Below are 111,706 nucleotides of genomic sequence, written 5' to 3'. Positions count from 1 at the left end.
CCGGATTGACTCGCACGATATGACAAATCAACCTCTTCAAAATAGACAAAAAAACGCTCGTCAAATCCATTTAGTTTTTCAAAAATTGATCGGCGAATCATAAAAAAAGCACCAATCAACTGATCTACCTCTCGATCATTAGCGTGATCCCACTCGCCCATGTGCTGACTCCAAGAGCGCAGCCAAGGAAATTTATTTAACCCCAGTGCCTGGGAAAATAGTAAACTCACCTTTGGAAATCGAGCACAAGTGCGGGACACTTTCCCATTTGAATCAATCAGTTGAACCCCGGAAATTCCAACGCTTGAGTTCTCAGCCTTCTGCATGTAACTCAGCGGAATTCTCAGCGAACCATCAAACAACTGCGCGTCGGGGTTCAAAAAAAGAATGTACTCACTCTCACCAATTTTTGCCCCTTGATTGCAGGCCGCGCCAAATCCAAAATTACCCCCATTAGAAATCACGTTCAGGCTAAATTCGCAACCATTCATGTCAATATTCGCCATTGAATCATCTGACGAAAAATTATCAACAACAACAACCTTTCCAACCAAATTATCGTGATGACGAGCAATACTTGCAAGCGCACTGCGGAGTAGCGCACCAGAATTCCAATTAACCAAGACAATGTCAATCATTCATTATTCCTTGTTGAGCCTTTGCCCCGGGCTTAACAGCAACCAATACCAAAATCCAATTTGAATCCACATCGCAAGCAAAGAAAAATATTGATCTTGAAAAAACTGCATTGCCAACGGATACATGGACGCCGAATAGTAATAAATCCACTTCCCGCCTAACCCCTTGGCTTTCTTGTAGAGCCACCAATGCCCAATTAAAAACATTGGCGGAATAAAAACACCCGGGAATAGAAAGTCACGAAAATAGGTTTCGTACACCGTATACACGTTAGTTGGATCGGGCACAAACTCATATCCTCGAATGAGTGCCAGAGGAGGTTGATCAGTCACCCCAAGCGTATTAAGCACTGTGAACACCAATCGAAACGCATTGAGCCCCCAATCCGCAGCGGGCGGGCTACTCACCAGCCGTGAGAATGCCAAGAAAGGAGCAATGGTGTATCCCCGTAAATTTTCAGCAAAAGAACTCGCGTTATCGGTAGCGCCTGCCTCAACCGAAACTCCCTTGGCAGTCATTGCCGCCACAAAAACAAATGCGCACACCATTAAAAAAGTGGCAATCAATATCCCCTTAAATCGAATCACACCCGTTAGCACCAACGGGAAAAACAATAGCAAAAATAGAAACAACACAAAGGTTCTTGCAGTCGATATATAAGCGTAAAACAAGCACACCAATATCGACAAGCTCAAACGAAAAAATCGAATTCCTCGCTCAGAATAGGAAGCGACTGAAATAGAGGCAACAACGATAGCCAATATAGAAAAGTATGAAAGGACTCCAAAGCTCTCCCCATCCTCCGTCATTGCGGATCTGAGCCTTATGTACCCAAGCACACTAAAGATGTCATCGCCGCCAGCCAAAAAAACGGCCCGCTGGTATACAAATGGAATTGCAAGAATGACCAATAACTGGGCCAACCAAAGGCGGCGCGCCCTAGGCTGAGGCGCCCGTTTGAAAACTCCAACCTCTATTGCTCGCGAGGCATTCATGTAAATTGCGACCAAAAGCAACAGCGCAACTGCCTTTGCAGTGAGCACCAACAACAAAAATTCGGACGCCACCGGGATAAAACTATCGCGCGACAGATAGAACCCAAAAATCAAGAAAAACCAAACAAGAAAATATATTTGAAATGGATTTGCAAAGCCCATTTTCTTTTGCGAAGAAAAGAAAAGGCCCACGAAATTCAGAAGCAACAATAGTTCAAGCACGAGTTACTCTCGAACACCAAATTAAAATCATGGCATCGAACACCATTCTCCCCACCCAGGCCCAAGCAGCACCTTCAATTCCGTATCGATGAAGCAAGAAGAATAGTGCAATCAAGAAAATTGGTAGTTCGACAATATGCAGTTTTGCCGTCAAATCGGCACGCCCTCTCGCGTGCAATAGGGCATAAAACATTGAGCCAATAGCATTTGAAAAAACGCCCACGCAAAGAATCTGGCCAATCAAGATTGACTTGGACTGCAAGCTATCCCCAATCCATTGCCGCAAGACAAAAGGCAAACCCAGGGCGAGCGCACTGCACACCAACAACATCATACCTCCCACGATCAAGAGCCATTTTCGAAAATAATGCAGCCAATCGTCGGACTCTTCATGCATCATTTTCGTGAGCGACGGGAAAATCACAGAAGAAATGGCGCCAACCAGAATGAGGCTTTGAACAACAACCTCATAAGGCAAAACATATGCACTGACCGCCGCAGCAGAAAGAACGGCTCCAATCAAGAATCTATCGGCCTGAACCAACACGGGACTGACGACACTACTGACCGCGATCCAACCGCCAAAAGAAAAGAGAGCTTTCGCAACCAGCGCTGAATAGCTGGCACGACGCTTCAAGGGCGGCCAATCTTCGAAGCACGAGTATGCTAATTTTTGAAACACAAAGAGCGCCAATAATCGACTGATAACCAAGGTTGCCACCAGCCACGGGAGCTCGACCGTGAAATGCATCACGAGAAATGGCCCGCCGAAATTGACAATACCTAGCGCAACGCGAATCAGGCTAATTCCCTTGAAATTCAGAAAGGCCTCATTTAGGCCTCGGTAAGTAGCACTCATGGCCTGCGCAGGCAGCGCAATAGCCAACAAGAACATCGCATTTCTGACTTCAGTGCGCGGCACCGTTGCCGCTTCCACCCATGTCGCGCCGCCGCACAACGCGACGACTGCGATCGCGACGCTACCTATCAGCCCTGCTACCAAAGTAATGCGACGAGCGGTTGCCAGCACCGTCGGGACCGAACTCAAATCGCCCTCCCCTCGCAGGCGAGATACCATCTGAGTCACAGCTCGGCCAATACCCAGGTCGAGCGCTCCTGCATATCCAATCAGTCCCCAGGCGAGGGCAAGCAGCCCAAACCGTTCATGCCCAAGCGTGCTGATGAGATGCGGTACCGTGACTGCTGCCACCAAGAGCGGCAGTGACAAGCCGGCCAGATTCCAGCCAATGTGAGACAAGCGCATTGAAGTTGGCTACCTTGAATTCCTGACGTACCAATCAAGGGCTTCGCCTATGCCTTCGGCTATTCGATGCGTCGGGGCATACCCCAACAGCCGCTGGGCCTTTCCGATGTCAGCCTGGCTGTGGCGCACATCGCCTGCTCTAAAGTCGCGATGCACCGGCTCGACAGTAGGTCCCACCCCATGAGGAACCAACCCATCGCGAAGCAGGGCAAACAATGTATCAAGCGTTGTGCGATCGCCAACAGCGACGTTGTAGATCTGGTTTACGGCTTCCAGATTTTCAGTGGTCGCCGCAAGCAAGTTGGCTTGAATAGCGTTGGCCACATAACAAAAATCTCGGCTGGTTTCGCCGTCACCATTGATAAAAACGGACTCGCCTTTCAGTAAGGCCGCCGCCCATTTGGGAACAACGGCAGCATAGGCACCATTGGGGCTCTGACGTTTACCGAACACATTGAAGTAGCGCAGCCCAATGCTGTTGAAACCGTAGCAACGGGAGAACACGTCGGCATAGAGTTCATTGACGTACTTGGTGACGGCATAAGGGCTGAGGGGCTGGCCGATGGTGTGTTCGACCTTCGGTAGCCCCGGATGGTCCCCATAGGTGCTGCTGCTGGCGGCATACGTAAAACTCTTCACGCCGGCATCGCGCGCAGCCACCAGCATGTTCAGGAAGCCACTGATGTTGGTGCCATTGGTGGTGATAGGGTCAGCCAGGCTTCGCGGGACGCTGCCAAGGGCGGCTTGATGAAGAACGTACGCCACCGGTTCTCCGCGCTCACCCGACGACACGTCAGCCTGTGGAAAGACCATCGCATGCTTGCAATCGTCAAGGTTGCGGATGTCACCCTCAATGAAATGAAAATTAGCCCATTGCCCGGGTGTGACCAGAGCTTGAACCTCGGCCAGGTTGCGCTGGTGGCCGGTAGCGAAGTTGTCGAGACCCACTACGCGTTGGTTCAGCTTGAGCAAATTCTCAAGCAGGTTGCTGCCAATGAAGCCAGCCACGCCGGTAATGAGCCACGTCTGGGACTCTGTTACCAGACGAGCGCGAAGTCGGTCGTAGGCTGATGGGACAAGACTGGGTTGATTCACGATGTCTACCCCGCTCACAGCCGACCGTCTGCAGCGCCCAGGGGCAACAGACTTTTCACATCGAATAGCACGACATTGGGTTGGCCCAGCGCCTTGATGCCCGCTTCACCCAGTGCCACGAACTGATGATGGCCCACGGCCAGAACGATGGCGGCGTATTGTCCGGCGACAGGCATCTCGGACAGGCACCGCAGGCCGTACTCATGCTCGGCCTCGGCCACGTCGATCCATGGATCAAACACGTCGACCTGCGTGTTGTAGCCTTTCAAGGTCCGCACGATGTCCACCACCTTGGTGTTACGCACGTCCGGGCAGTTTTCCTTGAAGGTCAGCCCCAGCACCAGCACTTTGCTACCCAAGACCGGCACGTTCTTACGCAGCATCAGTTTGATGACTTCGTCCGCGACGTGGCTCGCCATGTTGTCGTTGATGCGGCGACCGGCCAAGATCACCTCGGGGTGATAGCCGACCTCGACCGCCTTGTGGGTAAGGTAGTACGGGTCCACGCCGATACAGTGCCCACCCACCAGCCCCGGTCGAAAGGGCAGGAAATTCCATTTGGTGCCGGCTGCTTCCAGCACTTCGAGCGTGTCGATGCCAAGCCGGTGAAAAATGAGGCTCAGCTCATTCATCAGCGCAATATTCACGTCCCGCTGTGTGTTCTCGATCACCTTGGCGGCTTCGGCGACCTTGATGCTGCTGGCCTTGTGGGTACCAGCGGTGATGATCTGTTGGTACAAGTGATCGACGACCTCGGCTACTTCCGGTGTGCTGCCGCTGGTCACCTTCTTGATACTGGGCAGGCGGTGCTCCTTGTCACCGGGGTTGATGCGCTCGGGGCTGTAACCGCAGAAGAAATCCACATTGAACTTCTTGCCGCTGAATTTTTCGAGAACCGGAACACACACCTCCTCGGTGGCGCCGGGATACACCGTCGACTCGAAAATCACGATGGCACCTTCTCGCATCACCTTTCCAACGGTTTCGCTGGCCCTGATCAATGGCGTCAAATCGGGCCGATTCGCGTTGTCAATCGGCGTGGGGACGGTCACGATGAACACGGAGCAATCGCGGAGGTCATCGGCATGAGAGGTGAACGCCAGTTGGGCGGCCGCCTTCAACTCCTCACTCGTCGTTTCCAGGGTACGGTCATGCCCCCCTTGCAACTCTGCGATGCGTTTGACATTGATGTCGAAGCCGATCGCCTGGCGCTTCTTGCCGAACTCCACTGCAAGAGGAAGGCCCACGTAGCCGAGACCGATGATCGCGATGGGTTGAGTTGGTTGAATGACTTGCATGTTGAAAACACCGGAGACAAAAAATTGGCGACAGACCCTGATAAGAGCCATGCCGCCGCACCGCTTTCGCGGCCGCTGACTTCAAAGCCGGCAGACTCGTGATGCGAACCCCGAGAACTCGGCCTTGGTCCAAACTCGTTTAGCGATGCCTGACGTAGACCTCGCTCGCGTTGTTGACCACCGTAGCGGATGGCAGGATCAAGCTGACCACGCGGTTCCACTTGACCAGCGGCACAGGATCGACATACACGACATCGTGCGATTGCAACCGGAACTGGCTCGCCAATGCCATCGTCGCTGGGTTCTTGGCATTCAGGTGGAAGATGGCCGGTGCGCCAGTCGCTCCTTGGCGAATCACGTAGATCTGGCCGGCGTTGGCGGTGGATGTCATCGGCCCCCCCGCCTCGCCCAAAGCCTCGCTCAAGCTCAAGCGACCGTTGCTGCGCATGGACAGGGCGACAGGCGCCATGATTTCACCCATGACGAAAACCTTGGAGTCCTCCCGGTGCGCCACACGAACGGTGTCACCGTTCTTCAGGGGAATGCTGTTCCCGTCGTAGCCCGCTTCGCGCAGCCGGGTCATGTCGATCGGAACCGAACGACCATCGCGGATGAGGGTGATGGCCGACTGGTTGGCGTTCGACGTCATCCCGCCAGCGCGGTTGATCGCCTCGCTCAGTGTCATAGGCACGTCGGTAAAGATCTGCGAGCCCGGGGTGCGCAGTTCGCCCTCCAAATAGGCGCGCCGGCTTCTGAAGGACTGGATGCGCACCGTCACTTGCGGATCGCGAACATGCGGCCGCAGCAGCTTGCCGATCAGGTCGGACGCATCGCCTTCGCTCAAGCCTGCCACGCGCACGCGACCGATGTAGGGAAAGGCAATCTCACCATCCGCATCGACGATGAAGCCTGGCGCCACCTGCACACCAGTCGGGTCGGCCGATTGCGAAATCACGGCACCCGCGTTGGGCAGCAGCTCAGGGTGGTCATACACGATCACCCCCACCACGTCGCCCGACCCGATGGTGTAGCGCGCCCCCTTGCCAAACAGCGCCTGCACCTCAGGCGGCACCCCCTTCGGCGACACCTCCGCCAGCGTGCGCACCAGCGCCAGCGAGATCGGAGTGATTTCGCCCTCAGGCGCTTCGTCAGGAAGGTAGCGGAACTGCGACGGCAACTCGCCGCCTGCTTCGTAAGGCTCCACCGAACCCATGCCGGGCACCACGGCACAGCCCTGGAGCAACACCACGCCGGCAAGCGCTACCCACGCGAGGGCTTTCGCATTTCTTCTCAATTCAGGTCCCTTGAAAGTCAGTCAGTCGTATCAACAACGAAGCGGCGAAAGAACGGCAATTCCCGGAGGCATGCGAGGCTCGCACATCCGCTCTCTTGTATCGCGCTTCTTTTTCAGACACTTGTGATCGCCGCCACTACGCGGCACCATTTATGTAAAAATTTGAACAGCTATAGTCGCGCTGAAACTGGCAAATTCAGGCAACAAAGGTGCAGAATTCATCGCGGGGTCACGCAAGAATCTGGCGCACCCAGGGCGAATGCGCTCTGACAGACAGAAGTCTTGAAGGTCGATTTCGCGCGGCCGCTCCCTACTGCTCCCCTCTCATCGTACCAGTGCAGTGCACTGTCAATGGGGCTTTGCCTGCGTTCCAGGATGCTTCCGGAATGCCCGCACTGCGCCGTTTTGCCTTCTTTTCGAGAGCAAAACACGACGTATCCGACCGGTTCTACCCATCCCGCGAAATTGGAAACAAGACGTTCCAAAGCGTAGTCGGCAAGGTTTGGCTACGGAGACTGGGTACCCTCCGTCCGTTCCAGGCAAGAGCCGCCAGCGGTCATGCCTCAGTTGCAATCCAGCATCACCCGCCGTGCCGCCGTCTTGCCCTCCCGCTTCCACAGGCATACTGGCACCCCTTTCAACAGCAGGTCTTCAGCACCCTTTCTGAATCATGAGCATCCTCAGTGAATTCAAGGAGTTTGCCGTCAAGGGCAACGTCATCGACCTCGCCGTCGGCGTGATCATCGGGGCGGCGTTCGGCAAGATCGTCGACTCGCTCGTGGCCGACATCATCATGCCGCTCGTGGGCATGGTGTTCGGGAAGCTCGACTTCTCGAACCTCTACGTGATCCTGGGCACGGTGCCGCCGGGCGTGACGAACACGCTGGCGGAGCTGAAGAAGGCCGGCGTGCCGGTGCTGGCGTATGGCAACTTCATCACGATTGCTGTCAATTTCGTGATCCTCGCCTTCATCATCTTCATCATGGTCAAGCAGATCAACAAGCTGCGCAAGACCGAAGAGGCCGCCCCCGCGGCGCCGGCCGCCACGCCGGAAGACATCACGCTGCTGCGCGAAATCCGCGACAGCCTGAAGCGCCCCTGAGTCTTTCTTTCCGGCCGCGCGCTCAGGCGCCGGCCAGCGTTCGCGCCATGCGCAACGCCTCGACGAGGCTAGAGGCATCGGCCACGCCCTGGCCCGCAATGTCGAACGCCGTGCCGTGATCCGGGCTGGTGCGCACCAGCGGCAGCCCGAGCGTCACGTTCACGCCCTTCTCCACCCCGAGGTACTTGACCGGGATCAGGCCCTGGTCGTGGTACATCGCGATCACCACGTCGAACTCGCCGCTGGACGGCACGCCGGCCTTGGCGCGCGCGCGCATGAAGACGGTGTCGGGTGCATGAGGCCCCTGGGCATCGATGCCCTCGGCGCGTGCGGCCTCGATGGCCGGCGCGATGACGGTGCGCTCTTCCGAGCCGAACAGGCCGCCCTCGCCCGCGTGCGGGTTGAGCCCGGCCACGCCGATGCGCGGCGGCCGGCCGAGCGCGTGGGTCAAGGCGCGATGGGTGATGCGCAGCGTGTCCAGCACGCCGTCGAAGCGCACGGCCTCGATGGCGTCGCGCAGCGACATGTGGATGCTCACGAGCACGGTGCGCAGCTCGTCGTTGGCCAGCATCATGCGCACGGGCACGTCGGCCACGGTGCGGCCCAGGTGGGCGGCGGCCTCGGCCTGCAGCAGCTCGGTGTGGCCGGGGTACGGAAAGCCGGCCGCGGCCAGCGCTTCCTTGTGCAGTGGCGCGGTGACAAGGGCCGAGATCTCGCCGCGCAACGCAGCCCGCGCGGCCCACACCACGCAGTCGCCGGCCGCGCGGCCGGCCTCTGCGCTGATCTGCCCCTGCACGATGCCTTTCGGCGGCGCGATCACCTGCAGCACCGGGATGCACCCCGGCGGCACGGCCGCCACTTCAGCGACGCTCACGATCTCCACGATGGGCCATGCCAGCCGCCCCGGCGCCGCGAGCGCCTGCGAGGCTTTTCGCAGCGTGCCGACGTCGCCGGCCACGAACACACCGCGCACGGCATCGGGCGCGTCGCGGAAGGCCTTGGCAATGATCTCGGGGCCGATGCCGGCCGGGTCGCCGAGCGTGATCGCGATCGGCGCCTTCATGCGGGGTTGTCGATGTCGATGAATTCGTGCTTCAGCCCGAGCTGCGCCGCCACATGGGCCGCCACAGCCTGCGCGCCGTAGCGCTCGGTGGCGTGGTGGCCGCAGGCCAGGAAGGCCACGCCCAGCTCGCGGGCGTAGTGCGCCTGCGGCTCGGAAATCTCGCCGGTGATGAAAGCATCGGCGCCAGCCGCAATGGCGGCCTCGAAGTAGCCCTGGGCGCCGCCCGTGCACCACGCGATGTTCTTGATCGGGCGGTGGGCCGTGTCGACCAGCGTGACGGGCCGCTTCAGCACCTTCTCGGCATGGGTCGCCAGGGCTTTCGCGCTGACGAAGTTTTCGCCGTTCTCGCGCGCGCCCAGGAAGCCCAGTTCCTGCTCGCCGAAGCGCCCTGCCGACCCCGGGTGCGCCACGAGCCCCAGCTGCAGACCGAGTTGCGCGTTGTTACCCAACTCAGGGTGCGCGTCGAGCGGCAGGTGGTAGGCGAAGAGGTTGACGTCGTCACCCAGCAGCAGGCCCAGGCGCTGCTTCATCCAGCCGGTGACGCAGCCATCCTGGCCGCGCCAGAACAGGCCGTGGTGGACGAAGATGGCATCGGCCTCGGCGTGGATCGCGGCCTCGATCAGCGCGCGGCTGGCGGTCACGCCCGAGACGATCTTGCGGACCACGGTGCGCCCTTCGACCTGCAGGCCGTTGGGTCCGTAATCCTTGAAACGCCCGGGGGCCAGCAGCAGGTCGAATGCGTGAAGCAGTTCGTGGCGTGTGGTGCTCATCGCGACATTGTCGCGCTCCCCGCGGCCGGCGCGCCATCGCGCATCGGGTGGCCGCGTGCGGCCAGGGGCCACAGGGCCAGCAGGAAGCCCAGCGCCGCTAGCGCGGCGACGTAGTGCGCCGGCGCCATGGTGTCGTGCTGCAGCCAGAGCGTGAGGATCACCGGCGTCAGGCCGCCGAAGACGGCATAAGACATGTTGTAGGCGAACGAAAGCCCCGTGAAGCGCACCGGCGCCGGAAATGCCCGCACGCCCGCGATCGGCACCGTGGCGATGGTGCCCACGAAGAGGCCCACCAGCCCGTAGTGCCAGAACAGCGTGGCCGGCGTGCCGGGCAGCCCGGTGTAGAACAGGTAGGCGGTGGCAAAGAGGCCGCCCCAGCCGATGAGCATCACGGCGCGCGTGCCGATGCGGTCGCTGGCCCAGCCGACGATCACGCAGCCGATGGTCAGGGTCAGCGTGGCGAGCGCGTTGGCCTCGAGCGCCAGCGCCGCCGGAATGTGGTGCACCTTCTGCAGGTAGGTGGGCGTGTACAGCACCACCACCACGATCGCGGCCGACAGCACCCAGGTCTGCAGCCCCACGTACACGCTCGCCAGGCGGTGCTCGCGCAGCACGGTGCGCAGCGGCAGCTCGCGGGCGACCGTCTTGCGGCCGGCCAGTTCCTTGAAGACCGGCGTCTCGTGCAGGAAGCGGCGCAGGTAGACCGAGAACAGCCCGAACACGCCGCCTAGGATGAAGGGGATGCGCCAGGCGAAGTCGTTCACCTGCTCCGGCGAGTAGTGGCGGTTGATGGCCACGGCCACCAGCGAGCCCAGCAGGATGCCGCCGGTGATGCCCGAGGTCAGCGTGCCTATGCCGAAGCCGTAGCGCTTCGCCGGCACGTGCTCGCCGACGAACACCCAGGCACCGGGCATCTCGCCGCCGATGGCTGCGCCCTGCAGCACGCGCATCGCCAGCAGCAGCAGGGGCGCCGCGACGCCGATGCTCGCGTAGGTGGGCAGCAGGCCGATCACCAGCGTGGGCGCCGCCATCAGGAAGATCGACAGCGTGAACATGCGCTTGCGCCCCAGCAGGTCGCCGAAGTGCGCGATGACGATCCCGCCCACGGGCCGCGCGAGGTAGCCCGCCGCGAAGATGCCGAAGGTCTGCAGCTGGCGCAGCCAGTCGGGCATGTCGGCGGGGAAGAACAGCGCGCCCAGCACGGTCGCGAAGAAGACGTAGATGACGAAGTCGTAGAACTCGAGCGTGCCGCCGAGTGCGGACAGGGCCAGGGTCTTGTAGTCGCGCGCATCGAGCGTGCGCGCCGGAGCGGGCGTGGCGCCGTCCGTGTAGGTAGCTTCTGAGGTCATGGCAGCAGGGGTATCGTGGCCGCTCGCCTGCCTTGAACCGGATAGGGGCAGAGCGTGGCACGCCGACGAAGGAATCGCCTGGCCGCGTCCGCCGGGTGGGCGGCGCGGAAGGCCTGAGGGGGCGATCCGGGTCGGATCGCCTGCCGATACTAAGGGTTAGCCCGTATTCACGCCCCGCAGGCCGCGCAATCTCGACCCTGCCGCGCGGTCTATGGCGCCAGGCCGGTTGAGGGACAATTGCAACCGGCGCCGTCTTTCAGCGCTTTTCCAACGCTCTTTCTTCAAGCTTTCATGAAACGCACCTGGCTGCTCTTTGCCCAAGCCGTGACCGTCCTGCTGGCGGCCTATTTCGTCGTCGCGACGCTCAAGCCCGAGTGGATCCACAAGCGCTCGACCTCGCTGGGCGGCGTGGTGTCCATCGTGGAAGCGCCCAGCGGCGCGCCGGCCGTGCCCGCCGCGGGCAGCCTGAGCGCGGCGGCCAAGAAGGCCTCGCCGGCGGTCGTGAGCATCAACACCAGCAAGGCCGCGCAGCGCCACCCGCGCAGCAACGACCCCTGGTTCCGCTTCTTCTTCGGCGACCAGGCCGACCAGCCCCAGGTGGGCCTGGGCAGCGGCGTGATCGTCAGCACCGACGGCTACATCCTCACCAACAACCACGTGGTCGAGGGCGCCGACGAAATCGAAGTCACCCTGAACGACAGCCGCCACGCACGCGGCAAGGTGATCGGCACCGACCCCGACACTGACCTGGCCGTGCTCAAGATCGAGCTCGACAAGCTGCCGGTGATCGTGCTGGGCAACTCCGACGAGCTGCTGGTGGGCGACCAGGTGCTGGCCATCGGCAACCCCTTCGGCGTGGGCCAGACCGTGACCAGCGGCATCGTCTCGGCGCTGGGCCGCAACCAGCTGGGCATCAACCAGTTCGAGAACTTCATCCAGACCGACGCGGCCATCAACCCCGGCAACTCGGGCGGCGCGCTGATCGACGTCAACGGCAACCTGCAGGGCATCAACACCGCGATCTACTCGCGCTCGGGCGGCAGCATGGGCATCGGCTTCGCCATTCCGGTGTCGATGGCCAAGATCGTGCTCGAGGGCATCGTGAAGGAAGGCCAGGTGCGCCGCGGCTGGATCGGCGTCGAGCCGAGCGACCTGTCGCCCGAACTGGCCGAGACCTTCGGCGTGAAGGCCGACGCGGGCGTGATCATCACCGGCGTGCTGCAGAACGGCCCCGCCGCCAAGGCCGGCATCCGCCCCGGCGACGTGATCACATCGGTGGGCGAGAAGAAGACCGACAGCGTGCAGGCCCTGCTGACCGCCGTCGCCGGCCTCAAGCCGGGCGACACCGCACGCTTCGCCCTGCAGCGCGGCACCGACAAGATGGAACTGGACGTGACACCGGGGCTGCGACCGAAGAGTCCGATCCGGCAGCAGTTGCCCAACAACGAGTAGGCGAGAAACGACAGCGGCTCCGGCCGCAGATCAGACAGCAACAAAAAAGCGGCCCGAGGGCCGCTTTTGTTTGGGGGGGCAGGAGCCGATCGATCCGGCGGATCAGGAACTGCCGGAAGACCCCGAACCCGCGCCCTCTTCTTCACCCTCGGGCGCCTTGCCCGTTCCTGCGAAGTAGCGCGCCCCGATGATGCCCACCTCGTACAGCAGGCACATCGGCACCGCCAGCGCGAGCTGCGACACCACGTCGGGTGGCGTGAGCACCGCGGCCACCACGAAGGCGATCACGATGAAGTAGCCGCGGAACGAGCGCAGCTTCTCGATGGTGACCATCTCGAAGCGCACCAGCAGCATCACCACGATCGGCACCTGGAAAGCCACGCCAAAGGCGATGTACAGCGACAGGATGGCCTCGACGTACGACGAGATGTCGGGCGTGGCCGCCACCGCCGCAGGGGTGAATTTCTGGATGAAGCCGAACATCTTGTCCAGCACGAACAGCTGCACGAAGGCGATGCCGCCGTAGGCCAGCACGCTGCCGAAGAAGATCAGCGGCAGGGCAAAGCGCTTCTCGTGGCTGTACAGGCCCGGCGCGACGAACATCCAGGCCTGGTACATGAGCCAGGGCAGCGCCAGCAGCACGGCCGCCATCATCAGCACCTTGAGCGGCACGAAGAACGGCGAGAACACGCCGATGGCGATCAGCTTGGCGTCCGGCGGCATGTGCGCGCGGATCGGCATGGCGATGATGTCCATGAGCCCGCTCGGGCCGGGCCAGATCGCCAGCAGGATGCCCGCGACCACGAGGCCGTAGACGCAGTACAGCAGCCGGTCCCGAAGCTCGACCAGGTGCTGCACGAACGGCTGCTCGGTGCCCGCCAGCTCGTCTTCTTCTTTGTTCTTGTTGTCGGAATCGGCCATGGGAGGGGAGAAAGCGTGGGAGAAGACACAGGCGCACGGGGCGCCCGGGAACGCCGCAGGACGTGCGTGGGTGCGTCAGTTGATCTTGTGGGGGCGGAAGCGGGCGACCCGCGCCGCGCCCGACAGCGCCTTGGTACGCACGCCGTTGCGCGCCTTGTACCAATTCGGCGTGGCGCCCTGCTTCAGGCGCCAGTTCTTGCGGGGGTGCCTGTATTCGGGCACCGCCTGCTCGGGCTCGGCCAGCGCCGACAGGGTGTCACCGGACGCGCCGGAAAACTGCTTCTCGAACTCGCTGGCGCCGGTGTGGATGCTGTGCTCCACGTCGCGCGCCGCGTCCTCGACCGTGGTCTTCATCTTGCGGAGCTCGTCGAGCTCCATCGAACGGTTGACTTCGGCCTTGACGTCGTTCACGTAGCGCTGGGCCTTGCCGAGCAGGGCGCCCACCGTGCGTGCAACGCGCGGCAGCTTCTCCGGCCCGATCACGATCAGCGCCACGACGCCGATGAGCGCCAGCTTCTCAATGCCGAGGTCGATCACGGATGTGTGCCTGCGGTGCTCAGGACTTCTGGCGCGCTTCGACGTCGATCGTCGACTTGTCGCTGTTGGCCGGCTGGCCGGTCACTTGCTGCGTGGGGGCCGGTGCAGCGGAGGCGTCAGGGGAGGCCGAGCCGTCCTTCATGCCGTCCTTGAAACCCTTGACGGCGCCACCGAGATCCGAACCCATGTTCCGCAGCTTCTTGGTGCCGAAGATCATGACCACGACGAGCAGCACGATCAGCCAGTGCCAGATGGAAAAAGAACCCATGGAGAACTCCTAAGAATGTGTCCGATTTTAGTCGGGGGGAATGTGACAGTTTGGCTTAACCCTGCTCAGCCGCGAAGCCAGGGCCGGGGGCCGCCCATGACGTGCACATGGAGATGGTGAACCTCCTGCCCGCCCTCGGCGCCGGTGTTCACGACGACGCGATAGCCGCCGTCCGGATAGGGCCTGCAGCCCTGCTCCAGCGCCAGCTGGGGGGCCAGGGTCATGATCTTGCCCATGAGCGCCGAATCCTCGGGCGTCAGCTGCGCCATCGAGGCGATGTGTTTCTTGGGCACCAGCATGAAATGCACGGGCGCCCAGGGTGCGATGTCGTGGAAACCGAACAGGTCATCGTCTTCGTAGACCTTGCGCGAGGGGATCTTGCCTTCGATGATTTTGCAGAAGACGCAGTTCGGATCAGATGACATCTTTGGGTTCCATGGGACGGCCGTCGTTCATCCGGATCATGCCCTTCACGATCCGGTAGAGGAACCACAGCGAAATCAGGCTCCAGGCGATCCAGCCCGGCACGAACAGCAGCAGCCAGAGCCACGAGGTGACGATGTACAGCAGGCCGGCCCACAGCACCGAGCGGATGCGCCAGCTGAAGTGCGAGGCCTGCCAGGTGCCGGCCGCGTCGTCGCGCTTCACGAAATCGATCAGCAGGGCGATGAGCAGCAGCAGCACGGAGGCCTGTGCGCCCGGCACGACCGCGCCGATGGCCACGATCAGGTGCAGCACGTAGCTGACCCAGCCCCAGGTCTTGAGGGAGTCGTCGGGTTCCACGTTCACGATGTCATTGGCCATGGTCGATGCCCTTTCAATCGATCATTCAGTCGTTGGAAGCTTCGCGGGCCTGCACCTTGCGCAGGGCTTTTTCCTCGATGCCGCTGGTGCCTTCGCGGCGCTCGAGCTCCGCGACCACGTCGGCTGGCGAGAAACCGTAGTGGGCCAGCGCCACCATGGTGTGGAACCACAGGTCGGCCACTTCGTTCACTATTTTCGAGCGGTCGCCGCCGTGGTCGGCGTCCTTGGCGGCCATCACGACCTCGGTGGCTTCCTCGCCGATCTTCTTGAGGAAGGCATCGGGGCCCTTGTGCAGCAGCCGGGCGACGTAGCTCTTCTCGGGGTCGCCGCCGTTCGCGGGCAGGCGGCTCTCGAGCACCGCGGCCAGGCGGGCGAGCGCGTCGGAGGTGTTCGAATCGTTCACTGTGGCGCTCATTTGTAGATCGACTCCGGGTCTTTCAAGACCGGTTCGACCACGGTCCACTGGCCCTTTTCGTACTTGCTGAAGAAGCAGCTGTGGCGGCCGGTGTGGCAGGCAATGCCGGGCTCGTGGCCGAGCTGGGTCACCTTGAGCAGCACCACGTCGTTGTCGCAGTCGAGGCGGATCTCGTGCACGGTCTGCACGTGGCCCGACTCCTCGCCCTTGAACCACAGCTTGCTGCGCGAGCGGCTGAAATACACCGCGCGGCCCAGCTCGGCGGTCTTTTCGAGCGCCTCGCGGTTCATCCACGCGAACATGAGCACGTCGTTCGTGCCTTGTTCCTGGGCGATCACGGGAACCAACCCGTTCGCGTCCCACTTCACTTCATCGAGCCAATTCATGGGGATATTGTCAAGGATAGGAAAAGACCCTTCCGGTCCCGCTCAGGCGTCGATGCGCACGGGGATCCCGCGCTCGGCCATGCGCGCCTTGGCCTCGCCCACGGTGTGCTCGCCGTAGTGGAAGATGCTCGCGGCCAGCACCGCGTCGGCGCCGCCCTTCTGGATGCCGTCGGCCAGGTCGTCGAGGCTGCCGACGCCGCCCGAGGCGATCACGGGCACGTTGACCGCGTCGCTCACGGCGCGCGTCAGGGCCAGGTCGAAGCCGCTCTTGGTGCCGTCGCGGTCCATGCTCGTGAGCAGGATCTCGCCCGCGCCGCGGCGCGCCATTTCGGTCGCCCACTGCACCACGTCCAGGCCGGTGTTCTTGCGCCCGCCGTGGCTGTACACGTCCCAGCCCGCGCCGCGCGTGGCGGCGTCTTCGGGGCTGCGGCGCTTGGCGTCGATGGCGACCACGATGCACTGCGAGCCGTACTTCTGGGCCGCGTCGCTGATCACCTGCGGATCGGCGATGGCGGCCGAGTTGAAGCTGGTCTTGTCGGCGCCCGCGTTGAGCAGCCGGCGCACGTCGGCCACGGTGCGCACGCCGCCGCCCACGGTCAGCGGAATGAAGACCTGCGAGGCCACCGCCTCGATGATCGGCAGGATCAAGTCGCGGCCGTCGCTGGTGGCCGTGATGTCCAAGAAGGTGAGTTCGTCGGCGCCCTGCGCGTTGTAGCGCGCGGCGATCTCGACCGGGTCGCCGGCATCGCGCAGCTCGAGAAAATTGACGCCCTTGACGACGCGGCCGCCGGTGACGTCGAGGCAGGGAATGATGCGTTTGGCAAGCATGGGGTGGTGAACCAGGAGAAATCAGTCGGTCAGAGAACGCAAAGCTGTTGCCAGCCCTGCCATTGGGCGCCGGGCGCCAGCACGACGGGTTCGTCGATGCGGGCCGCCTCGACGCAGAGCATGTGGCGGAAGCCCTCTGGGGGCATGTCCGCGAGTGTCGCACCGAGCGCGGCACCGGGGTTCCAGACCACGGTTTCGGTGCAGGTTTCGCTCTGGGTGATTTCGAGCGTGCCGCCGGGCTGCACCAGCCGCAGCGGCTGCGCCGGGGCGGTGTAGACGCTGTCGAACTCGGCGTCGAACTGCAGCGCGGCGGCCGATTCGGTCTGGCGCACGTCGCGCACCGCGTCCCAGCGGGCGGCGCCCTGCAGGCCTTCGAGGCGCACGGCGGCGATGTCGTCCACGCGCAGGTAGGTGTGCAGCGCGGCCGAAAACGGCCAGGGTGCGTCGCCGGTGTTGGTCAGGGTGAGCGCGGTGCGCAGCCGGCCAGCGGCGAGCGTGGCGTCCATCCGCGCCTCGAAGGCATGTGGCCAGAGCCGGCGGGTGGCGTCGTCGTCGCGCAGCACCAGCCGCAGCGTGTCGGGCGCGCCCGATTCCTCGCGAATCCAAGGCAGATTGCGCATGAAGCCATGCTTGGGGAGCATGCCGCGCTGGTTGAACTGGGGGCAGCACAGGGGAATGCCGCCGCGGATGGCAGTTTGGCCGTCAAAAACGGCCTTCGGACTCAGATACAGTCGCTCCCCACCGCGGGCCGGGGCCCAGGAAAGCACCTGGGCGCCATGCAGCGCCACCGTCAGCGTGCTGCCATCGGCCGCCACGGCGTGCAACGCCGGCTGGCCTCGAAACTCGATCGAGCGGATATCCATGTGAGGAATTGTAGGCAGCCGCCGCATCCTGACAGCGGGCCATTGCGTGCATCCGCCTTTCTTGGATACCCTGTGCCGAGTCGGTCCCGTGCACTCGAAAAGAACCACTCTCACACGACAAAGGGGATACGCATGAAGAAAAAGCTGCCCATGGCCGCCTGGATCCTGATCGCCATGGTGCTCGGCATCATCGTCGGTTACATGATCTTCACCAGCTTTCCCGACAAGAAGGCCGCCAAGGAGATCGCGGACTACGTCTCCATCGTCTCCGACGTCTTCCTGCGCCTGATCAAGATGCTGATCGGCCCGCTGGTGTTCTCCACGCTGGTGGTGGGCATCGCGCACATGGGCGACGCCAAGTCGGTGGGCCGCGTGTTCGGCAAGGCCATCGGCTGGTTTCTCACCGCCTCGCTGATCTCGCTGGTCATCGGCCTGGTCATGGCCAACCTGCTCAAGCCCGGCGAAAACCTGGGCCTGCCGCTGCCCGACATCGGCGCCTCGGCCAACCTGGCGACCAACAAGTTCACCTTCAAGGACTTCGTGAGCCACACGGTGCCCAAGTCGTTCGTGGAGGCGATGGCCAACAACGAGATCCTGCAGATCGTGGTGTTCTCGATGTTCTTCGGCGTGGCGCTGGCCTCGCTCGGCGACAAGGCCAAGACGCTGGTGGCCGCCATCGAGGAGCTGTCGCACGCCATGCTCAAGATCACGGGCTACGTCATGAAGCTCGCGCCGCTGGCGGTGCTGGCGGCCATGGCCGCCACCGTGGCCGTGAACGGGCTGGGCATTCTCGTCAAGTTCGCCGTGTTCATGCGCGACTTCTACCTGGGCCTGTTCGTGCTGTGGGGCGTGCTGATCATGGCCGGCCTGCTGTTCCTGGGGCCGCGCGTGTTCAAGCTGCTGGTGCTCATCAAGGAGGCGTTCCTGCTGTCGTTCGCTACGGCGAGCTCCGAAGCCGCCTACCCGAAGATCCTGCAGGCGCTCGACCGTTTCGGCGTGAAGCGCAAGATCTCCAGCTTCGTGATGCCGATGGGCTACTCGTTCAACCTCGACGGCTCGATGATGTACTGCACCTTCGCCGTGCTGTTCATCGCACAGGCTTACGACATCCACATGCCGATCAGCACGCAGATCACCATGCTGCTGATCCTGATGCTCACCTCCAAGGGCATGGCCGGCGTGCCGCGCGCCTCGCTGGTGGTGATCGCCGCCACGCTGAACCACTTCGACATTCCCGAGGCCGGCCTGCTGCTGATCCTGGGCGTGGACACCTTCCTGGACATGGGCCGCTCGGCCACCAACGCGGTGGGCAACTCCATCGCCACGGCCGTGGTCGCCAAATGGGAGGGCGAGCTGCTGTCCGAGAGCGATGCCGAGGCCAACGCCAAGGTGCTCGACGAGGAAGCCGCGGCCACCCTCGCCCACCCGGCGCACGCGTGAGGCGCCACGCCATGACGCGCATCGCCACGCTGCCCTCCGCCGTCGCCGCATGGCTGCTGGCGGCCGTGGCCCTGGCCTTGCCGGCCGGCCCCGCGCAGGCGCAGGAGCTCCTCACCGGCACGCTGTCCAAGGTGCGCGAGAGCGGCACCATCGCCATCGGCCACCGCGAGGCCTCGGTGCCCTTTTCGTACCTCAATGCGCGCAAGGAGCCGATCGGCTATTCCATCGAGCTGTGCCGCGCGCTCGTCACGGCCATCGAGGACACGGTCAACAAGAGCCTCACGATCAAGTGGGTGCCCGTCACCTCCGACTCGCGCATCGACGCGGTCGTCAGCGGCCAGGTCGACCTCGAGTGCGGCTCCACCACCAGCAACCTCGAGCGCCAGAAGCGCGTGGCCTTCTCGCCGACGATGTTCGTCTCGGGCACCAAGGTGCTGGTGAAGAAGGGCGCGCCGATCCAGTCGTTCCGCGACCTGGCCGGCAAGAAGGTGGCGGTGACGGCCGGCACCACCAACGAGAAGACGCTGCGCGACCTGTCGCAGAAGTTCAAGCTCAACATCGAGCTGAAGGTGGCGCGCGACCATGCCGAGTCCTTCGCGCTCGTGAAAGAAGGCCAGGCCGACGCCTTCGCCACCGACGACGTGCTGCTCTACGGCCTGATCGCCCGCGACGCCGCCAAGGCGCAGTACGAGGTGGTGGGCGACTTCCTTTCCTACGACCCCTACGCGGTCATGTACCGCAAGGGCGACCCGCAGCTCAACAAGGTGGTGGTCGACACCTTCCAGGTGCTGGCGGAAGACGGCGAGATCCACCGCCAGTACAAGCGCTGGTTCATGCGCAAGCTGCCTTCGGGGGAAAGCCTCAACCTGCCAATGAGCGCGCAGCTGGAAACGATCATCCAGACGATGGCGGTGAAGGCCGAGTAGGCCCGCCTGCCCTTCTCTACCGCGCGGGCCACTCCCAGCGCGGGATCTCGCTCATGTCGAGGTTCGCGATGCGGGTCTCGCCGAAGCGCTTTTCGAGCACCACCGGCTGCAGGCCGTCGCTGTCGTCCAGGGCGGCGATCAGGCGCGCCGCGTGCGACACCACGATCACCTGCGACGACCGCGCGGCCTGCGCGATGAGGCGGCCCAGCGCCGGCAGCAGGTCGGGGTGCAGGCTGGTCTCGGGCTCGTTGAGCACCAGCAGCGCGGGCGGACGGGGCGTCAGCAGCGCCGCGATCCACAGCAGGTAGCGCAGGGTGCCGTCCGACAGCTCGGCGGCCGTCAGGGGCCGCAGCAGGCCGTGCTGGTGCATCAGCGTCTCGAAGCGGTCGCCGTTCGCCTGCACCTCGATGCGGGCGCCCGGAAAGGCGTCGTCCACGGCGCTGTCGAGCGCCTCGCCGTCGCCGATCTCGCGGACGGTCTGCAGGGCCGCGGCCAGATCGGCCCCATCGTTCGCCAGCACAGGCGTGTAGGTGCCCAGTTGCGGCTGACGCGCCGGGGCGTCGGCATCGGAGCGGAAGTGGTCATAGAAGCGCCAGGAGCGCATCTGCTCGCGCAGCGTGAGCATCTCGGGCGCGTCGCGCGGGTCGGCGTGCTCGGTCATCATGCTGGCGAAGGCCGGGATCGGCCGGCCGACGGCCTGCCAGCCCTTGCCGTCACGCAGGCGCAGCGCGGCGCCCTTGCGGTCGACCAGGTGCGTGGAGGGGCGCAGCAGCGGGCCGCTCCAGATCGCCTCGTGCTTGATCTGCGGGTCGTGCGAGAAGGCCGAGGACGGGACCGGCGGCGGCAGGCCGATGTCGATGGCGTAGCCGAAATCGTCGGCCTCGGCGCCGGCGAAGCCCAGCTTCAGCGCCACCGGCTCGCTGCGCGTGGTGCCCTGCACCGGCTGTTCGCCGCGCAGCATGGCCGCCGAAAAGCGCTCGGGCCCGGCCCACAGCGTGGAAGACAGCCCGCCTTCGCGCACCAGCGAGCGGATCACGCCGCCGTTGGCGATGTCGGCCAGCAGCCGCATCGCGCGGTACACGCTCGACTTGCCGCTGCCGTTGGCGCCGGTGACCACCGTGAGGCGGCCCAGCGGCACCGTCAGCTGGCGCAGCGAGCGGTAGTTGGCAATGGCGAGCGCGGAGAGCACGCGCCGCTACGGCAAAGGCGTCAGGCGCCGGCCAGCTCGTCCGCGCGCGCCTGGGCGGCGGCGAAGTCGAGGTCGCCCGAGTAGATGGCGCGGCCGCAGATCACGCCCTCGACGCCTTCGGATTCGACCGCGCAGAGCTGGTCGATGTCGGCCATGTTCGAGAGGCCCCCCGAAGCGATCACGGGGATGGTCAGCGCCTGCGCGAGCTTGACGGTGGCGTCGATGTTGATGCCCGAGAGCATGCCGTCGCGGCCGATGTCGGTGTAGATGATCGATTCGACGCCGTAGTCCTCGAACTTCTTGCCCAGGTCGGCCACTTCGTGGCCCGTGAGCTTGCTCCAGCCGTCGGTGGCGACCTTGCCGTCCTTGGCATCGAGCCCCACGATGATGTGGCCGCCGAAGGCGCTGCAGGCGTCCTTCAGGAAGCCGGGGTTCTTGACCGCGGCGGTGCCGATGATCACGTAGCGCAGGCCGTCGTCGATGTAGCGCTCGATGGTGTCCAGGTCGCGGATGCCGCCGCCCAGCTGCACCGGGATGTCGTCGCCGACTTCCTTCAGGATCGCCTTGATCGCCGCGTGGTTCTGCGGCTTGCCGGCGAAGGCGCCATTCAGATCGACCAGGTGCAGCCGACGGGCGCCGGCCTCGACCCATTTGCGGGCCATGGCGGCGGGGTCTTCGCTGAAGATGGTGGACTGGTCCATGTCGCCCTGCTTGAGGCGAACGCAGTGGCCGTCTTTGAGATCAATGGCGGGAATGAGGAGCATGGAAGTGACGCGAGTGTGCGAAAGCCGGGCTGCGAACGGTGCGGCCCGGGCGGGAATATAAGGTCAGGGATTCCAGTGGAGGAAGTTGCGATACAGCTGCAGCCCATGGTCCGCACTCTTCTCCGGGTGGAACTGGGTGGCAAAAATGTTATCGCGTGCGATGGCCGCGGTAAAGCATGCCCCGTAATCGGCCTCGCCCACGCTGTGCCGGGCATCCGCCGGGCACGCGTAGAAGCTGTGCACGAAATAGAAGTAGCTCTGGTCGGGAATGCCCGCCCACACCGCGTGCGGCTGGGCCTGGCGCACCTGGTTCCAGCCCATCTGCGGCACCTTGAAGCGGCTGCCGTCGGGCTGCAGGCGACCGGCCAGGTCGAACTTGACGACCTCGCCGGGAATGAGCCCCAGGCCGTCGGTCGGGCCTTCGTCGCTGCGCGACAGCAGCATCTGCATGCCCACGCACACGCCGAAGAGCGGCTTGCTGGCCGCGGCTTCGAGCACCGATTCGAGCAGGCCCGAGTCGCGCAGTTCGCGCATGCAGTCGGGCATGGCGCCCTGCCCCGGCAGCACCACGCGGGTGGCCTTGCGCACCACGTCCGGGTCGGAGGTGACGAACACCTCCACGCCCACCTGGTCGGCCGCATGGCGCACGGCCTGCGACACGGAGTGCAGGTTGCCCATGCCGTAGTCGACGACCGCGACGGAATTCTTTGCTACAGATTTCATAGCTGTTCGCCGGGGAGTTTCAGAGCGAACCTTTGGTCGAGGGAATGACGCCGACGGAGCGCGGATCGAGCTCCAGCGCGCCGCGCATGGCGCGCGCGAAGGCCTTGAACACCGTTTCGCACTGGTGGTGCGCGTTCACGCCCTTCAGGTTGTCGATGTGCAGCGTGACGAAGGCGTGGTTCACGAAGCCCTGGAAGAACTCGTAGGTGAGCTGGCTGTCGAAGGTGCCGATCATCCCGCTGGTGAAGGGCACGTGCATCACGAGGCCCGGACGGCCCGAGAAGTCGATGACGACGCGGCTCAGCGCCTCGTCGAGCGGCACGTAGGCATGGCCGTAGCGTCGGATGCCCTTCTTGTCGCCGATGGCCTTGGCCACGGCCTGGCCGAGCGTGATGCCCACGTCTTCCACGGTGTGGTGGCCGTCGATGTGCAGGTCGCCCTCGCAGTCGATGTCCAGATCGATCAGCCCGTGGCGGGCGATCTGGTCGAGCATGTGATCGAAAAAGCCGATGCCCGTGGAGAGCTTGGCCTTGCCGGTGCCGTCGAGGTTGACGCTGACCGTGATCTTCGTCTCGGCGGTGTGGCGGGTGACCGTCGCGATGCGATCGGTGCTGCCCGGGGTCGTGGGGGTGGTCATAGTGAGGCTTCGAGCGCCGCCAGCATCTGCGCGTTCTCGTCGGCCGTTCCGACGGTGAGGCGCAGGCAGTTGGCGAGCAGTTCATGCATTTTAGAAACGTTCTTCACCAGCACCCCGCGGGCCTTCATGCCCTCGAAGGTACGGGTGGCATCGGGCACGCGCAGCAGGATCATGTTGGCGTCGCTGGGCCAGGTCTTCACGCCCGGCAGCCGGGCCAGCGCGGCCATGAGCTGGTCGCGCCCTTCGCGGATCTGGCGCGCCTGGGCCTCGAACACCGCCGCGTGCTCCAGCGCGAACAGCGCGGCCTCGCAGTTGAGCACGCTGATGTTGTAGGGCGGGCGCACCTTGTCGATCTCGGCGACCAGCGCGGCGGGGCCCATGAGGTAGCCCAGGCGGATGCCGGCCAGGCCGAACTTGCTCAGGGTGCGCATCAGCAGCACGTGGCGGTGGTTCGCGAGCCGGTCGATGTAGCTGCGGGCGGCAAAGGGCTGGTAGGCCTCGTCGATCACCACCAGGCCGCCCTGCGCGCCCTGGGCCTGCACGATCTTCTCGATGACGGCGTCGTCCCAGAGGTTGGCGGTCGGGTTGTTCGGGTAGGCGAGGTAGACGATGGCCGGCTTCTCGCGCGCGATGGCGGCCAGCATGGCGGCTTCGTCGAGTTCGAAATCGGCCGTCAGCGGCACGCCGACGAAGCGCAGGCCCTGCAGCTGGGCGCTCATCGCGTACATGACGAAGCCGGGCACGGGCGCCAGCACCGCGGCGCCGGGCTGGTCGCAGGCGATGCCCAGCAGCGAGATCAGTTCGTCCGAGCCGTTGCCCAGCATCAGCCCGAAGCCTTCGGGCAGGCCTGCGTGCGCGGCCAGCGCGCGCTGCAGGTCGGCGCCGCGGTCGCCGGGGTAGCGGTTGAGCGCCAGCGCGCCCAGGCGCGCGCCCAGTTCGGCCTGCAGCGCGGGCGGCAGGCCGTAGGGGTTCTCCATCGCGTCGAGCTTGAGGAAGCCGCGCGCGTCCTGCACCGCGTAGGCGTGCATGGCGCGCACGTCGGCGCGGATGCGGTCGAGCGGCAGACGGTTGTCGGAGGCGGAGGAATCGGAAACGGTCATCGGGTGCAGCGGTAGCTGTTGCGGAGGGCGCCGGCCATGACCAGTTGCACGGGCATGTCGGCTTCGTAGCTGTCGGCGTTGCGGCTCAACTCGGTCTGGTAGAGCGAACGGGCCATCGAGGGTTCGAGGCGGCGGCCCTCGATGCAGAACGGCGGCACCTGGCCGTTGCGCTGCGACGACTCGACGCCCTCGCGCAGGCCTTCGAGCACGCCGACGAGGTAGTAGCTGGCGTAGGCCTTGCCGTCTTTCTCGCCGGCTTCGAGGGTGCGCAGCTCGCGGATGCTCATGGCCTGCGCGCCGGCGCCGATCGCACCGGCCGCCAGGGCGAGCAGCAGCGCCGGCAGGCGCGGCAACAGCAGGACGGCGGCGCGTTGCATGGCCTCGCTGGCTTACTTGCGGTAGCGCGGCGGCGGCGCATACGCGCCGTCGGCCGGGAAGGCGCTGGGCTGCGACGGCGAGGCGTCGCGACGGGTGCGGCGCGGGGCGTTCGGCTCTTCGAGCTCGAACAGCGCGGCGCCGATCACGCCGATGTTGCGCACGTCGCCAGCCTCGGTGTTCGCGGCATAGGCACGGCCCGGCGTGGCGAAACGGAAGGCGGCCACTTCGCTCTGGCTCTTGCGGAAGCCTTCGATGTTGAGCGTCTGCTGCGGGCGCAGCACGTAGCCGCCGTTGCGCAGGCTGCCAGGCTTGCCATTGAGCACGTCCAGGCCGTCGACGGTGGCGATCACCTCGTAGCTGCGGTCGCTGAGGTTGCGAAAGCGCAGCGTGTAGCGCGCGCCTTCGACGCCGGCGAGGCGGAACATGTCGTTGCCGCTTCGACGTGCGCGCTGCAACGGCAGCGGGCGGTCGTTCTCGTCGAGCACCGACCATTCGATGTCGCCCTGGGCCAGCTGCAGGTTCAGCCGGCGCTCGGGGTTGCTGCCCGTATCGCGGCGCACGCTGGCCGCGTCGTTGTAGCCGATCGAGGCCACGTCGTCGGGCTGGTCGGACAGGCGCTTGGCGGCGACGGTGCGGGTCTTCGACTCGATGCCCTCGCCCCATTGCGTGCCGAGCTGGGCCGGCGCCGGTGCGGGCTTTGCAGCACTGGACGTGGCCGCCATCGCCGTCGTTTCGGCGCGGTTCTGCGGCATCTGGGTGCAGGCGGCCAGCAAGGCGGCACCTGCAACGAGGCCGGTGGCGAAGCGGAAAAATCGCGAACGATAGAGGCGTTGAATCATCTGGCGTGCTCCTCCCTGAAGCGGGGTTGTTGGAGCCTCAGATCTTACGCAGGCGCATGCGCGCGGCTTCGGCGTGCGCCTGCAGGCCCTCGCCTTCGGCCAGCGTGACGGCGATCGGGCCCAGCACCTGCGCGCCGGCCTCGCTCACCTCGATGAGGCTGGAGCGCTTCTGGAAGTCGTACACGCCCAGCGGGCTCGAGAAGCGCGCGGTGCCGCTGGTCGGCAGCACGTGGTTCGGGCCGGCGCAGTAATCGCCCAGGCTCTCGCTGGTGAAGTTGCCCAGGAAGATCGCGCCGGCGTGGCGCAGCAGCGGCTCCCAGCGGTGCGGTTCGCTGCTGCTGACTTCCAGGTGTTCGGGGGCGATGCGGTTGCTGATCTCGCAAGCCTCTTCCATGCTCTTCGTGTGGATCAGCGCGCCGCGGCCGTTGAGCGAGGCGGCGATGATCTCGGCGCGCGGCATGGTGGGCAGCAGGCGGTCGATCTCGGCTTGCACGCGGTCGATGTAGGCGACGTCGGGGCACAGCAGGATGCTTTGCGCCAACTCGTCGTGCTCGGCCTGGCTGAACAGGTCCATGGCCACCCAGTCGGGCGGCGTGGAGCCGTCGGCCAGCACCAGGATTTCGCTCGGGCCCGCGATCATGTCGATGCCCACGGTGCCGAAGACGCGGCGCTTGGCGGCGGCCACGTAGGCGTTGCCGGGGCCGGTGATCTTGTCGCAGGCCGGGATGGTGGCCGTGCCGTAGGCCAGCGCGGCCACGGCCTGCGCACCGCCGACGGTGAAGCCGCGCGTCACGCCGGCCACGTAGGCGGCGGCGAGCACGAGCTGGTTCTTCTCGCCCTTCGGCGTGGGCACGACCATGATGATCTCGCCCACACCCGCGACGTGCGCGGGAATGGCGTTCATCAGCACGCTCGACGGGTAGGCGGCCTTGCCGCCCGGCACGTAGATGCCGACGCGGTCCAGCGGCGTGACCTTCTGGCCGAGCAGCGTGCCGTCGGCGTCGCGGTAGCTCCAGCTTTCGCCGGAGGCCTTCTTCTGCGCCTCGTGGTAGCTGCGCACGCGGCGCGCGGCGGCTTCGAGCGCGTCGCGCTGCGCGGCGGGGAGGCCCTCGAACGCGGCCTTCAGCTCGGCCTGCGTGAGTTCGAGCTCGGGCAGCGTCTTGGCGTCGAGCTTGTCGAAGCGGTTGGTGTACTCCAGCACCGCCTCGTCGCCGCGCTTTTGCACGTCGGCCAGGATGTCGGCCACCACCTTCTCGATCGCCGCGTCCGCGTCCGCGGACCAATGCAGCCGCGCCTTGAATTCAGCGTCGAAGCTGGCTGAGTTCGTGGACAGTCGGGCGGGGGCTGCTTGCAGAGTCATGGGTTTGAGGTTCAGGCGGAGGGAATGGCGGACGCGAAGGCGTCGATGATGCGGCGGATGGGTTCGCGCTTGAGCTTGAGCGCGGCCTGGTTGACGACCAGCCGGGCGCTGATGTCCATGATGCGCTCCACCTCGACGAGGTGGTTGGCCTTGAGGGTGTTGCCGGTCGAGACCAGGTCGACGATGGCGTCGGCCAGGCCCGTGAGCGGCGCCAGCTCCATGCTGCCGTAGAGCTTGATCAGGTCGACGTGCACGCCCTTGCTGGCGAAGAAGTCGCGCGCCAGGCCCACGTACTTGGTGGCCACGCGCAGGCGCGAGCCCTGCTTCACGGCCGAGGCGTAGTCGTAGTCGGCGCGCACGGCCACGCTGAGGCGGCAGGCCGCGATGCGCAGGTCCAGCGGTTGGTACAGGCCCTGGTTGCCGTGCTCGAGCAGCACGTCCAGGCCGGTCACGCCCAGGTCGGCGCCGCCGTACTGCACGTAGGTGGGCACGTCGGAGGCACGCACCAGCACCACGCGCACGTCGGGGCGGGTGGTTTCAAGAATCAGCTTGCGCGATTTCTCGGGGTCTTCGGTGACCTCGATGCCGGCGGCGGCCAGCAGGGGCATCGTCTCTTCGAAGATGCGGCCTTTGGAAAGAGCCAGGGTGATCATGCGGCGGCTCCCGTCACGCGTTCAATGTCGGCACCAAGGCCGCGCAGTTTCGATTCCATGCGGTCGTAGCCCCGGTCGAGGTGGTAGATGCGGTCGACCAGCGTCTCGCCCTCGGCCACGAGGCCGGCGATGACGAGGCTGGCGGAGGCGCGCAGGTCGGTGGCCATCACGGTGGCGCCCGAGAGCTGTTGCACGCCCTCGACCATCGCGACCTTGCCCTCGACGTGGATGCGCGCGCCCAGGCGCACCATCTCGTTCACGTGCATGAAGCGGTTCTCGAAGATGGTCTCGGTGACCATCGAGGCGCCGCGCGCGATCACGTTCAGGGCCATGAACTGGGCCTGCATGTCGGTGGGGAAGCCGGGGTATTCGGTGGTACTGAAGCTCTGCGCCTTCAGGTGGTCGTACGCGGGGCCCTGCGAGCCGATGCGGATGCCGTCGGGCTCTGTCACGACAGTGCAGCCGGCGTCGCGCAGCTTGTCGATCACGGCGTCGAGGTGGTCGCCGCGCGCATGGCGCAGGAAGGCCTCGCCGCCCGTGGCCGCCACGGCGCACAGGAAGGTGCCGGCCTCGATGCGGTCGGCCACCACGGCGTGCTCGCAGCCGTGCAGCTTCTCGACGCCCTGGATGCGGATGTGGCTGGTGCCGTGGCCTTCGATCTTCGCGCCCATGCGGATCAGCATTTCGGCCAGGTCGACGATCTCGGGCTCCTGCGCGGCGTTCTCGAGCAGCGTCTCGCCCTCGGCCAGCGCGGCGGCCATGAGGAAGTTCTCGGTGCCGGTGACGGTGACCATGTCGGTCAGGATGCGCGCGCCCTTCAGCCGCGTGCGCCCTTCGGGCAGGCGCGCGACCATGTAGCCGTGCTCGACCACGATCTCGGCGCCCATCGCCTGCAGGCCCTTGATGTGCTGGTCGACCGGCCGCGAGCCGATGGCGCAGCCCCCGGGCAGCGACACCTTGGCGTGGCCGAAGCGCGCCAGCAGCGGGCCCAGCGCCAGCACCGAGGCGCGCATGGTTTTCACCAGTTCGTAGGGGGCCTCGGGATTGCCGAGCTCACCGGCGTTCAGGCGCACGGTGCCGTTGTCGTCGGCCTCGGCCGTCACGCCCATGTTGCGCACCAGCTTGAGCATGGTCGACACGTCCTGCAGGCGCGGCACGTTGTGCAGCACCACGGGCTGGTCGGTCAGCAGCGCCGCGCACAGCTCGGGCAGCGCGGCGTTCTTGGCGCCGGAAATGAGCACTTCGCCGCGAAGCTCACGCCCGCCGCGAATCAGAAGTTTGTCCATGAAGGATCCAGCGAAATCAGGAGGCCCGCAGGGGCCGGAAAGTCATTTGTCCACGGCGGCCCATTCGGCCGGCGTATAGGTCTTCATCGAGAGCGCATGCACCTCGTCGGTGTGCATTTTCGCACCGAGGGTGGCGTAGACCCGCTGGTGGCGCTGGATGGCGCGCTTGCCCTCGAATTCGGCCGAGACGATGGTCGCGTACCAATGTCGGCCGTCGCCCTCGAGCGTGATGTGCTCGCACGGCAGATGGGCAGCGATGATGGCTTGGAGTTCGTCAGCGGTCATGGGGTCTTGGAAGTCGCGGTCAGCCGCGGATTTTGTAGCCGATGCGCAGCAGGTGGACAGCGATGGCGCTCACCACCAGCCAGGCGGAACCGACGATGCCGAAGCTCAGCCAGGGCGAAGCGTCGCTCACCCCGAAGAAGCCGTAGCGGAAGCCGTCGATCATGTAGAAGAAGGGGTTCAGATGGCTCACGCTCTGCCAGAACGGCGGCAGCGAGCCGATCGAATAGAACACGCCCGACAGGAAGGTCATGGGCATGATCAGGAAGTTCTGGAACACGGCCATCTGGTCGAACTTCTCGGCCCAGAGCCCGGCGATGAGGCCGAGCGTGCCCAACATGGCCGAGCCCAGCAGCGCGAACACCAGGATCCACACCGGCGCCACGAAGCTCGGCACGGCGAAGAAGACGGTCACGGCGAACACGCCCACGCCCACCGCCAGCCCGCGGATCACCGAGGAGCCCACGTAGGCGAAGAACCAGCCCCAGTGCGACAGCGGCGTGAGCAGCACGAACACGAGGTTGCCCATGATCTTGCTCTGGATGATCGAGGACGAGCTGTTCGCGAACGCGTTCTGCAGCACGCTCATCATCACGAGGCCGGGAATCAGGAAAGCGGTGTAGCCCACGGTGCCGTAGACCGTCACGCGGCCTTCGAGCACATGGCCGAACACCATGAGGTACAGCAGCGCGGTGAGCACCGGCGCACCGACGGTCTGGAAGCCGACCTTCCAGAAGCGCAGCGTTTCCTTGTACAGAAGCGCGCGCCACCCCGTGACGGCCATCATCGCGACACCTCCAGCGGCGTCTGCTCGCCCGCCATCAGGTCGATGAACACGTCTTCCAGGTCGGCCTTGCGCATTTCCACGTCTTCCACCGCGACGCCGGCTTCGCGGATCGCGGCCAGCAGTTGTTCGACTTCATGCGCGTTCTGCGCCGGCAGCTGCACGATGCGCCCGGTGATGCGCGCGTGCTGGGCGATGGCCCAGGGCAGCATGGCGTCGGTCTTGAAGCGCAGCACGTTGCTCGCGGCCGACTTCAGCAGCTCGCTGGTGCGGTCCAGGGCGATCACCTTGCCGAGCTTGAGCATCGCGATGCGGCTGCACAGCGCCTCGGCCTCTTCGAGGTAGTGGGTGGTGAGCAGCACGGTGCTGCCCTGCTTGTTGAGCTTGGCGACGAACTGCCAGAGCGTCTGGCGCAATTCGACGTCGACACCGGCCGTGGGCTCGTCGAGCACGATGACCGGCGGCTTGTGCACCAGCGCCTGCGCCACCAGCACGCGGCGCTTCATGCCGCCCGAGAGCTGGCGCATGTTGGCCGTGGCCTTGTCGGCCAGGCCCAGGCTCTGCAGCAGCTCGTCGATCCAGGCCTCGTTGTTCTTGATGCCGAAGTAGCCCGACTGGATGCGCAGCGACTCGCGCACGTTGAAGAAGGGGTCGAACACCAGCTCCTGCGGCACGATGCCGAGCTGGCGCCGGGCTTCGGCGTAGTCGCGCTGCACGTCGAAGCCGTGCACGCTGATCGCGCCCGCCGTGGGCCGCGACAGGCCCGCCAGCATGCTGATCAGGGTGGTCTTGCCCGCGCCGTTGGGGCCGAGCAGGCCGAAGAACTCGCCCGGCTCGATCTGGAAGGAAACCTCGTCGACCGCACGCAGCCCCTGCTTGCCTTGGGCGCGTTGCTGACGGGAGGGAGGGTAGGTCTTGGAGACCGACTGGAATGAGATCGCGGGCATGGGAGCCCGCGATTTTACGGGCGATGGGTTTTTCGGCGCTGCTCAGGGGTGAACGCGGGGAGCCGGCCGCGCTAGGCATCGGCCCGGAGTTCACCCACAATCCCGCCGGTGCCGATTCTGCGCACCGCAACCGCCCATCGCGAGGAACGCCAATGAAGTGTTTGACCCGCAGCCCCCTCCCAACCGTTGCCGCCCTGCTCCTGGCGATGGTGCTGACTGCTTGCGGGGGCGGAGGTGGTGGTGGCGGCGGAGGTGGCGGCATCGCCCTTGTCGGCGGCGGCGCAGGCGCTGGCGCAGGGGGCGGCACCGCCCAACCTTGCACTTCATCTGCCGGTTCGGCCCAGCTGCCAGCCCGCGATGCACTCATTGCGCGCGCCAAGTGCCTGGAGCTGGACACGCCCTACGTGCCACCACCCGGCGATGTGCTGGAGCACAACACGTCCGGCTATGCCAAGGCCATGTGCTCGGCGGTCTTCATCACCGGACTCGATCCTGCAGTCGCCGCCGAAACCATCGGGTATTTCACGGGGCCGTACGAACAGCGCAAGAAGGTGGGTGCGCCGGTGGTCGACCGCACCAAGAAGGAGGTCCGCATCACGATGCCCAACGGCGGCCCGACGCTGGTGGCCCGCCACTTCGGATCGCAGGGTTGCATCACGCTGCCGCCCGGCAAGGACGACGTTTTCTTCACACCCGTCAATGTCAAGAGCGCGCTGGCCGACCCCACGACCGTGCCCTGGCCCATGGGCGATGTGCTGCCGAACGACCCGCCGCCCGCCGACGTCGACATGGCCAAGGTGAACCAGGCCATCGGCGCCGCCTTCGAAACCACGGAGGCCTACACCGCGGCCTTCGTGGTCACGCACAAGGGGCGGCTCATCGGCGAGCGCTACATGAGCGGCATCAACGCGACCACGCCGCTCGAGTCATGGTCGATGGGCAAGAGCGTCGTGGCCACGATGATGGGCGTGCTGATCAAGCAGGGCGTGTACAAGCTCGACCAGCCCGCGCCGATTCCTGAATGGCAAGGTGCCGGCGACGGCCGCCAGCAGATCCGCATTGCCGACATCCTGCGCATGTCCAGCGGGCTGCGCATCAAGGCCCCGGACGATCCGGACTTTGACCCCAACGGCACCTACCCCGATCACATCTACTACTACACGGGCCGGATCAACGCATTCAACTACGCCGCGACCCGACCGCAGCAATGGCCGCCCAACACGGTGGGCCGCTACCGCAACACCGATCCGGTGCTTGCCAACTACCTGGTCCGCCTTGCGGTCGAGAAGCGCGGCGAGGAGTACCTCTCGTTCCCGCAGCGCGCCATCTTCGACAAGATCGGCATCCGCTCCATGGTGATCGAGACCGATCCCTACGGCAACTTCCTCACGCAAGGCTACGACTTCATGTCGGCCCGCGATTGGGCCCGGCTGGCCAATCTCTACCTGCAGGACGGCGTGTGGAACGGGGAGCGCATTCTCCCCGAGGGGTTCGTCAATTTCGTGAGCACGGCCGCACCGGCCTGGGCCGCAGACCAGCGCCCCATCTACGGGGGATTCTTCTGGATCAATGGAACGGGGGCACTGGCGGCGCCGACGACGGCCTACTACATGCTCGGCGCAGGGGGCCAGTTCGTGCTCGTGATTCCGTCGCACGATCTCGTCGTCGTGCGCATCGGCCACTCCAAGGGGGAGCGATTCGCGACCTCGACCCTGAACAAGGCGCTCTCGCTGCTGACCGCAGCGGTGCCACGCACGCGCTAGGGGGTCAGGGCGCAGCGGGCAAAAGGCCCGCGATGCCGTACAGCGCGGCCAGTTCGCGCAGGCGCGGCGACAGGCCCTTGACCGAAAACCCCCGGCCCAGCGCGCTGGATTCGCGCCGGCACTCGAGCAGCACCGCCAGCGCGGAGGAATCGAACTGGGCCAGTGCCGTGGCGTCGACCACGGTGGAGGTCGAGTCGGTCTGGCCCTTGAGCCCCTGCTGCAGCATGCGCATGCAGGCAGGAGCCTCGTCGTGGGTGAGTCGGGAGGGAAGGACCAGCATGGCGTGCGCCCGTCAGCCCTTGCCGTTGCCCTTGTTGCGCGCGGCCAGCGCGGCAATCAGGCCATCGATGCCGCTCTTGTTGATTTCCTGCGCGAACTGGGTGCGGTAGGTGTCGACCAGCCACACGCCCAGCACATTCAGGTTGTAGACCTTCCAGCCGGCGCCCTGCCCCGGCGTCTTTTCGAGGCGGTAGTCCAGCTGCACCGGGTCGCCGCGACCCTTGACCTCGGTGCGCACGAGCACGTCGGTGTCGGTGGGGGCGCCGCGGAACGGGCGGATGGTGACGGTCTGGTCGCTCACCTGGTCGAGCGCGCCGGCGTAGGTGCGCACGAGCAGGGTCTTGAACTCGTCCTGCAGGCGCTTTTGCTGCTCGGGCGTGGCCTGGCGCCAGGCCGGGCCGACGGCCGAGGCGGTCATGCGCTGGAAGTTGACGTTGGGCATGATCTTGCTGTCGACCAGCAGCATGATCTTGTTGATGTCACCGGCCTTGATCGACGAATCGGCCTTGATGGTCTCGAGCACGTCGGTCGACAGGCGCTTGACGAGCGCGTCGGGGGCTTCGTCGGCCGCGAATGCGCTCTGATGCACGAAGGCGGTGGCAGCGCCGAACAGCAGCGCGCCGGCCAATGCCAGGCGGCCCATGTCGCGTCGTTGCAGCAAGATCTTGTTGTTCATGGTGAGTCCCTCAGGTTGAATTGTCTTCCCTGCACGGTGCAGCCAATGGCTCCGTGCTGAGACAGGAACGGTTTCGACAGGCGCCAGGCCGACCGGGTTCCTGAAGCGGAGGTGAAGCCTTGCAACCGGATGCAAGCAGGACCACCCCGTCCGCCCCCTTTTGCCGTCACTTGCCGGCGTTGTCGTCGTCCGGCGGGTTGCCGTCGTAAACCTGGTTGCGGCGGCGCTGCAGGAACGCATCGCGCGTGAACGAGTACTTGTCGAGCGCAGCTTCGTCGAGCAGGCGGGTGGCCCCCAGGTAGCGCGAGCGGGTGTCCACGACACGCAGGCCCGCCAGCGAATTGCGCCAGGCGATGTCGTGGATATGGCCCTGCGCGTCGCCGTACATGTCGAGCGGCCGGGCGATCGTGTCGCGCAGCGTGGAAGGGCCGAGCAGCGGCAGCACGACGTACGGACCGGCGCCCACGCCCCAGTAGCCCAGCGTCTGGCCGAAGTCTTCCTCGTGGCGCGGCAGGCGCGCCTCGGAGGCGACGTCGAGCAGGCCGCCCAGGCCGAAGAAGGTGTTGACGTTCAGCCGCATGAAGGTCTCGGCGCTGTTCTGCAGCTTGAGCTGGGCCACGTTGTTGGCCAGACTCCAGATGTCACCGAGGTTGCTGAAGAAGTTGGTCACGCCCTGGCGCACCAGCGAGGGCACCACGTTCTGGTAGGCGGTGGCCACGGGCTCCAGCACGGCCTCGTCGACGGTGTCGTTGAAGCGCGTCATGCCGCGGTTGTACGGCTCGAAAGGGTCGGTCGGGCTCGCGCCGGATCCGGTGGCGCATCCGGCCACGAGGGCGAAACCGACGGTGGCGGTGGCCCAACGGGCGGAGCTAGCTACACTTTTAATAGCAGTCGACGAAAAAAGTCGTGTGGTCATTTCTTGTTGGCTGTTCCCGGCGCCGTATTCCCCTCGGCGGCCTTGCTGTACAGGAACTGGCTGATCAGGTTCTCCAGCACCACGGCCGATTGGGTCGCGGTGATGGTGTCGCCGGCTTGCAGGTTCTTTTCCTCGGCGCCCGCCTCGATGCCGATGTACTGCTCGCCGAGCAGGCCACTGGTCAGGATCTTGAGCGAGCTGTCCTTGGGAAAACTGTAACGGTTTTGCAGCGCCAGCGTCACATCGGCCTGAAAGGCCTTGTCGTTGAACGCGATGGATTCCACACGACCGACCACCACGCCAGCGCTCTTGACCGCGGTCTGGGGCTTGAGCCCGCCGATGTTGTCGAAACGCGCGGTGACCGTGTAGGTCTTCTGGAAGTTCAGGCTCAGCAGGTTGGCCGACTGCAGCGCCAGGAACAGCAAGGCGGCGCCGCCGATCAGCACGAACAGGCCGACCCAGATGTCGTTGGTGGAACGTTGCATGGTTTGCACTCTCTAGAACGATGGAGCCAGGGGCCCTTTAGATACTGAACATCATGGCGGTGAGCAGGAAATCGAGCCCCAAGACCGCCAGCGACGCCATCACCACGGTGCGCGTGGTCGCGCGCGACACGCCCTCGGGCGTCGGCTGGGCCTCGAAGCCCTGCAGCAACGCGACGAAGGTCACGGTGAAACCGAACACGATGCTCTTGATGACGCCGTTGCCGACGTCGCGCCAGACATCAACGCCGCCTTGCATCTGGCCCCAGAACGCGCCCGGGTCGACGCCCAGCATGAGCACGCCCACGACATAGCCGCCCATGATGCCGACCGCGCTGAACACGGCCGCCAGCAGCGGCATGGTGATGACGCCGGCCCAGAAGCGCGGCGCGAGGATGCGCTGCACCGGGTCGACCGCCATCATTTCCATGGCGCTCAACTGCTCGTTGGCTTTCATGAGGCCGATCTCGGCCGTCAGCGAGGTGCCGGCCCGGCCGGTGAACAGCAGGGCCGCCACCACGGGACCGAGTTCGCGCACGAGGCTCAGCGCGACCAGCAGGCCGAGCGCTTCGGACGAGCCGTAGCGCTGCAGTGCGTAGTACATCTGCAGCCCGAGCACGAAGCCCACGAACAGACCCGACACGCCGATGATGGCGAGCGAGTAGTTGCCCAGGAAATGGATCTGGTCACGCACCAGCCCGAAGCGCCGCATGATCTGCGCGCCCGGACCGAGCAGGCGCAGGAACAGCTTGGCCGCATGGCCCATGTCGGCCAGTTGGCTGCGCACGGCAAAGCCGACGTCGGCGGGCTTCCACCAGGTCATGAGCGCCCTCCTTCGCCATTGCCGAAGTCGTCTTCGATGCTGACGCCCGGGTAATGGAAGCGCACCGGCCCGTCAGGCAGTGCATTGACGAACTGGTGCACCAGCGGATCGACGCTCTCGCGCACCTCGTCGGGCCGACCCTGCGCGGCGATGCCGCCGTTGGCCAGGATGATCACGTGGTCCGCGATGCGGAAGGTTTCCTCGAGGTCGTGCGACACGATGATGCTGGTGAGGCCGAGCGCATCGTTGAGCTGGCGGATCAGCCGCGCGGCCGTGCCCAGCGAGATCGGGTCGAGCCCCGCGAAGGGTTCGTCGTACATCACGAGGTCGGGGTCGAGCGCGATCGCGCGCGCCAGCGCCACGCGCCGCGCCATGCCGCCCGACACCTCGCTGGGCATCAGGTCGCGTGCGCCGCGCAGGCCGACGGCATCCAGCTTCATGAGCACGATGTCGCGCACCAGCGCTTCCGACAGCTGCGTGTGCTCGCGCAACGGAAAGGCCACGTTGTCGAACACACTGATGTCGGTGAACAGCGCACCGAACTGGAACAGCATGCCCATGCGGCGCCGCGCCGCATACAGCGTCGCGACATCGAAGTGGCCGACATCCTTCCCGTCGAACAGCACCTCGCCGCGTTGGGCGCGCTGCTGACCGCCGATGAGGCGCAGCACGGTGGTCTTGCCGCCACCCGATGCCCCCATCAACGCCGTCACCTTGCCGCGCGGCACGGAAAACGACACGCCGTCGAGGATCGCGCGCGCGCCGTAGCCGAACGTGACATCGCGGAATTCGACGAAGGAGGAAGACGTGGGTGTGGCTGGGTCCATCTCAATAAAAAAGCCGGGCGCCTTCTCAGGCATCCCGGCATGCGGTTTCCGCGGATGATAACGGGGCCGCGAACGGCGCCGCTTCAAATGAAACAAAAATCAGCGCGGTAAGTCGCTGAATCCCATCAAAAATTCGTCGACCGAACGCGCCGCTTGACGGCCCTCGCGAATTGCCCACACCACCAGCGATTGGCCGCGGCGAATGTCACCTGCGGCGAACACCTTGGGCACATTGGTGGCATAGCCGCCGATGAAGTCGACCGTGGCACGCGCGTTGCCGCGGGCGTCCTTCTCGACACCGAAGGCGTCGAGCACGGTGGCCACGGGGCTGATGAAGCCCATCGCCAGCAGCACCAGGTCGGCCTTGAGGATCTGCTCGCTGCCGGGCACTTCCTGCATCTTGCCGTCCTTCCACTCGACGCGCACGGTCTTCAGGCCGGTGACCTTGCCCTTCTCGCCGATGAACTCCTTGGTCGAGATGGCGAACTCGCGCTCGCAGCCTTCTTCGTGGCTGGAGCTGGTGCGCAGCTTGATCGGCCAGTAGGGCCAGGTCAGCGGGCGGTTCTCTTCTTCCGGCGGTTGCGGCATCAGTTCGAACTGCGTGACGCTCACGGCGCCGTGGCGGTTGCTGGTGCCCACGCAGTCGGAGCCGGTGTCGCCGCCGCCGATGACGATGACGTGCTTGCCTTCGGCGCGCAGCTGGCCCTTGACCTTGTCGCCTGCGTTGACGCGGTTCTGCTGCGGCAGGAACTCCATCGCGAAGTGGATGCCGTCGAGATCGCGGCCGGGCACCGGCAGGTCGCGCGACTGCTCGGCGCCGCCGGTGAGCACCACGGCGTCGAAGTCTTTCTGCAGCTGCTCGGGCGTGACGGTTTCCTTGGCCAGGTTGGTCACCTTGGAGCCCTTGCCCAGCGGGTCTTTCGCAGCACCGACCATCACGCCGGTGCGGAAGGTCACGCCTTCGGCCTTCATCTGCTCGACGCGGCGGTCGATGTGCGACTTCTCCATCTTGAAGTCGGGAATGCCGTAGCGCAGCAGGCCACCGACACGGTCGTTCTTCTCGAACAACATGACGTCGTGGCCGGCGCGCGCCAGTTGCTGCGCGGCGGCCATGCCGGCCGGGCCGGAGCCCACCACGGCGACCTTCTTGCCGGTCTTGTGCTTGGCGACGCGCGGCGCCACCCAGCCTTCGTCCCAGGCGCGGTCGATGATCGCGTGTTCCAGCGACTTGATGCCGACCGCGTCGTCGTTCACGTTGAGCACGCAGGCGGCCTCGCAGGGCGCGGGGCAGATGCGGCCGGTGAACTCGGGGAAGTTGTTGGTCGAGTCGAGCACCGCGAAGGCGTTCTGCCAGTCGTCGCGGTACACGAGGTCGTTGAAGTCCGGAATGATGTTGTTGACCGGGCAGCCGCTGTTGCAGAACGGCGTGCCGCAGTCCATGCAGCGTGCGCCCTGCACCTTGGCCTGGTCGGTGTTCAGGCCGACGACGAATTCCTTGTAGTGCTTGACGCGCTCTTCGACAGGCTTGTAGCCCTCTTCGATGCGCTCATGCTCCATGAAGCCGGTGATTTTTCCCATCGTGCTTTCCTCTGTTCTTCGTATCTGTGGCGCGCTCAGACGGCGGCCGTGGCGGGCGCGGCCAGTGCGTGCGGCTCGAGGCCGACGTGGGCGTTGTTGCCGCTGCTGGCCAGCTCGACCTGGCGGTCGTGCAGTTCGGCCAGCGCGCGCTTGTACTCGTTCGGGAACACCTTGACGAACTTGGTGCGCGACTCGGCCCAGTTGTCGAGCAGCTCGCGCGCGCGCTTGCTGCCGGTCCAGCGGTGGTGCTCTTCGAGCAGCTTCTTGAGCTGCGCTTCGTCGGTCTCGCCGCCGTGCCAGATCTTGCGATGCACGCTGGCGGTCTGCTCGGCTGAGGTGAGCACCTTGTCGAGCGACACCATCGAGAGGTTGCAGCGCGAGGCGAACTGGCCGTCTTCGTCGTAGACGAAGGCGACACCGCCGCTCATGCCGGCCGCGAAGTTGCGGCCCGTCTTGCCGAGCACGGCCACCGTGCCGCCGGTCATGTACTCGCAGCCGTGGTCGCCGGTGCCTTCGATGACCGCCGTGGCGCCCGACAGGCGCACCGCGAAGCGTTCGCCGGCCACGCCGCACAGGTAGGCCTCGCCGGTGGTCGCGCCGTACAGCGCGGTGTTGCCGACGATGGTGTTGCGCACGGCTTCGCCACGGAAGTCCAGGCTGGGGCGCACCACCACGCGGCCGCCCGAGAGGCCCTTGCCGGTGTAGTCGTTGGCGTCGCCGATCAGGTACAGCGTGATGCCGCGTGCCAGGAAGGCGCCGAACGACTGGCCGCCCGTGCCTTCGAGCTGGATGCGGATCGAGTCGTCGGGCAGGCCCTGCGGATGCACCTTGGTCAGCGCGCCCGAGAGCATCGCGCCCACCGAGCGGTTGACGTTGCGCGCCACTTCGATGAACTGCACCTTCTCGCCCTTGTCGATGGCGGGACGCGACTTCTCGATGAGCTTCACGTCCAGGGCGCGCTCGAGGCCGTGGTCCTGGTTCTCGACATGGAAACGCGGCACGTCGGCCGGCACGATCGGCAGCGCGAACAGGCGGCTGAAGTCCAGGCCCGAGGCCTTCCAGTGCTCGATGCCCTTGCGCATGTCGAGCAGGTCGGCGCGGCCGATCAGGTCGTCGAACTTGCGGATGCCCAGCTGGGCCATGATCTGGCGCACTTCTTCGGCAACGAAGAAGAAGTAGTTGACGACGTGCTCGGGCTTGCCCGAGAACTTCTTGCGCAGCACCGGGTCTTGCGTGGCCACGCCCACCGGGCAGGTGTTCAGGTGGCACTTGCGCATCATGATGCAGCCCTCGACCACCAGCGGCGCGGTGGCGAAGCCGAACTCGTCGGCGCCCAGCAGCGCGCCGATGGCGACGTCGCGGCCGGTCTTCATCTGGCCGTCGGCCTGCACGCGGATGCGGCTGCGCAGGCGGTTGAGCACCAGCGTCTGCTGCGTTTCGGCCAGGCCGATTTCCCACGGGCTGCCGGCATGCTTGATCGACGACCAGGGCGAAGCGCCCGTGCCGCCGTCATGGCCGGCGATCACGACGTGGTCGCTCTTGCACTTGGCCACGCCCGCGGCGATGGTGCCGACGCCGATCTCGCTCACCAGCTTCACGCTGATGCTGGCGTGCGGCGCGGTGTTCTTCAGGTCGTGGATCAGCTGGGCCAGGTCTTCGATCGAGTAGATGTCGTGGTGCGGCGGCGGCGAGATGAGGCCCACGCCCGGCACGGCATAGCGCTGCTTGCCGATGTACTCGGTGACCTTGCCGCCGGGCAGCTGACCGCCCTCGCCCGGCTTGGCACCTTGCGCCATCTTGATCTGGATCTGGTCGGCCGAGTGCAGGTACTCGGCGGTGACACCGAAGCGGCCCGAAGCCACCTGCTTGATGCGCGAACGCAGCGAGTCGCCGTCGTTGAGCGGCAGGTCGACCTCAACGTTGGCCGCGCCGATCACGCTCTTGAGCGTGTCGCCTTGCTTGATCGGGATGCCCTTCAGTTCGTTGCGGTAACGCGCCGGGTCTTCACCGCCTTCGCCCGTGTTGCTCTTGCCGCCGATGCGGTTCATGGCAATGGCGAGCGTGGCGTGCGCCTCGGTGCTGATCGAGCCGAGCGACATCGCGCCGGTGGCGAAACGCTTGACGATTTCGGCGGCGGCTTCGACCTCGTCGACCGGAATGGCCTTGGCCGGATCGATCTTGAACTCGAACAGGCCGCGCAGCGTGAGGTGGCGGCGGTTCTGGTCGTTGATGAGCTGGGCGTATTCCTTGTACGTGTTCCAGTTGTTGGAGCGCGTGCTGTGCTGCAGCTTGGCGATGGCGTCGGGCGTCCACATGTGCTCTTCGCCGCGGGTGCGCCAGGCGTATTCGCCGCCGGCGTCCAGCATGTGGGCGAGCACGGGGTCGTCGCCGAAGGCGGCCTTGTGCATGCGGATGGCTTCTTCGGCGATCTCGAAGACGCCGATGCCTTCCACGCGGCTGGCGGTGCCGGTGAAGTACTTGTTCACCGTCTCGGTGTTCAGGCCGATGGCTTCGAACAGCTGGGCGCCGCAGTAGCTCATGTAGGTGCTGACACCCATCTTCGACATGATCTTCGACAGGCCCTTGCCGATGGCCTTGACGTAGTTGTAGACCGCCTTGTCGGCGCTCAGGTCGCCCGGCAGGTCGGCGTGCATGGCCGCCAGCGTTTCCATCGCGAGGTACGGGTGCACGGCTTCGGCGCCGTAGCCGGCGAGCACGCCGAAGTGATGCACTTCGCGCGCCGAACCGGTCTCGACCACGAGGCCGGCGGTGGTGCGCAAACCTTCGCGCACGAGGTACTGGTGCACGGCCGAGAGGGCCAGCACCGCGGGGATCGCGACTTGCGTCGGGCCCACGCCGCGGTCGCTCACGATCAGGATGTTGTGGCCGCCCTTGATGGCATCGACCGCTTCGGCGCACAGCGAGGCCAGCTTGGCTTCGACGCCTTCATCGCCCCAGCCCAACGGGTAGGTGATGTCCAGCACGTAGCTCTTGAACTTGCCTTGCGTGTAGCGGCCGATGTCGCGCAGCTTCGCCATGTCGGCGAAGTCGAGAATGGGCTGGCTCACTTCGAGCCGCATCGGCGGGTTGACCTGGTTGATGTCCAGCAGGTTCGGCTTGGGGCCGATGAAGGACACCAGCGACATCACGATCGCTTCGCGGATCGGGTCGATCGGCGGGTTCGTGACCTGCGCGAACAGCTGCTTGAAGTAGTTGTACAGCGGCTTGTTCTTGCTGGAGAGCACGGCCAGCGGGCTGTCGTTGCCCATGGAGCCGATGCCCTCTTCGCCGGCCTGCGCCATCGGGCTCATCAGGAACTTGATGTCTTCCTGGGTGTAGCCGAAGGCCTGCTGACGGTCGAGCAGCGCGACCTGGCTCACGGGGATCGCGGCCGGCTCGGCCTTGACGCTGTCGAGCTTGATGCGCAGGTTCTCGATCCACTGCTTGTAGGGCTTGCTGTTGGCGAGGGTGGCCTTGACCTCCTCGTCGTCGATCATGCGGCCCTGCTCCAGGTCGATCAGGAACATCTTGCCGGGCTGCAGGCGCCACTTGCGCACGATCTTCTGCTCGGGCACGGGCAGCACGCCCGACTCGGAGGCCATGATGACCAGGTCGTCGTCGGTCACGCAGTAGCGCGAGGGGCGCAGGCCGTTGCGGTCGAGCGTGGCGCCGATCTGGCGGCCGTCGGTGAAGACGATGGAGGCCGGGCCGTCCCACGGCTCGAGCATGGCGGCGTGGTACTCATAGAACGCGCGGCGGCGCGTGTCCATGGTGGCGTGCTGTTCCCAGGGTTCGGGAATCATCATCATCACGGCCTGGCTGATGGGGTAGCCGGCCATCGTCAGCAGCTCGAGGCAGTTGTCGAAGGTGGCGGTGTCGGACTGGCCGGCGAAGCTGATCGGGTAGAGCTTCTGCAGGTCGGCGCCGAGCACGGGCGACGACATCACGCCTTCGCGCGCCTTCATCCAGTTGTAGTTGCCCTTGACCGTGTTGATTTCGCCGTTGTGGGCGACATAGCGGTACGGGTGGGCCAGCGGCCACTCGGGGAAGGTGTTGGTCGAGAAGCGCTGGTGCACCAGGCCCAGGGCCGAGACGCAACGCTTGTCCTGCAGGTCGAGGTAGTAGGTGCCCACCTGGTCAGCCAACAGCAGGCCCTTGTAGACCACGGTGCGACTGGACATGCTCGGAACGTAGTATTCCTTGCTGTGCTTGAGCTTCAGGCGCTGGATGTTGGCGCTGGCGGTCTTGCGGATCACGTACAGCTTGCGCTCCAGCGCGTCCTGCACGATCACGTCGTTGCCGCGGCCGATGAAGATCTGGCGCAGCAGCGGTTCCTTTTCGCGCACGGTGGGCGACATGGGCATGTCACGGTTGACCGGCACGTCGCGCCAGCCCAGCAGCACCTGGCCTTCGGCCTTGATGGCGCGTTCCATCTCTTGTTCGCAGGCTTCGCGCGAGGCGTGTTCCTTCGGCAGGAAGATCATGCCGACGCCGTATTCGCCGGGCGGGGGCAGCGTGACGCCCTGCTTGGCCATTTCTTCGCGGTACAGCAGGTCGGGCAGCTGGATCAGGATGCCCGCGCCGTCGCCCATCAGCTTGTCGGCACCGACGGCGCCGCGGTGGTCGAGGTTCTCGAGGATCTTCAGGCCCTGCAGCACGATGGCGTGGCTCTTCTCGCCCTTGATGTGCGCGACGAAGCCGACGCCGCAGGCGTCGTGCTCATCGGCACCGGAATACAGACCGTGTTCTTGGAGGTGTTGAATCTCGGCAGCCGTCGTCATGGCGCGCTCCTTCAGTTTTCGCAGGGAAAGGGAGCATATTGCGATGCACAAAGAATGCCAAACACTTTAATTGGGGTCAGATTCCTATTAAATCTTGAGTTTTCTTGTCAGAATTAAATTGGGGACACATTAAAAGCAGGAGCGCGAACCTCAACACACATACGGCACTTCGCCGTTTTCAATCTTGATCTTTGGGGGATGCAGGCGGCCGGCCAGCCTTGGCCTTGATGACGCGGCGTTCGGTGGACTTCTGCAACGTGTCCAAAAAATCGCCATCGCCGGCCGCCCAGCCGCGCAGCGTGGCGTCGGTCAGGGCCTGCTGATCGGCCACGCGGACGCCGCCACGCACCAGTTCGGCATACGCCGCCTCCCGCGCGAAGGGCGTGTTGCCGAGTTCCCAGTACAGCGGATGCGGGGTCAGCAGCCGGTCCTGCCGCAGGCCGGCGTAGTGGCCGTGGCTGGACCACGGGAAGTCGCGCGCTTCGGTGACCATGCCGGCGCGCACCGGATTCAGGTCGATGTAGGCCATGCAGGTCAGCAGGTAGCGCTCGGTCTGGATCAGGGTCGATCTGTAGCGCCCTTCCCACAAGGTGCCGCTGCGGCCATGGCGGTCGTTGAAGTAGCGCACGTAGCTGCGCCCGACCGACTGCATGAACTGCGGCAGGCCCGTGGCACTGTCGGGCGTGGCCAGCAGGTGGAAGTGGTTGTCCATCAGCACGTAGGCATGCAGCGCGATGCCGAAGCGCGCGGCGTTCTCGGCCAGCAGGCCGAGCAGCTTCTCGTGATCGGCACGGTCGACGAAGATCGGCTGGCGGTTGTTGCCGCGCTGGATCACGTGGTGCGGCATGCCGGCCAGCGTGAGACGGGGAAGACGGGCCATGGGGACGATGGACGACGCCGTCCGGGTACTTAATCGGCGAGACGGAAGCGCGTGTCGCCCAGCGTGTCGAGCCCGAACTGCGCCAGCAGCTCGCGCAGCCGCGTCGCCGCACTCGCCTTGCGCTGGCCGGTGTAGCGCGCCAGGATCAGCTCGTTCTTCATGCTGTGCTCCCAGCCGACCAGCTCGGTGACCGTCACGCTGTAGCCGTTGGCTTCCAGGTACAGGCAGCGCAGCACGTTGGTGAGCTGGCTGCCGATCTCGCGCGTGTGCAGCGGATGGCGCCACAGCTCGGCCAGCGGCGTGCGCGACAGGGCCAGCGCCTTGGTCTCGCGCAGGCAGGCCGCCACTTCGGCCTGGCAGCAGGGCACGAGCACCATGCAGCGCGCCTTCTTGGCCAGGCCAAAGGCGATGGCGTCGTCGGTGGCGGTGTCGCAGGCGTGCAGCGCGGTGACCACATCGATCTGCGCCGGCAGCTCGCTCGCCTGCGCCGACTCGGCCACGGTGAGGTTCAGGAACGACATGCGCCCGAAGCCCAGCTGCTGCGCCAGCGCGCGGGAGCGCTCGACCAGTTCGCTGCGCGTCTCGATGCCGTAGACATGCCCGCCCTGCCGCGCGCGGAAGAACAGGTCGTAGATGATGAAGCCCAGGTACGACTTGCCCGCCCCGTGGTCGGCCAGCGTGGCCTCAGCGCCCTCGCCCGGCAGCTCGCGCAGCAGCTGCTCGATGAACTGGAACAGGTGGTAGACCTGCTTGAGCTTGCGCCGCGAATCCTGGTTGAGCCGGCCTTCGCGCGTGAGGATGTGCAGCTCCTTGAGGAGCTCGACAGACTGGCCCGGCCGCAGGACTTCGGCCAGCTCGGCCTCGGCCTTCGCAGCCTTGTTGGTCGGGTGGGCTTTCGCGGGACGGGGCATGGTGTTCTTGTTGTTCATGGCGTGGCGCTTCCCGGGCCGACGTCGAGCGCGGTCCAGCCGTCGGGGCCCAGGGCTTCGAGCGTCTCGATGTTGCGCTCGAAGATCGCCTCGGCCTCGGGAAAGGCCTCGACCGCGCGGTCCACGCTGTCTTCGCGCAACAGGTGCAGCGTGGGGTACGGCGCGCGGTTGGTGGCGTTGGTGATGTCGTCGGCCTCGGTGCCGGCGAACTGGAAATGCGGATGGAAGCTGGCGAGCTGCAGCACGCCATCGAAGCCCGCGCGGGCGAGCTTGCGCTCGGCGCGCTCGGTGAAATCGTTGAAGTCGAGAAAGTCCGCCAGCGCGTGAGGGACGATCAGCAAGGTGGTATCGCGCACCTCGGCATCGAGCGCCACGAGCGCGCGGGCCTCGGCCAGCAGCGCATCGATGAGGCGGCCTTCGTGGGTGTCGAGGTAGGTGAGGTAGTGGATCTGGCCCTTCACATGCACCGCCTTGGCGAAGGGGCACAGGTTGAGGCCGATCACGGCGCGTTCGAGCCAGCGGCGGGTGTCGGCTTCGGCCTGCGCGGCGTCGATGACCGTCGGGTCGCTCATGCCGTGACCTCCGTCAGCCGGCGGATGCGCCCGAGGCGCGCAGCGACCGCCATGCCCGCGAGCGAACAGGCCAGCGTGGCGGTCCAGGTCCAGTGCCAGCCACCGACGCGGTGCGCCAGCCAGGCCACAGCCGGCGGCGCCAGGAACTGGCCGAGCGACGACGCCTGTTGCATCAGGCCGACGGTGGTCGAGACGGTGCTCGGCCCCGGCGCCAGCCGCACGCCCAGCAGGAACAGCGTCGCCGGCACCATGCCGCCGCCAAGCGAAAAGGCGCAGATCGCGGCATAGCGCAGCGCGGGCGGCAGGCCCAGTGCCTCGGCGCCGGCGCCCTGCCCCACCTGCGCGAAGGCGGCGACGCCGCCCAGCGCCATGGTCAGGAAGCCCCACTGCAGCAGGCGCTCGGGCGCCACGCCGCGCTGCAGCCAGCGGCCACCCATGAGGTTGCCGACGATGTTCATCGCCGCGGCCAGCGCGGTCAGCACTGCGCTCCAGGCGGCCGGCACTTTCGCGTCGGCATAGATCGCGGGCAGGAAACCGATCACGGCCATCCACTGCGACGAGTACACGGCGAAGGTCAGCGCGACCAGCCACGGCGCGCGCGCGCCGACCGTTTCGCGCAGCCGCGACGCCCAACCGGACGACGCGGGCTGCGGGCTTGCGCCGGCCACGCGGGGCCGGTCGCGCGGCACCGCCAGCCACACCCAGAGTGCCGCACCCGCCGACACCAACGACAGCGTCCACCACCAGTCGGCCCATCCGCCCCAGCCGATGAGGGCCGGACCGATGAGCAGCGCCAGCGCCACGCCGAGCGGCATGTAGGCGCCCCACAGGCCCAGCGCGGCCTTGTCAGCGCCCGCTGGCGTCAGTGCGCGGATGAGTCCCGGACCGGGCATCACCGCCATCAGGAAACCGATGCCTTCGGCCGCGCGCAGTACGAAGAGCCACAGCACCGCATGCGATCCGCCCAGCAGGCCGGCGCCGACGGCGCCTCCGAGCAGGCTGGCCGTCGTCAGCACCGCCAGCCCGACCAGCATGCTGCGCCGCAGGCCGATGGAGTCTGCAGCGAGCCCAGCCAGCAGCCCGAGCGTCATGCTCGCGACCTGGACCAGCGAGAGCAGGAAGCCCGCCTCGACCAGGTCGATGCCCAGCGACGCCTGCAGCGCCGGCACGGCGGGCGGCAGCTTGCCCAGGTGCAGCGCGGCACTGACGCCGCCCAGCACGACGGCGAAGGCCGCGGCCGGCACGCGGGCCGACGCGCTGTTCGAGCGCACGGCCACCGTCATGCGATGCCCCGGCGGCCGGTCAGCCGTTCGTGCTCGCGCATGGCGAAGCGGTCGGTCATGCCGGCGATGTAGTCGGCCACGGCGCGGTGCCGGTCGCGGCGCTCGGCGTACGAGGCGGGCATTTCGGTGCCGCGCGCCAGGTAGGCGTCGAACAGCCCGCGCACGACCTCGCTCGCCTGGTCGGTGGTCTGCGTGACCTGCGGGTGGCGATAGAGGTTGCGGAACAGGAACTGCTTGAGCGCCTCCGACTGCGCCTGCATGACGCCGCTGAAGGCCACCAGCGGCGGCGCCTGGCGCACGGCGTCGGCATCGATGGGACCCAGCGCCTCGATGGCCGCACGCGTCGTGTCAATCACGTCGTAGACCTGTGCGCTGAGCATGCGGCGGATGGTTTCATAGAGCACGCGCCGGCCTTGGCCCTGCAGGTGCGGATGCTCGGCCAGCGCTTCGCGGCGGTAGCGTTCGAACAGCTCGACGTCGGCCAGTTGCTCGACGCTGATCAGGCCCGAGCGCACGCCGTCGTCGATGTCGTGCGCGTTGTAGGCGATGGCGTCGGCCAGGTTGCACAGCTGCGCCTCCAACCCGGGCTGCGTGCGGTCGAGAAAGCGGCGAGCCACGCCCTGCGGCTCGGCCGCCTCGATGCGCTCGGCGTTGGCGCGCGAGCAGTGCTTGAGGATGCCTTCGCGGGTCTCGAAGCTGAGGTTCAGGCCGTCGTACTGCGGGTAGCGGTGCTCCAGCGCATCGACCACGCGCAGGCTCTGCAGGTTGTGTTCGAAGCCGCCGTGCTCGGCCATGCAGGCGTTGAGCGCGTCCTGGCCCGCGTGGCCGAAGGGCGTGTGGCCCAGGTCATGGGCCAGCGCGATCGCCTCGACCAGGTCTTCGTTGAGTCGCAGAGCGCGCGCGATGGAGCGGCCCAGCTGCGCGACTTCGAGCGAATGCGTGAGCCGCGTGCGGAACAGGTCGCCCTCGTGGTTCAGGAACACCTGGGTCTTGTAGACCAGCCGGCGGAAGGCGGTGGAATGGACGATGCGGTCGCGGTCGCGCTGGAAGGCGTCGCGCGTGGGCGCAGGCGGCTCCGCGTGGCGCCGTCCGCGCGAGCGCGCGGGGTGGCAGGCGTACGCCGCGAGGCTCACGGCTGGATCTCCGCGTGTCGCGCCGCGCTCATGCCACGCAGCACTGCGCGAGCACGTCGCGCACCATCGCGTCGGGCGCGCTGCGCACGACGGCGGAGCCGGGCCGGTCGATCACCACGAAGCGGATCTCGCCGGCTTCCGATTTCTTGTCGACGCGCATCAGCTCGAGGTAGCGCTCGGCGCCCAGCGCCGGTCCCACCGTGGGAAGACCTGCCCGCTCGATCAGGCGGGTGAGCCGTTCGACGAAGGCCGCGTCGACGCCGCCGAGGCGCTGCGACAGCTGCGCCGCCATGACCATGCCGCAGCCGACGGCTTCGCCGTGCAGCCATTCGCCGTAGCCCAGGCCCGACTCGATGGCATGGCCGAAGGTGTGGCCGAAATTGAGGATGGCCCGCAGACCGGTCTCGCGCTCGTCCTGGCCGACCACCAGCGCCTTGATCTCGCAGCTGCGCTTCACGGCGTGGGCCAGCGCGGCCGGGTCGCGCGCCACCAGCGCCTCGATGTTCGACTCGATCCAGTCGAAGAAAGCCATGTCGTAGATCGGGCCGTACTTGATGACTTCGGCCAGGCCGGCGCTCAGTTCGCGCGGCGGCAGCGTCTGCAGCGTGTCCAGGTCGCACAGCACGAGCTGCGGCTGGTAGAACGCGCCGATCATGTTCTTGCCCAGCGGGTGGTTGATGGCCGTCTTGCCACCCACCGAGGAATCGACCTGCGCCAGCAGCGTGGTCGGCACCTGCACGAAGGGCACGCCGCGCATGTAGCTGGCGGCGGCGAAGCCGGTCATGTCGCCCACCACCCCGCCGCCGAGCGCGAACAGCACCGTCTTGCGGTCACTGCCGTGGCCCAGCAGGGCGTCGAAGATCAGGTTGAGGGTCTCGAGGTTCTTGTATGCCTCGCCGTCGGGCAACTCGAGCAGGTGGACCGTGCGAAAGCGCTTGGCCAGCACGGTCCGCAAGGCCTGCGCGTAGAGCGGCGCCACGGTGATGTTGCTGACGATCAGCGCGCTGGCGGCTGCGGGAACGACGCCGAAGCTGGCGGGGTCTTCCAGCAGGCCGCCGCCGATCAGGATCGGGTAGCTGCGCTCGCCGAGCTGGATCTCGACGCGTTCGGGCTTTGGCGGGGCGGAAAGTGCGGGCGAAACAGACAGGGACATGGCCGCGAGTTTAGGCGCTCGGGCCTGCCGGGGTCAGTCCGAGGGCTCTTCCGGATGAGCGCCGGGTTCGACCACTCCGGCCAGCTCGAGTTGCATCACGATGAGGTTGACCAGCACCGCGATCGACGGCCGGCCGGTGTCGACCACGTCATGGGCGGCTTCCCGGTAGAACGGGTCGCGCGCATCGTGCAGTTCGCGCAGCCGGCCCAGCGGGTCGGCCACCTGCAGGAGCGGGCGCTTGACGTCGTGGCGCAGGCGCCGGAACAGGTCTTCGGGCGAGGAGCGTAGGTAGATGACGTGGAAATGGTCGCGCAGTTGCTGGCGGTTGGCCTCGCGCAGCACGGCGCCGCCGCCGGTCGCCAGCACACCGTGGGGGTGGGCGGCCAGGTCGGCGATGACCGCCTGCTCGATGTCGCGGAAGGCGGCTTCGCCCTCGCGGTCGAAGAAATCACGGATCGTGCAGCCGATGCGCTGCTCGATCACATGATCGGTGTCGATGAAGGGAGTGTTCAGCCGAGCGCCCAGCCGCCGGCCCACTGCGGACTTTCCGGCGCCGGGCAACCCGACAAGTGCGACCGCCACGCGGTGGCTGCTACGCCCGCGCGTCAGCGCGCGGCGTTGCGGTCGGTAATCATCTTCGGGGTGATAAAGACGAGCATTTCGGTCTTGTTGGCAACGCGTTCGCGCTTGCGGAACAATGCCCCCATGTAGGGGATTTCACCCAGCACCGGCACGCGCGATTCGTCATTGGTTTCGGTGAGCTCGAAGATACCACCGATGACGACCGTGCCGCCGTTCTCGACCAGCACCTCGGTCTGCACGTGCTTGGTGTTGATGGCCGGGCCTGCCGAGGTGTTGACACCGCGGGCGTCCTTGCTCACGTCCAGCGTCAGGATAATGTTGCCCTCGGGCGTGATCTGCGGCGTGACTTCGAGCTTCAGCACCGCCTTGCGGAACGAGATCGAGGTCGCGCCGCTGGAGGTGGCCTGCTGGTACGGGATTTCCTCGCCCTGCTCGATCAGCGCCTTGGTCTGGTCGGCCGTGATGACGCGGGGGCTGGAGACCAGCTTGCCCTTGCCGTCGGCTTCGAGGGCGGAGATCTCGAGGTTCAGCATGCGCGACAAGCTCGAGTTGAACAGCGAGATCGCGAAGGTGCCTGCGGCGTTGCCGGTGCCGCCAGCGTCGCCGGCGGGCAGGTTGATGAAGTTGGAGTTGGTCCAGGTGGCTGCTGCGCCGCCGACGCCGCCGGCGTTGGTGGTGGCAGGCATGACACCGAAGGTGCCGTAGGCCGGATTGCCGTTGGCCGACGCGACGCGTTCGCGGGAGATACCGCCACCCATCCGCACGCCGAGCGACTTGCCGAAGGTGTCCGAGGCTTCCACGATCCGCGCTTCGATCAGCACCTGGCGGACGGGAATGTCCAGCTTCTGGATCAGGTCGGTGACCTGGGCCAGTCGCGAGGGAATGTCGGACACGAACAGCTGGTTGGTCCGCGATTCGGCGATCACGCTGCCGCGGGGGCTCAGGATGCGCGAGGTCGCGCCGCCGCCACCACCACCGCCGCCACCCGCCGATGCACCGGTCCCCGTCAGGCCCTGTGCAATCGCAATGGCCTTCGTGTAGTTCAGCTGGAACGACTGCGTGCGCAGCGGCTCCAGGTTCTCGATCGCCGCCTTGGCTTCGAACTCGAGCTTCTCCTTGGCGTTGATCTCGTCCTTGGGCGCGATCCACAGGACGCTACCGTTCTTGCGCATGCCCAGGTTCTTCGCCTGCATGATGATGTCGAGCGCCTGGTCCCAGGGCACGTCCTTCAGCCGCAGCGTCAGTGCGCCGCTGACCGAATCGGAGGTCACGATGTTGAAGTTCGTGAAGTCGGCGATCACCTGCAGCAGCGAACGGATCTCGATGTTCTGGAAGTTGAGCGACAGCTTCTCGCCGTTGTAGCCGACACCTTGCGTGAGCTTGCTCGGGTCGACCTTGCGTGCGCGGACCTCCACCACGAACTGGTTCTCGCTCTGGTAAGCGCTGTGCTCCCAGTCGCCCTTGGCATCGATCGTCATGCGCACGCGGTCGCCCGACTGCTGCGAAGTGATCAGCTGCACCGGCGTGCCGAAATCGGCCACGTCGAGGCGACGGCGCAGGCCTTCGGGCAGCGTCGACTTGGTGAACTCCACGACCAGGCTCTTGCCTTGCTGCTTCACATCGACGCCGACCTGGTTGTTCGGCAGGTCGACCAGCACGCGGCCGGTGTTGTCGGCGCCCAGGCGGAAATCGACATCACGCAACGGCAGCGTGTCACGGTTGCGGTTCTCGGCGAAAGTGGTCGCCGCGGAAGCCGCGAGTGCCGTACCAGCCACCGGCTCGAGCACGACCAGCAGCGACTTGCCCTGGATCTCGGCCTTGTAAGCAGTAGCCTGCTTCAGGTTCAGCACCACGCGGCTGCGGTCACCGGCCTGCACCACGTTGACCGAGCGCAGGTTGCCCTGGTTCACCTCGATGGCCGAACGCCCGATGGCGTTCGTCACGCCCGGAAAATCAAGCGCGATGCGCGCCGGCGTCTGCACGGAGAACCCGGCGGGCACGGCCGTGAGCGGCTGCGCCAGGTCGATGCGGATCACTTCCGCGCCCGACTGGGTCGAGCTCGTCACCGACTCGATTGCGTTTTGCGCATGGGCGACGGTCAGGGCACCGAAAGCCAGCAGACCCAGCCCGGCGGCGCGCAGCCACTGTGCCATCGTTGATTTTTTATGGTTCATTTCGCACTCTCTTGCAACTGCAGCGTGGCTACGCGTTCGATCCATTCGCCCGCGGCGTCCTGCACGATCTCGCGCAGGGCAACTTCGGTTTCGTTGATACGGGTGATGCGCCCGTAGTTGAGCCCCAGGTATTCGCCGACGCGCACCTTGTAGAGCAGCTTGTCCACACGCACGAGCGCCACCGGCTGGCCGTTGCGGTTCATGCTGCCGACCATCGCCATCGTGTCGAGCGGGAACGCCTCAAGGGCTTCCTTGCGGCGCGCCAGTTCCGGCGCGATCAGCTCGGAGGTGCTCGGCTGGTTCGACTCCCGGCGCAGCGCCTGGGTCAGCTTCAGCATGTTGAAGGGCTCGAACGACGAAGCCTCGGTGTAGGCCTGCGGCGTGAACTTCTTGGGTTCGGAGATCGGCGGCACCGAGGGCTTGATCTGGACGCGCTGCTCGACCATCCAGCGCTGCAGGTCTTCCTGGTCGGAATCGCCGCAGGCGCTCAGGCCCAGCGTGGCCAGTGCCAGCCACAGGACTTTGGCGACCGGCTTCATTTCTTCGCCTTCGGCGCCGTGGCGCGTTTCTGGGCGGCCCGCTCGTCTTCGTCGAGGTAGCGGTAGGTGCGCGCGGTGGCGTCCATCGTCAGCACGTCCTTGTCCTTCTGCGGTGTGACGGTCACGTTGTTGAGCGTCACGATGCGCGACAAGCTGGCCACATCGGCCGCGAAGGCGCCCATGTCGTGGTAGCGGCCGGTAACGCGCACGGCGATCGGCAGCTCTGCGTAGTAATCCTTGACCGACACCTGGCCGGGGCGGAACAGTTCGAACTGCAGGCTGCGGCCGAGGCCCGCCTGGTTGATGTCCGAGAGCAGCGCGTCCATTTCCGCCTTGCTGGGCAGTTGCTTCTCGAGAAGGATCACGTACTGCTGCACCTGCTCGCGCTGCTTCTTCAGCAGGTCGAGGTTGGCGGCTTGCGCCACTTTCTTCTGGTAGTCGGTCCGGAGGGCGACTTCCTTGGCGCGCTCGGCTTCGAGTTCGTCGTTGGAGTTCGTGAGCCAGACAAACCACAGGCCCGCCAGCACCAGCGCGGACACGGCCAGGCACAGTGCGTAGCGCGGCACCGCCGGCCACATGGAAGGATCGTTCGGATTCAGTCCGCGGAACTGGTCGCCGAAGTTCCGCAGTGCGGTGGCGACGTCGACTTTGGGGAGGGATCGGTTGCTGATGGCCATGATCGGTTACCCCTTCGCCTGCGCCTTGGCGGCCAGGGCCTTCTCGGCCTCCGCCTTCTGGGCGTCGGTGGGCCGCTTGAGGCCGATGCGCATCGTGAAGTTCGCCACGCGGCGCTGGTCGCGCTGGCTCAGGTTCACATTGGCCGAGGTGATTTCAACCAGCTCGGGCTTCACCAGCCAGGGGCTGTTGTTGCCGAGGTTGCGCAGCAGCTCCGACACGCGCTCGTTCGACTGCGCCATGCCTTGCAGGGTCACGGTCTGGTTCTCCTGCTTCATGCTGGTGAGGTAGACGCCGTCGGGCAATTGCCGGACGAGTTCGTTGAGCAGGTGCACGGGCAGATTGCGGTCGCCTTGCAGGTCTTCCACGGCCAGCTGGCGCGCGCGCAAGGCTGCGATTTCTTCCTGCAGTGTCGAGATTTCCTTGATCTCGACTTCGAGCTTCTTGATCTCGGCCTGAAGGAAACCGTTCTTCGATTGCTGAGCCGAAATCTGGGCCTCGAACCACAGGTAACCGAGGCCGGCGATCAGGGCGCCCAGCAGCGCGGCACCACCCAGGGTGCCGTAGAAAGCCTCGCGGCGGCGCTTGCGCGCGGCTTCGCGGTGCGGAAGCAGATTGATCAGGATCACTGCAGGAACCTCCGCATGGCCAGGCCGCAGGAGGTCAGATAGGAAGGCGCTTCGCGGCGGACCTTCTTCTCGCGAATGCTGGGGCCGAAGTCCATGCCGTCGAACGGATTCACGAGCGAGCAGGCGAAAGAGGTCTGGCGGGTCACGGCATTGGTCAGCCCCGGCAGCGACGACGAGCCGCCCGCCAGCAGCACGTAGTCGACGCGGTTGTGCGGCGTGCTGGTGAAGAAGAACTGCAACGCGCGCGCGATTTCCTGCGCGATGCTTTCGACGAAGGGCTTGAGCACGCCTGAGCCGTAGTCGTCGGGCAGGTCGCCGCTGCGCTTCTTGGCTTCGGCTTCCTCGGCGGAAAAACCGTACTGGCGCACGATCAGCTGGCTCAATTGAGCACCGCCGAAGGCCTGGTCGCGGTCGTACAGCACTTCCTGGTTGCGCAGCACCTGCATGCTGGTCGTGAAGGCACCGACTTCGAACAGCGCCACGATGGCGTCCACGCCCTTACCTGGCAGTTGCTCGATCAGGCGCGCGGTTGCGAGGCGCGAGGCATACGACTCGACGTCGAGAATCATGGCCTTCAGGCCCGCGGCTTCCGCCAGGCCTTCGCGGTCCTGCACCTTCTCCTTGCGGGAGGCGGCGATCAGCACTTCCACGTCGCCGACGGAGGTCGTGCTCGGTCCCGTCACGCAGAAGTCGAGACTCACCTCATCGAGCGAGAACGGGATGTACTGGTTGGCTTCCGATTCGACCTGGATCTCGAGCTCCTGCTCGCTCATGCCGCCCGGGAGAATGATCTTCTTGGTGATGACCGCCGAGGGCGGCAGCGCCAGCGCCACGTTGCGGGTCTTGGTACCGCTCTTGCGCACGACGCGGCGCACGGCTTCGGCGACTTCGTCGAATTTCTCGACGTTGCCGTCGGTGATCCAGCCGCGTTCGAGCGGTTCGATGGCGCAGCGCTCCAGAACCAGCTTGCCGCTGGCCTCACGGCCGAGCTCCACCAGCTTCACGCTGGACGAACTGACGTCCAGTCCCAGCAGGGGGGCGTTCTGACGACGAAACAATGATCCAAGAGCAGCCAAGTTAGGTCCCTCTCCCCCTGTTATTTGTAACCAATGGAAAAATATGCGTTCGGTTGCATGCTAGCAGCAGGCACAGCGCCCACCAAGCGTGCAGAAAGCCCGGAACCGACAACCGTTGTCAAAACGTGACGTCAAAGCCGCATTCTGTAACTTTCTGCTTAGCCCCTGGAGAGGGAATGCGCGAGGTAACAAAGATCCGGAGGCGCCGAGGGGGCGGCTTTTTATAATGTCCGGTGACTCTCCGGGCCCCCATGCAAGAAACTTCCAGCCCGAAAGGGCGCGCCAAGACTCCTCCACCCGAACGCCCCTTCTGGCTGAAATGGCTGTTGCGTTTCGTGTTCTGGGGGGCGGGCATCGCTGCGGCGGGCCTGCTTTCCATCCTGTGCGTGGTGGCCGTGGCCCTGGCAGTGGCCTATCCCAACCTGCCGGACATCTCGGAACTCTCCGACTACCGCCCCAAGCTGCCGCTGCGCGTGTTCTCGGCCGAGGGCACGCAGATCGGCGAGTTCGGGGAAGAGCGACGCAACCTCACCCCCATCGCGGCGATCCCCAAGGTCGTGAAGGACGCCGTCCTGGCCGCCGAAGACGCCCGCTTCTATGACCACGGCGGCGTCGACTACAAGGGGCTGGTGCGCGCCGGCCTCGCCAACCTGAACCGCGTGAAGAGCCAGGGCGCCTCCACCATCACGATGCAGGTGGCCCGCAACGTCTACCTGAGCTCCGAGAAGACGCTGACCCGCAAGATCTACGAAGTGCTGCTGACCTTCAAGCTGGAGCACCTGCTCACGAAGGACCAGATCTTCGAGATCTACCTGAACCAGATCTACCTGGGCAACCGCGCCTACGGTTTCGCCGCCGCTTCCGAAGCCTATTTCGGCAAGCCGCTATCCGAGATGACGATCGCCCAGGCCGCCATGCTGGCCGGCCTGCCGAAGGCGCCCGGCGCGAACAACCCGGTCAACAACCCGCAGCGCGCACGCGGACGCCAGTTCTACGTGATCGATCGCATGCAGGAGGCCGGCTTCATCACCGCCGAGCAGGCGGCCGAGGCCAAGAAGGAAGAGCTGCACCTGCGCGACGCCGCCGATCCGAACCGCCTGCACGCCGAGTACGTGGCCGAAACCGTGCGCCAGCTGATGTACGCCCAGTATGGCGACAGCACCTACACGCGCGGCCTCAAGGTCTACACCTCGCTGGTCGCCGCCGACCAGGCGGCGGCCTACAAGGCCCTGCGCAAGGGCATCATGGATTACGAGCGCCGTCAGGTATACCGCGGCCCCGAGAAGTTCATCGACCTGCCGAACGACCCCAAGGAACTCGACGAGGCGGTGGACGACGTGCTGAACGACCACCCCGACAACGGCGACGTGATGGCGGCCGTGGTGCTCAAGGCCACGCCCAAGGAAATCCAGGCGATCCGCGCCAACGGCGACGCCGTGCAGATCACGGGCGATGGCCTCAAGCCTGCGCAGTCCGGCCTGTCGGACAAGGCACCGCCCAACATCAAGATCCGCCGCGGCGCCGTGATCCGCGTCGCGAAGACGCCCAAGAACACCTGGGAAATCACCCAGCTGCCCGAGGTGGAAGGCGCGTTCGTGGCCATGGACCCGCGCGACGGCGCCATCAAGGCGCTGGTCGGCGGTTTCGACTTCGGCAAGAACAAGTTCAACCACGTCACGCAGGCGTGGCGCCAGCCGGGCTCGAGCTTCAAGCCCTTCATCTACTCGGCGGCGCTCGAAAAGGGCTTCACCCCCGCCACGGTCATCAACGACGGCCCGCTGTTCTTCGACGCCGGCACCACCGGCGGCCAGCCCTGGGAGCCCAAGAACTACGGTGGCGGCTTCGACGGTCCGATGTCGATGCGCACGGCGCTGATGAAGTCGCGCAACCTCGTGTCGATCCGCATCCTGCAATCCATCGGCACGCGCTACGCGCAAGACTGGATCACCAACTTCGGCTTCGACAAGGACAAGCACCCCGCCTACCTGCCGATGGCGCTCGGTGCCGGTGCCGTCACGCCGATGCAGATGGCGGTGGGCTATTCGGTGTTCGCCAACGGCGGCTACCGCGTGAATCCGTACCTCGTGACCCGCGTCACCGACCACAAGGACCGCGTGCTGGTCGACGTCCAGCCGCCGCTGCTCAATGAGGCCTCGCGCGCCATCCCGCAGCGCAACGCCTTCATCATGGACACGCTGCTGCAGTCCATCACGCGCGCTGGCACGGCCGCGAAGGCGCAGGCGATGCTCAAGCGCCCCGACCTCTACGGCAAGACCGGCACCACCAACGACTCGCTCGACGCCTGGTTCGCGGGCTTCCAGCCCACCATGACGGCGATCTCGTGGATCGGCTACGACACGCCGCGCAACCTGGGCGACCGCGAAACCGGCGGCGGCCTGAGCCTGCCGATCTGGATCAACTACATGGAAACCGCCCTCAAGGGCGTGCCCGTGACCGACCTGTCGACCACGCCGCCTTCGGGCATCGTGAGCGTCGGCGGCGAGTGGTACTACGACGACTACGCGCCGGGCCGCGGCGTGTCGAGCCTGGGGGTGGAATCTTCCGCGCCGGTGGCACCGGCCGAAGCCCTGAGCGGCCCGGCGATCAGCGCGCCTGCGCCGCCCGAGGAGCGCAACCGCATCCTCGACCTGTTCAGGAACTGATCGAGAAAGACAGAGCGGCGGCTCAGGCCGCCGCGAAGACCAGCGGCTGCCCCGCCTGCAGGGTCGCCTCGCGCGACAGGTTGCCGAAGAATTCTTCCCCGGTCTTGGTGTCCACCCACACCCGGCCGTCGTGCCGGTAGTGGTAGCCGCCGGAGCGCGCCGCCAGCCAGATTTCCTGCAGCGGCTTCTGCAGGTTCACGATCAGCTGGCTGCCGTTGCGAAACGACATCGTGATCATCCCGCCGACCCGCTGGTTGTCGATGTCGGCGTCAGTCGCGTCGTTGATGCGGTCGCAGCCCTGCTCGATGGCAGCAAGCGCCGCCTCGGCGCGGTCCATGTACTCGGTGTCGGTCATTACAATTTCAGCATGTTGAATGTTCGCCAAATTCTAGTGAGCGCTCGCGCCCGCACCGTGCTCATGGTCTGCCTTGCCGCCAGCGCGGCGGGCCTTGCGGCGTGCGGACAGCGCGGCGCGCTCTATCTGCCGACCGATCCGGCGGCCGCCCAGCGCGCCACCTTGCCCCAATTGCTCACCCCCGGCGGCTCCAAAGCCTCCGACAACGAAGCGGCCCCCAAGCCCGCCGCAGCCAGCAGCGCCCCCGCCTCCCCCCAGAAATGACGACGAACACCCCCCTGCCCGGCCACCCCCACATCGCCCACCGCGACGGCGCCCTGCACGTCGAGGGCGTCGCGCTCGACGCGCTGGCGCACACGCACGGCACGCCGCTGTTCGTCTATTCGAAGCAGTGGATGCTCGACGCCCTGGCCGCCTACCAGCGCGGCTTCGAGGGCCGCGAGGCACTGATCTGCTACGCCATGAAGGCCAACTCCTCGCTCGGCGTGCTGCGCGTATTCGCCGAAGCCGGCTGCGGTTTCGACATCGTCTCGGGCGGCGAACTGTCGCGCGTGCTGGCGGTGGGCGCCGATCCCAAGAAGATCATCTTCTCGGGCGTCGGCAAGACGCGCGCCGAGATGCGTCAGGCCCTGGCGGCCGGCATCGCCTGCTTCAACGTCGAGAGCGAGGCCGAGCTCGACGTGCTCAACGAGGTGGCACTGGCCGAGAAGGTGCGCGCACCGATCAGCATCCGCATCAATCCGAACGTCGACCCGAAGACGCACCCGTACATTTCCACGGGCCTCAAGGGCAACAAGTTCGGCATCGCGCACGACCGTGCGGTGCAGGCCTACCAGCACGCCGCCCGGCTGCCCGGCCTTGAGGTGGTCGGCATCGACTGCCACATCGGCTCGCAGATCACCGAAGCCTCGCCCTACCTGGACGCCTGCGACCGCGTGCTCGACCTGGTGGAGGCCATCGAGGCGGCCGGCGTGCCGATCCATCACCTGGACTTCGGCGGCGGCCTGGGCATCGACTACAACGGCGAAGTGCCGCCCAAGGCCGATGCGCTGTGGCAGCAGCTGCTCGCCAAGCTCGACGCGCGCGGCTTCGGCCAGCGCAAGCTGGTGATCGAACCCGGCCGCTCGCTGGTCGGCAATGCCGGTGTCTGCGTGACCGAGGTGCTCTACACCAAGCCCGGCGAAGACAAGAACTTCTGCATCGTCGACGCGGCCATGAACGACCTGCCGCGCCCCGCGATGTACCAGGCCTTCCAGAAGATCGTGCCGCTGCGCGAGCGCACCGGCGACGCCCCGACCTACGACGTGGTGGGCCCGGTCTGCGAAAGCGGCGACTGGATCGGCCGCGATCGCGCACTCAACGTGGTGGCCGGCGACCTGCTGGCCGTGCTGTCGGCCGGTGCGTACTGCATGAGCATGGCCAGCAACTACAACACGCGCGGCCGTGCGGCCGAGGTCCTGGTGAGCGGCGCCAGCGCCAAGCTGATCCGCCGTCGCGAGACGATGGAAGACCAGTTGCGCGCCGAGATCGACGGCTGATCCGGTCTCAGCCGGTGCGCAGCGGCTTCTCGCTGCCGCGCACGGCCACTGCGGGCCTGGTCTGGCGCTTGCGTGCGAAATTCCAGACGCGCCACGCCAGCAGCACCCCGATGATCGCGGCATAGACGAACACTTCGGCGAAGTTGTTCTTGCCCGCGCGCATCCAGAAGAAGTGCAGCAGCCCGAGCCCCGCGATCCCGTAGACCAGTTTGTGCAACAGCTGCCAGCGCTTGGCGCCCATCGCCTTGATCGCGCGGTTGAACGAGGTGGCCGCCAGCGGCGTCAGCAGCAGGAAGGCCGAGAAGCCCACCAGGATGAACGGCCGCTTGGCGATGTCCTTGGCGATCTCGCCCCACTCGAAGCCCATGTCGAACCAGCTGTAGCACAGCAGGTGCAGCACCACGTAGAAGTACGCGAACAGGCCCAGCATGCGGCGCAGCCGCGCCAGCGCGTTGAGCTTGGCGATCACGCGCAGTGGCGTCACCGCCAGCACGATGCACAGGAAGCGCAAGGTCCAGTCGCCCGTCGCGCGGATCAGGAACTCGGCCGGGTTCGCGCCCAGCCCGTCGGTGAAAGCGCCGAAGGCCAGCCGCGCGAACGGCAGCAGGCACAGCAGGAAGACGACCGGCTTGGTCGCCGGGTGCATGAGCAGCTTGTTCAGCATGGCGCAACAACCGGTCGGGCGCGCCCGCTCAGTAGTTCTTCTTCAGGTCCATGCCGGCGTAGAGCTGGCCGACCTGCGCCTCGTAGCCATTGAACATCTCGGTCCTGCGCCGCTTCGCGAACAGGCCGCCGCCGTCGCCGATGCGACGCTCGGTCGCCTGGCTCCAGCGCGGGTGGTCGACATTCGGGTTCACGTTCGAATAGAAGCCGTACTCCTGCGCCGCCGCCTTGTTCCAGGCGGTGCTCGGCTCGTTCTCGACGAAGCGGATCTTGACGATCGACTTGGCTGACTTGAAGCCGTACTTCCATGGCACCACGAGCCGCACCGGCGCGCCGTTCTGGTTGGGCAGCACCTCGCCGTACATGCCGAAGGCCAGCAGCGTGAGCGGGTGCATCGCCTCGTCCATGCGCAGGCCCTCGGTGTAGGGCCAGTCGAGCACGCGCGAGCCGACGAAGGGCATGGTCTTCGGGTCGGCCAGCGTCACGAACTCGACGAACTTGGCATTGCCCTGCGGTTCGACCTTCTTGATGAGCTCGGCCAGCGAATAGCCCACCCACGGGATCACCATCGACCAGCCCTCGACGCAGCGCAGGCGGTAGATGCGCTCTTCCTGCGCGCTGAGCTTGAGCAGGTCCTCGATGCCGTACTTGCCCGGCTTCTTGACCAGGCCTTCGACCTCCACGGTCCACGGCCGCGTCTTGAGCGTGCCGGCGTTCTTCACCGGATCACCCTTGTCGACGCCGAACTCGTAGTAGTTGTTGTAGCTGCTCGCGTCCTTGTAGTCGGTGAGCTTTTCCATCGTCTGCGCGCCCGGCACGGCCGATTTGGCGCCCGGCAGCAGGGCCAGCTTGTGCGGGCCGGTCGCCTGAGCGAAGGACTCGCGCCCGGCAAAGGTGGCGAGCGCCGCACCCGCGGCACCGCCGGCCATCAGCTTGAGCAGCTCGCGCCGGCCTTCGTAGGCGGCGCGCGGCGTGATCTCGCTCGACAGCGGATGGGTGAAACCCTGGGTGTCGCGACGGTGCGAACGGGAATGGAACGACATGGCAGGCCTTTCGCGTGAATCGTTGTGCTCAGGGTAGTTCGTGACATGCCCCGGTTTGGTTACGCGCCATGGTGGCGCGTGGTTTCAATTCTTCGCAAAAGGCGCAACGCCTGCGCTTACAGCGTGCCGTAGCTGTGCAGCCCGCTCAGGAACATGTTCACGCCAAGGAAGGCGAAGGTGGTCACGGCCAGGCCGGCCAGCGCCCACCAGGCCGCCACGGTGCCGCGCAGACCCTTCACGAGGCGCATGTGCAGCCAGGCCGCGTAGTTGAGCCAGACGATCAGCGCCCAGGTTTCCTTCGGGTCCCAGCTCCAGTAGCCGCCCCAGGCGTCGGCCGCCCACAGGGCGCCGAGCACGGTCGCGATGGTGAAGAAGGCGAAGCCGACGGTGATCGACTTGTACATGACGTCGTCGAGCACCTCGTTGGCCGGCAGGCGCGCCGCGATGCGCTTGCGCCCCAGCAGGATGCCCGCGGCGATCAATGCCGAAATGCCCGCATAGATCACCCAGTAGCTGCCGCCGGCTTCCTGCACGCGCTGGCGGAAGGCCACCGGCACGAAGCACAGCGCCACGCCCAGGAGCCAGATCGGCGTGAGCTTGTACCAGCGGGTCTCGCTCGCCTGTTCCTTGATGAGGTAGGCGAAGGCCACCATGGCCGCCAGCGCGAAGGTGCCGTAGCCGATGAAGTTGGCGGGCACGTGCAGCTTCATCCACCAGCTCTGCAGCGCGGGCACCAGCGGCTGGATCTCGTGCGCCTCGCGCACGATCGTGTACCAGAGCAAAAAGCCCACCGCGGCGCTGACCACCAGCATCACGAAGGCGCCCAGTGCGCGCGTGTTGTAGCGCTCTTCGAAGTACAGGTAGAACGCGGCCGTCAGCCAGCAGAACAGCACGAACACTTCGTACAGGTTGCTCACCGGGATGTGGCCGATGTCCGGGCCGAGCTGGTGGCTTTCGTACCAGCGCACCATGGTGCCGATCAGCGCCATGGTCACGGCCGCCCAGGCCAGGCGGGAGCCGATCAGGTCGAAGGTGTCGGCCTGCTGCTTGCCGGCGACGAAGCCGATCCAGTAGAACAGCGTGCTCATGAAGAACAGCACGCTCATCCAGAGAATGGCCGACTGGCTCGACAGGAAGTACTTGAGCCAGAACACCGAGTCGGCGCGCGCCAGGTCGCCCTGGTAGGAACTGATGGCCAGCAGCGAGGCCGCGGCCACCACCAGCGTCAGCACCCGCAGCGGGCGCCAGAACCAGCAGATGCCGATAACCGAAATCAGCGCGGCCACCAGGATCGGCTTTTCGTAGCTGTCCATCGAGCCGGCGTGGCGCATGAAGGCGAACGCGCCGCCGGCCAGCACCAGCGCCGCGAACACCCAGTCGAACAGGTTGCGGCGGGAGAGCCAGCTTTCGTGGAGCGTGAGGGTCGTGGTGTTCATGGTGACGCCGGTTCTTCTTTCTTCAGGGCGAGCAACCTGTGCTTCAGGTGCTCGAATTCGCGATCGCTGTCCAGGGTCTTGCGGTTGACCGAGAACGCCATCGTGGCGACCGTTTCGCGGCCGTCGTTGTCTCCAGAGGCGCCGCCGCCGGGTGTCAGCCACACCCATAGGCGGCGCTCGCGCACGTACAGCATGGCAAAAATACCGACGATCAGCAACAGACACCCCAGATAGACGATGTTCTTGCCAGGGGCACGCGCCACCTGGAAGACGCTGGCCTGCACCTGGGTGAAGTCGGTCATCATCATCGCGACCGGCGCCGGGTAGAAGTGCGCGTCGCTCAGCGCCAGCACGGCCTGCGTGAGGTAGCCCTGCGATTTCTCGTCGTTCGGCAGCGCGGCCAGGCCGGCGCCTTCGCGGCTCAGGTTGAGCACCTCGAACAGCACGTCGTTGAGGATGCGCACCAGCACCGTGCCGGCGCGCTCGCGCTCGGCCTCGGGCACGTTGGCTTCCATGAATTCGGCGATCGCCTGCCAGCCGCCCTGCGACGCGGCGTCGGCCTTGGCGCGCTCGGCGCCCGAGAACAGCGCCAGCGCACGGGCGGCCGACACGCGCAGCTGCTCGGCCATTTCGGGGCGCTTGGGGTCGGTCGCCTTGGCGATGTAGCGCTGGATGGCGCGCTCGCGCGTGGCAGGGTCGCCCAGCGCGGTGCGCATGCGCACGAAACCGTCCATCGAGCCCTGCTCGTCGGCCGGCACGCGCAGGTAGCGGAACGGCTCCTCGGGCTTCTCGCGCATGCCCAGCAGGAACACCGGCTGGCCGTCGCCGGCGTCGACCGGCACCATGTAGTTCTGGTACTCGCGCGCCTGGCCGGCCGCGTCGCGCAGCTTGTAGCCGATGCTCGGGCCGATGTTGCGCAGCACCTTGGGCTTGTTGGTCTTGTTGGCGGCGCCCAGGCGCGACTCGATGCCGTGGCGCAGGTCGACCTTGCGCACGTCGGCGCCGCTGCCCATCGCGCCGCCGTCGGCGAAGTTCTCGACGTTGATCACCCGCAGCGCGGCGTACTCGAGCGTGAGCTTGTCGGTGCCGTTGGTGATCTCGGTGCTCGGGCCGCCGATGATGCCCTCGACCTCGAAAGGCTTGGCCGCGGCGGCCATCGGCACCGCCTTGAGCTTCACCGTGGAGCCGCCGTCGTCGAAGCTCGACTGGTAGATCTCCACGCCCTTGTAGCTGGCCGGGTGGTTCACCTCGATGCGCGCCGGCACCTGCTCGCCGCTCTCGCGGTCGTGCAGCACCACCTCGCTGGCGAACAGCTTGGGCATGCCGGTCGAGTAGTAGTCGACGATGAACTTCTTCAGCTCGATGGTGAACGGCAGCTCCTGCAGCAGCACGCCGTCGGCCTGGTTCAGGATGGCCACGTTGCCCCGCCCGCCCTCGGGCACGAGGATGTTGCCGCGGAAGGTCGGGTTGGCGGTCGACAGGCGGTGCTCGGGCGCCACGTCGGCGATCATGCCGCCGCCCGTGAACACGCTCTTGCCGTTGAACCAGGTCTGGGCGCGCACCACCAGGTCGCCGTCGAGCAGGCCGCCGATGCAGACCAGCACGATGGCGCTGTGGGCAGCGATGTAGCCCAGCTTGTGCGCGCCGCCGGCGCGCGCCGCGACCATCCAGCCGGCCGAGGCCTTGCCGTCGGCGCTGGCGTTGCGCTGTTGCAGCTTGACCTTCCAGCCGCCGCTCACGAGCAGCTGGCCGATGCGGTTGGCCGCCATGTCGGGCGTTTCAGCCAGCCGGTTCTCGGCGCGCTGGCCGAAGGCCTTCAGGCTCTGCGCGCGGATGTCTTCCTTGAAGGTGCGCAGGTCGATCAGGATGCGCGGCGTGTTGCGCGCGACGCACAGCGACGTGCTGATCACCAGGAACAGCAGGATCAGCAGAAACCACCAGGCGCTGTAGACCGAGTCGAGCCGCGCCGTGCGGAACAGCTCGGCCCAGAAAGGCCCGAACTGGTTGATGTAGTTGTTGATCGGCTCATGCTGCTTGAGCACGGTGCCGATGATCGAGGCGATGCAGATGACCGTGAGCAGCGCGATCGCGAAGCGCATCGACGACAGCAGTTCCACCGCGGCGCGAAGCAGCTGCGGGCCGCGATGCACGCGAAGGCCATGGGTGGAAACGGTCATCGGAGGGAAACCAGGAAAGAGGAAAAAAACAAAAGGGCGGGCCATCCTCCTGGATCGGCCCGCCCTTTGTTTGGGATTTTTATCGGCGGTTAGTTCACGCTGGACAGCGCGACGGCGGAAATCAGCGCAGGCCGGCGATGTAGTCGGCCACGGCCTTGATTTCGCGGTCGTTGAGCTTGGCGGCCACGCCGTTCATGGGCGAGCTGTTCAGGCGGACGTTGTCGCGGAAGGCCACGAGCTGGGCCACGGTGTAGTCGGCATGCTGGCCGCCCAGACGCGGGTACTGGGCCGGCAGGCCGGCGCCGTTCGGGCTGTGGCAGCCGGCGCAGGCCGGGATCTGGCGATCGCCGATGCCGCCGCGGTAGATCTTCTCGCCGAGGGCGACCGTGTCCTTCTCCTTCGAGAAGCCCGGCTTGATCTTCTTGGAGCCGACGAACCAGGCGATGTTGCGCATGTCTTCTTCAGACAGCGCCGACGCCAGCGGCTTCATGATGGCGCTCTTGCGCTTGCCGGACTTGAAGTCCTGCAGCTGCTTGAGGATGTATTCGGGGTGTTGTTGCGCCAGCTTGGGGTTGGCTGCGATGGCCGAGTTGCCGTCCGCGTTGTGGCACGAAGCACAGCTTTGGCTATTGGCCGGCGTCGCATTGAACAGCGTGTCGCCCTTGGCGGGATCGGGCTTGGCCGGCTTGGCGGCTGCCGCTGCGGGGGCAGCTGCATGCTCATCGGCTGCAAAACTCGCGCTGGCTGCGACGCCCATGAGGGCTGCAAGCAGAATATTGGCAAACAACTTCATATCGGGGGCTTCGAATTTATGGCGCAAAACCCCGCGATTCTACAATGGCGCCCCGTTCCGAAAGCCCATTGATGACCTCCCCGCGCGCCAAGTCCGCCGCTTATCCTCCCCGCGCGGCCCCTGCCGTGGACCCGCAGGTCGCTGAACGCGAGCGCGTGGCCCTCGGTTGGCTGCACACCGCCCACTTCCTGACCAGCGCTCCGCAACTCGAGCACCTGCCCCCGGTCGACCTGCCCGAGATCGCTTTTGTCGGCCGATCCAACGCCGGCAAATCGACCGCCATCAACACCCTGACGCAGCAGACGCGCCTGGCCTTCGCCTCGAAGACGCCGGGCCGCACGCAGCACATCAACCTGTTCGGCATCGGCAAGCAGAAGGTCGACGACGCCGTGCTGGCCGACCTGCCCGGCTACGGCTACGCGGCCGTGCCGAAGGAAGCCAAGCTGCGCTGGCAGCGCGTGATGGGCAACTACCTCATGACGCGCGAAAGTCTGCGCGGGGTTGTCCTGATGTGCGATCCGCGCCACGGCATGACCGAGCTCGACGAGATCCTGCTCGACGTGATCCGTCCGCGCGTCGAGCAAGGCCTCAAATTCCTCGTGCTGCTGACCAAGTCCGACAAGCTCACCCGCACCGAAGCCGCCAAGGTGCTGTCGATTACGCGACTGAACGCTGGCGGCGGCGAGGTCAAACTGTTCTCGGCCCTGAAGAAGCAAGGGGTCGGCGAAGCGGCCGAACTGCTGTGGCGCTGGGTGCACCCCGACGACGCCGCGGCAACGCCCGCGCCGCCACCGGCCGAAGACGCCTGATGCGCTAGAGGAACCGGCTGCATCGAGCGCCTCGCCTGCGAAGTTCACTATCAAAACAATAGCGACAGTCAACCCAAGGAGACACGAAGCATGATCGAGACCTTCCAACGCAGCCTGCCCAACGGCACCACCCTGAGCTGCCGCGCCGCCGGCAAGCCGGGCCAGCCGCTGATGGTGTTCCTGCACGGCTTCCCCGAAGCCGCGTTCATCTGGGACGAACTGCTCGCCTACTTCTCGGACCCGGCCCACGGCGGCTACCGCTGCGTGGCGCCGAACCTGCGCGGCTTCGAGAAGTCCAGCGCGCCCACGGAAGTGGCCGACTACAAGGCCCACCTGCTGATCCAGGACATCCAGCAGCTCGTGGCCACCGAAAGCGCCGACGGCACGATGGCCGCGCTGGTGGCCCACGACTGGGGCGGCGCCTTCGCCTGGGGCTACGCCAACGCCTTCCCGCAGCAGGTCGGCAAGCTGGTCATCATCAATTCGCCGCACCCGGGCACCTTCACGCGCGAGCTGCGCAACAACCCGGCGCAGCAGCAGGCCAGCGCCTACATGCACTTCCTGGCGCGCCCCGACGCCGAGGCGCTGCTCGCGGCCGACGACTTCAAGCGCATGTGGCCCTTCTTCCTGCTGATGAAGGCCGGCCCGGACGGCTTCGGCTGGCTCACCGAAGAGGTGAAGCAACAGTACCGCGAGGTCTGGAGTGCGGGCCTCACGGGCGCCTGCAACCTGTACCGCGTGACCCCGATGAAGCCGCCACTGCCGGGCCAGTCGATCGACAGCATTCCGGTGCTGCCGCGCGAACGCCTCACGGTGACCATGCCGACCTTCGTGTTCTGGGCACTCGACGACGCCGCGCTGCTGCCGGGCCTGCTCGAAGGGCTGGAAGAGTACGTGCCCAAGCTCGAGGTCAAGAAGGTGCCGAACGCCACCCACTGGATCGTGCACGAGCAGCCGCAACTGGTCGCGCGCGAGATCGAGGGCTTCCTGGCCCGCAATCAGTAAATCGGCGGCTCGCCCTCGGGGCGGGTCTTGAACCTGCGATGCACCCAGTAGTACTGGGACGGCATCGTGTCGATGTAGCCCTGCAGGCGCTCGTTCATGAGCGCCGTGTCGGCCTCGACGTCGTCGGTCGGGAAGTTCTGCCACGCCGACAGCACCTGGATCTCGTAACCACCGGGCGTGAGCTTCGCCACCACCGGCACCACCTTGGCCTTGCCCAGCCGCGCGAAGCGCGAGAGCGACGGCACGGTGGCCGCCTGCACGCCGTAGAAGGGCACGAAGATGGTCTGGTCGCGCCCGAAGTCCATGTCGGGCAGCAGGTACAGCAAACCGCCCTTGCGCAGCCCCGCGAGGATGGGCTTGATGCCGTCCACCCGGTTGAGCGCCGCCACGTCGCCGAAGCGCGTGCGGCCTTCGCGGATCCAGGCGTCGACCATCGGGTCGCGCTGGGTCGTGTAGATCGTGGCCGACGGGCGCGCCGTGTGCATGGTGAGCGCGGTGGCCGCGGCGTCGAGGCCGTAGAAGTGCGGCGCGAACAGGATCATCGGCGCGTCGCCCTCGGCGATCTCGCGGATTTCCAAGGCAGAACCGACGATCTTCAGCCGGCTCTTCACCACCTGTTCGGGCGCATGCCAGAGCCAGCTGCGGTCCAGCCACGACTGCGCGACGAAGACGAAGGTCTCGCGCGCGATGGCGCGGCGCTCGGCCTCCGATTTTTCGGGGAAGCACAGGGCCAGGTTCCGGTCGACCACGCGCCGCCGCGGCACGGCGATGGTGTGCAGCAGGCGGCCGAGGACCCTGCTGAAGCCGCGCACGAGCGGCAGGGGCAGCGGGGCCAGCACCCGCATGAAGCCGATACCGAGTCGGGAACTGAGGCTCATGGCGCAGCCCCTCCTGCGGCGTTGGCCACCACGGCGGGTTCGCCGCGCGGCTCCTTGTAGCGCGCGTAGTCCCAGACGTACTGGCCGGGCAAGCTGTGGATCAGGCGACCGATGCCGTCGTTCATGGCGGCGGCGGCGTCCTCGATGGAGGCATCGGGGTCGGTGAGCGCGGTGCCAACGATGGGCTCGAAGCGGATCACGTAGCCCGCGCCGCGCGGCAGGCGCTCGCACACGCTGAGGAAGCAGGCGGCACCGGTCTGTTGGGCCAAACGGGGAAGCAGGGTCATGGTGTAGGCGGGGCGGCCGAGGAAAGGCGCCCACACGCCCTGCCCCAGCGGCGGCACCTGGTCGGGCAGGATGCCGGTGTAGCCGCCGCTGCGCAGCGTGCGGATCAGGCCGCGCACGCCGGTGTTGTTGGTCGGCAGGGTCTGCAGGCCGGGCCGGTCGCGCGAACCCGCGGCGATCAGGTCGGCCATCCATTTCTTGCGCGCCGGACGGAACAGCGCGGTGATCGGCCCGAAGTCCGCGAGAAAGCGCTCGCCGATGGCCTGGCCGCACATCTCCCAGCTGCCCAGGTGCGGCGCCACGAGGATCACGCCCTTTTTCGCACGCATCGCGGCCTCGAAGGCCTCCACGCCTTCCCAGCGCACCACGCGCGTCAGCACGCTCTCGCCCTGCGGGCGCAGCCACAGCCAGGGCAGCTCGGACGCCATGTGGCCGGCGGCGGCGATGGCGGGACGGTACTGCGCGGGCGAGAAGCCGGCGCTCTCGGCGTTGGCCTTGAAGCGGCGGCGGTAGTCCGGCGCGCACCACCAGACCAGCCATCCCAGCAAGGCGCCGAGCCAATGCATCAGCGGCATCGGCACGCGGGCAAGCAGGCGGAACAGGGTGATCATTGAACGGGGAGGGGGAGAGAGTCAGGGAGGGTCAAAAGGCGGACGCGCGCGCATGGTATTGCGCGGCTCGAATAGAATGCAAATTGTCGCCGAGTTACGGAACAACTTGCAGGGCGACACCCACAAGCGCGAATGCGATTGTGTCCCGTCGATTCATCGACATCTGCTAAAGCGTTCGCCAGGGCTCCGCAGAGTTGGCAACGCGCCAATTGAACTTCAAGGAGTGACCACAGTGGCGAACGACTTTCTCTTTACTTCCGAATCGGTTTCCGAAGGCCATCCCGACAAGGTCGCGGACCAGATCTCGGACGCGATCCTCGACGCGATCTTCGAACAGGACCCCCGCAGCCGCGTCGCCGCCGAAACGCTGACCAACACCGGCCTCGTGGTGCTTGCCGGCGAGATCACGACCAACGCGCACGTCGACTACATCCAGGTCGCGCGCGACACCATCAAGCGCATCGGCTACGACAACACCGAGTACGGCATCGACTACAAGGGTTGCGCCGTGATGGTCTGCTACGACAAGCAGTCCAACGACATCGCCCAGGGCGTGGACCACGCCTCGGACGACCACCTGAACACCGGCGCCGGCGACCAGGGCCTGATGTTCGGCTACGCCTGCGACGAGACACCCGAGCTGATGCCCGCGCCGATCTACTACGCCCACCGCCTCGTGGAGCGCCAGGCCCAGCTGCGCAAGGACGGCCGCCTGCCCTTCCTGCGCCCCGACGCCAAGAGCCAGGTCACGATGCGCTACGTGGACGGCAAGCCCCACAGCATCGACACCGTGGTGCTCTCCACGCAGCACAGCCCCGACCAGAGCGAAACGCCAACCAAGATGAAGGCCTCGTTCAACGAAGCCATCATCGAAGAGATCATCAAGCCCGTGCTGCCCAAGGAATGGCTGCAGAACACCCGCTACCTGATCAACCCGACCGGCCGCTTCGTCATCGGCGGCCCGCAGGGCGACTGCGGCCTCACCGGCCGCAAGATCATCGTCGACACCTACGGCGGCGCCTGCCCGCACGGCGGCGGTGCGTTCTCGGGCAAGGACCCGTCGAAGGTCGACCGCTCGGCCGCCTACGCCGCGCGCTACGTGGCCAAGAACATCGTGGCCGCCGGCCTGGCGCGCCAGTGCCAGATCCAGGTGGCGTACGCCATCGGCGTGGCCCAGCCGATGAACATCACGGTCTACACCGAAGGCACCGGCGTGATCCCCGACGAGAAGATCGCCGAACTCGTGCGCGAACACTTCGACCTGCGTCCGAAGGGCATCATCCAGATGCTCGACCTGCTGCGCCCGATCTACCAGAAGACCGCCGCCTACGGCCACTTCGGCCGCGAAGAGCCTGAGTTCACCTGGGAAGCCACGACGCAAGCGGCCGCACTGCGCGCCGCAGCCGGCCTCAAGTAAGCACTGCGACTACCGGGTCTCAAGGCCCGCCGTCCCCTCGGGGCGGCGGGCCTTTTCATTTCATGGCGCGTTCTTCAGAAGCGGTACGCGCCGCTCAGGCCCACCGTCCAGTTGCGCCCCGGCGCGGGCTCGTAGAAGCGCGCATTGCCTTCGTTGACGATGACCGAGCCCATGTAGCGCCGGTCGAACAGGTTGTCGACGCGCGCGAAGGCGTTGAAGTCCCAGCGCGCCCACTTCTTCAGGTAGCCGGCGTACAGCGCCGCCACGGCGTAGCCGTGCGCGCTCGCGGTGTTCAGGTCGTTGGCCTGGATGCGGCTCAGCGCGCGCATCTCGACACCCGCGCGCCAGCCTTCGGGCGGCACCCAGCCGAGCGAGGCGAACAGCGACTGGCGCGCGATGCCCGGGATGCGGTTGCCCGCGTTCACGGCATTGCCGCCCGCGCAGGGCGACGGCGAGCAGAACGCATCGCGGTAGGTCGCGTCCAGCCAGGTGTAGGCGACCTGCGTGCGCCAGTGGTCGGCCGTTTCGTGCTGCCAGCCCAGCTCGAAGCCGTTGCGCCGCGTGCGCCCCGCGTTCTGGAAGGTGGCGCGACCGCCGCTGTTGGTCGCGGTGACGATCTCGTCGCGCGTGCGGGTGTGGAACAACGCCGCCGTCAGCAGGCCGCCGCCCAACCGCGCCTTCGCGCCCACCTCGAGGCTGTCGTTCACCGACGGCCGCAGCCCGAAGTTGAGCCCGCTCGCGCCGCCCGGGCGGTACGACAGCTCGTTGAGCGTCGGCGTCTCGAAGCCCCGACCGACCGAGCCGTACACCGCGAGATCGGGCGTGGCCTGGTAGCGCAGCGAGGCCACGGGCAGGGTCTTGCTGTAGCTCGCGCTGCCGCTGTCGTTGCGGTTGGCGCCGGCGATGTACAGGTCGTGCGAATCGAAGTGCACGCGGCTGCGGCGCACGCCGGCCTCGAGCGTCCAGCGCTCGGCAAAACGCCAGGCCGCCTGCGCATACGGATCGAGGTTCCAGACCTCGTTGCGCTCGTTGCGGCGCAACCGCCCCTGCACGCCCAGCAGGGGCGCGGCCACCGGGCCCAGGTAGTTCTCGTAGCCGCGGCGGCGCTCGCGCAGGCTGTCGTAGCCCAGGCCCGCGACGAGGTCGAAGGGCCGGTCGGCCAGCTGCAGCGCGGCGGTCCAGCGCAGGTCGACGCCGCCGTACTGACGCGTGAGGTCGATCACGCCGCCCGCATGCAGCGGGCTCTGCTGCGCCGACGGCGGGATCGACTGGAACTGCACGGTCTTGCGCTCGCCGCCATAGACCATGAACTGCAGCGCCTGCTCGGCATTCAGGCGCCGCTCGTAGCGCAGGCCGACCTGCGTCTGCTCGACCGTCTTGCGCGTGTCGTACTGCAGCGCCAGCGGCGCCTTGCGCGGTGCCTGCGCGACCTGCTCGGCCGTCAGGCCCAGCGGGTCTTGCGCCTCGATGCGCACGCTGTTGAACACCAGCGTGAGCTTGTCGCCGTTGTCCAGCGCGATGCCCAGCTTGCCGTTCGCGATGTTGCGCCGCGCGGCACTCTGCTCGCGCCAGCCGTCGGTGCGAAAGTGGCTCGCGCCGAGCAGGTAGTCGACCGCGCCCTGCGAACCGCTGAGCTGCAGCGACTGGCGCCAGCTGCCGAAGCTGCCGCCGGCCAGCGAGTACGACAGGCGCGGCGCGCCCTCCCCCGAGGCCGTGAACGCCTGCACCACGCCGCCCGACGAGTTGCCGTACAGCGCCGAGAACGGCCCGCGCAGCACTTCGACGCGGTCGACCGAGCCGATGTCGATGTTCGAGGTCTGTCCCTGGCCGTCGGGCAAGGTGGCCGGAATGCCGTCCACGTACAGGCGCACGCCGCGCACGCCGAAGGTCGAGCGCGCGCCGAAACCGCGCACCGACAGCTGCAGGTCCTGCGCGTAGTTCATGCGGTTCTGCACCTGCAGGCCCGGCACGGCGCCCAGGCTTTCGGACAGGTTGACCTGCATCCGGCTGTCGCGCATCTCGTCGCCATCGACGCGGTCGACCGAGCCGGGCACGAGAAACGGAGACAGCGTGCCGCGCGGCGTGGAAACGGTGACATCGCGCAGCGTGCCGGCCGGCGACGTGGCGGGTTGCTGGCCGTGCACGGCCAGCGGAGCGCCCAGGATCAGCAGGCGAAGCGGGTAGGAGAGTGCGGCATTCATCGGCACCGATTCTGCGTCGGTGCCCTGCCCCTTTCGCCTAGCGCGAACCCGTGCGCGGCGAGCGGCGCCAGCCGTACCAGGCGCACACGAGCACCGGAACGCCCAGGCCCACCCAGGCCACCATGTCGCCGAGGCCGCCGTCGCTGAACAGCGCGGTGATCAGGCCGACCGTGGTCATCACGCCCAGCACGATGGGCCAGCCCCACATGCGCCAGAAGGATTGGTGCGGTGCCTTGTGGTGCGTTGTCATGCCTGCGCCTTCATGGCCGGTGCCGGGTCAGGCTGCGGGCCCGATACCGTGGCGGGCGCCGCACTCGTCGTGGTCGTCCGTGCCGACACCGTGTTGCCGCGCTTGAGCCACAGGTACAGCCCGCTGCCCAGCACGATGATGGTCGCGATGTCCAGCAGCGCCCACAGGATCTGCATCGGCATGCCGCCGTAGTCGCCGAAGTGCAGCGGCTGCGACACCAGCAGGCCCGTGAGGTACCACGGCATCTTCGGCGCTGCCGTCACCTCTGCGGTCTTGGCATCGACCAGCACCGGCTGCAGCAGCTTCGAGGTGAAGGGCTCGTTGCCGCGCAGGAAGAAGGTCGTGTGGTGCGAGCTCGAGAACGAGGTGCCCGGGAAGGCGATGAACGACAGCTTCATGCCGGGCGCCTTCTGCATCGCGCCTTCCATCGAGCGCTGCAGCGAGCCGCGCTCGGCCACCGGCACCACCGGCTCGTTCTTGTAGGGCGCGAGCAGCGTGCTCAGCTGGTCGTACTGCCAGTACTTGATGATCAGGTCGGCCCACGTGTTGATCATGCCGGTGGAGCCCACCACGAACAACCACACCAGCGTGACGATGCCCAGCAGGTTGTGCAGGTCGAGCCACTTCAGGCGCGGGCGCTTCTCGCGCCGCACGGTGCCGAAGTCGAGCTTGCGCATGAACGGCGAATACAGCACCACGCCCGAGACGATGGCCACCAGCAGCAGCAGGCCCATGAAGCCCAGGAACAGCTTGCCCGGCAGCCCGGCGAACAGGTCGACGTGCAGCTTGAACATGATGTACATGAAGCCCTGGCTGAACTCCGGCTGCGCCAGCACGACGCCGGTGCGCGCATCGACCGCCACCGACTTGAAGTCTTCGGTGGGTTCGGGCGTGGGCGTGAGCGTGACGAACCACAGGCCGTCGTCGTCCTCGGGCTGCGAGACGAACTGCACCACGCGGTCGGGGTGTTTGGCGCGGCCGATCTCGACCACCTTGTCCAGGCTGATGCGCGGCGTGTTCGCCGGCATCTTCGGCGCCTCGACCTCGGTGCCCAGCAGGTGGCCGATCTCGTGGTGGAAGATCAGCGGCAGGCCGGTGATGCACAGCAGCAGCATGAACACCGTGCAGACAAGGCTGCTCCACTTGTGCACCCAGGCCCAGGTCTTGATCTTTCGGCTGTCCATGTCGTCGTGCGTCGTTGGGTGGAGAAAAGGCTAGAAGCGGTAGGTGGCGCTCGCCACGATGTTGCGTCGCGCACCGTACCAGCAGTCGCCGCGCGACAGGCAGGTGCTGAAGTACACCTTGTCCGTCACGTTGTTGATGTTGAGCGCATAGCGCCACTGGGCCGTATCGTAAGCAAACACCAGGTCGGCCAGCGCCACGCCGGGGATGCGCGGGCCGGTGCCGAACTGGGTGTCGCGGAACGAACTCATCACGCGCACGCCGGCGCCGGCCGAGAAGCCGCTCATGCCGGCCACCGAGAACCTGTACTTGGCCCAGAAGCTGGCCTGGTGCTTGGGCAGGCCTTCGATCTGCGCGTCGGCGTCGGTGTAGTTGTAGTGGGCGATCAGGTCGAGGTTGGTGCCCACCGAGCCCTTGGCTTCGAGCTCCACGCCCTTGGTCTTGGTGAGGCCGCGCTGCGAGAACACCTTCGGCTGCTCTTCGACGATCTGGTTCTTCTCGCGCAGGTCGTACACCGCGGCGCTGAAGGCCATGGCGCGGTTCTTCGGCTCGTACTTGACGCCCGCTTCCCACTGCTCGCCGCGCAGCGGCGAGAAGATGCGGCCTTCGCGCGGCGACTGCGGCGTGAACGACTCGCTGTAGCTCAGGTACGGCGACCAGCCCGAAGGATGGGCGTACATCACGCCCAGTCGCTTGGTGGTGGCGCTGCTCTTTTGCTCGTCGCTGCCGGCGGCGCTGGACACGGCCCGGTCATGGCGCAGGCCGGCCACGAAGATCCAGTTGTCGAGCTTGATCTGGTCCTGCAGGTACAGGCCGGTCTGGCGCTGGCGGGTGCGCGGACGCGCCACGCGCTCGGGCTCGTCCACGTGGCCGTACACCGGCGCATAGAGGTCGATGGTGTCCGCGGTGGTGCCGCCCCAGACGTTCTCGCGCTGGCGCGCGAAGTCCGCGCCCACGAGCAGCGTGTGCTGCAGCGCGCCGGTCTGGAAGTGGCCCTCGACGTGGTTGTCCAGGGTCTGCGTGCGGTTGCGCGTCAGCTGGCTGTCGAAGTAGCGCGGGAACACGCGCTTGAAGATCGGGTCGCTCGACCAGCTGTCGAAGCCGCTGAACGCGCCGCCGTAGTGGTAGCGGTTGTCGTTTTCGTTCTTCGCGTAGCGGAAGTTCTGGCGCACGGTCCAGCTGTCGTTGAACTTGTGCTCGAACTGCCAGCCGAAGGTCTGGCGCTCGCTGTTGTAGTAGTCGCCGGCCTCGCCGATGAAGCGGCTGGCCGGCACGCGGCCGTTCGGGTTCGGCAGCAAGGTGCCTTCCCACGGCAGGAACTGCGAGCTGCTGCCGCTCTTGTCTTTTTGCCACAGCCCCTGCAACGTGAGCGAGGTCGCCGCGTTGGGCCGCCAGGTGAGCGAGGGAGCGATCACGCTGCGGTCGTCGGGCACGTTGTCGACCTGCGAATCGGACTTGCGCTGCAGCGCGATCAACCGGTACGACAGCGAGCCATCGGCATTCAGCGGACCGGTCAGGTCGGCCTGCACCTGCTTGCGGCCGAAGCTGCCGAACTGCACGCCCACCTCGCGCTGGGCCTCCTGCAGCGGCCGCTTGCTGACCATGTTGACCACGCCCGCCGCGGTGCCCGCGCCGAACAGCATGCCCGAGGGGCCGCGCAGCACTTCGAGGCGCTCCAGCGTGTAGGGCTCGGTGCGCGTGGTGCTGGTGTAGTAGCCGTAGGCCTGGCGCAGGCCGTCCAGGTAGATGTCGGGATAGGCGCCGCGCACGCGGATCGAGTCGGTGCGCGAATCGACACCGTAGGCGTCGGAGCGCACGCCCGCCGCGTAGTTGAGGGCGTCCTGCAGGTTGTTGGCGCCCTGGTCGACCATCTGGTCGCGCGTGATCACGGTGACGGACTGCGGCGTTTCCGACAGCGGCGTGTCGGTCTTGGTGGCGGTGACGGCGTTTTTCGCGCGGTAGCCGATCACGGGCGAGGTGGCGGTTTCGGCTTCGGCATTTGCATCGACGCGCACTTCAGGCAGCGACCCCGTGCCGCCCGTTTGCGCCAGAACGTGCTGCTGCGCGTAGATCGCCAGACAGCCCACCAGCACCGAAGCGGCCCTGCGCCGCGCCCTCATTCTTGCCATGTTTTTATTGCTCATTGAACACTATTGATAACAATTCGCATTCTATTGTCAAGAAAGTCGCGGTCCACGGGTTTTCCAGCACACAGGGGCGAAGCGTTGCAAAACCGCCGCGGTCGCCGCCGCGAGCCGGGCTACGATGCCGCCCGCACGCCGTTGCGTGCGCTGACAGGCCCCATGCTCAAGCTCCTCGCCTCGTTGTTTCCTGCGCTGCGCGGCCCGGCGCTGGTGCTGGTCGTGCTGGTGCTCACCGGCTGCGCCGGCCTGCCGCCGCGCCTGCCCGATGGCCCGCCCTCGATCGCCATTCCCGCTTCGGCCGCCACCCCGCTCGGCCATGCCGCCGCCAGCCTCGATTCGCCGCCCGACGGCTTGTCGAGCATGCGGCCGCTGATCGAGGCCTCGTTCGCGCTCGATGCGCGGCTGGAGCTCATCCGCCGCGCCCGGGCCTCGCTCGACGTGCAGACCTACCAGCTCGGCAACGACAAGACCGGCCGCCTGCTGCTGCGCGAACTGCGCGACGCCGCCCGGCGCGGCGTGCGCGTGCGCCTGCTGCTCGACGACTTCTACACCGCCGGCATGGACCGCCTGCTGCTCGGGCTGGCCGCCGAGCCGAACGCCCAGGTGCGGCTGTTCAACCCCTTCGTGAACGCGCGCGACCATTCGTCGCTGCGCTGGCTCGAGTTCTTCGGCGATTTCAGGCGGCTCAACCACCGCATGCACAACAAGCTGTTCATCGCCGACGGGGCCATGGCCATCGCCGGCGGGCGCAACCTCGCGGACGAGTATTTTTTGCGCAGCGAGAGCGCCAACTTCATCGACTTCGAACTGCTGTTGGCCGGCCCGGTGGTGCCGCAGTCGGCCGGGATCTTCGACACCTACTGGAACAGCGACGTGGTCTACCCGCTGCAGCGCATGGCCGGCACGACGCTCACGCCCGACGAGCTCAAGGCCGCCTTCGACGCCGCGACCTCGCCCGCCTTCGCGCCGCTGCCCGATCCGCTGGCCGCCACCGACCTGCTGGGCGACCTGCCGCTGGGCGCGCAGCTGGACAACATCGGCGAGACGCGCTGGATCCGCGCCGAGGCCGCCGCCACCGCCGACAGCCCGAACAAGGCCCTGGGCACGATGGCGCGTCCGCAGGAGTCGCTGGCGCAGCGCTTCCACGAGATGCTGGGCGCCGCGAAGTCGAACGTGGTCGTGATCTCGCCCTACTTCATTCCTGGCGACGAGGGCATGGAGCGCATCCGCATGGGCCGCGACCACGGCCTGAGCATCACCGTGGTCACCAACTCGCTGGCCGACAGCGACGAGCCGCTGGTGAACATCAACTACAACCGCTACCGCGTCGACATGCTCAAGCTGGGCGTGAACCTGTACGAGGTGAGCACGCAGCAGCTCAAGCGCAGCGGCCAGTTCCGCAGCCTGCTCAAGAAGGCGCGCGGTCGCCTGCACGCCAAGCTGGCGCTGGTCGACCGCCAATGGGTGCTGCTGGGCTCGATGAACCTCGACCCGCGCTCGGCCCTGCTGAACACCGAGTTCGGCGTGCGCGTGCGCAGCTTCGAGCTCACGCAGGCGCTGCTCTTCGCCTACCAGCTGGACGACATGGAAGGCGTGTACCGCGTCGTGCTCAAGCCCGACGGCCAGAACGTGCAGTGGATCGGCACCGGCGACGTGCACAACGAGGTGCTCGACAGCGAGCCCGACTCCAGCATGCTCACGCGCCTGCAGCTGCTGCTGTTCTCGTGGTTCGTGCCGACCGACCAGCTGTGAACGGCGAGCGGGCAGCCCCCCGTCGCATCCTCACCACAAATGCAAACGCCTCGCATTTAGCTCTTTAGAATTCAGCCCGCCGCGTCCAGCGGCCGTCATGGCGTCCCGCCACGGAGCTTCTGCCGTCCGCGCTGCGCCATTGCCTCACCCAGACATTTCCAGTTCAAGGCAGGGCACGACAACGCCCTTCGTCTCTCGCGACGAAGGGCGTTGTCGCGTACGGCTGCGCCTGCGCGGCGCCGCCCTCCAAGAACAAGCGCAACCGGACAACATGAAGCCCTCCTCCCGCACAGCCACCCGCACCGCCACCCCCTCGCGCCCGCTGTGGCCCCTTCCGCTGCTGGCCGGCGCCGCCCTCGCGTCGCTGTCGGGCGTCGCGCTGGCACAGGCCGCCGCCACGACGCTGAAGGAAGTCACCGTCAGCGCCGAGGACGACAAGGGCTACGCCCCCGCCGCCACCAGCACCGCCACCAAGGGCAGCGCGCCGCTGCGCGACGTGCCGCAGGCCGTGAACGTGCTGCCCGAGCAGCTGCTGCGCGACCAGGGCGCCGTGTCGATGCAGGACGCCCTGCGCAACGTGCCGGGCGTGAGCTTCAACCACGGCGACGGCCAGCGCGACCAGGTCGTGATCCGCGGCTTCAGCGGCATCTCCGACTGGTTCGTCGACGGCGTGCGCGACGACGCGCTGTACTTTCGCGACCTGTCGGACACCGAGCGCATCGAGGTGCTCAAGGGCCCGGCCGCCGTGCTCTACGGCCGTGGCTCCTCGGGCGGCCTGATCAACCGCGTGACCAAGAAGCCCGTGTTCGAACGCCGCTTCGGCGAGGTCTCGCTGGGCCTGGGCAGCCACCACTACACGCGCAGCACGATCGACCTGAACACGCCCATCGGCGAGAACATGGCCTTCCGCCTGAACGTGGCGGGCGAGCAGTCGGACAGCTACCGCAACCAGCAGTTCACCGACCGCCACAACATCGCGCCCTCACTGGCGATCAAGTTCAGCCCGCAGACCGACCTGCTGCTGCAGTACACCAACCTGCGCGACCAGCGCCTCACCGACTTCGGCATCCCGGCGCTCAACGGCCGCCCGGTCGACGTGCCCATCGGCGCCTACTACGGCTCGGCGCACGGCAAGCGCGACGACACCGTGACCAGCAAGGTGCAGACCTTCACCGCCACGCTGAACCACCGCTTCAGCGACGCGCTGAGCCTGCGCAACACCACGCGCTATTCGAGCTACCACCTGGACCGCAACAACACGCTGCCCAGCGGCACCACCGACCCGGTGCGCCTGACGGTGGGCCGCACGCGCGGCATCGTCGACCGCGACGAGAGCGGCTGGTTCAACCAGACCGACCTGACCTGGCGCAACGACCGGGGCGGTTTCAAGCAGGAGTGGCTGGTCGGCGCCGAGTTCGGCGTGCAGCGCAAGCGGCTGTTCAGCGTGTCTTCCGCCACAGGAGCGCAGCGCGTGAACCTGTTCAGCCCGGTGGCGGACCCGCTGCCGATCCCGCTGGCCACCTACCTCGCCGACGGCGCGATCCCGAGCAACAGCGAGTTCAAGACCGCGGCCGTCTACTTCCAGGACCAGATCACGCTGGCACCGCACTGGAAGGCGCTGATCGGCGGGCGCTACGACGTGTTCAAGCAGGACACCAGCTTCGAGCGCAAGCTCGCGCCGCTGGAACGCACCGACCGCAAGTTCAGCCCGCGCGCCGGCGTGGTGTGGCAGCCCGACACGGTGCAGTCGTACTACGTGTCGTACAGCCGCTCGTTCCAGCCCTCGGGCGAGAACTTCGCGCTGTCCACCGGCAACATCGACAACGCGCCCGAGATCACCGTCAACAAGGAAATCGGCGCCAAGTTCGACCTGCTCGACGGCGGCCTGAACCTCACGACCGCGCTGTTCAACCTGGAACGCTCGGGCATCAAGAACACCGACCCGAACAACCCGCGCCGCCAGATCAACGTCGGCACGCAGCGCACCAACGGCCTGGAGCTCGCGCTCAACGGCCGCCTGCCGGGCCGCTGGGACGTGAGCGCGGGCTATGCCTACCTCGACGCGAAGATGACCAAGTCGCTCGCCACCGTGAGCTCGCTGCAGCTGCCCGTGGGCGCCGCGATCCCGGTGCAGGGCAAGACCGCCGCGCTCACGCCGCGCCACTCGGCCTTCGTGTGGGCCATGAAGGACCTGGGCCACGGCTTCAGCGCCGGCGGCGGCCTGAACTACGTCAGCGCGCGCTATGCCTCGCTGAGCAACCTCGTCACGCTGCCCTCGTACCTGACCGCCGACCTCGCGGCCAACTACAAGACCGAGCGCTACGAGATCGCGCTGAACCTGAAGAACATCGCGAACCGCAAGTACTACGTCTCGGCCCACGGCAGCGTGGACAACCTGATCCTGCCGGGACCGGGGCGCGAGGTGCAGCTGACCTTGCGCGCCAAGTTCTGAGAAGGCCTCAGGTCGCCGCCGCCGTCCTGCGCCGCTGCAGCCAGGTGACCCACCAGGCGCCCGCCGTGCACAGCACCAGGTAGACGACGGCGACCAGGATGTAGACCTCGACCACGCGCCCGTCGCGTTGTCCCACCTTGCTGGCGGCGCCGAGAAAGTCGTTCAGGCTGATCACGTAGACCAGCGAGGTGTCCTTGAGCAGCGCGATGGTCTGGTTGATCAGCGAGGGCGTCATGTTGCGAAACGCCTGCGGCAGGATCACGTGCCGCATCGCCTGCCCCGGCGACATGCCAAGAGACTGCGCCGCCTGCATCTGGCCGGCGCGCACGCTGCCGATGCCGGCGCGGATGATCTCGCAGTAGTACGCGGACTCCGCGAGCACGAACGCCACGAGCGCGGCGTAGATCGGCCCGACGCCGAGGTTCGGGTCGCCGGTCACGGCGCGCAGCACCACCGGCATCAGGAAGTAGATCCACAGGATCGTGAGGATCAGCGGGATCGAGCGGAACAGGTTCACGTACCCCGCCACGAGCGCCGCCACCGGCCGCGGCGCGAAGATCCGCGTGATCGCCAGCAGGGTCCCCAGGCCGATGCCGGCGGCCATGGAGGCCGCCACCAGCAGGGCGGTCATCTGCAGGCCCTGCAGCAGGTAGGGCCAGGCGCGCTGCAGGGCGACCCAATCGAAGTCGTAGCCCATCACGCGGCGCCCAGCAGCCCGGGCACGCGCACCCGGTGTTCGATGCGGCGCATCAGCACGATCACGCCGTAGGTGATCGCCATGTAGATGAGCGTCGCCACGATGAAGGCCTCGAAGGGATGGGCGCTGAACTCGCTGAGCTGGCGCGTCTGCCCGGTGAGCTCCATGAGCCCGATCGTCAGCGCGACGGCCGAGTTCTTGAACACGTTCAGGAAGTCCGAGGTCAGCGGCGGGATGACGATGCGCAGGGCCTGGGGCAGGATCACGTAGCGGTAGGCCGCCACGGTTCCCAGGCCCATCGCCATGGCCGCCTGCTTCTGGCTGCGCGGCACCGACTCGATGCCCGCACGCACCTGCTCAGCCGCCTTCGCCGCCGTGTAGAGCGTGAGGCCCACCAGCACGGTGAGGAACTGGTTCGCGGTCGGGTTCATCTGCTTGATCGCATGGCCCCAGGCGGTCGGCAACAGCTCGGGCACCACGAAGTACCAGAGAAACAGCTGCACCAGCAGCGGCGTGTTGCGAAAGCAGTGGATGTACACCGCCGACAGCGCGCGCGCCGTCCGGTGGGGCAGCGTGCGGGCCACGCCGGCGATCAGGCCCAGGCCCAATGCCAGCGTCCAGGCCAGCAGCGACAGCGCGACCGTCCACAGCAACCCGCGCACGAGCATCAGGCCGTACAGGCCCTCCCCCGTGACCGAGGGTTTGAAGAAGATCAACCAATCCCAGGTGTAGTGCATCGCGAAGGGTGCCGGCAGGCGGTTCGGTTCGTGAAGGGGTGGCCGCGCCCGTGCCTTACAGCGGCTGGTCGCTCGGATGGCGCACGAGCTCCTGCATGTCGGGCGACATCGGGAAGTTGACCGTCACGCTGCCCTTCACCGCAATGGGCTTGAGGAAGTACTTCTCGTACAGCGCGGTGAACTCGCCCGATCGCATCATCCCGGTGATCACGCCGTCCACGAGTTTCTTGAACGCCGCGTCGCCCTTGCGCAGCATGCAGCCATAGGCTTCCTTCTGCTGCGGCACGCCGACCACCTCCCAGTCCGCCGGGTTCCTGGCGCGGGCGATGTTGCTGAACAGAATGATGTCGTCCTGCGTCGCGGCCACCGCGCGCCCCGTTTCCACGGTCAGGAAGTTCTCGTTGATGTCCTTGGCCAGGATGATCTGGATGCCCCACTTGTTCTTCTCGTTGAGCTGCCGCAGCATGCGCTCCGCCGTGGTGCCCGCGCTGACCACGACGTTCTTGCCGACGAGGTCGGCCCAGTGCTTGATGCCGGAGTTCTTGCGCACCAGCAGCCGCGCGCCCACGACGAAGAAGGTCGTCGAGAACGACACCTGGTTCTGCCGCTCGGCGTTGTTGGTGGTCGAGCTGCACTCCAGGTCGACCGTCTGGTTGGCCACCAGCGGAATGCGCGTCTGCGGCGTGACTTCCAGGGTCTTGACCTCCAGCCGGGCGAGCTGCAGGTCCTTCTTCACCTGGGCGACCACGCGCTGCGAGATTTCCCAGGCGAAGCCGGCCTGCTTGTTGTGGTCGTCCAGGTAGTTGAACGGGATCGAGGCGCCGCGCGTGGCCACGGTGATCGCCCCGGTGTCCTTGATCTTCTTGAGCGTGCCGTCCAGCGGCGATGCGGTCTGCGCGGCAACGCCGGCGCACAGCGCGAGGCCGGCCATGGCGAGGAAGGGACGGGTCAATGCGGCGTGAAGGGTCGGCTTGAAAGTCATCGCAGGCTCCAGGTGTCGGGGATCAGAGATCGAAACGCGTGGCGCAGGCGTCCAGCGCGCCCAGCAGCTCGTCGCGCAGGGCCTGGGGGTCGTCCAGCCCGATCGACAGGCGAATGACCGGCCCTTCGACGTCGCAGAAATTGCGCCTGGCGAGTTCTTCCGCCGGGTAGAAGGCCGCGATGCTGCGCACGCCGCCCCAGCTGGCGCCGATGGCAAAGCGCTTCAGGCCGGCGAACAGCGCCCGGTAGGCGTCGTAGGGGCAGTCCACGAGCTGCAGTGACATCACGCAGCCGGGCTGCGCGAAATCGCGCGCCCACAGCGCATGGTCCGGCGCGCCGGGCAGCGCCGGAAAGAGCATGCGGCGCACGAGGCGGTGCGCGTCGAGTTGCCCGGCGATCAGGCGCGCGCTGGCGGCCTGGCGCTCCATGCGCACCTGCATCGTGTCCAGGCCGCGGGCCACCAGGAAGCAGTCCTCCGGGCTCACGGCCAGCCCCATCAGCGACTGCAGGCCGCGCAAGGACCGGTACAGGCCTTCGTCCTGGGTGGTGACGCTGCCCATCAGCACGTCCGAATGCCCGCCCATGTACTTGGTGCATGCGTGAATGCACAGGTCGACGCCGTGCGCCAGCGCGGCAAAGCCCAGCGGGCTGGCCCAGGTGTTGTCGATGGCGGTCAGCACGCCACGGGCGCGCGCCACGGCGGTGATCGCCGGCACGTCCTCCACCTCCATCGTCACCGTGCCGGGCGACTCCAGCCAGATGAGCCGCGTGTTCGGGCGCACGAGGCGCTCGATGCCCGCGCCGATGCGCGGCGCATAGAACTCGACCTCGATGCCCAGCGCCTGCAGCCGTTCGACGGCGAAGGACTTGGCCAGGCCGTAGGCGGCATCGGTCATCAAGAGGTGGTCGCCCTGCTTGAGCAGCGCGAGCAGCACGCCGCAGATGGCCGCCTGTCCGGAAGGAAAGACGATGCCGTGGGCGGCGCCGTCCAGCTCGGCGATGCGCGCCTCGAGGGCGCGCTGCGTCGGCGTGCCCGTCGTGCCGTAGCTGAAGCCGTCCGGCAGGCGGGTGCGGCGATGCACGAAGTCGTCGAGCGAGTCGAAGACGACCGTGGAGGCGCGCCACACCGGCGGCACCAGGCTGGCGAAGGCAGCGTCCGCAGGGGACGTGCCGGGATGGGAAATGGATGGGTTCACGATGGAAGTCAGTTCGCGGGGGCCGATTCGATGAGCTGCAGCGCGTGCTTCATCTGCTCGACGGCCATGGTTTCGAGATCGGTGTAGACCTTCATCTCCACACCCAGGCGGGTGAAGGTTTCGCGGGCGGTGGCGATCCGGGCCGGGTCCTGGGTCTTGGGGTTGGCCAGCGCTGCCTCCAGGCGCTTGTACTCGCTGGTGAGCAAGGCCGGCTGCTCGCCGAGGGCACGCAGGCCGGCGTTGGTCATCGAACGGATGCGCAGCAGCATCTTCACGTCCGACTGTTCCATCTCGCCCTGCGCCCGCTCCAGCGCCAGCTTGGCGGCCACCGCCTGCGGGCTGTCGGGCTTGCGGGTGGCCGCGAGGGTCTGGAACCTGGCGACGTCGCTGGAAAAGTCGTGCGCCCATGCGGGCGCCGCACACGCCAGGACCGTCACTGCAAGCGCTGTTCGAAGGTTCATCTCGCGTCTTTCGGGAAGTGGCTGAAGACGCCAACTCTAGGACGCTGGAGATAATCCGGATCGCGCCCGAAGTTCTTTCTCCATAAGCGGTTGTTATATGTTGCTCCGAGAGATCGAGGTGTTCCGTTCCGTGATGTCCGTGGGCTCCGCGAGCAAGGCGGCGGCGCTGCTGGGCGTGACGCAGCCGGCCATCAGCCAGTCGCTGCGCAGGCTCGAGGAAGCCGCGGGCTTTCCCCTGTTCCGCCGGCTGCGCGGCCGCCTGCACCCCACGCCCGAAGCGCAGGCCTTGCTGGCCGAGGTCGAGCGCGTCTTCGTGGGCCTGAGCAGCATCGAGCACCGCATGCGCAGCCTCAAGCGCTTCGGCGTCAACACGCTGCGCATGGCGGTGTATCCGGCCTTCGGCCTGAGCTTCGTGCCGCGGGTGCTGTCGCGGCTGGTGGCCGAGCGCGGCGACGCCGACGCCCGTCCGCAGATTTCGCTGCAGGTGCTCAGTTCGCGGGAGGTACACGAGGCCGTGCTGGGGCGCCAGGTCGACTTCGGGCTGATGGCCGACGAGATGCCGACGACCGGCCTGGAGCACTCCGAATTCGCGCGCTTTCCGGGCGTGGTGGTGATGCATGCCAAGCACCGGCTGGCCCGCGCCAGGACCATCCAGCCGCATCAACTCGCCGAAGAGCCCTTCCTCGCGCTCAACCCGGAAGACGCGTCCCGGCGCCGCCTGGAGCGGGCGCTGGCGGACTGCAACGTCGCGTTGAGCGTGCTGGTCGAAACCCCGTACGCGGCCAGCGTGTGCGAGATGGCCCTGAGCGGCATGGGCATCGGCGTCGTCAACCCGGTCACCGCGCTGGAGTACGCGCAGCGCGGCCTGGCCGTGCGCCCGCTGTCGCTGGAGGTGTCCTTCGCGGGCCTGCTGGTGCTGCCGCCGGGACAGCCGCTGTCCGGCCTGGCGGTGCGCGTGCTCCAGCTCATGCGCATCCAGCTGGCCGAAGACCAGAAGGCCCTGGCGGGCCTTCTCAAGCCTCGCGCCAGGTAGCGCCGCGCAGGCGCAAGGCATTGGTGATCACCGACGCCGAGCTCAGGCTCATCGCCAGCGCCGCGATCATCGGCGACAGCAACCAGCCCGTGAACGGGAACAGCACGCCCGCGGCCAGCGGCACGCCCAGCGCGTTGTAGAGGAAGGCGAAGCCCAGGTTCTGCTTCATGTTGGCGATGGTCTGCTCGGAGATCACGCGCGCCTGCGCAATGCCGCGCAGGTCGCCCTTGACCAGCGTCACCTGGGCGCTGTTCATCGCGACATCGGTGCCGGTGCCCATCGCCACGCCCACGTCGGCCTTGGCGAGCGCGGGCGCGTCGTTGATGCCGTCGCCGGCCATCGCGACGATGCGACCCTCGCGCTGCAGCCTGTCGACCAGCGCGAGCTTGTCGGCCGGCTTCACTTCGCCGTGCACTTCGTCAATGCCCAGCTTCGCGGCGACGGCCCGAGCCGTGGTCAGCCCGTCGCCCGTGGCCATGATGACGCGCAGGCCCGAGGCCTTGAGCGCGGCCAGCGCCTCCAGCGTGGTGGGCTTGATTGGGTCCGACACCGCGAGCAGGCCGGCGGCCTGGCCGTCCACCGCCAGGAACATGACACTCGCGCCCTCGGCCCGCAGCGCCTCGGCCTGCGGCTTGAGGTCGTCGACCCGCACGCGCAGCTGTGCCATGAGCGCCGTGTTGCCCAGCGCCAGCTTCCTGCCGCCAACGCCGCCGCTCACGCCAATGCCGCTGCTGGATTCGAAACCCTCGGGCGTGTCCAGCGCCAGCTGGCGCTCGCGCGCCGCCCGCACGATGGCGTCGGCCAGCGGGTGTTCGCTGCCCTGGTCCAGGCTGGCTGCAAGGCGCAGCACCTCGTCCGCGGTGAAGCCAGGCGCAGGCACCGCGCGCTCGAACTGCGGCCGGCCTTCCGTCAGGGTGCCGGTCTTGTCGACGATGAGCGCATCGACCTTGCGGAAGTTCTCGATCGCCGCGGCATCGCGGAACAGCACGCCCTGCGTGGCCGCCTTGCCGGTGGCCACCATGATCGACATCGGCGTCGCGAGGCCGAGCGCACAGGGGCAGGCAATGATGAGCACCGCCACGGCATTGATGAGGCCGTAGACCCAGCTGGGCTGCGGCCCGAAGAAGCCCCAGGCGAAGAAGGTCAGCACCGCGATGGCGATCACCGTCATCACGAAGTAGCCGGCGACCTGGTCGGCCATCCGCTGCATCGGCGCGCGCGAGCGCTGGGCCTGCGCGACCATCTGCACGATGCTCGCGAGCACGGTCTGCGAGCCGACCTTTTCCGATTGCATGACGAGGGCGCCGTTGGTGTTGAGCGTCGCGCCGATGAGCTTGTCGCCCACGCGCTTGGTCACGGGCAGCGGCTCGCCGGTGAGCATCGATTCGTCGACCGCGCTGCCGCCTTCGATCACCACGCCGTCCACCGGCACCTTCTCTCCGGGGCGCACGCGCAGCTTGTCGCCCACGTGCACATGGCCGATGGGCACGTCTTCCTCGGTACCGTCGGCGCCGATCCGGCGCGCTGTCTTGGGCGCGAGCCCCAGCAGCGACTTGATGGCCGCGGAGGTTTGCGAGCGCGCCTTGAGCTCGAGGATCTGGCCCAGCAGGGTGAGCGAAATGATCACCGCCGCCGCCTCGAAGTAGACCGACACGCGCCCCATCGACACGAACGACGCGGGAAACACGCCGGGCGCCACCGTGGCCACGACGCTGTAGACAAAGGCGGCGGCCGTGCCCAGGCCGATCAGGGTCCACATGTTCGGGCTGCGGTTCGCCACCGATTGCACCGCGCGCACAAAGAACGGCCAGCCGGCCCACAGCACGATGGGAACAGTGAGCACGAGCTCGATCCAGCTTTGCGTGCCCATCTCGAACCACAGCAGGCGGTGGCCGGCCATGGCGAGCACGGTGACGACAACGCTGAGCGGCAGCGTCCAGAAAAAGCGCCGCTTGAAGTCTTTCAGCTCGGGGTCTTCGCCCTCGTCGAGGGTCGGCATCTCGGGCTCCAGCGTCATGCCGCACTTGGGACAGTTGCCCGGGTGGTCCTGCCGGATCTCCGGGTGCATGGGGCAGGTGTAGACCGTGCCTTGCGCGGCGGGCTGCGCGGGGTCCGCTGGCGCATGCCCGTGCGATGCGTGGTGATCGTGGTGGTCGTGATGACCGTGGGGGTGTCCTGCGTGCCTGGTGGACGTGTCGTTCATTCGCGTTCTCCGACAGGAAAGGGGGAAGCCCTTGAGGGGGAAGCGATCAGTGTCCAGGTTGACACGATGTGAAGGTCAAGCCCTGTCGCGCGATACCCTGGAAGAAAAAGCGCCGGCATGGCGGCCGGCGCGTGAAAGACGCGTGCGCATCACGCTCACTTGCCGGCCTTGCCCACCAGCACCGCGCCCTTCATTCCGGCGTCGTAGTGGCCCGGCTGCAGGCAGCCGAAGTCGACCTTGCCGGCCTGGGTGAACTGCCAGACGATCTCGCCGGTCTTGCCCGCGGCCAGCGTGACCATGTTCGGATCGGCGTGCTCCATCTCGGGGTTCTTCTTCATGGCCTCGTAGTGCGCCAGCAGCGCCTTTTCGGTCCCGAGCACGAGCTCGTGCTTCAGGACGCCGGAGTTCTTGACAACGAAGCGCACCGTCTCCCCCTGCTTGACCTTGATGTCCGCCGGCGTGAAGCGCATCGAGTCCGTCATGTCGACCTGGACCGTGCGCGTCACCTTGGCGGCCACGCCAGGCTTGCCGACGGCGGCCTCGGCATCATGGCCGTGGCCACCGGCATGGGTGCCCGAGGCAAAGGCGCCGGCAGCGGCCAGTGCGGCTCCTGCGGCGAAAACGGTGTTGCGGAAGGTGTGTGTCATGGTGTCCTTGGAGGTTGCCGGGATGCCGCGACTCTAGGAAGCCAAGCCCGTCCACCACCGATCACCCGGATTACAAAAAAGCAATCTGCGCGCGCGACCTCCGTGCATCGGCGACATGGGCACGGCCTTATTTTGTCCGGGCAAAATAGCTCAAAGCTTCCCGACCGAAGGCACCCGGCCACCCGGTGTTTCCCCGGAAAAGCACGGCGGTGCCAAACGGCGGCAAGGGCGCCGCCCTTGAAAGGTCATCGAATGCCCTTATGATTAGCACTCGCTGCTGACGAGTGCTAACAGCCCTCCCATCCAGTCGACAGGTCGCCGGTTTCTCCGGCGCCCGACCACAAACAAACCCGTTTCTTACCCTTCCAGGAGATGCAATGAAACTTCGTCCTTTGGCCGATCGCGTGATCGTCAAGCGTGTTGACAGCGAAACCAAGACCGCCTCCGGCATCGTCATCCCCGACGCAGCCGCCGAAAAGCCCGATCAGGGTGAAGTCCTGGCCGTGGGCCCGGGCAAGCGCAACGACAAGGGCGAACTGGCCGCACTGACCGTCAAGGTCGGCGACCGCGTCCTGTTCGGCAAGTACAGCGGCCAGACCGTCAAGGTCGATGGCGACGAACTGCTCGTGATGAAGGAAGACGACCTGTTCGCAGTCGTCGAGAAGTAATTCTTCTCCTCCTTTCGATCCCATCCAAATTCAATCCATTCGGAGTTAATTCATCATGGCAGCAAAAGACGTAGTCTTCGGCGGCGAAGCCCGCGCACGCATGGTCGAGGGTGTCAACATCCTGGCCAACGCAGTCAAAGTGACCCTGGGCCCCAAGGGCCGCAACGTGGTGCTCGAGCGTTCGTTCGGCGCCCCCACCGTGACCAAGGACGGTGTGTCCGTGGCCAAGGAAATCGAACTGAAGGACAAGCTGCAGAACATGGGCGCCCAGCTCGTGAAGGAAGTGGCCTCCAAGACCAGCGACAACGCTGGTGACGGCACCACGACCGCCACGGTCCTGGCACAAGCCATCGTTCGCGAAGGTTTCAAGCTGGTGGCTGCCGGCATGAACCCGATGGACCTGAAGCGCGGCATCGACAAGGCTGTCACGGCCCTGGTCGCCGAGCTGAAGAAGGCTTCCAAGCCCACCACCACCTCCAAGGAAATCGCGCAAGTCGGCTCGATCTCGGCCAACAGCGACGAAACCATCGGCAAGCTCATCGCTGACGCGATGGACAAGGTCGGCAAGGAAGGCGTGATCACCGTGGAAGACGGCAAGTCGCTGGACAGCGAACTCGACGTCGTCGAAGGCATGCAGTTCGACCGCGGCTACCTGTCGCCCTACTTCATCAACAACCCCGAGAAGCAATCGGCGCTGCTCGACAACCCCTTCGTGCTGCTGTTCGACAAGAAGATCAGCAACATCCGTGACCTGCTGCCGGTGCTGGAGCAAGTCGCCAAGGCTGGCCGTCCGCTGCTGATCATTGCCGAAGAAGTCGAAGGCGAAGCCCTGGCGACGCTGGTCGTGAACACGATCCGCGGCATCCTGAAGGTTGTGGCTGTGAAGGCACCTGGCTTCGGCGACCGCCGCAAGGCCATGCTGGAAGACATCGCCATCCTGACGGGCGGCAAGGTCATCGCTGAAGAAGTGGGCCTGACGCTCGAAAAGGTGACGCTGGCCGACCTGGGTCAAGCCAAGCGCATCGAAGTGGGCAAGGAAAACACGATCATCATCGACGGCGCTGGCGCTGCCGGTGACATCGAAGCCCGCGTGAAGCAAGTGCGCGTTCAGATCGAAGAAGCGACCAGCGACTACGACCGTGAAAAGCTGCAAGAGCGCGTGGCCAAGCTGGCCGGCGGCGTGGCAGTGATCAAGGTTGGCGCGGCCACCGAAGTCGAAATGAAGGAAAAGAAGGCTCGCGTCGAAGACGCCCTGCACGCCACCCGCGCTGCAGTGGAAGAAGGCGTTGTGGCTGGTGGCGGCGTGGCTCTGCTGCGTGCCAAGCAAGCCGTGGGCGAGTCGGTCAAGGGCGACAACGCTGACCAGGAAGCCGGCATCAAGCTGGTGCTGAAGGCCATCGAAGCGCCCCTGCGCGAAATCGTGAACAACGCCGGCGGCGAAGCCTCGGTGGTGGTGAACGCTGTGTTGGCCGGCAAGGGCAACTACGGCTTCAACGCTGCGAACGACACGTACGGCGACATGCTCGAGCTGGGCATCCTGGACCCGACGAAGGTCACCCGCACCGCACTGCAGAACGCCGCTTCGGTGTCCTCGCTGCTGCTGACGACCGAAGCCATGGTTGCTGACGCACCCAAGGACGAGTCCGGCGCCGGCGGCGGTGGCATGCCCGACATGGGCGGAATGGGCGGCATGGGCGGCATGGGCATGTAATGCCCGGCTGAGCTCTGCTCACCAAAGTAAAAAGGGCCGCGCAAGCGGCCCTTTTTCTTTGTGTGGACGGTTCAGCGGAACTGGTCGCGCAGCGCCATGTAGAGCACCTGGAATCGCGCATGCCGCGTCTTGTGTGCGCCAGCACCTTCGGATGAGGGCGTCAGCGTCTGCTTCACCGGCGGCAGCGTGCACACCTCGGCGACCTCGCCCCCATCGGCCAGCCACGCCAGCCGCGCCGCACCGAGCGCACCGCCCGTCTCGCTGCCCGCATACAGCGTCAGCGGCACCTGGAAGATGTCGGCCAGCAACTGCCCCCACCAGACACTGCGCGCACCGCCCCCCACGAGCGCGACTTCGCGCAAAGGCATGTCGGCCGGCAGGCGCAGCGTGTCGAAGCCATCGCGCAAACCGAAGCTCACGCCCTCGACCACGGCATAGGCGATCTCCGCCGGGCCGTGCGCATGCGTCAGGCCGAACAGCACCCCTTGCGCGTTCGGGTTGTTGTGCGGCGAGCGTTCGCCCGACAGGTACGGCAGGAACAGCGGGCAACGCCCCCGGTCCGCCAGCGCGACCGACGCCGCGGCTTCGAGCAACGCCGCCTCGTCCGCGAACTTGAAGGTCTTCGCCGCCCAGCTCACCGCGCTGGCGGCCGAGAGCATCACCGACATCTGGTGCCAGCGCCTGGGCAGCGCGTGGCAGAAGGCGTGCATCGCCTGCGCGGGGTTCGGCAGGAAGCGGTCGGTCGAGACGAACACCACGCCCGAGGTGCCGAGCGAGACGAAGCCCTGCCCCGGCTCCACGAGCCCCATGCCGACCGCGCTGGCGGCGTTGTCGCCCGCGCCGCCGGCGATCTTCACGCCCTCGCGCAGCCCCCAGCGCGCCGCCAGTTCCGGCTTGAGCAGCGCGGAGACTTCGCTGCCCTCGACCAGCCGCGGCATGTGAGCGCGCGTGAGCCCCGTGGCGGCGAGCAGTTCGTCGGACCAGTCGCGCGCGCCCACGTCGAGCCACAGCGTGCCGGCCGCGTCGGACATCTCGCTGACCGCTTCGCCGCTGAGCATGAAGCGCAGCCAGTCCTTGGGCAGCAGCACGCGCGCCACGCGGGCGAAGACCTCGGGTTCGTGCTCGCGCACCCACAGCAGCTTGGGCGCGGTAAAGCCGGGCATCGCGAGGTTGCCCGCGATCTCGCCCAGGCGCGGCACGGCGCGCGTGAGCGCTTCGCACTGCGCACCGCTGCGGCCGTCGTTCCAGAGGATGGCCGGGCGCAGCACGTCGCCTTCCGCATCGAGCAGCGTGGCGCCGTGCATCTGGCCCGACAGGCCGATGGCGCGCACCTGCGCCAGCGCCTTCGCATGCGTGGTGCGCAACTCGGCCATGACCGCCTCGAGCGCCTGCCACCATTGGGCAGGCGCCTGCTCGGACCACAGCGGGTGCGGCCGGTCGACCGTGAGGGGCGCGCGCGCCACGCCGACGATGCGGTGATCGTCCGCGAGCAGCAATGCCTTGAGCTCGGACGTGCCGAGGTCGAGTCCCAGATACAAGATGGTCTCCCTGATGGCGCCTTCGGAGCGGGCGCGTTCGCCTTGAAAGAAGTCAGCCGAAGCGCGTGTCGGCCTGGCGCCTGAACTCGCTCGGCGTCATGCCCTTGATCTCGAGAAAGCGCCGGTTGAAGTTCGCCACGTTGTTGAAGCCCACCTGGTAGCAGATGTCGGTCACGTAGTGGTCGGTCTGCATCAGCAGGTGGCAGGCGCTGTTGATGCGCACGCGGTTCACGAAGTCGGTGAAGCTGTTGCCCGTCGAGCGGCGGAAGAAGCGGCTGAAGCGGCTCTCGCTCATGCCCAGCTCGGCGGCCACGTCCGACATCGAGATCGAGTCGGTCATGTTGTTGGTGATGCGGTTGACGATGTCGTTGATCTGGTCGACCTGCGCATCGCCGTCGCTGCCCTGCACGCCCTGCATCTGCACGCTCGACAGCAGCCGGTAGTCGGTGCACTGCGCCAGGTCGGCCATGAACTCGCAGAACAGGCCCAGGCGGCGCACGCCGCGCGCGGCCTTGATGGCGTCCCAGTGCGCGAGCGCCTGCGCCGACATGCCGAAGAACTCGATGCCGTGGCGCGCGCGGTCGAGCAGCGGCATCACGTCGCGCAGCTCGGGAATCTCGGCCGCCGCGCGCTCGATGGGTTCGTGGCGGAACTGGATCACGCGGTCGCGCCCGGCGGCGCCTTCTTCGGGCACGTCCAGCGAGATCCAGTTGTGCGGCAGGCGCGGCCCGCACAGCACGAGATGGCCGGGCTGGAACGGCCCGATCCAGTCGCCGATGAAGGCCTTGCCCGAGGTCTCGGTGATCAGGTGCAGCTCGTAGTCTTCATGGAAGTGCCATCGCACCAGCGGGCTCGGAAAGCCGTGCGCGAGGCAGCGCACCAGGCCGGTTTCTTCCGGGGCCTCGTAGCCCAGCGACGGGGAGCGCGCGAAATCGCGCTCCAGTTCGGGTTGGCGTTGACGAGGGATCGCGCGTTTGCGGGTGGTCGTGGTCATGGCGGCACGGATCGATCAGGGCCGGGAAGCGACGGCCTCGTTGTCTTCCTGCGAAAGCGCCGTGCGAACGGCTTCCAGCGTCGGTGGATCGGCGCCCTCGCGGGTGCAGTTCAGGGCCGCGGCGGTGGCGGCGAAGCGCATCACGGCGCGCCAGGCGTCGTCGCCGAGCTCAGCCAGTTGCGCCGGATGCTCGACGCCATGCGCCAGCAGCGCCACGGACAGCCCGGCGGTGAAGGTGTCGCCCGCGCCGATGGTGTCGACCACCTCGACGCGCGGCGCGGCCACGGTGAGCGGCGCGCTGCCGGTGCGCCACAGCGTGGCGCCGGCACCGCCGCGCGTGACGACCACGGCGCGCGCGCCGGCCGTGAGGCACTCGGCCGCGAGCACATCGACCGGCCGCCCGGGAGCGAGCAGCGCGGCGTCTTCATCGCTGAGCTTGACCAGATCGGCCATGGCGAACCACTCGGTGACGCGGGCGCGGTAGGCGGCCATGTCCGGGATCAGGCTCGGCCGCACGTTGGGATCGAACACGATCACGCAGCGCCCCGTGTGGGCGGCCACGAGGTCGGCGATGCGCGACGACGCCGGCTCCTGCAGCAGCGAGATCGAGCCGAAGTGCAGAAAGCGGCATTCCGCGGGCAGCTGCGGCAGCGGCTCGGGCGCCCAGGTGGCGTCGGCGCTGCCCCGTGTGTAGAAGGCGTAGCGGTTGGTCTGCGGCGTGCGCTCGACAAAGGCCAGCGTCGACGGCGCGTCGCTGCGCAGGATGAGCCGGGTGTCGACGCCGTTGCGTTCCAGAAAAGCCATCAGCCGCTCGCCGAACAGGTCGGTGGACAGCTGCGTGAGAAAGCCGGTCGGCTGCCCGAGCCGCGCGCAGGCCACGGCCGTGTTCAGCGGCGAACCGCCCTCATGGCCGAGGAACGCCAGGGTCCCACCTTCGCCGGCGGTGAAATCGATCAGGGCCTCGCCCGTGAGTGCAATGCGCATGGTGCTTGGATTTTCTTCTTCTGTCAGGGCAAGGCGCGGGCGTCGGCCAGGAAACCCGCTTCGGCAGCCAGGGTGGCGGGATGGTCGAGCAGCTCGGCAAAGAGGCGCGGCGGGATCGTGATGGCGCCCACGCCCAGCCCCAACAGCGACAGGTACGCCGCGCGCGAACGAATGCTCGCCACCAGCAGCCGCGTGCGGGGCGAAGGCCGTTGCGCGACCAGCGACTGCATCTGCGCGATGAGCGCCAGCCCGTCGATGCCGGCGTCTTCGAGCCGGCCGAGGTACGGCGCCGCGTAGGCCGCGCCCAGCTGCGCGGCGAAGTGCGCCTGCTCGGGCGCGTACACGGCGGTCCACGTCACAGGCACGCCCTGGGCGATGAGCCGCGCGCCGGCGTCCAGCCCCTGGCGCGTGGCGGGAATCTTGATGACGAGCTGGCCGGGGTCGAACTGCGGCAGCAGGACGGCGGCGTCTTCCAGCATGCCGTCGACCTCGCTCGAATACACCTGGGCCTGCACCTGGCGCGCGCCCAGGTCGATGCAGCGTTTCAGCAGACCGGGCACATCGGCGCGCCCCACGCCGGCGCGTTGCAGCAGCGTCGGGTTGGTCGTCACGCCGTGCACCACCGGGTGCGGCAGGCAGGCCTGCAGCTCGGCCAGGTCGGCGCTGTCGAGGTACAGGTGGAAGTCGTCGTTCATGCAGAAATGCGGAAGGAAGGTAGGGTTCAACTCATGACATTGCCGCCGTCGACATTGAGGGTCTGCGCCGTGATGTAGCGCGCCTCGTCGCTGGCCAGAAAAACCGCCGCCCCGGCAATGTCGCCCGGCACGCCCATGCGCCCGAGCGGCACGGCGAGGCCGACACGCCGCTTCTTCTCGCCCGGCGCCAGCCCCTCGGCCTTGGCGAACAGGCTGTCGACATGGTCCCACATCGGCGTGTCGACCACACCGGGGGCGATGCCGTTGACGCGGATGCCGTGCGGCGCCATGGCCAGCGCGGCGCTCTGCGTGTAGCTGATGACGGCCGCCTTGGTCGCGCAGTAGTGCGACACCAGCGCCTCGCCGCGGCGCCCGGCCTGCGAGGCCATGTTGATGACCGACGCGCCCGGCGTGCCGGCCTCGACCATGTGGCGCAGCACGGCCTGCATCACGAAGAACATGCCCTTCACGTTGACGGCGAAGAGCTTGTCGAACGAGGCTTCGTCACTGTCGAGCAGCGGTGCGAGGTCGAACACGGCGGCGTTGTTGAACAGCGTGTGGACGGGACCGAAGGCGACCTGCGCCTCGGCCAGCATGTGCGCGATGGCCTGCGTGTCGGTCACGTCGGCCGCGATGTAGGCGAGCGCGTCGGGGTGGGCTTGCTGCAGCGCGCGCACGGCCTCGGGCGCGGCGGTCGCGCGGTCGATCACGCTGCAGCGTGCGCCCTCGGCGATGCAGGCCTCGGCCACGGCCAGGCCGATGCCGCCGCCGGCACCGGTCAGCAGCACATGGCGGTCCTGCAGGCGGCCGCTCATGGCGCGGCCTTCTCTTCGATGAAGCGCGCCACGCGCTCGCCGGCACGGCGCACCGCATCGACCAGCCGCGCATCGCCCGCGAGGCTGCCCCACAGTCCGGCATCGGCGCACAGTGCCGCCACGGGGTCGGCCGCGTCGCAGATGGCGTGCGCGGCGGCGTCGTCCATGCTCTGGTCCTGGTAGGCATAGGGCAGCGCGCCCCGGTGCCAGCGCTGCAGGAACGCGAGGAACAGCGCGGGCAGCATCGCCACGCTGTCGATGCCCTGCCCCGCCGCGAGCCGCTCGCGCACGGTCGGCGCGATGAAGCCAGGGATCTTCGAGAAGCCGTCCGCCGCCACGCGCTGGTTGGTGTCGCGGATCGCAGGGTTGCCGAAGCGGTCGAGCACCACGTCGCGGTAGGCCGCGAGGTCGATCGGGCTCGGGCTCAGGCACGGAATGACGTCGTCGGTCACGTAGTCGAAGGCCATCCGGCGGATGGCCGCGTCGTGCGTGCCTTCGTGGATGAAGCCCAGCCCCGCCAGCGTGCCGGCCCAGGCGATGCAGCTGTGCGTGGCGTTGAGGATGCGGATCTTGGCCTCTTCATACGGTTGCACCGATTCGACGAGTTCGACGCCCACGCGCCCCCAGTCGGGCCGACCGGCGATGAAGTCGTCTTCGATCACCCACTGGATGAAGCTCTCGCCCGTGACCGCCGCGCCGTCGTCGCGGCCCGTGGCGGCGCGCACGCGCGCGCGCAACTCGGGCGGCGGGCGCGGCGTGATGCGGTCGACCATTGCGTTCGGGCAGCGGGTGTTGGCATCGACCCAGGCCTGCAGCGGCGCGTCGCCGACGAGCGCGATGAACTCGAGCAGGCCCGCGCGAAAGCGGTCGCCGTTGTGACGCAGGTTGTCGCAGTTCAGCAGCGTCACGGGGCCCGCCTGCGCGACGCGCCGTGCCCGCAGGATCGCGCAGATCGCGCCGTAGATCGTCTCGCCGGCCTCGCCGCGCCGCGCGCGTTCGATGTCGGCCGCGAGGTCGGTGAACGGCAGGTCGAGCTTGCCCTTGGTGTCGAGGTAGTAGCCGGCCTCGGTCACGGTGAAGGAGACGATGCGCGTGGACGGCGCCGCGCCGCGCGCGATCACCGGGGCCAGCGAGGGCTCGTACGGCAGCACCTCGCGGATGGCCTCGATCTGCTCGTAGCGGTACTCGCCCGCCGGCGACACCGTCTCGAGCGTGTAGCGCCCGCCCTGGGCTTGCAACGCCGCGACCACCTCGGCCATGTCGGGGCGGATGTTGGCACCCGACAGCGACCAGCGGGTGTCGCCCGCATCGATCAGCCGCTGCAGGTAGACGGCCTGGTGGGCGCGATGGAACGAGCCGAGGCCGAGGTGAAGCACCGTGAATTCCGAAGGCGCCGGTGGGGTGGGCACGAGGCCCGCTGCTGCGAGGGTCACGAGGAAGGTCCGTTGAAAGTGAGGGTCGTCGGATCAGGCGGCCACCGCGCGGCCTTCGCGGCTGAACAGGTGCAGCACGGACGGGTCGAGCTCGACCGCCACGTCGTCGCCGGCCTGCAGCGGCGTGCGTTCGTTCTGGCGCGCGATGAGCGGCACGCCGCCCACGTCCACGTGGATCAGCGTGTCGGCACCCAGCGCCTCGATGAGTTCGACGCGGCCCGGCACACCGGCGGCCGCGCCCTGCTTCGGATGCACGCGCAGGCCTTCGGGGCGCACGCCCAGGAAGCCGTCGCTGGGCAGGCGCCCGCCGGTCGCGGCGGAAAAACTCGGAATGGCGCTCGCCGCCACCATGTTCATCGACGGCATGCCGATGAACTGCGCGACGAACTGGTTGGCGGGGCGGTCGTATAGCTCCAGCGGCGTGCCGACCTGCTCGATGAGCCCGTCCTTGAGCACCACCACGCGGTCGGCCAGCGTCATGGCCTCGACCTGGTCGTGCGTGACGTAGATGGTGGTCGCGCCGAGCGCGCGGTGCAGCTTGTGGATCTCGACGCGCGTGTTGCCGCGCAGCGCCGCATCGAGGTTCGACAGCGGCTCGTCGAAGAGGAACACCTTGGGCGCGCGCACGATCGCGCGCCCGATGGCCACGCGCTGGCGCTGGCCGCCCGACAGATCCTTCGGCGTGCGGTCCAGGTACTGCGTGAGGTTCAGCGTCTTGGCCGCGTACTCGACCTTGGTCTTGATCTCGTCCTTGGCCACGCCCGCGAGCTTCAGCGCGAAGGACATGTTGTCGTACACGCTCATGTGCGGGTACAGCGCGTAGCTCTGGAACACCATCGCCAGGTCGCGCTTGCCCGAAGGCGTCCAGGTGATGTCCTTGTTGTCGAGCAGCAGGTTGCCGCTGGTGATGGGTTCGAGCCCCGCGATCAGGCGCAGCAGCGTCGACTTGCCGCAGCCCGAAGGCCCGACGAAGACGATGAACTCGCCCTTCTGGATCTGCAGGTCGACGCCCTTGATGATGTGGACGTCGCCAAAGCTCTTCTTGATGTTCTTGAGTTCGAGGTAGGCCATGAGATGTCTCCCTTTCTTTACTTGACGGCGCCGAAGGTCAGGCCCTGCACGAGCTGCTTCTGGCTGAACCAGCCGAACACGACGATGGGCGCGATGGCCATCAGCGAGGCGGCCGACAACTTGGCCCAGAACAGGCCTTCGGGGCTGGAGTACGAGGCGATGAGCGTGGCCAGCGTGCCGGCCTTGGCGGAGGTGAGGTTCAACGCCCAGAAGGCTTCGTTCCAGCTCAGCACCAGGCACAGCAGGCCGGTCGATGCGAGCCCGCCCACCGACAGCGGCATCACGACATGGCGGAACTCGGTCCACAGGCTCGCGCCGTCCATGCGCGCGGCTTCGAGGATCTCGTTCGGAATGTCCTTGTAGGCGCTGTAGAGCATCCACACCATGATCGGCAGGTTCGACAGCGTGAACACGATGGTGAGCGCGGTGAGCGAGTCCAGCATGCCCGCGGTCTGCGCGAGCACGTAGATCGGCACCAGCGCACCGACGGCCGGCATCATCTTGGTGGAGAGCATCCACATGAGGATGTCGCGCGTCTTCTTCGTGCGGAAGAACGCCATCGAGTACGCAGCCGGCGCCGCGATCAACAGGCCGAGGATCGTCGAGCCCAGGCTGGTGATCAGCGAGTTGCGCGCATACAGCAGGTAGTCGCTGCGGCGCTGCACTTCGCCGAAGTTGTCAAGCGTCGGTTCGAAGATGAACAGCGGCGGCACGTGGATCGCCTGAAGCTCCGTCTTGAAGGCCGTGAGGAACAGCCAGCCGAGCGGGAAGAACAGAAGCAGTGCCACGGCCCACGCACCGACGGTGCGCAGCAGCTGGGGAAGGAAGTTGCTGGGTTGCATGGTCGTTCCTTCTTCAGTCGAGGTTCTTGCCGATGATGCGGATCAGGAACACCGCGACGATGTTCGCGAGCACCACCGCGAACAGCGCACCGGCGGAGGCCACGCCCACGTCGAAGTTCATGAGCGACTGCTTGAAGATCATGTAGGTCATGTTCGTGCTCTCGTTGCCCGGGCCACCATTGGTGGTGATGGCGATCTCGGCGAACACGCTGAGCAGAAAGATCATCTCGATCATGATCACCACGGCCATCGGGCGGCCCAGGTGCGGAATGGTGAGATAGAAGAAGCGCTGGAACGAACTCGCGCCGTCCATGCGCGCGGCTTCCATCTGCTCGCGGTCGAGCGACTGCAGCGAGGTGATGAAGATCAGGCAGGCGAAGGGCAGCCACTGCCAGGCCACCATGATGATCACGGAGAACAGCGGCACGTCGGTGAGCCAGTCGACCGGCTGCGCGCCGAAGAAGCGCCACACGTCGGCCAGGATGCCGTAGATGGGGTTCATCATCATGTGCTTCCACAGCAGCGCATTCACTGCGGGCATGACGAAGAAGGGCGAGATCAGCAGCACGCGCACGATGCCGCGGCCCGGGAAGGGTTCGTTCACCAGCAGCGCGAGCAGCACGCCGAACACCACGGTGATGACGATGACGCTCCCGATGAGCAGCAGCGTGTTCCACGTGGCCGGCCAGAAGTCGGGGTCGGTGACGAAGTAGTGAAAGTTCTCGATGCCCGCGAACGTGCGTTCGCCGGGCTGCATGAGGTTGTAGTTCACGAACGAGAAGTACAACGTCATCAGCAGCGGCACGATCATCCACAGGAAGAGCGTGAGCACGGCGGGCGCCATGAGGGCGCGGGGCAGGAGTCTTTTCATGGTCTGTTCCTCTCAGGCTGCGGCCCTCTCCCCGCGGGGAGAGGGGAAGAAGCGCGGCTTACTTGTAGTAGCCCGCTTTCTTCATCTCGCGCTCGGCTGCGAGCTGCGAAGTCTTCAGCGCCTGGTCGACCGTGACCTTGCCCGACAGTGCCGCGCTCATCTGCTGGCCCACCGCCACGCCGATGGCCTGGAACTCGGGAATGGCCGCGTACTGCACGCCGACGTACGGCGACTTGGGCAAGGTGCTGTCGCTGAGGTTGGCGCTGTCGATGGCCTTCTTCTCGGCGGCGGCGAACTTGGCGACCTTCTGGAACTCGGGGTTCGCGTAGGTCGACTTGCGCGTGCCGGTGGGCACCGTGCCCCAGCCGTGTTCCTTGGCCACGAGGTTGACGTACTCCTTGGAGGTCGCCCACTTCACGAAGGTCTGCGCGGCGGCGCCCTTGGTCGAGCTGGCGGGAATAGCCAGGTTCCAGGTCCACAGCCAGTTCGCGCCCTTCGGTGTGACCGCCACCGGGGCCTGCGCGAAGGCCACCTTGTCGGCCACCTTCGACTGCTTGGGGTCGCTGATGAACGAGGCGGCGATGGTGGCGTCGACCCACATGCCGCACTTGCCTTCGTTGAAGAGCGCCAGGTTCTCGTTGAAGCTGTTGGCCGAGGCGCCCGGCGGGCCGTAGGCCTTCATCAGGTCGACGTAGAAGCCGATCGCGTCCTTCCAGGGCTTGGTGTCGATCTGCGGCTTCCACTGCATGTCGAACCACTGGCCGCCGTTCGTGTTGACCAGCGTGGTCAGGAAGGCCATGTTGTCGCCCCAGCCCGGCTTGCCGCGCAGGCACATGCCGTACAAGCCACCCTTGGGGTCATGGATCTTGCCGGCCAGCTCCTTCACCTGTACCCAGGTGGGCTGCTCGGGCATCTTGAAGCCGACCTTGTCGGCCAGGTCCTTGCGGTACATGAGCATCGAGCTCTCGCCGTAGAAGGGCGCGGCGTACAGCTTGCCTTCGTGCGACAGGCCGGCGCGGATGGCGGGCAGCAGGTCGTCGGCGTCGTAGGCGGCATCGGTGGCGATGGGCTGCAGCCAGCCCTTCTTCGACCAGATCGGCGCTTCGTACAGGCCGATGGTCATCACGTCGAACTGGCCGCCCTTGGTGGCGATGTCTGTGGTCACGCGCTGGCGCAGCGTGCCTTCTTCGAGCGTGACCCACTTGAGCTTGATGTCGGGGTTGGCCTTTTCGAAGAAGGGCGTGAGCTTCTGCATCTCGATCATGTGGCCGTTGTTGACGGTCGCGATCACGAGTTCGGTGGCGGCGTGGGACACAAGGCCCGTGCCGATGAGTGCGAGGGCGAGGCCCGCTTTCAGAAAGCGCTTCATGGTGTCTCCTTGGGTGAGCGACGCCTCGGTATCGTGGTCGCCGTGCCCGGATTCTGGAGAAACGCGCTTGCGATTTTGGTATTTCGAGCGGCCCAACCAGTACTCTCTTGCACCAGTTGGCTAGTGAAATCCCTAGTTGATGCAATTCAGGATGGAAAACTGTCTGTCTGAAGTTCTCATGCGTGCCCGCCGCCGCCCAGCAGCTGGCGCCGGAACTGCGCCGCCGCCGGCGACAGCGCGCGGTCCTCGCGGGTGATCAGGCAGATCGGCGGCACGCGCACCGGCAGCTCCACCGGCACGGTGCGCAGCACGCCCAGCCGGGCGTAGTGGCTGGCCTGGGAAGCCGGCATGACGGCGGCCATGTCGGAGTTCTCCAGCAGTGCCGTGATGGCGATGGGCGATGCCGTTTCGATGATGTCCAGCCGCGCCTGGATGCCCGCCTCGCGCATCGCCGCCTCGAAGCGCCCGCGCTGCGGCGAGCCCGGCGGCTGCAGCACCCACGACCAGTTCGCCATCTCGGCCAGCGTGACCGTGGCCGTGCGCTCGAACACCGGGTGTGCAGCGCGCACCACGACCACCTGCGACTCGCCCAGCAGCGGCACGCTCGCGTACTTGGCCTCGTCGTGGCCGTCGGTGAGGCGGCCCAGCACGAGGTCGACGTCACCCTGCTCCAGCTGCGCCTGCATCAGGTCGCTGGTCTCGACCACCACCGACACGGCCACCTGCGGATGGCGCAGGTGGTAGGCGACCAGCGCCGGTGCCAGCAGCTCGGGCACCGCGCCCGGCACGCTGCCCACGCGCAGCGCACCGCTCAGGCCGGAACGCAGCGCGAGCATTTCCTCGCGCGCGGTGCCGAAGTCGCTGAGCACGCGGTGGGCGTAGCGGATCAGGATCTCGCCGTAGGGCGTCGGCGCCATGCCGCGCGCCAGGCGCTCGAAGAGCTGTTCGCCCAGCGACTCCTCCAGCTGCTGCAGCAGCTTGGTGGCCGCGGGCTGGCTGATGTTCATGGCCTCGGCCGCACGGCCGAGGTGGCGGTGCGCATCAAGCCGGGCCAGCAGGAGCAGCTGGCGCGGCCTCACATGCAGCATCAGCGAGGCGTCGGTGAGGCCGGGTTTCATGCACAAAAGTATATGGAGCTTCGGCCTTTTTCGATTGGATCGCGCGACCGAAGCTCCGTAGGCTCGGGCCCACAACACGCAGGAGACGACGCGATGACCCTCTTTCCCCTGGCCCGCGGTGCCGGCCTGGCGGCGCTGCTGGCGCTGGCCGCCTGCCTGAACGCGGGTGCGCAGCCGGCCTACCCCGACAAGCCGCTGCGCATCCTGGTCGGCGCCTCGCCCGGCGGCGGCACCGACATCCTCGCGCGCGTGCTGGCCGACAAGTTCGCGCCCGTGCTCAAGCAGCCCGTGACGGTGGAGAACCGCCCCGGCGCATCGAACACCATCGCCGGCGAACTCACGGCCCGCGCACCGGCCGACGGCGCCACGCTGCTGCTGGCCACCAACACGGCGCAGGCCGTGGCGCCGCACATCCTCAAGCTCAAGTACGACCCGCTGAAAGACCTGCAACCCATCGGCCTCGTGGCCGTGATGCCCAACGTGCTGGTGGTGTCGGCCAGCTCGCCCTACAAGTCGGTGAAAGACCTGCTGGCCGCGATGGCCGCGAAGCCCGGCGGCTTCAAGTACGCGTCGTCGGGCATCGGCAGCACGCAGCACGTGGGCGGCGAAGCCTTCAACCTGGCCACGGGCATGACCTCGATCCACGTGCCCTACAAGGGCAGCTCGCAGGCGCACATCGACATCATCTCGGGCGAGGTCGAGATGATGTTCGACAGCACCTCCTCGGCCATGGGCCAGATCCGCGCCGGCAAGTTCCGCGCGCTGGCCGTGAGCGCGCCGCAGCGCTCGCCCGAGCTGCCCGACGTGCCCACGCTGGCTGAGCAAGGCGTCAAGGGCGCCGACGTATCGACCTGGTACGGCCTGTACGTGACGGCCGGCACGCCGCGCCCGGTGGTCGAACGGCTGAGCGCCGAACTCACGCGCACGATGGGCCTGGCGGACGTGCAGTCGCGCATCAAGGCCCTGGGCGGCGAGCCCGGCACGCTGACCGGCGAACCCTTCGCGGCGATGAACCGGCAGGAGTTCGACCACTACGGCCGGCTCGTGCGCGACGCGCGCATCAAGGCCGAGTGAGGCCGTCCCTTCCTTCTCTTTTCCCCACATCCATTGCCGACCATGTCTACCCCATCGACAACTCCGCGCGTGACCTCCGCCAAACCCCGCATCGCCGTGCTGCTGGGCGACCCCAGCGGCGTCGGCCCCGAGATGGCCGTGAAGCTGCTCGCGCGCCAGCGCAACCTCGACGCCGCGCGCGTGCTGCTGATCGCCGACCCCGTCGTGCTGGCCGCGGGCGAGCGCGTGGCGGGCACGAAGCTGGCGCCGCTGCAGGTGAACGCCCTGGACGATCTGCGCTTCGAAGACGGCCGGCCGAGCCTCCTCGCGCGCGACTGGATGGCGGGCGAGGAACCGGTGCTCGGCGAATCGAACGAGCGCTCGGGCCGGACCTCGTTCGAAGCGCTGGAGCTGGCCACGCAGGCCGTGCGAAACGGCCAGGCCGACGCGATCCTCTTCGCGCCGCTCAACAAGCATTCGCTGCGCCTGGGCGGCCTCGTGCACGAGGACGAGCTGCGCTACATGCAGGAGCGCTTCGCGGTCACCGGCTTCGTCTGCGAGTTCAACCTCACCGGATCGCTGTGGACCTCGCGCGTGACCTCGCACATTCCGCTCAAGGACGTGGCGCGGCACATCACGGTGGAGGGCGTGCGCGACGCCGTGAAGATCATCGCGTCGGCACTGCGCCGCGCCGGCGTGGCACACCCGCGCATCGCCGTGACCGGCCTCAATCCGCACGCGGGCGACGGCGGCTCGATCGGCATGGAAGAGATCGAGATCATCGCGCCCGCCATCGAACAGCTGCGCGCCGAAGGCCACGACGCGCGCGGCCCGTTCTCGCCCGACACCGTGTTCATCGGCGCACGGCGCGGCGACGTGGACGCGGTGGTGTCGATGTACCACGACCAGGGCCAGATCGCGATGAAGCTCATGGGCTTCGAGCAGGGCGTGACCTTGCATGGCGGCCTGCCCGTGCCCGTGGCCACCTCGGCCAGCGGCAGCGCCTTCGATATTGCCGGCAAGGGCATGGCGCAGATCGAAGGGCTGCAACAGGCCTTCGACCTGTGCGTGCGCATGGCAAGCGGCGCGCCTGCTGCACCTGCATCCGTCGAGGCGGCAGTGGCCTGAGCCGCCTGGCGCCCCCAAAAAAAAGGCCGCGTGTGCGGCCCTTTGAAGGAAATAGCTCAGGCGCTCGGCGGTTCGCCGTAAGCGTTGCTCTCAGGCTGCGTCGGCTGAACGAAGAAATAGATCAGCACGAGATTGATCAGCGGGATGATCGACAGCAACAAAAACCAGCCGCTCTTGCCGATGTCGTGCAGGCGGCGCACGCCCACCGCGAGGGCGGGCAGAAGCAGGGCCAGCGCTGCAATGAAGTACACGTACTCATGGATCAGGCCCGTCACGACGAGCACGCCGAACTGGGCCAGAAAAAACCACCAGAACTCGGAACGCGACGCACGACCCGTGAAATCGGTGTACTTGGCGATGCACGTCTTGACCGCTGTTTGAAAGTCCATTGACTCGCTCCTCTTGATGAATCCCAGGGAAATTTCCCCGGGGCCATCATATCGGCGCACTGTGCAACGACAAACTCGGCCAAACCGGCCACCACCCTGCAAACCAATGGCCTAAAGGCCTAGTGGATAGAGCCTTTGGCCAAGGCTTGCGAGGCTTGCAGTGACGTGCGCCGTCAGGTGCTCAGCCGCTGCAGCAGGCCGGCCGTCGAGGCATCGAGCCCCGAGACATCGCCCGAGGCCAGGCGCGGTTCGATGTCGCGCGCCAGCACCTTGCCGAGCTCGACGCCCCACTGGTCGAAGCTGTTGATGCCCCACAGCGCGCCGCTGGTGAACACGCGGTGCTCGTACATCGCGAGGAAGGCGCCCAGCGCTTCGGGCGTGAGCTTCTCGAACACGAAGAAGGTGCTCGGCCGGTTGCCCGGGAAGTTCTTGTGGCCGCCCTCGTCGAGCTTGCCGACCATCAGCGCCTGCGCCTGCGCGAGCGCGTTGGCCAGCAGCTTGGGGTGGTGGCCGTCGAGGTCGTGCGAGGCGTCGCGCACCGCCATGAACTCGAGCGGGATCACGTCGGTGCCCTGGTGCAGCATCTGGAAGTAGGCGTGCTGCCCGTTGGTGCCGGGCTCGCCCCAGAGCACGGGCGAGGTGCCGAAGGCCAGCGGCGCGCCGCTCGCGTCGACCTGCTTGCCGTTGCTCTCCATCTCGAGCTGCTGCAGGTAGGCCGGCACGCGCTTCAGGGCGCTGTGGTACGGCGCGATGCTGCGGCTCGTGAAGCGGTGGAAGTTGCGGTACCAGACGTCGAGCAGGCCCAGGCGCACGGGCAGATTCTGCTCGAGCGGCGCGGTGCGGAAGTGCTCGTCCATCGCGTGCGCGCCCGCCAGCAACCGGCGAAAGCCGTCGGCACCGATGGCCAGCGCGATCGGCAGGCCGATGGCCGACCACAGCGAGTAGCGGCCGCCCACCCAGTCCCAGAAGCCGAAGGTGGTGTCGATGCCGAACTGCTTCGCGGCCTCGACGTTGGTGGTGAGCGCGGCGAAGTGGCCGGCGATGTCGGTGCCACCCGACTGTTCGTACCAGCGCTTGGCCGAGAGCGCGTTGGTCATCGTCTCGGCCGTGGTGAAGGTCTTGGAGGCGACCAGGAACAGCGTGTGCTCGGGCGCCAGGCCCTTGAGCACGCCCGCCAGTTCGTGGCCGTCGACGTTCGAGACGAAGTGAAAGCGCTTGCCTGGCGCCACGAACTCCGCGAGGGCCAGCACGGCCATCTGCGGGCCGAGGTCGGAGCCGCCGATGCCGATGTTGACCACGTCGGTGATCGTGTGGTCGCTGCGCACCTTCTCGGCGTAGGCCAGCATGGCGTCGAGCGTGGCGTGCACCTCGCGCAATTCGTGGGCTGTCTGGCGGCCGGTGGCCGCATCGGCCGGCGCGCGCAGCAGCGTGTGCAGCACGGCGCGGTCTTCGGTGTTGTTGATGTGCGCGCCCGCGAACATGGCGTCGCGGTGGGCTTCGAGGCCGCATTCGCGCGCCAGCGTGAACAGCAGCGCCTCGGTGCGCGCGTCGATGAGGTTCTTCGACAGGTCGGCGAAAACGTGCGGCGCCTCCTGGCTGAAGCGCGCGAAGCGCCCGGCGTCCTCCACGAAGGCATGGCGAAGGTCGAACTGGCGACCGGCCGTGTCGAAGCTGGACTGCAGTTGCGCCCAGGCCGGCGCGCGGTCACAGCGCAGGGTCATGGTCATGTTTACTTGCCGCTTTCCTGCATGAGCTTTTCGAGCTTCACGGCGTCGGCCGCGAAGGCGCGGATGCCTTCGGCGAGCTTCTCGGTGGCCATGGCGTCTTCGTTGAGCGCGAAGCGGAAGCCCGCCTCGTCGTAGCCCACCTTCTCTGCGTTGCCGCTCGCGGCAGCCTTGGCGTCGAGCGCGTGCGTGAGCGGCTCGTTGCTCGCGGCCAGCTCGGCCAGCAGCTCGGGGCTGATGGTCAGCAGGTCGCAGCCAGCGAGCGCCTGGATCTGCCCCACGTTGCGGAAGCTCGCGCCCATGACCTCGGTCTTGATGCCCTGCTGCTTGTAGTAGTTGAAGATTTCGCGCACCGACTTCACGCCCGGGTCGTTGGCGCCCGCGCTGGCGGCTTCGTCCCACTTCGCGCCGGCCGACTTCTTGTACCAGTCGTAGATGCGGCCCACGAAGGGCGAGATGAGCTGCACGCCGGCCGCGCCGCAGGCCACGGCCTGCGCGAACGAGAACAGCAGCGTGAGGTTGGTGCGGATGCCCTTCTGCTCGAGCAGGCGCGCGGCCTCGATGCCTTCCCAGGTGGAGGCGACCTTGATCAGCAGGCGCTTCTCGGTGTCGATGCCTTCGGCCTTGTACAGCGCCACGATGCGCTCGCCGCGGGCCACGGTGGCGGCGGTGTCGAACGACAGGCGTGCGTCGACTTCGGTGGACACGCGGCCCGGGATGATGGAGAGGATTTCGGTGCCGAAGCGCACCAGCAGGCGGTCGATGACCTCGTCGAGCGGCTTGCCGGCATGGGCCTTCACGGCTTCATCGAGCAGCGGCCGGTACTCGGCCTTCTGCACGGCCTTGAGGATCAGCGACGGGTTGGTGGTCGCGTCCTGCGGCTTGGAAATGCTGAGCTGCTTGAAGTCGCCGGTGTCGGCAACCACGGTGGTCCACTGGCGGAGTGCATCGAGTTGGTTCATGAAATCAATTATCCGGGGAGGGGTGTGACAAGTCCTGCACGCAGTTGCGCGGCGGTCGATGTTTTCATGCGAACCGTAGCACGGGTTTTCGCGAAGCTCCATCGGCCTGCAGCGCGAAGGGTTGTCGGCCGCCCTGCCCTACAGGGGCTGTGGTCCCCGGCTGACGGCAGCCGGCCGCGGCCGGGGGCACCCTGAACCTGAAGCGGCATCCACGCCGAGAACGACTTTCCCCAGGAGCCCTCATGACCCCTCGCCCCCCACGCCCCGCGACCGCCGCCGGCCGCGCCTTCGACGACCGCCGCACCAGCCACGCGATCGGCACCATGGCCACCGCCTTCGTCGTGGGCGGCGTGGCCACCTGGTACGCACTGGGCGCCGCACGCACGGCCCGTGCCCGGCCTGCCGGTCCGGCCGACGGCGCCCCGCTGATGCGTGCGCCGCTGCAGGTGGTGGCGCCGGTCGACCTGCACCGCTACGCCGGCGTCTGGCACGAACAGGCGCGGCTGCCCAACCGGTTCCAGAAACAGTGCGCCGGTCCGGTGAGCGCCGAATACACGCCGCAGCCCGACGGCACCTTGCAGGTGCGCAACCGCTGCGTGCGGGAGGACGGCAACTTCGACGAGGCGATCGGCAGCGCACGCGTGGTGCCCGTGGCCGGCCTGCCCGGCGCGGGGCGGCTGCAGGTGCGCTTCGCCCCCGCCTGGATGGGCTGGCTGCCGCTGGTGTGGGGCGACTACTGGATATTGAAGCTCGATCGCGACTACCAGGTGGCGCTGGTCGGCACGCCCGACCGTGAGTACCTTTGGGTGCTGTCGCGCGCGCCGCGCCTGGAGGACGACGCGCTGCAGGCCGAGCTGGACTACGCCCGCAGCCTGGGGTTCGACACCGACAAGGTGGTGCTCACCGGCAGGTAGCGCTGCAGTTGCGCCGGCAGCTTGTCGGGCTCGGTGCAATGGATGGCGTGCCAGCCGAAGGCGCGGGCCATCTCGACGTTGGCGGCCGAGTCGTCGATGAACACGGTCTGCTCGGGGTCGAGGCCGTGGCGCATGGCCAGCAGCTCGTAGATCTCGCGCTCGGGCTTGAGGAACTTCACGTCGCCCGAGAACACGCCGCCGTCGAAACGCCGCATGAAGGCGTGCCGGCGCTCGAGGGCGCGGGCGAACGGCACGGGCATGTTCGACAGGTAGTACAGGCGCAGCGGCTCGCCGGCGTCGCGCTGCACGAGCAGCTCTTCGAGCATCGCGACCGTGACGTCGATCGGCGCCAGTCGCTCCCCCAGGCCGTCGAGCATGGCGTGCAGCGACTCGGCCGGCAGCGCCAGCCGCGCCGACATGCGGGCGATGGCATCGTCCAGCGTGCGGGTGCCGCAGTCGAAGCCGGTCCAGTCGTCGTGATGGAAAAGGGCCCGGCCCAGGGCCGCGGCGGCGGCGTCAGTGGGGGCGTGAGAGGGGAGATGGGCCTGGACCAGCCGTGCCGGCTCCCAGGCGAACAGCACGGCGCCAAGATCGAAAACCACGTTCATGGCGCCATTGTTTCATGCGCCGGGCACCACGCTCACGCCATGGGTTCCGAGCGACAGGGTGGTCTGCGTGCCGGCCGCCAGCGGGCGCGACAGGTCGGTCGAGACCACGAAGACCGGCCCCAGCGGGGTGTCGAAGCCGTATTCGTAGAAGCTGCCCAGGTACGCCGACTTGCGCAGCGTGGCGGGCAGGCCGTCGAGCGCGCCGATGTCCCAGGCCTCGGGCCGCACCGCCACCTTCACCGTGCCGGGCGCCACCGCGTAGCGCGGCTGCAGCCGCAGCGGGCCGAGCGTGACGCTGCCGTCGGCCTGTGCCACGGCCGGGAACACCATCGCCTCGCCCATGAAGCCGGCGACGAACTCGCTCTCGGGGCGGCCGTACAGCTGCTCGGGCGTGCCGCGCTGGGCGATCACGCCGTGGTCCATGACGATGATCTGGTCGCTCACGGCCAGGGCCTCGCTCTGGTCGTGCGTCACGTAGGCCACGGTGAGCTTCAGGCGCTGCTGCAATGAGCGGATTTCTTCGCGCATCTCGCGCCGCAGGCGGGCGTCGAGGTTGGACAGCGGCTCGTCGAACAGCAGCACCGCCGGCTCGAGCACCAGCGCGCGTGCCAGGGCCACGCGCTGCTGCTGGCCGCCCGAGAGCTCGCTGGGCAGGCGCTCGTCGAAACCGACCAGGCCCACGCCCCTGAGCGCCTCGCGTGCGCGCGCCGTGGCTTCGTCCTTCTTCACGCCGCTCATGCGCAGGCCGTAGCCCACGTTCTCGATCACGTTCATGTGCGGGAACAGCGCGTAGCTCTGGAACATCATGCTCACGTTGCGCTCGCCCGGGCCGAGCGTGGTGACGTCGCGCCCGCCCATGAAGATCGAGCCCGAGGTCGGCGATTCGAGCCCCGCGATCATGCGCAGCGTGGTCGTCTTGCCGCAGCCCGAGGGGCCGAGGATGGTGGTGAGCGTGCCCACGGGCACCTCGAAGCTGATGCCCTTGACGGCCATCGGGCCGTTCTTGTCCGTGCCGTAGCGCTTGGTGACGTTGCGGAATTCGATACCGTTCATACGGAGAGGCTTTCCATTTTGTGATGCCCTTGGTGATTGGGCGTGGCCCCGCGTCTTCCCAACTTGCGCTCTCCGACCACGAACTGCACCAGCGCAATGGCCAGCGACATCAGCACCATGAGCACCGTGCAGTAGGCGAGCGCGATGCCGTAGTCGCCATTGCCGACGCGGCCGATGATGTAGGTGGTGGCCAGTTCGTTCTCGGCCGTGACCAGGAAGATCACCGCGCTCACCGTCGTCATGGCGCGCACGAAGCTGTAGACCAGCGCGGCCACCAGCGCCGGCTTGAGCAGCGGCAGCACCACCTTGAACAGCGTCTGCGACGTGGACGCGCGCAGCATCAGCGAGGCCTCGTCGAGCGAGCGGTCGAGCTGCTTGAAGGCGGCCGTGCCGGCCCGCACGCCCACCGGCAGATTGCGGAACATGAAGCACAGCACGATGATGAGCCCGGTGCCCGTGAGCTCGAACGGCGGCACGTTGAAGGCCAGGATGTAGCTCACGCCCAGCACCGTGCCCGGGATCGCAAAGGCCAGCAGCGCGCCGAACTCGAAGGCACCCTGCCCCTTGAACTCGTTGCGCGCCAGCAGCCAGGCGATCAGCAGGCCCAGCGCCGCGGTGATCGGCGCCGAGATGCCGGCCAGTTTCAGCGTGGTGATCAGCGAGTTCCACGCGGTGCCGGCCCACACCAGCCCGAACTGGCCCCACTCCAGCGCGAAGGCGCTCTTGAAGTGGTTGAGCGTGAAGCTGTAGTCGCGTCCCCAGGTCTGCACGAAGCCACCCGCGAAGGCGAACAGGTAGACCACGGCGGTGAAGGCGATCCACGGCAGCGCGATGCACTGGATGGTGCGGCGCACGCCGTCGGGCAGCGCCATCGCGATGCCGGCGTCGCCCTTGCCGCTCACGGTCGTGTAGTTCTGCTTGCCCAGCAGGCCGCGCTGCAGCGCGAACACGCCGAGCGCGAACAGCGTGAGCACCCAGGCCAGCGACGCGGCGCGGCCCTGGTCGTACTGCGCGCCGACGATGGCGAAGAAGATGTCGGTCGACAGCACCGAGAACTGCCCGCCCACCACCACCGGGTTGCCGAAGTCGGCAATGCTCTCGATGAAGCCGACCAGGAAGGCGTTGGCCAGCCCCGGCTTGAGCAGCGGCAGCGTGACGGTGAAGAAGGCCCGGCGCCGGTCGGCGCGCAGCATCTGCGCGGCTTCTTCCAGGCTGGGCGCGATGCCCTGCACCACGCCGCGCATGATCATGAAGGCGATGGGCGTGAAGGCGAACAGCTGCGCCACCAGCACGCCCGGCATGCCGTAGAACCAGCGCGTGGGCTCGATGCCGAACACGTTTTCGAGCACCTGGTTGACGATGCCGGCACGGCCGAACAGCAAGATGAGGCCCAGGCCGACCACGAACGGCGGCGTGATGATCGGCAGCAGCGCCAGCACGCGCAATGCGCCCTGCCCGCGCCGGTTGCCGCGCTCGGCCATCAGCGCCATCAGCGTGCCCAGGAAGGTGGTGCCGGCCGCGGTGAGCAGCGCCA

General features: G+C 66.9%; 106 protein-coding genes (2 of these 106 running past the window's edge). 19 read left to right on the top strand and 87 right to left on the bottom strand.

Annotated elements, in window-relative coordinates; translation table 11 throughout:
- The 6 genes from AC07OX_RS27650 to AC07OX_RS27625 form a co-directional block, all read right to left on the bottom strand.
- Window positions 1–638, bottom strand: partial view of a glycosyltransferase family 2 protein gene (locus AC07OX_RS27650; protein WP_495262607.1) — the 5' portion only. 298 nt of this gene lie to the left of the window's left edge; only the first 638 of its 936 coding nucleotides appear in the window; its start codon is at window positions 636–638; its stop codon lies beyond the left edge, outside the window.
- 3 nt (window positions 639–641) lie between these two features.
- Entirely contained in the window at window positions 642–1,856 is a 1,215-nt protein-coding gene (locus tag AC07OX_RS27645) for an O-antigen polymerase (protein WP_495262608.1), read from the bottom strand.
- A complete protein-coding gene (locus AC07OX_RS27640) occupies window positions 1,849–3,120 on the bottom strand; it encodes an oligosaccharide flippase family protein (protein WP_495262609.1) in 1,272 nt (423 codons plus the stop codon). The genes AC07OX_RS27645 and AC07OX_RS27640 overlap by 8 nt, the downstream gene beginning before the upstream one ends.
- Before the next feature lie 9 nt (window positions 3,121–3,129).
- The gene (locus AC07OX_RS27635; RefSeq protein WP_495262610.1) at window positions 3,130–4,215 is read right to left on the bottom strand and encodes an NAD-dependent epimerase/dehydratase family protein; all 1,086 of its coding nucleotides are present in this window, start codon (window positions 4,213–4,215) and stop codon (window positions 3,130–3,132) included.
- A gap of 14 nt (window positions 4,216–4,229) precedes the next feature.
- A complete protein-coding gene (gene tviB, locus AC07OX_RS27630; RefSeq protein ID WP_495262611.1) occupies window positions 4,230–5,513 on the bottom strand; it encodes a Vi polysaccharide biosynthesis UDP-N-acetylglucosamine C-6 dehydrogenase TviB in 1,284 nt (427 codons plus the stop codon).
- Between the two features lie 139 nt (window positions 5,514–5,652).
- Window positions 5,653–6,726: a polysaccharide biosynthesis/export family protein gene (locus tag AC07OX_RS27625; RefSeq protein WP_495262680.1), complete on the bottom strand. Its 1,074-nt coding sequence runs from the start codon at window positions 6,724–6,726 to the stop codon at window positions 5,653–5,655.
- Window positions 6,727–7,477: 751 nt separating this feature from the next.
- Between AC07OX_RS27625 and mscL the strand changes: the two genes are divergently transcribed.
- A complete protein-coding gene (gene mscL / locus AC07OX_RS27620) occupies window positions 7,478–7,909 on the top strand; it encodes a large conductance mechanosensitive channel protein MscL (RefSeq protein WP_062473649.1) in 432 nt (143 codons plus the stop codon).
- A 22-nt stretch (window positions 7,910–7,931) separates the two neighbouring features.
- Here the strand turns inward: mscL and pdxA are convergent, their stop codons facing one another.
- The 3 genes from pdxA to AC07OX_RS27605 are packed head-to-tail and all read right to left on the bottom strand — an operon-like array spanning window position 7,932 to window position 11,091.
- Window positions 7,932–8,972 carry a 4-hydroxythreonine-4-phosphate dehydrogenase PdxA gene (gene pdxA, locus AC07OX_RS27615; RefSeq protein WP_495262612.1) on the bottom strand — a complete coding sequence of 347 codons (1,041 nt, stop codon included), beginning with the start codon at window positions 8,970–8,972 and terminating at the stop codon, window positions 7,932–7,934.
- On the bottom strand, window positions 8,969–9,742 hold the full coding sequence (locus tag AC07OX_RS27610; RefSeq protein WP_495262613.1) for a Nif3-like dinuclear metal center hexameric protein: 774 nt from the start codon (window positions 9,740–9,742) through the stop codon (window positions 8,969–8,971). The genes pdxA and AC07OX_RS27610 overlap by 4 nt, the downstream gene beginning before the upstream one ends.
- On the bottom strand, window positions 9,739–11,091 hold the full coding sequence (locus tag AC07OX_RS27605; protein ID WP_070059916.1) for an MFS transporter: 1,353 nt from the start codon (window positions 11,089–11,091) through the stop codon (window positions 9,739–9,741). Before AC07OX_RS27605 ends, AC07OX_RS27610 begins: the two co-directional genes overlap by 4 nt.
- 291 nt (window positions 11,092–11,382) lie before the next feature.
- Here AC07OX_RS27605 and AC07OX_RS27600 point away from each other — a divergent pair, with 291 nt between their 5' ends.
- Entirely contained in the window at window positions 11,383–12,543 is a 1,161-nt protein-coding gene (locus AC07OX_RS27600; protein WP_062473641.1) for a S1C family serine protease, read from the top strand.
- 102 nt (window positions 12,544–12,645) lie between these two features.
- Here AC07OX_RS27600 and tatC read toward each other — a convergent pair whose 3' ends face one another.
- From tatC to AC07OX_RS27555, 9 genes are all read right to left on the bottom strand, one after another.
- Complete coding sequence (gene tatC / locus AC07OX_RS27595) at window positions 12,646–13,464, bottom strand: twin-arginine translocase subunit TatC (RefSeq protein WP_070059920.1); 819 nt, start codon at window positions 13,462–13,464, stop codon at window positions 12,646–12,648.
- Between the two features lie 75 nt (window positions 13,465–13,539).
- Window positions 13,540–14,001 carry a Sec-independent protein translocase protein TatB gene (gene tatB / locus AC07OX_RS27590; RefSeq protein ID WP_062471652.1) on the bottom strand — a complete coding sequence of 154 codons (462 nt, stop codon included), beginning with the start codon at window positions 13,999–14,001 and terminating at the stop codon, window positions 13,540–13,542.
- A 19-nt stretch (window positions 14,002–14,020) separates the two neighbouring features.
- Window positions 14,021–14,269 carry a Sec-independent protein translocase subunit TatA gene (tatA, locus tag AC07OX_RS27585; RefSeq protein WP_070059921.1) on the bottom strand — a complete coding sequence of 83 codons (249 nt, stop codon included), beginning with the start codon at window positions 14,267–14,269 and terminating at the stop codon, window positions 14,021–14,023.
- A 65-nt stretch (window positions 14,270–14,334) separates the two neighbouring features.
- Window positions 14,335–14,694 carry a histidine triad nucleotide-binding protein gene (locus AC07OX_RS27580; RefSeq protein WP_062471658.1) on the bottom strand — a complete coding sequence of 120 codons (360 nt, stop codon included), beginning with the start codon at window positions 14,692–14,694 and terminating at the stop codon, window positions 14,335–14,337.
- Window positions 14,684–15,073 carry a DUF4870 family protein gene (locus AC07OX_RS27575; protein WP_056572726.1) on the bottom strand — a complete coding sequence of 130 codons (390 nt, stop codon included), beginning with the start codon at window positions 15,071–15,073 and terminating at the stop codon, window positions 14,684–14,686. The genes AC07OX_RS27580 and AC07OX_RS27575 overlap by 11 nt, the downstream gene beginning before the upstream one ends.
- Before the next feature lie 25 nt (window positions 15,074–15,098).
- Window positions 15,099–15,488, bottom strand: coding sequence for a phosphoribosyl-ATP diphosphatase (locus tag AC07OX_RS27570; RefSeq protein WP_139701050.1), 390 nt, complete (start codon window positions 15,486–15,488; stop codon window positions 15,099–15,101).
- Window positions 15,485–15,874: a phosphoribosyl-AMP cyclohydrolase gene (hisI, locus tag AC07OX_RS27565; protein WP_095743771.1), complete on the bottom strand. Its 390-nt coding sequence runs from the start codon at window positions 15,872–15,874 to the stop codon at window positions 15,485–15,487. The genes AC07OX_RS27570 and hisI overlap by 4 nt, the downstream gene beginning before the upstream one ends.
- A 42-nt stretch (window positions 15,875–15,916) precedes the next feature.
- Window positions 15,917–16,702: an imidazole glycerol phosphate synthase subunit HisF gene (gene hisF, locus AC07OX_RS27560; protein ID WP_095743770.1), complete on the bottom strand. Its 786-nt coding sequence runs from the start codon at window positions 16,700–16,702 to the stop codon at window positions 15,917–15,919.
- 29 nt (window positions 16,703–16,731) lie between these two features.
- Window positions 16,732–17,565 carry a D-hexose-6-phosphate mutarotase gene (locus AC07OX_RS27555; protein ID WP_139701049.1) on the bottom strand — a complete coding sequence of 278 codons (834 nt, stop codon included), beginning with the start codon at window positions 17,563–17,565 and terminating at the stop codon, window positions 16,732–16,734.
- 132 nt (window positions 17,566–17,697) lie between these two features.
- Between AC07OX_RS27555 and AC07OX_RS27550 the strand changes: the two genes are divergently transcribed.
- Window positions 17,698–19,005 (top strand): dicarboxylate/amino acid:cation symporter, encoded by a 1,308-nt coding sequence (locus tag AC07OX_RS27550; RefSeq protein WP_070059926.1) that lies wholly within the window; start codon window positions 17,698–17,700, stop codon window positions 19,003–19,005.
- Window positions 19,006–19,016: 11 nt separating this feature from the next.
- Entirely contained in the window at window positions 19,017–19,931 is a 915-nt protein-coding gene (locus AC07OX_RS27545) for an amino acid ABC transporter substrate-binding protein (protein ID WP_495262614.1), read from the top strand.
- Between the two features lie 16 nt (window positions 19,932–19,947).
- Here the strand turns inward: AC07OX_RS27545 and AC07OX_RS27540 are convergent, their stop codons facing one another.
- The 13 genes from AC07OX_RS27540 to AC07OX_RS27480 all read right to left on the bottom strand — a co-directional run bounded on the left by AC07OX_RS27540 (window position 19,948) and on the right by AC07OX_RS27480 (window position 30,873).
- Entirely contained in the window at window positions 19,948–21,120 is a 1,173-nt protein-coding gene (locus AC07OX_RS27540; RefSeq protein ID WP_495262615.1) for an AAA family ATPase, read from the bottom strand.
- A gap of 20 nt (window positions 21,121–21,140) precedes the next feature.
- On the bottom strand, window positions 21,141–21,884 hold the full coding sequence (gene hisA / locus AC07OX_RS27535) for a 1-(5-phosphoribosyl)-5-[(5-phosphoribosylamino)methylideneamino]imidazole-4-carboxamide isomerase (RefSeq protein WP_062471681.1): 744 nt from the start codon (window positions 21,882–21,884) through the stop codon (window positions 21,141–21,143).
- A 63-nt stretch (window positions 21,885–21,947) separates the two neighbouring features.
- Window positions 21,948–22,607: an imidazole glycerol phosphate synthase subunit HisH gene (gene hisH / locus AC07OX_RS27530; protein ID WP_307695396.1), complete on the bottom strand. Its 660-nt coding sequence runs from the start codon at window positions 22,605–22,607 to the stop codon at window positions 21,948–21,950.
- A gap of 19 nt (window positions 22,608–22,626) precedes the next feature.
- Window positions 22,627–23,244 carry an imidazoleglycerol-phosphate dehydratase HisB gene (gene hisB, locus AC07OX_RS27525; protein ID WP_062471688.1) on the bottom strand — a complete coding sequence of 206 codons (618 nt, stop codon included), beginning with the start codon at window positions 23,242–23,244 and terminating at the stop codon, window positions 22,627–22,629.
- Window positions 23,241–24,344: a histidinol-phosphate transaminase gene (hisC, locus tag AC07OX_RS27520; RefSeq protein WP_495262616.1), complete on the bottom strand. Its 1,104-nt coding sequence runs from the start codon at window positions 24,342–24,344 to the stop codon at window positions 23,241–23,243. The genes hisB and hisC overlap by 4 nt, the downstream gene beginning before the upstream one ends.
- Window positions 24,341–24,721 (bottom strand): hypothetical protein, encoded by a 381-nt coding sequence (locus AC07OX_RS27515; RefSeq protein WP_492734067.1) that lies wholly within the window; start codon window positions 24,719–24,721, stop codon window positions 24,341–24,343. The genes hisC and AC07OX_RS27515 overlap by 4 nt, the downstream gene beginning before the upstream one ends.
- A gap of 12 nt (window positions 24,722–24,733) precedes the next feature.
- The gene (locus AC07OX_RS27510) at window positions 24,734–25,561 is read right to left on the bottom strand and encodes a hypothetical protein (protein ID WP_495262617.1); all 828 of its coding nucleotides are present in this window, start codon (window positions 25,559–25,561) and stop codon (window positions 24,734–24,736) included.
- 37 nt (window positions 25,562–25,598) lie between these two features.
- Window positions 25,599–26,921, bottom strand: a complete 1,323-nt coding sequence (hisD, locus tag AC07OX_RS27505; RefSeq protein ID WP_495262618.1) for a histidinol dehydrogenase — start codon at window positions 26,919–26,921, stop codon at window positions 25,599–25,601.
- Between the two features lie 11 nt (window positions 26,922–26,932).
- The gene (hisG, locus tag AC07OX_RS27500; RefSeq protein WP_095949879.1) at window positions 26,933–27,574 is read right to left on the bottom strand and encodes an ATP phosphoribosyltransferase; all 642 of its coding nucleotides are present in this window, start codon (window positions 27,572–27,574) and stop codon (window positions 26,933–26,935) included.
- On the bottom strand, window positions 27,571–28,860 hold the full coding sequence (gene murA / locus AC07OX_RS27495) for a UDP-N-acetylglucosamine 1-carboxyvinyltransferase (protein ID WP_062471705.1): 1,290 nt from the start codon (window positions 28,858–28,860) through the stop codon (window positions 27,571–27,573). The genes hisG and murA overlap by 4 nt, the downstream gene beginning before the upstream one ends.
- 42 nt (window positions 28,861–28,902) lie before the next feature.
- Entirely contained in the window at window positions 28,903–29,145 is a 243-nt protein-coding gene (locus AC07OX_RS27490) for a BolA family protein (protein ID WP_062471708.1), read from the bottom strand.
- 19 nt (window positions 29,146–29,164) lie between these two features.
- Entirely contained in the window at window positions 29,165–29,929 is a 765-nt protein-coding gene (locus AC07OX_RS27485) for an ABC transporter permease (protein WP_070059933.1), read from the bottom strand.
- A complete protein-coding gene (locus tag AC07OX_RS27480) occupies window positions 29,926–30,873 on the bottom strand; it encodes an ABC transporter ATP-binding protein (RefSeq protein ID WP_070059934.1) in 948 nt (315 codons plus the stop codon). The genes AC07OX_RS27485 and AC07OX_RS27480 overlap by 4 nt, the downstream gene beginning before the upstream one ends.
- Before the next feature lie 152 nt (window positions 30,874–31,025).
- Between AC07OX_RS27480 and AC07OX_RS27475 the strand changes: the two genes are divergently transcribed.
- Window positions 31,026–32,636 (top strand): serine hydrolase domain-containing protein, encoded by a 1,611-nt coding sequence (locus AC07OX_RS27475; RefSeq protein ID WP_495262619.1) that lies wholly within the window; start codon window positions 31,026–31,028, stop codon window positions 32,634–32,636.
- A gap of 4 nt (window positions 32,637–32,640) precedes the next feature.
- On the opposite strand, the gene AC07OX_RS27470 is transcribed toward AC07OX_RS27475, so the two are convergent.
- From AC07OX_RS27470 to AC07OX_RS27375, 20 genes are all read right to left on the bottom strand, one after another.
- The gene (locus AC07OX_RS27470) at window positions 32,641–32,916 is read right to left on the bottom strand and encodes an STAS domain-containing protein (protein ID WP_119554261.1); all 276 of its coding nucleotides are present in this window, start codon (window positions 32,914–32,916) and stop codon (window positions 32,641–32,643) included.
- A 12-nt stretch (window positions 32,917–32,928) separates the two neighbouring features.
- Window positions 32,929–33,591, bottom strand: a complete 663-nt coding sequence (locus AC07OX_RS27465) for an MlaC/ttg2D family ABC transporter substrate-binding protein (RefSeq protein ID WP_070059936.1) — start codon at window positions 33,589–33,591, stop codon at window positions 32,929–32,931.
- 166 nt (window positions 33,592–33,757) lie between these two features.
- A complete protein-coding gene (locus AC07OX_RS27460) occupies window positions 33,758–34,507 on the bottom strand; it encodes an MlaA family lipoprotein (protein ID WP_070059937.1) in 750 nt (249 codons plus the stop codon).
- Entirely contained in the window at window positions 34,504–34,992 is a 489-nt protein-coding gene (mlaD, locus tag AC07OX_RS27455; protein WP_062471729.1) for an outer membrane lipid asymmetry maintenance protein MlaD, read from the bottom strand. Before mlaD ends, AC07OX_RS27460 begins: the two co-directional genes overlap by 4 nt.
- A gap of 37 nt (window positions 34,993–35,029) precedes the next feature.
- A complete protein-coding gene (gene mlaE, locus AC07OX_RS27450; protein WP_062471733.1) occupies window positions 35,030–35,812 on the bottom strand; it encodes a lipid asymmetry maintenance ABC transporter permease subunit MlaE in 783 nt (260 codons plus the stop codon).
- Window positions 35,809–36,672 (bottom strand): ABC transporter ATP-binding protein, encoded by an 864-nt coding sequence (locus AC07OX_RS27445; RefSeq protein WP_070059938.1) that lies wholly within the window; start codon window positions 36,670–36,672, stop codon window positions 35,809–35,811. The genes mlaE and AC07OX_RS27445 overlap by 4 nt, the downstream gene beginning before the upstream one ends.
- 66 nt (window positions 36,673–36,738) lie before the next feature.
- On the bottom strand, window positions 36,739–38,217 hold the full coding sequence (locus tag AC07OX_RS27440; protein ID WP_495262620.1) for a glutamate synthase subunit beta: 1,479 nt from the start codon (window positions 38,215–38,217) through the stop codon (window positions 36,739–36,741).
- 35 nt (window positions 38,218–38,252) lie between these two features.
- A complete protein-coding gene (locus tag AC07OX_RS27435; protein WP_495262621.1) occupies window positions 38,253–42,998 on the bottom strand; it encodes a glutamate synthase-related protein in 4,746 nt (1,581 codons plus the stop codon).
- A 178-nt stretch (window positions 42,999–43,176) separates the two neighbouring features.
- Window positions 43,177–43,878 (bottom strand): transposase, encoded by a 702-nt coding sequence (locus tag AC07OX_RS27430; RefSeq protein ID WP_495262622.1) that lies wholly within the window; start codon window positions 43,876–43,878, stop codon window positions 43,177–43,179.
- 29 nt (window positions 43,879–43,907) lie between these two features.
- Window positions 43,908–44,789, bottom strand: a complete 882-nt coding sequence (locus AC07OX_RS27425; RefSeq protein ID WP_159278667.1) for a class I SAM-dependent methyltransferase — start codon at window positions 44,787–44,789, stop codon at window positions 43,908–43,910.
- A 14-nt stretch (window positions 44,790–44,803) separates the two neighbouring features.
- Window positions 44,804–45,379, bottom strand: coding sequence for a DUF1415 domain-containing protein (locus AC07OX_RS27420; RefSeq protein WP_354347914.1), 576 nt, complete (start codon window positions 45,377–45,379; stop codon window positions 44,804–44,806).
- Complete coding sequence (locus tag AC07OX_RS27415; protein ID WP_495262623.1) at window positions 45,376–46,662, bottom strand: MFS transporter; 1,287 nt, start codon at window positions 46,660–46,662, stop codon at window positions 45,376–45,378. The genes AC07OX_RS27420 and AC07OX_RS27415 overlap by 4 nt, the downstream gene beginning before the upstream one ends.
- Window positions 46,659–47,795 carry a deoxyguanosinetriphosphate triphosphohydrolase gene (locus AC07OX_RS27410; RefSeq protein ID WP_495262624.1) on the bottom strand — a complete coding sequence of 379 codons (1,137 nt, stop codon included), beginning with the start codon at window positions 47,793–47,795 and terminating at the stop codon, window positions 46,659–46,661. Before AC07OX_RS27410 ends, AC07OX_RS27415 begins: the two co-directional genes overlap by 4 nt.
- 28 nt (window positions 47,796–47,823) lie before the next feature.
- Window positions 47,824–48,948, bottom strand: a complete 1,125-nt coding sequence (gene aroB / locus AC07OX_RS27405) for a 3-dehydroquinate synthase (protein WP_495262625.1) — start codon at window positions 48,946–48,948, stop codon at window positions 47,824–47,826.
- A 33-nt stretch (window positions 48,949–48,981) separates the two neighbouring features.
- The gene (locus tag AC07OX_RS27400; RefSeq protein ID WP_495262626.1) at window positions 48,982–49,530 is read right to left on the bottom strand and encodes a shikimate kinase; all 549 of its coding nucleotides are present in this window, start codon (window positions 49,528–49,530) and stop codon (window positions 48,982–48,984) included.
- A 23-nt stretch (window positions 49,531–49,553) separates the two neighbouring features.
- Window positions 49,554–51,704 (bottom strand): type IV pilus secretin PilQ, encoded by a 2,151-nt coding sequence (locus AC07OX_RS27395; protein ID WP_495262627.1) that lies wholly within the window; start codon window positions 51,702–51,704, stop codon window positions 49,554–49,556.
- Complete coding sequence (locus AC07OX_RS27390; RefSeq protein ID WP_495262628.1) at window positions 51,701–52,243, bottom strand: pilus assembly protein PilP; 543 nt, start codon at window positions 52,241–52,243, stop codon at window positions 51,701–51,703. The genes AC07OX_RS27395 and AC07OX_RS27390 overlap by 4 nt, the downstream gene beginning before the upstream one ends.
- On the bottom strand, window positions 52,240–52,920 hold the full coding sequence (locus AC07OX_RS27385; RefSeq protein ID WP_495262629.1) for a type IV pilus inner membrane component PilO: 681 nt from the start codon (window positions 52,918–52,920) through the stop codon (window positions 52,240–52,242). Before AC07OX_RS27385 ends, AC07OX_RS27390 begins: the two co-directional genes overlap by 4 nt.
- A gap of 6 nt (window positions 52,921–52,926) precedes the next feature.
- The gene (locus AC07OX_RS27380) at window positions 52,927–53,547 is read right to left on the bottom strand and encodes a PilN domain-containing protein (RefSeq protein WP_070059948.1); all 621 of its coding nucleotides are present in this window, start codon (window positions 53,545–53,547) and stop codon (window positions 52,927–52,929) included.
- Window positions 53,544–54,623 (bottom strand): pilus assembly protein PilM, encoded by a 1,080-nt coding sequence (locus AC07OX_RS27375; protein WP_062471776.1) that lies wholly within the window; start codon window positions 54,621–54,623, stop codon window positions 53,544–53,546. The genes AC07OX_RS27380 and AC07OX_RS27375 overlap by 4 nt, the downstream gene beginning before the upstream one ends.
- A gap of 251 nt (window positions 54,624–54,874) precedes the next feature.
- Here AC07OX_RS27375 and AC07OX_RS27370 point away from each other — a divergent pair, with 251 nt between their 5' ends.
- Entirely contained in the window at window positions 54,875–57,286 is a 2,412-nt protein-coding gene (locus AC07OX_RS27370) for a penicillin-binding protein 1A (protein WP_169805026.1), read from the top strand.
- A 22-nt stretch (window positions 57,287–57,308) separates the two neighbouring features.
- On the opposite strand, the gene cyaY is transcribed toward AC07OX_RS27370, so the two are convergent.
- Complete coding sequence (gene cyaY / locus AC07OX_RS27365; protein ID WP_062471779.1) at window positions 57,309–57,641, bottom strand: iron donor protein CyaY; 333 nt, start codon at window positions 57,639–57,641, stop codon at window positions 57,309–57,311.
- A gap of 12 nt (window positions 57,642–57,653) precedes the next feature.
- On the opposite strand from cyaY, the gene lptM reads away from it, so the two are divergent.
- Together lptM and lysA are read left to right on the top strand one after the other, a co-directional pair.
- Window positions 57,654–57,905, top strand: coding sequence for an LPS translocon maturation chaperone LptM (gene lptM, locus AC07OX_RS27360; protein WP_495262630.1), 252 nt, complete (start codon window positions 57,654–57,656; stop codon window positions 57,903–57,905).
- Window positions 57,902–59,179 (top strand): diaminopimelate decarboxylase, encoded by a 1,278-nt coding sequence (lysA, locus tag AC07OX_RS27355; RefSeq protein ID WP_495262631.1) that lies wholly within the window; start codon window positions 57,902–57,904, stop codon window positions 59,177–59,179. Before lptM ends, lysA begins: the two co-directional genes overlap by 4 nt.
- A 7-nt stretch (window positions 59,180–59,186) precedes the next feature.
- On the opposite strand, the gene msrQ is transcribed toward lysA, so the two are convergent.
- The 5 genes from msrQ to AC07OX_RS27330 form a co-directional block, all read right to left on the bottom strand.
- Complete coding sequence (msrQ, locus tag AC07OX_RS27350; RefSeq protein ID WP_495262681.1) at window positions 59,187–59,840, bottom strand: protein-methionine-sulfoxide reductase heme-binding subunit MsrQ; 654 nt, start codon at window positions 59,838–59,840, stop codon at window positions 59,187–59,189.
- Between the two features lie 31 nt (window positions 59,841–59,871).
- The gene (gene msrP, locus AC07OX_RS27345; protein ID WP_495262632.1) at window positions 59,872–60,885 is read right to left on the bottom strand and encodes a protein-methionine-sulfoxide reductase catalytic subunit MsrP; all 1,014 of its coding nucleotides are present in this window, start codon (window positions 60,883–60,885) and stop codon (window positions 59,872–59,874) included.
- A 116-nt stretch (window positions 60,886–61,001) separates the two neighbouring features.
- Complete coding sequence (gene ccsB, locus AC07OX_RS27340) at window positions 61,002–62,321, bottom strand: c-type cytochrome biogenesis protein CcsB (protein WP_495262633.1); 1,320 nt, start codon at window positions 62,319–62,321, stop codon at window positions 61,002–61,004.
- Window positions 62,318–64,498 carry a cytochrome c biogenesis protein ResB gene (locus AC07OX_RS27335; RefSeq protein WP_495262634.1) on the bottom strand — a complete coding sequence of 727 codons (2,181 nt, stop codon included), beginning with the start codon at window positions 64,496–64,498 and terminating at the stop codon, window positions 62,318–62,320. The genes ccsB and AC07OX_RS27335 overlap by 4 nt, the downstream gene beginning before the upstream one ends.
- Window positions 64,499–64,619: 121 nt before the next feature.
- Window positions 64,620–65,291, bottom strand: a complete 672-nt coding sequence (locus AC07OX_RS27330; protein ID WP_095743749.1) for a c-type cytochrome — start codon at window positions 65,289–65,291, stop codon at window positions 64,620–64,622.
- 71 nt (window positions 65,292–65,362) lie between these two features.
- On the opposite strand from AC07OX_RS27330, the gene yihA reads away from it, so the two are divergent.
- On the top strand, window positions 65,363–66,100 hold the full coding sequence (gene yihA, locus AC07OX_RS27325) for a ribosome biogenesis GTP-binding protein YihA/YsxC (protein WP_495262635.1): 738 nt from the start codon (window positions 65,363–65,365) through the stop codon (window positions 66,098–66,100).
- Between the two features lie 90 nt (window positions 66,101–66,190).
- Window positions 66,191–67,105, top strand: coding sequence for an alpha/beta fold hydrolase (locus AC07OX_RS27320; protein ID WP_095743747.1), 915 nt, complete (start codon window positions 66,191–66,193; stop codon window positions 67,103–67,105).
- Here the strand turns inward: AC07OX_RS27320 and AC07OX_RS27315 are convergent.
- Window positions 67,099–67,983 (bottom strand): LpxL/LpxP family acyltransferase, encoded by an 885-nt coding sequence (locus AC07OX_RS27315; protein ID WP_495262636.1) that lies wholly within the window; start codon window positions 67,981–67,983, stop codon window positions 67,099–67,101. The two genes, AC07OX_RS27320 and AC07OX_RS27315, sit on opposite strands and share 7 nt — an antisense overlap.
- The gene (locus AC07OX_RS27310) at window positions 67,980–68,879 is read right to left on the bottom strand and encodes a lysophospholipid acyltransferase family protein (RefSeq protein ID WP_495262637.1); all 900 of its coding nucleotides are present in this window, start codon (window positions 68,877–68,879) and stop codon (window positions 67,980–67,982) included. The genes AC07OX_RS27315 and AC07OX_RS27310 overlap by 4 nt, the downstream gene beginning before the upstream one ends.
- A gap of 232 nt (window positions 68,880–69,111) precedes the next feature.
- Here AC07OX_RS27310 and metK point away from each other — a divergent pair, with 232 nt between their 5' ends.
- Window positions 69,112–70,296, top strand: a complete 1,185-nt coding sequence (gene metK, locus AC07OX_RS27305) for a methionine adenosyltransferase (RefSeq protein WP_062471813.1) — start codon at window positions 69,112–69,114, stop codon at window positions 70,294–70,296.
- A 74-nt stretch (window positions 70,297–70,370) separates the two neighbouring features.
- Here the strand turns inward: metK and AC07OX_RS27300 are convergent, their stop codons facing one another.
- The 4 genes from AC07OX_RS27300 to AC07OX_RS27285 are packed head-to-tail and all read right to left on the bottom strand — an operon-like array spanning window position 70,371 to window position 76,058.
- Window positions 70,371–72,497: a TonB-dependent receptor domain-containing protein gene (locus AC07OX_RS27300; RefSeq protein ID WP_495262638.1), complete on the bottom strand. Its 2,127-nt coding sequence runs from the start codon at window positions 72,495–72,497 to the stop codon at window positions 70,371–70,373.
- Between the two features lie 37 nt (window positions 72,498–72,534).
- Window positions 72,535–72,747, bottom strand: a complete 213-nt coding sequence (locus AC07OX_RS27295; protein WP_495262639.1) for a hypothetical protein — start codon at window positions 72,745–72,747, stop codon at window positions 72,535–72,537.
- Entirely contained in the window at window positions 72,744–73,931 is a 1,188-nt protein-coding gene (locus tag AC07OX_RS27290; protein ID WP_495262640.1) for a PepSY-associated TM helix domain-containing protein, read from the bottom strand. Before AC07OX_RS27290 ends, AC07OX_RS27295 begins: the two co-directional genes overlap by 4 nt.
- 30 nt (window positions 73,932–73,961) lie before the next feature.
- Window positions 73,962–76,058, bottom strand: coding sequence for a TonB-dependent siderophore receptor (locus AC07OX_RS27285; protein WP_495262641.1), 2,097 nt, complete (start codon window positions 76,056–76,058; stop codon window positions 73,962–73,964).
- 174 nt (window positions 76,059–76,232) lie between these two features.
- On the opposite strand from AC07OX_RS27285, the gene AC07OX_RS27280 reads away from it, so the two are divergent.
- Together AC07OX_RS27280 and AC07OX_RS27275 are read left to right on the top strand one after the other, a co-directional pair.
- A complete protein-coding gene (locus AC07OX_RS27280; protein WP_095948312.1) occupies window positions 76,233–77,825 on the top strand; it encodes a phospholipase D family protein in 1,593 nt (530 codons plus the stop codon).
- A gap of 271 nt (window positions 77,826–78,096) precedes the next feature.
- Window positions 78,097–80,277, top strand: a complete 2,181-nt coding sequence (locus AC07OX_RS27275) for a TonB-dependent receptor (RefSeq protein WP_495262642.1) — start codon at window positions 78,097–78,099, stop codon at window positions 80,275–80,277.
- 7 nt (window positions 80,278–80,284) lie between these two features.
- On the opposite strand, the gene AC07OX_RS27270 is transcribed toward AC07OX_RS27275, so the two are convergent.
- Genes AC07OX_RS27270 through AC07OX_RS27250 form a run of 5 tightly spaced genes read right to left on the bottom strand, consistent with a single transcriptional unit; the run spans window position 80,285 to window position 84,349 of the window.
- Window positions 80,285–80,974, bottom strand: coding sequence for an amino acid ABC transporter permease (locus tag AC07OX_RS27270; RefSeq protein WP_095948311.1), 690 nt, complete (start codon window positions 80,972–80,974; stop codon window positions 80,285–80,287).
- Window positions 80,974–81,711 (bottom strand): amino acid ABC transporter permease, encoded by a 738-nt coding sequence (locus AC07OX_RS27265; protein WP_159273998.1) that lies wholly within the window; start codon window positions 81,709–81,711, stop codon window positions 80,974–80,976. The genes AC07OX_RS27270 and AC07OX_RS27265 overlap by 1 nt, the downstream gene beginning before the upstream one ends.
- A 55-nt stretch (window positions 81,712–81,766) precedes the next feature.
- Window positions 81,767–82,693, bottom strand: coding sequence for a transporter substrate-binding domain-containing protein (locus AC07OX_RS27260; RefSeq protein ID WP_495262643.1), 927 nt, complete (start codon window positions 82,691–82,693; stop codon window positions 81,767–81,769).
- A 22-nt stretch (window positions 82,694–82,715) separates the two neighbouring features.
- The gene (locus AC07OX_RS27255; protein ID WP_495262644.1) at window positions 82,716–83,888 is read right to left on the bottom strand and encodes a trans-sulfuration enzyme family protein; all 1,173 of its coding nucleotides are present in this window, start codon (window positions 83,886–83,888) and stop codon (window positions 82,716–82,718) included.
- Between the two features lie 8 nt (window positions 83,889–83,896).
- Window positions 83,897–84,349: a hypothetical protein gene (locus AC07OX_RS27250; RefSeq protein WP_143599057.1), complete on the bottom strand. Its 453-nt coding sequence runs from the start codon at window positions 84,347–84,349 to the stop codon at window positions 83,897–83,899.
- Between the two features lie 97 nt (window positions 84,350–84,446).
- Between AC07OX_RS27250 and AC07OX_RS27245 the strand changes: the two genes are divergently transcribed.
- The gene (locus AC07OX_RS27245) at window positions 84,447–85,382 is read left to right on the top strand and encodes a LysR substrate-binding domain-containing protein (protein ID WP_070059966.1); all 936 of its coding nucleotides are present in this window, start codon (window positions 84,447–84,449) and stop codon (window positions 85,380–85,382) included.
- Here the strand turns inward: AC07OX_RS27245 and AC07OX_RS27240 are convergent.
- On the bottom strand, window positions 85,363–87,585 hold the full coding sequence (locus AC07OX_RS27240) for a copper-transporting P-type ATPase (RefSeq protein WP_495262645.1): 2,223 nt from the start codon (window positions 87,583–87,585) through the stop codon (window positions 85,363–85,365). The genes AC07OX_RS27245 and AC07OX_RS27240 overlap by 20 nt on opposite strands.
- A 155-nt stretch (window positions 87,586–87,740) precedes the next feature.
- A complete protein-coding gene (locus AC07OX_RS27235; RefSeq protein ID WP_095743735.1) occupies window positions 87,741–88,232 on the bottom strand; it encodes a cupredoxin domain-containing protein in 492 nt (163 codons plus the stop codon).
- A 377-nt stretch (window positions 88,233–88,609) separates the two neighbouring features.
- Here AC07OX_RS27235 and AC07OX_RS27230 point away from each other — a divergent pair, with 377 nt between their 5' ends.
- Both AC07OX_RS27230 and groL read left to right on the top strand, forming a co-directional pair.
- A complete protein-coding gene (locus tag AC07OX_RS27230; RefSeq protein WP_056572926.1) occupies window positions 88,610–88,900 on the top strand; it encodes a co-chaperone GroES in 291 nt (96 codons plus the stop codon).
- 55 nt (window positions 88,901–88,955) lie between these two features.
- Complete coding sequence (groL, locus tag AC07OX_RS27225) at window positions 88,956–90,611, top strand: chaperonin GroEL (RefSeq protein WP_042579049.1); 1,656 nt, start codon at window positions 88,956–88,958, stop codon at window positions 90,609–90,611.
- 71 nt (window positions 90,612–90,682) lie between these two features.
- On the opposite strand, the gene xylB is transcribed toward groL, so the two are convergent.
- From xylB to AC07OX_RS27170, 11 genes are all read right to left on the bottom strand, one after another.
- Window positions 90,683–92,149: a xylulokinase gene (xylB, locus tag AC07OX_RS27220; protein WP_495262646.1), complete on the bottom strand. Its 1,467-nt coding sequence runs from the start codon at window positions 92,147–92,149 to the stop codon at window positions 90,683–90,685.
- Between the two features lie 52 nt (window positions 92,150–92,201).
- Window positions 92,202–93,143, bottom strand: a complete 942-nt coding sequence (locus tag AC07OX_RS27215; protein ID WP_062471853.1) for an AraC family transcriptional regulator — start codon at window positions 93,141–93,143, stop codon at window positions 92,202–92,204.
- 15 nt (window positions 93,144–93,158) lie between these two features.
- Window positions 93,159–94,127 (bottom strand): carbohydrate kinase family protein, encoded by a 969-nt coding sequence (locus AC07OX_RS27210; RefSeq protein WP_492732106.1) that lies wholly within the window; start codon window positions 94,125–94,127, stop codon window positions 93,159–93,161.
- Between the two features lie 23 nt (window positions 94,128–94,150).
- On the bottom strand, window positions 94,151–94,822 hold the full coding sequence (locus AC07OX_RS27205) for a transaldolase family protein (RefSeq protein WP_454899879.1): 672 nt from the start codon (window positions 94,820–94,822) through the stop codon (window positions 94,151–94,153).
- 26 nt (window positions 94,823–94,848) lie between these two features.
- Window positions 94,849–95,637 (bottom strand): L-iditol 2-dehydrogenase, encoded by a 789-nt coding sequence (locus AC07OX_RS27200; protein ID WP_062472674.1) that lies wholly within the window; start codon window positions 95,635–95,637, stop codon window positions 94,849–94,851.
- Window positions 95,634–97,013, bottom strand: coding sequence for a D-arabinitol 4-dehydrogenase (gene dalD, locus AC07OX_RS27195; RefSeq protein WP_495262682.1), 1,380 nt, complete (start codon window positions 97,011–97,013; stop codon window positions 95,634–95,636). The genes AC07OX_RS27200 and dalD overlap by 4 nt, the downstream gene beginning before the upstream one ends.
- Window positions 97,014–97,103: 90 nt before the next feature.
- Window positions 97,104–98,141: an ABC transporter ATP-binding protein gene (locus AC07OX_RS27190; RefSeq protein ID WP_495262647.1), complete on the bottom strand. Its 1,038-nt coding sequence runs from the start codon at window positions 98,139–98,141 to the stop codon at window positions 97,104–97,106.
- Window positions 98,142–98,158: 17 nt separating this feature from the next.
- The gene (locus AC07OX_RS27185) at window positions 98,159–98,983 is read right to left on the bottom strand and encodes a carbohydrate ABC transporter permease (protein WP_013539656.1); all 825 of its coding nucleotides are present in this window, start codon (window positions 98,981–98,983) and stop codon (window positions 98,159–98,161) included.
- 13 nt (window positions 98,984–98,996) lie between these two features.
- Window positions 98,997–99,854, bottom strand: a complete 858-nt coding sequence (locus tag AC07OX_RS27180) for a carbohydrate ABC transporter permease (RefSeq protein ID WP_070059984.1) — start codon at window positions 99,852–99,854, stop codon at window positions 98,997–98,999.
- Between the two features lie 58 nt (window positions 99,855–99,912).
- Window positions 99,913–101,223: an ABC transporter substrate-binding protein gene (locus AC07OX_RS27175; RefSeq protein WP_495262648.1), complete on the bottom strand. Its 1,311-nt coding sequence runs from the start codon at window positions 101,221–101,223 to the stop codon at window positions 99,913–99,915.
- Window positions 101,224–101,399: 176 nt separating this feature from the next.
- Window positions 101,400–102,341: a LysR family transcriptional regulator gene (locus tag AC07OX_RS27170; protein WP_495262649.1), complete on the bottom strand. Its 942-nt coding sequence runs from the start codon at window positions 102,339–102,341 to the stop codon at window positions 101,400–101,402.
- A gap of 93 nt (window positions 102,342–102,434) precedes the next feature.
- Between AC07OX_RS27170 and AC07OX_RS27165 the strand changes: the two genes are divergently transcribed.
- Together AC07OX_RS27165 and AC07OX_RS27160 are read left to right on the top strand one after the other, a co-directional pair.
- Window positions 102,435–103,415 carry a Bug family tripartite tricarboxylate transporter substrate binding protein gene (locus tag AC07OX_RS27165; RefSeq protein ID WP_495262650.1) on the top strand — a complete coding sequence of 327 codons (981 nt, stop codon included), beginning with the start codon at window positions 102,435–102,437 and terminating at the stop codon, window positions 103,413–103,415.
- A gap of 42 nt (window positions 103,416–103,457) precedes the next feature.
- On the top strand, window positions 103,458–104,522 hold the full coding sequence (locus tag AC07OX_RS27160; protein ID WP_495262651.1) for a 4-hydroxythreonine-4-phosphate dehydrogenase PdxA: 1,065 nt from the start codon (window positions 103,458–103,460) through the stop codon (window positions 104,520–104,522).
- 56 nt (window positions 104,523–104,578) lie between these two features.
- Here AC07OX_RS27160 and AC07OX_RS27155 read toward each other — a convergent pair whose 3' ends face one another.
- The 3 genes from AC07OX_RS27155 to tal all read right to left on the bottom strand — a co-directional run bounded on the left by AC07OX_RS27155 (window position 104,579) and on the right by tal (window position 107,597).
- Complete coding sequence (locus AC07OX_RS27155; protein ID WP_354345485.1) at window positions 104,579–104,911, bottom strand: DUF805 domain-containing protein; 333 nt, start codon at window positions 104,909–104,911, stop codon at window positions 104,579–104,581.
- Window positions 104,912–105,084: 173 nt separating this feature from the next.
- The gene (gene pgi, locus AC07OX_RS27150) at window positions 105,085–106,638 is read right to left on the bottom strand and encodes a glucose-6-phosphate isomerase (RefSeq protein WP_139700956.1); all 1,554 of its coding nucleotides are present in this window, start codon (window positions 106,636–106,638) and stop codon (window positions 105,085–105,087) included.
- A gap of 2 nt (window positions 106,639–106,640) precedes the next feature.
- Entirely contained in the window at window positions 106,641–107,597 is a 957-nt protein-coding gene (tal, locus tag AC07OX_RS27145; RefSeq protein WP_495262652.1) for a transaldolase, read from the bottom strand.
- Window positions 107,598–107,839: 242 nt separating this feature from the next.
- Here tal and AC07OX_RS27140 point away from each other — a divergent pair, with 242 nt between their 5' ends.
- On the top strand, window positions 107,840–108,511 hold the full coding sequence (locus tag AC07OX_RS27140; RefSeq protein ID WP_492742375.1) for a lipocalin family protein: 672 nt from the start codon (window positions 107,840–107,842) through the stop codon (window positions 108,509–108,511).
- Here the strand turns inward: AC07OX_RS27140 and AC07OX_RS27135 are convergent.
- The 3 genes in view from AC07OX_RS27135 to AC07OX_RS27125 are tightly spaced (at most 12 nt apart) and all read right to left on the bottom strand, a layout consistent with a single transcriptional unit that may run on beyond the window.
- A complete protein-coding gene (locus AC07OX_RS27135; protein ID WP_447741313.1) occupies window positions 108,457–109,119 on the bottom strand; it encodes an HAD family hydrolase in 663 nt (220 codons plus the stop codon). The genes AC07OX_RS27140 and AC07OX_RS27135 overlap by 55 nt on opposite strands.
- Window positions 109,120–109,131: 12 nt before the next feature.
- Window positions 109,132–110,172, bottom strand: a complete 1,041-nt coding sequence (locus tag AC07OX_RS27130) for an ABC transporter ATP-binding protein (RefSeq protein ID WP_095743724.1) — start codon at window positions 110,170–110,172, stop codon at window positions 109,132–109,134.
- Window positions 110,169–111,706: the 3' portion of an ABC transporter permease gene (locus AC07OX_RS27125; RefSeq protein WP_495262653.1), read on the bottom strand. Its footprint extends 736 nt past the window's final position; 1,538 of the gene's 2,274 nt are visible here — the last part of the coding sequence; its start codon lies beyond the right edge, outside the window; the stop codon is at window positions 110,169–110,171. Before AC07OX_RS27125 ends, AC07OX_RS27130 begins: the two co-directional genes overlap by 4 nt.

The organism is Variovorax sp. GW821-FHT09D07, from assembly GCF_059416345.1.
The sequence above is the reverse complement of the archived record's forward strand: the minus strand, read 5'-3'. Positions and strand labels throughout refer to the sequence as shown.

Coding starts and splice junctions, on each gene's coding strand:
- AC07OX_RS27640 (WP_495262609.1), bottom strand. CDS start 3,120: ATGCGCTTGTCTCACATTGGCTGGAATCTGGCCGGCTTGTCACTGCCG.
- tviB (WP_495262611.1), bottom strand. CDS start 5,513: ATGCAAGTCATTCAACCAACTCAACCCATCGCGATCATCGGTCTCGGC.
- AC07OX_RS27625 (WP_495262680.1), bottom strand. CDS start 6,726: ATGGGTTCGGTGGAGCCTTACGAAGCAGGCGGCGAGTTGCCGTCGCAG.
- mscL (WP_062473649.1), top strand. CDS start 7,478: ATGAGCATCCTCAGTGAATTCAAGGAGTTTGCCGTCAAGGGCAACGTC.
- pdxA (WP_495262612.1), bottom strand. CDS start 8,972: ATGAAGGCGCCGATCGCGATCACGCTCGGCGACCCGGCCGGCATCGGC.
- AC07OX_RS27610 (WP_495262613.1), bottom strand. CDS start 9,742: ATGAGCACCACACGCCACGAACTGCTTCACGCATTCGACCTGCTGCTG.
- AC07OX_RS27605 (WP_070059916.1), bottom strand. CDS start 11,091: ATGACCTCAGAAGCTACCTACACGGACGGCGCCACGCCCGCTCCGGCG.
- AC07OX_RS27600 (WP_062473641.1), top strand. CDS start 11,383: ATGAAACGCACCTGGCTGCTCTTTGCCCAAGCCGTGACCGTCCTGCTG.
- tatC (WP_070059920.1), bottom strand. CDS start 13,464: ATGGCCGATTCCGACAACAAGAACAAAGAAGAAGACGAGCTGGCGGGC.
- tatA (WP_070059921.1), bottom strand. CDS start 14,269: ATGGGTTCTTTTTCCATCTGGCACTGGCTGATCGTGCTGCTCGTCGTG.
- AC07OX_RS27580 (WP_062471658.1), bottom strand. CDS start 14,694: ATGTCATCTGATCCGAACTGCGTCTTCTGCAAAATCATCGAAGGCAAG.
- AC07OX_RS27575 (WP_056572726.1), bottom strand. CDS start 15,073: ATGGCCAATGACATCGTGAACGTGGAACCCGACGACTCCCTCAAGACC.
- AC07OX_RS27570 (WP_139701050.1), bottom strand. CDS start 15,488: ATGAGCGCCACAGTGAACGATTCGAACACCTCCGACGCGCTCGCCCGC.
- hisI (WP_095743771.1), bottom strand. CDS start 15,874: ATGAATTGGCTCGATGAAGTGAAGTGGGACGCGAACGGGTTGGTTCCC.
- hisF (WP_095743770.1), bottom strand. CDS start 16,702: ATGCTTGCCAAACGCATCATTCCCTGCCTCGACGTCACCGGCGGCCGC.
- AC07OX_RS27555 (WP_139701049.1), bottom strand. CDS start 17,565: ATGGATATCCGCTCGATCGAGTTTCGAGGCCAGCCGGCGTTGCACGCC.
- AC07OX_RS27550 (WP_070059926.1), top strand. CDS start 17,698: ATGAAGAAAAAGCTGCCCATGGCCGCCTGGATCCTGATCGCCATGGTG.
- AC07OX_RS27545 (WP_495262614.1), top strand. CDS start 19,017: ATGACGCGCATCGCCACGCTGCCCTCCGCCGTCGCCGCATGGCTGCTG.
- hisA (WP_062471681.1), bottom strand. CDS start 21,884: ATGCTCCTCATTCCCGCCATTGATCTCAAAGACGGCCACTGCGTTCGC.
- hisH (WP_307695396.1), bottom strand. CDS start 22,607: ATGAAATCTGTAGCAAAGAATTCCGTCGCGGTCGTCGACTACGGCATG.
- hisB (WP_062471688.1), bottom strand. CDS start 23,244: ATGACCACCCCCACGACCCCGGGCAGCACCGATCGCATCGCGACGGTC.
- hisC (WP_495262616.1), bottom strand. CDS start 24,344: ATGACCGTTTCCGATTCCTCCGCCTCCGACAACCGTCTGCCGCTCGAC.
- AC07OX_RS27515 (WP_492734067.1), bottom strand. CDS start 24,721: ATGCAACGCGCCGCCGTCCTGCTGTTGCCGCGCCTGCCGGCGCTGCTG.
- AC07OX_RS27510 (WP_495262617.1), bottom strand. CDS start 25,561: ATGATTCAACGCCTCTATCGTTCGCGATTTTTCCGCTTCGCCACCGGC.
- hisD (WP_495262618.1), bottom strand. CDS start 26,921: ATGACTCTGCAAGCAGCCCCCGCCCGACTGTCCACGAACTCAGCCAGC.
- hisG (WP_095949879.1), bottom strand. CDS start 27,574: ATGATCACCCTGGCTCTTTCCAAAGGCCGCATCTTCGAAGAGACGATG.
- murA (WP_062471705.1), bottom strand. CDS start 28,860: ATGGACAAACTTCTGATTCGCGGCGGGCGTGAGCTTCGCGGCGAAGTG.
- AC07OX_RS27490 (WP_062471708.1), bottom strand. CDS start 29,145: ATGACCGCTGACGAACTCCAAGCCATCATCGCTGCCCATCTGCCGTGC.
- AC07OX_RS27485 (WP_070059933.1), bottom strand. CDS start 29,929: ATGATGGCCGTCACGGGGTGGCGCGCGCTTCTGTACAAGGAAACGCTG.
- AC07OX_RS27480 (WP_070059934.1), bottom strand. CDS start 30,873: ATGCCCGCGATCTCATTCCAGTCGGTCTCCAAGACCTACCCTCCCTCC.
- AC07OX_RS27475 (WP_495262619.1), top strand. CDS start 31,026: ATGAAGTGTTTGACCCGCAGCCCCCTCCCAACCGTTGCCGCCCTGCTC.
- AC07OX_RS27470 (WP_119554261.1), bottom strand. CDS start 32,916: ATGCTGGTCCTTCCCTCCCGACTCACCCACGACGAGGCTCCTGCCTGC.
- AC07OX_RS27465 (WP_070059936.1), bottom strand. CDS start 33,591: ATGAACAACAAGATCTTGCTGCAACGACGCGACATGGGCCGCCTGGCA.
- AC07OX_RS27460 (WP_070059937.1), bottom strand. CDS start 34,507: ATGACCACACGACTTTTTTCGTCGACTGCTATTAAAAGTGTAGCTAGC.
- mlaD (WP_062471729.1), bottom strand. CDS start 34,992: ATGCAACGTTCCACCAACGACATCTGGGTCGGCCTGTTCGTGCTGATC.
- mlaE (WP_062471733.1), bottom strand. CDS start 35,812: ATGACCTGGTGGAAGCCCGCCGACGTCGGCTTTGCCGTGCGCAGCCAA.
- AC07OX_RS27445 (WP_070059938.1), bottom strand. CDS start 36,672: ATGCCTGAGAAGGCGCCCGGCTTTTTTATTGAGATGGACCCAGCCACA.
- AC07OX_RS27440 (WP_495262620.1), bottom strand. CDS start 38,217: ATGGGAAAAATCACCGGCTTCATGGAGCATGAGCGCATCGAAGAGGGC.
- AC07OX_RS27435 (WP_495262621.1), bottom strand. CDS start 42,998: ATGACGACGGCTGCCGAGATTCAACACCTCCAAGAACACGGTCTGTAT.
- AC07OX_RS27430 (WP_495262622.1), bottom strand. CDS start 43,878: ATGGCCCGTCTTCCCCGTCTCACGCTGGCCGGCATGCCGCACCACGTG.
- AC07OX_RS27425 (WP_159278667.1), bottom strand. CDS start 44,789: ATGCCCCGTCCCGCGAAAGCCCACCCGACCAACAAGGCTGCGAAGGCC.
- AC07OX_RS27420 (WP_354347914.1), bottom strand. CDS start 45,379: ATGAGCGACCCGACGGTCATCGACGCCGCGCAGGCCGAAGCCGACACC.
- AC07OX_RS27415 (WP_495262623.1), bottom strand. CDS start 46,662: ATGACGGTGGCCGTGCGCTCGAACAGCGCGTCGGCCCGCGTGCCGGCC.
- aroB (WP_495262625.1), bottom strand. CDS start 48,948: ATGTCCCTGTCTGTTTCGCCCGCACTTTCCGCCCCGCCAAAGCCCGAA.
- AC07OX_RS27395 (WP_495262627.1), bottom strand. CDS start 51,704: ATGAACCATAAAAAATCAACGATGGCACAGTGGCTGCGCGCCGCCGGG.
- AC07OX_RS27390 (WP_495262628.1), bottom strand. CDS start 52,243: ATGAAGCCGGTCGCCAAAGTCCTGTGGCTGGCACTGGCCACGCTGGGC.
- AC07OX_RS27385 (WP_495262629.1), bottom strand. CDS start 52,920: ATGGCCATCAGCAACCGATCCCTCCCCAAAGTCGACGTCGCCACCGCA.
- AC07OX_RS27370 (WP_169805026.1), top strand. CDS start 54,875: ATGCAAGAAACTTCCAGCCCGAAAGGGCGCGCCAAGACTCCTCCACCC.
- cyaY (WP_062471779.1), bottom strand. CDS start 57,641: ATGACCGACACCGAGTACATGGACCGCGCCGAGGCGGCGCTTGCTGCC.
- lptM (WP_495262630.1), top strand. CDS start 57,654: ATGTTGAATGTTCGCCAAATTCTAGTGAGCGCTCGCGCCCGCACCGTG.
- lysA (WP_495262631.1), top strand. CDS start 57,902: ATGACGACGAACACCCCCCTGCCCGGCCACCCCCACATCGCCCACCGC.
- msrP (WP_495262632.1), bottom strand. CDS start 60,885: ATGTCGTTCCATTCCCGTTCGCACCGTCGCGACACCCAGGGTTTCACC.
- ccsB (WP_495262633.1), bottom strand. CDS start 62,321: ATGAACACCACGACCCTCACGCTCCACGAAAGCTGGCTCTCCCGCCGC.
- AC07OX_RS27335 (WP_495262634.1), bottom strand. CDS start 64,498: ATGACCGTTTCCACCCATGGCCTTCGCGTGCATCGCGGCCCGCAGCTG.
- AC07OX_RS27330 (WP_095743749.1), bottom strand. CDS start 65,291: ATGAAGTTGTTTGCCAATATTCTGCTTGCAGCCCTCATGGGCGTCGCA.
- yihA (WP_495262635.1), top strand. CDS start 65,363: ATGACCTCCCCGCGCGCCAAGTCCGCCGCTTATCCTCCCCGCGCGGCC.
- AC07OX_RS27320 (WP_095743747.1), top strand. CDS start 66,191: ATGATCGAGACCTTCCAACGCAGCCTGCCCAACGGCACCACCCTGAGC.
- AC07OX_RS27315 (WP_495262636.1), bottom strand. CDS start 67,983: ATGAGCCTCAGTTCCCGACTCGGTATCGGCTTCATGCGGGTGCTGGCC.
- AC07OX_RS27310 (WP_495262637.1), bottom strand. CDS start 68,879: ATGATCACCCTGTTCCGCCTGCTTGCCCGCGTGCCGATGCCGCTGATG.
- AC07OX_RS27300 (WP_495262638.1), bottom strand. CDS start 72,497: ATGAATGCCGCACTCTCCTACCCGCTTCGCCTGCTGATCCTGGGCGCT.
- AC07OX_RS27295 (WP_495262639.1), bottom strand. CDS start 72,747: ATGACAACGCACCACAAGGCACCGCACCAATCCTTCTGGCGCATGTGG.
- AC07OX_RS27290 (WP_495262640.1), bottom strand. CDS start 73,931: ATGGACAGCCGAAAGATCAAGACCTGGGCCTGGGTGCACAAGTGGAGC.
- AC07OX_RS27285 (WP_495262641.1), bottom strand. CDS start 76,058: ATGGCAAGAATGAGGGCGCGGCGCAGGGCCGCTTCGGTGCTGGTGGGC.
- AC07OX_RS27280 (WP_095948312.1), top strand. CDS start 76,233: ATGCTCAAGCTCCTCGCCTCGTTGTTTCCTGCGCTGCGCGGCCCGGCG.
- AC07OX_RS27275 (WP_495262642.1), top strand. CDS start 78,097: ATGAAGCCCTCCTCCCGCACAGCCACCCGCACCGCCACCCCCTCGCGC.
- AC07OX_RS27270 (WP_095948311.1), bottom strand. CDS start 80,974: ATGGGCTACGACTTCGATTGGGTCGCCCTGCAGCGCGCCTGGCCCTAC.
- AC07OX_RS27265 (WP_159273998.1), bottom strand. CDS start 81,711: ATGCACTACACCTGGGATTGGTTGATCTTCTTCAAACCCTCGGTCACG.
- AC07OX_RS27260 (WP_495262643.1), bottom strand. CDS start 82,693: ATGACTTTCAAGCCGACCCTTCACGCCGCATTGACCCGTCCCTTCCTC.
- AC07OX_RS27250 (WP_143599057.1), bottom strand. CDS start 84,349: ATGAACCTTCGAACAGCGCTTGCAGTGACGGTCCTGGCGTGTGCGGCG.
- AC07OX_RS27245 (WP_070059966.1), top strand. CDS start 84,447: ATGTTGCTCCGAGAGATCGAGGTGTTCCGTTCCGTGATGTCCGTGGGC.
- AC07OX_RS27240 (WP_495262645.1), bottom strand. CDS start 87,585: ATGAACGACACGTCCACCAGGCACGCAGGACACCCCCACGGTCATCAC.
- AC07OX_RS27235 (WP_095743735.1), bottom strand. CDS start 88,232: ATGACACACACCTTCCGCAACACCGTTTTCGCCGCAGGAGCCGCACTG.
- AC07OX_RS27230 (WP_056572926.1), top strand. CDS start 88,610: ATGAAACTTCGTCCTTTGGCCGATCGCGTGATCGTCAAGCGTGTTGAC.
- groL (WP_042579049.1), top strand. CDS start 88,956: ATGGCAGCAAAAGACGTAGTCTTCGGCGGCGAAGCCCGCGCACGCATG.
- AC07OX_RS27215 (WP_062471853.1), bottom strand. CDS start 93,143: ATGACCACGACCACCCGCAAACGCGCGATCCCTCGTCAACGCCAACCC.
- AC07OX_RS27210 (WP_492732106.1), bottom strand. CDS start 94,127: ATGCGCATTGCACTCACGGGCGAGGCCCTGATCGATTTCACCGCCGGC.
- AC07OX_RS27205 (WP_454899879.1), bottom strand. CDS start 94,822: ATGAACGACGACTTCCACCTGTACCTCGACAGCGCCGACCTGGCCGAG.
- AC07OX_RS27200 (WP_062472674.1), bottom strand. CDS start 95,637: ATGAGCGGCCGCCTGCAGGACCGCCATGTGCTGCTGACCGGTGCCGGC.
- AC07OX_RS27190 (WP_495262647.1), bottom strand. CDS start 98,141: ATGGCCTACCTCGAACTCAAGAACATCAAGAAGAGCTTTGGCGACGTC.
- AC07OX_RS27185 (WP_013539656.1), bottom strand. CDS start 98,983: ATGCAACCCAGCAACTTCCTTCCCCAGCTGCTGCGCACCGTCGGTGCG.
- AC07OX_RS27180 (WP_070059984.1), bottom strand. CDS start 99,854: ATGAAAAGACTCCTGCCCCGCGCCCTCATGGCGCCCGCCGTGCTCACG.
- AC07OX_RS27175 (WP_495262648.1), bottom strand. CDS start 101,223: ATGAAGCGCTTTCTGAAAGCGGGCCTCGCCCTCGCACTCATCGGCACG.
- AC07OX_RS27170 (WP_495262649.1), bottom strand. CDS start 102,341: ATGAAACCCGGCCTCACCGACGCCTCGCTGATGCTGCATGTGAGGCCG.
- AC07OX_RS27165 (WP_495262650.1), top strand. CDS start 102,435: ATGACCCTCTTTCCCCTGGCCCGCGGTGCCGGCCTGGCGGCGCTGCTG.
- AC07OX_RS27160 (WP_495262651.1), top strand. CDS start 103,458: ATGTCTACCCCATCGACAACTCCGCGCGTGACCTCCGCCAAACCCCGC.
- AC07OX_RS27155 (WP_354345485.1), bottom strand. CDS start 104,911: ATGGACTTTCAAACAGCGGTCAAGACGTGCATCGCCAAGTACACCGAT.
- pgi (WP_139700956.1), bottom strand. CDS start 106,638: ATGACCATGACCCTGCGCTGTGACCGCGCGCCGGCCTGGGCGCAACTG.
- tal (WP_495262652.1), bottom strand. CDS start 107,597: ATGAACCAACTCGATGCACTCCGCCAGTGGACCACCGTGGTTGCCGAC.
- AC07OX_RS27140 (WP_492742375.1), top strand. CDS start 107,840: ATGACCCCTCGCCCCCCACGCCCCGCGACCGCCGCCGGCCGCGCCTTC.
- AC07OX_RS27135 (WP_447741313.1), bottom strand. CDS start 109,119: ATGAACGTGGTTTTCGATCTTGGCGCCGTGCTGTTCGCCTGGGAGCCG.
- AC07OX_RS27130 (WP_095743724.1), bottom strand. CDS start 110,172: ATGAACGGTATCGAATTCCGCAACGTCACCAAGCGCTACGGCACGGAC.